The sequence below is a fragment of the Leuconostoc fallax genome (assembly GCF_004354645.1).
Taxonomy (GTDB): Bacteria; Bacillota; Bacilli; order Lactobacillales; family Lactobacillaceae; genus Leuconostoc_B; species Leuconostoc_B fallax.
In genome coordinates this window covers 173,015-288,357 of the sequence record NZ_PUFI01000005.1, presented here as the reverse complement: position 1 = coordinate 288,357, position 115,343 = coordinate 173,015, and the positions used below count along the sequence as shown (strand labels likewise).

The 115,343-nt window shown below is 37.9% G+C and carries 110 protein-coding genes, 2 tRNA genes and 1 other annotated feature (2 of these 113 running past the window's edge); of the genes, 22 read left to right on the top strand and 90 right to left on the bottom strand.

Translation table 11 applies throughout. From position 1 onward, the window contains the following. The 29 genes from pstA to C5L23_RS01840 form a co-directional block, all read right to left on the bottom strand. On the bottom strand, positions 1 to 474 hold the 5' portion of the coding sequence (pstA, locus tag C5L23_RS01980) for a phosphate ABC transporter permease PstA (protein ID WP_133264207.1). 414 nt of this gene lie to the left of the window's left edge; 474 of the gene's 888 nt are visible here — the first part of the coding sequence; it begins with the start codon at positions 472 to 474; the stop codon falls past the left edge of the window. Further along, positions 474 to 1,397 carry a phosphate ABC transporter permease subunit PstC gene (gene pstC / locus C5L23_RS01975; RefSeq protein WP_010008739.1) on the bottom strand — a complete coding sequence of 308 codons (924 nt, stop codon included), beginning with the start codon at positions 1,395 to 1,397 and terminating at the stop codon, positions 474 to 476. The genes pstA and pstC overlap by 1 nt, the downstream gene beginning before the upstream one ends. Before the next feature lie 32 nt (positions 1,398 to 1,429). Continuing rightward, the gene (locus C5L23_RS01970; protein ID WP_133264225.1) at positions 1,430 to 2,311 is read right to left on the bottom strand and encodes a phosphate ABC transporter substrate-binding protein PstS family protein; all 882 of its coding nucleotides are present in this window, start codon (positions 2,309 to 2,311) and stop codon (positions 1,430 to 1,432) included. 91 nt (positions 2,312 to 2,402) lie between these two features. After that, positions 2,403 to 3,761 (bottom strand): sensor histidine kinase, encoded by a 1,359-nt coding sequence (locus C5L23_RS01965; protein ID WP_133264206.1) that lies wholly within the window; start codon positions 3,759 to 3,761, stop codon positions 2,403 to 2,405. Between the two features lie 85 nt (positions 3,762 to 3,846). After that, positions 3,847 to 4,749, bottom strand: coding sequence for a phosphate ABC transporter substrate-binding protein (locus tag C5L23_RS01960; protein WP_133264205.1), 903 nt, complete (start codon positions 4,747 to 4,749; stop codon positions 3,847 to 3,849). 164 nt (positions 4,750 to 4,913) lie between these two features. Continuing rightward, a complete protein-coding gene (locus C5L23_RS01955) occupies positions 4,914 to 5,612 on the bottom strand; it encodes a response regulator transcription factor (RefSeq protein WP_010008745.1) in 699 nt (232 codons plus the stop codon). Between the two features lie 93 nt (positions 5,613 to 5,705). After that, positions 5,706 to 6,842 (bottom strand): recombinase RecA, encoded by a 1,137-nt coding sequence (gene recA / locus C5L23_RS01950; RefSeq protein ID WP_133264204.1) that lies wholly within the window; start codon positions 6,840 to 6,842, stop codon positions 5,706 to 5,708. Positions 6,843 to 6,968: 126 nt separating this feature from the next. Next, positions 6,969 to 7,550 (bottom strand): CDP-diacylglycerol--glycerol-3-phosphate 3-phosphatidyltransferase, encoded by a 582-nt coding sequence (gene pgsA / locus C5L23_RS01945; protein ID WP_010008749.1) that lies wholly within the window; start codon positions 7,548 to 7,550, stop codon positions 6,969 to 6,971. Positions 7,551 to 7,563: 13 nt separating this feature from the next. Further along, a complete protein-coding gene (locus C5L23_RS01940; protein WP_010008751.1) occupies positions 7,564 to 8,454 on the bottom strand; it encodes a RodZ domain-containing protein in 891 nt (296 codons plus the stop codon). A 21-nt stretch (positions 8,455 to 8,475) separates the two neighbouring features. Then, positions 8,476 to 9,750 carry an EF-P 5-aminopentanol modification-associated protein YfmH gene (gene yfmH / locus C5L23_RS01935; protein ID WP_133264203.1) on the bottom strand — a complete coding sequence of 425 codons (1,275 nt, stop codon included), beginning with the start codon at positions 9,748 to 9,750 and terminating at the stop codon, positions 8,476 to 8,478. Between the two features lies 1 nt (position 9,751). Continuing rightward, on the bottom strand, positions 9,752 to 11,014 hold the full coding sequence (gene yfmF, locus C5L23_RS01930; protein ID WP_133264202.1) for an EF-P 5-aminopentanol modification-associated protein YfmF: 1,263 nt from the start codon (positions 11,012 to 11,014) through the stop codon (positions 9,752 to 9,754). Continuing rightward, the gene (gene cls, locus C5L23_RS01925) at positions 11,011 to 12,465 is read right to left on the bottom strand and encodes a cardiolipin synthase (RefSeq protein ID WP_133264201.1); all 1,455 of its coding nucleotides are present in this window, start codon (positions 12,463 to 12,465) and stop codon (positions 11,011 to 11,013) included. The genes yfmF and cls overlap by 4 nt, the downstream gene beginning before the upstream one ends. A gap of 364 nt (positions 12,466 to 12,829) precedes the next feature. Next, the gene (locus C5L23_RS01920) at positions 12,830 to 13,681 is read right to left on the bottom strand and encodes an amino acid ABC transporter substrate-binding protein (RefSeq protein WP_133264200.1); all 852 of its coding nucleotides are present in this window, start codon (positions 13,679 to 13,681) and stop codon (positions 12,830 to 12,832) included. Between the two features lie 17 nt (positions 13,682 to 13,698). Further along, positions 13,699 to 14,337 (bottom strand): amino acid ABC transporter ATP-binding protein, encoded by a 639-nt coding sequence (locus C5L23_RS01915; RefSeq protein WP_133264199.1) that lies wholly within the window; start codon positions 14,335 to 14,337, stop codon positions 13,699 to 13,701. 6 nt (positions 14,338 to 14,343) lie between these two features. Next, positions 14,344 to 14,985, bottom strand: a complete 642-nt coding sequence (locus tag C5L23_RS01910; RefSeq protein ID WP_010008755.1) for an amino acid ABC transporter permease — start codon at positions 14,983 to 14,985, stop codon at positions 14,344 to 14,346. Positions 14,986 to 15,159: 174 nt separating this feature from the next. Next, positions 15,160 to 15,385, bottom strand: a binding site (T-box leader). Positions 15,386 to 15,425: 40 nt separating this feature from the next. Beyond that, entirely contained in the window at positions 15,426 to 15,953 is a 528-nt protein-coding gene (gene mreD / locus C5L23_RS01905; RefSeq protein ID WP_010008756.1) for a rod shape-determining protein MreD, read from the bottom strand. Further along, entirely contained in the window at positions 15,953 to 16,810 is an 858-nt protein-coding gene (gene mreC / locus C5L23_RS01900) for a rod shape-determining protein MreC (protein WP_029508738.1), read from the bottom strand. The genes mreD and mreC overlap by 1 nt, the downstream gene beginning before the upstream one ends. Positions 16,811 to 16,894: 84 nt before the next feature. Continuing rightward, positions 16,895 to 17,902: a rod shape-determining protein gene (locus C5L23_RS01895; RefSeq protein WP_010008759.1), complete on the bottom strand. Its 1,008-nt coding sequence runs from the start codon at positions 17,900 to 17,902 to the stop codon at positions 16,895 to 16,897. A gap of 76 nt (positions 17,903 to 17,978) precedes the next feature. After that, complete coding sequence (locus C5L23_RS01890; RefSeq protein WP_010008761.1) at positions 17,979 to 18,635, bottom strand: JAB domain-containing protein; 657 nt, start codon at positions 18,633 to 18,635, stop codon at positions 17,979 to 17,981. A 60-nt stretch (positions 18,636 to 18,695) separates the two neighbouring features. Continuing rightward, entirely contained in the window at positions 18,696 to 19,907 is a 1,212-nt protein-coding gene (locus tag C5L23_RS01885) for a bifunctional folylpolyglutamate synthase/dihydrofolate synthase (protein WP_010008763.1), read from the bottom strand. A gap of 65 nt (positions 19,908 to 19,972) precedes the next feature. Then, complete coding sequence (gene cshA / locus C5L23_RS01880; protein ID WP_010008764.1) at positions 19,973 to 21,628, bottom strand: degradosome RNA helicase CshA; 1,656 nt, start codon at positions 21,626 to 21,628, stop codon at positions 19,973 to 19,975. A 22-nt stretch (positions 21,629 to 21,650) separates the two neighbouring features. After that, positions 21,651 to 22,838 carry a serine hydrolase domain-containing protein gene (locus C5L23_RS01875; protein WP_133264198.1) on the bottom strand — a complete coding sequence of 396 codons (1,188 nt, stop codon included), beginning with the start codon at positions 22,836 to 22,838 and terminating at the stop codon, positions 21,651 to 21,653. 30 nt (positions 22,839 to 22,868) lie between these two features. Further along, positions 22,869 to 24,224, bottom strand: coding sequence for a UDP-N-acetylmuramoyl-tripeptide--D-alanyl-D-alanine ligase (locus C5L23_RS01870; RefSeq protein ID WP_010008766.1), 1,356 nt, complete (start codon positions 24,222 to 24,224; stop codon positions 22,869 to 22,871). A 29-nt stretch (positions 24,225 to 24,253) separates the two neighbouring features. Beyond that, positions 24,254 to 25,636, bottom strand: a complete 1,383-nt coding sequence (gene rlmD, locus C5L23_RS01865) for a 23S rRNA (uracil(1939)-C(5))-methyltransferase RlmD (RefSeq protein WP_010008769.1) — start codon at positions 25,634 to 25,636, stop codon at positions 24,254 to 24,256. A gap of 71 nt (positions 25,637 to 25,707) precedes the next feature. After that, the gene (locus tag C5L23_RS01860) at positions 25,708 to 25,956 is read right to left on the bottom strand and encodes a type B 50S ribosomal protein L31 (protein ID WP_010008772.1); all 249 of its coding nucleotides are present in this window, start codon (positions 25,954 to 25,956) and stop codon (positions 25,708 to 25,710) included. A gap of 92 nt (positions 25,957 to 26,048) precedes the next feature. Continuing rightward, on the bottom strand, positions 26,049 to 27,335 hold the full coding sequence (locus C5L23_RS01855; protein ID WP_010008773.1) for a UDP-N-acetylglucosamine 1-carboxyvinyltransferase: 1,287 nt from the start codon (positions 27,333 to 27,335) through the stop codon (positions 26,049 to 26,051). Positions 27,336 to 27,430: 95 nt separating this feature from the next. Further along, the gene (locus C5L23_RS01850) at positions 27,431 to 29,044 is read right to left on the bottom strand and encodes a CTP synthase (protein ID WP_010008774.1); all 1,614 of its coding nucleotides are present in this window, start codon (positions 29,042 to 29,044) and stop codon (positions 27,431 to 27,433) included. 230 nt (positions 29,045 to 29,274) lie between these two features. Then, complete coding sequence (gene rpoE, locus C5L23_RS01845) at positions 29,275 to 29,844, bottom strand: DNA-directed RNA polymerase subunit delta (protein WP_010008777.1); 570 nt, start codon at positions 29,842 to 29,844, stop codon at positions 29,275 to 29,277. A gap of 43 nt (positions 29,845 to 29,887) precedes the next feature. Further along, on the bottom strand, positions 29,888 to 30,322 hold the full coding sequence (locus tag C5L23_RS01840; RefSeq protein ID WP_010008778.1) for a YwiB family protein: 435 nt from the start codon (positions 30,320 to 30,322) through the stop codon (positions 29,888 to 29,890). 108 nt (positions 30,323 to 30,430) lie between these two features. Between C5L23_RS01840 and C5L23_RS01835 the strand changes: the two genes are divergently transcribed. Continuing rightward, on the top strand, positions 30,431 to 31,792 hold the full coding sequence (locus C5L23_RS01835; protein WP_010008779.1) for an HD domain-containing protein: 1,362 nt from the start codon (positions 30,431 to 30,433) through the stop codon (positions 31,790 to 31,792). A gap of 53 nt (positions 31,793 to 31,845) precedes the next feature. Here C5L23_RS01835 and yajC read toward each other — a convergent pair whose 3' ends face one another. The 12 genes from yajC to C5L23_RS01775 form a co-directional block, all read right to left on the bottom strand. After that, positions 31,846 to 32,205 (bottom strand): preprotein translocase subunit YajC, encoded by a 360-nt coding sequence (yajC, locus tag C5L23_RS01830; protein WP_010008781.1) that lies wholly within the window; start codon positions 32,203 to 32,205, stop codon positions 31,846 to 31,848. 47 nt (positions 32,206 to 32,252) lie between these two features. Then, positions 32,253 to 33,470, bottom strand: a complete 1,218-nt coding sequence (tgt, locus tag C5L23_RS01825; protein ID WP_010008783.1) for a tRNA guanosine(34) transglycosylase Tgt — start codon at positions 33,468 to 33,470, stop codon at positions 32,253 to 32,255. A gap of 68 nt (positions 33,471 to 33,538) precedes the next feature. After that, positions 33,539 to 34,054 carry a hypothetical protein gene (locus tag C5L23_RS01820; RefSeq protein ID WP_010008785.1) on the bottom strand — a complete coding sequence of 172 codons (516 nt, stop codon included), beginning with the start codon at positions 34,052 to 34,054 and terminating at the stop codon, positions 33,539 to 33,541. Beyond that, a complete protein-coding gene (locus C5L23_RS01815; protein WP_010008786.1) occupies positions 34,051 to 34,350 on the bottom strand; it encodes a hypothetical protein in 300 nt (99 codons plus the stop codon). The genes C5L23_RS01820 and C5L23_RS01815 overlap by 4 nt, the downstream gene beginning before the upstream one ends. A 5-nt stretch (positions 34,351 to 34,355) precedes the next feature. Next, on the bottom strand, positions 34,356 to 35,531 hold the full coding sequence (locus tag C5L23_RS01810; RefSeq protein WP_133264197.1) for a vWA domain-containing protein: 1,176 nt from the start codon (positions 35,529 to 35,531) through the stop codon (positions 34,356 to 34,358). Next, positions 35,528 to 36,679: an ATP-binding protein gene (locus tag C5L23_RS01805; RefSeq protein WP_010008787.1), complete on the bottom strand. Its 1,152-nt coding sequence runs from the start codon at positions 36,677 to 36,679 to the stop codon at positions 35,528 to 35,530. Before C5L23_RS01805 ends, C5L23_RS01810 begins: the two co-directional genes overlap by 4 nt. 90 nt (positions 36,680 to 36,769) lie before the next feature. Next, positions 36,770 to 37,399, bottom strand: coding sequence for a uracil phosphoribosyltransferase (gene upp, locus C5L23_RS01800; RefSeq protein WP_010008789.1), 630 nt, complete (start codon positions 37,397 to 37,399; stop codon positions 36,770 to 36,772). Between the two features lie 83 nt (positions 37,400 to 37,482). Continuing rightward, a complete protein-coding gene (locus tag C5L23_RS01795) occupies positions 37,483 to 38,496 on the bottom strand; it encodes an L-threonylcarbamoyladenylate synthase (RefSeq protein WP_010008792.1) in 1,014 nt (337 codons plus the stop codon). Beyond that, complete coding sequence (gene prmC / locus C5L23_RS01790) at positions 38,493 to 39,371, bottom strand: peptide chain release factor N(5)-glutamine methyltransferase (protein ID WP_010008793.1); 879 nt, start codon at positions 39,369 to 39,371, stop codon at positions 38,493 to 38,495. Before prmC ends, C5L23_RS01795 begins: the two co-directional genes overlap by 4 nt. Before the next feature lie 34 nt (positions 39,372 to 39,405). After that, positions 39,406 to 40,485, bottom strand: a complete 1,080-nt coding sequence (prfA, locus tag C5L23_RS01785) for a peptide chain release factor 1 (protein ID WP_010008794.1) — start codon at positions 40,483 to 40,485, stop codon at positions 39,406 to 39,408. Positions 40,486 to 40,487: 2 nt separating this feature from the next. Beyond that, positions 40,488 to 41,093, bottom strand: coding sequence for a thymidine kinase (locus C5L23_RS01780; RefSeq protein WP_010008795.1), 606 nt, complete (start codon positions 41,091 to 41,093; stop codon positions 40,488 to 40,490). A 39-nt stretch (positions 41,094 to 41,132) separates the two neighbouring features. Beyond that, positions 41,133 to 42,227 carry a VanZ family protein gene (locus C5L23_RS01775; RefSeq protein WP_010008796.1) on the bottom strand — a complete coding sequence of 365 codons (1,095 nt, stop codon included), beginning with the start codon at positions 42,225 to 42,227 and terminating at the stop codon, positions 41,133 to 41,135. Between the two features lie 116 nt (positions 42,228 to 42,343). Between C5L23_RS01775 and C5L23_RS01770 the strand changes: the two genes are divergently transcribed. Both C5L23_RS01770 and C5L23_RS01765 read left to right on the top strand, forming a co-directional pair. Beyond that, positions 42,344 to 43,699 carry a Mur ligase family protein gene (locus C5L23_RS01770; protein WP_010008801.1) on the top strand — a complete coding sequence of 452 codons (1,356 nt, stop codon included), beginning with the start codon at positions 42,344 to 42,346 and terminating at the stop codon, positions 43,697 to 43,699. Next, complete coding sequence (locus C5L23_RS01765) at positions 43,699 to 44,430, top strand: type 1 glutamine amidotransferase (protein WP_010008804.1); 732 nt, start codon at positions 43,699 to 43,701, stop codon at positions 44,428 to 44,430. The genes C5L23_RS01770 and C5L23_RS01765 overlap by 1 nt, the downstream gene beginning before the upstream one ends. Before the next feature lie 52 nt (positions 44,431 to 44,482). Here the strand turns inward: C5L23_RS01765 and C5L23_RS01760 are convergent, their stop codons facing one another. The 7 genes from C5L23_RS01760 to C5L23_RS01730 form a co-directional block, all read right to left on the bottom strand. Further along, a complete protein-coding gene (locus C5L23_RS01760; RefSeq protein WP_010008805.1) occupies positions 44,483 to 45,322 on the bottom strand; it encodes a YitT family protein in 840 nt (279 codons plus the stop codon). A 15-nt stretch (positions 45,323 to 45,337) separates the two neighbouring features. Then, positions 45,338 to 45,688: a DUF956 family protein gene (locus C5L23_RS01755; RefSeq protein ID WP_010008806.1), complete on the bottom strand. Its 351-nt coding sequence runs from the start codon at positions 45,686 to 45,688 to the stop codon at positions 45,338 to 45,340. A gap of 138 nt (positions 45,689 to 45,826) precedes the next feature. Then, positions 45,827 to 46,666, bottom strand: coding sequence for a PTS system mannose/fructose/sorbose family transporter subunit IID (locus C5L23_RS01750; RefSeq protein ID WP_010008808.1), 840 nt, complete (start codon positions 46,664 to 46,666; stop codon positions 45,827 to 45,829). A gap of 11 nt (positions 46,667 to 46,677) precedes the next feature. After that, entirely contained in the window at positions 46,678 to 47,487 is an 810-nt protein-coding gene (locus C5L23_RS01745; RefSeq protein WP_010008809.1) for a PTS mannose/fructose/sorbose transporter subunit IIC, read from the bottom strand. Between the two features lie 50 nt (positions 47,488 to 47,537). Next, on the bottom strand, positions 47,538 to 48,524 hold the full coding sequence (locus C5L23_RS01740) for a mannose/fructose/sorbose PTS transporter subunit IIB (RefSeq protein WP_010008811.1): 987 nt from the start codon (positions 48,522 to 48,524) through the stop codon (positions 47,538 to 47,540). Positions 48,525 to 48,731: 207 nt separating this feature from the next. Next, positions 48,732 to 50,342 (bottom strand): PTS mannose transporter subunit IID, encoded by a 1,611-nt coding sequence (gene manZ / locus C5L23_RS08645; RefSeq protein ID WP_010008813.1) that lies wholly within the window; start codon positions 50,340 to 50,342, stop codon positions 48,732 to 48,734. A 122-nt stretch (positions 50,343 to 50,464) separates the two neighbouring features. Continuing rightward, complete coding sequence (locus tag C5L23_RS01730) at positions 50,465 to 51,454, bottom strand: type I phosphomannose isomerase catalytic subunit (RefSeq protein WP_133264196.1); 990 nt, start codon at positions 51,452 to 51,454, stop codon at positions 50,465 to 50,467. Between the two features lie 111 nt (positions 51,455 to 51,565). On the opposite strand from C5L23_RS01730, the gene C5L23_RS01725 reads away from it, so the two are divergent. Then, positions 51,566 to 52,051 (top strand): FUSC family protein, encoded by a 486-nt coding sequence (locus tag C5L23_RS01725; protein ID WP_010008815.1) that lies wholly within the window; start codon positions 51,566 to 51,568, stop codon positions 52,049 to 52,051. A gap of 6 nt (positions 52,052 to 52,057) precedes the next feature. Here C5L23_RS01725 and C5L23_RS01720 read toward each other — a convergent pair whose 3' ends face one another. From C5L23_RS01720 to gnd, 6 genes are all read right to left on the bottom strand, one after another. Continuing rightward, entirely contained in the window at positions 52,058 to 52,882 is an 825-nt protein-coding gene (locus tag C5L23_RS01720; protein WP_010008816.1) for a Cof-type HAD-IIB family hydrolase, read from the bottom strand. Positions 52,883 to 52,913: 31 nt separating this feature from the next. Further along, on the bottom strand, positions 52,914 to 53,321 hold the full coding sequence (locus C5L23_RS01715; protein WP_010008817.1) for a GtrA family protein: 408 nt from the start codon (positions 53,319 to 53,321) through the stop codon (positions 52,914 to 52,916). 57 nt (positions 53,322 to 53,378) lie between these two features. Continuing rightward, entirely contained in the window at positions 53,379 to 53,540 is a 162-nt protein-coding gene (locus C5L23_RS08490) for a hypothetical protein (protein WP_170168003.1), read from the bottom strand. 348 nt (positions 53,541 to 53,888) lie between these two features. Then, positions 53,889 to 55,271, bottom strand: a complete 1,383-nt coding sequence (locus tag C5L23_RS01710) for a gluconate:H+ symporter (RefSeq protein WP_010008819.1) — start codon at positions 55,269 to 55,271, stop codon at positions 53,889 to 53,891. A 52-nt stretch (positions 55,272 to 55,323) separates the two neighbouring features. Next, positions 55,324 to 56,862, bottom strand: a complete 1,539-nt coding sequence (gene gntK, locus C5L23_RS01705) for a gluconokinase (RefSeq protein WP_010008821.1) — start codon at positions 56,860 to 56,862, stop codon at positions 55,324 to 55,326. Between the two features lie 172 nt (positions 56,863 to 57,034). Next, complete coding sequence (gene gnd, locus C5L23_RS01700; protein WP_010008822.1) at positions 57,035 to 57,943, bottom strand: phosphogluconate dehydrogenase (NAD(+)-dependent, decarboxylating); 909 nt, start codon at positions 57,941 to 57,943, stop codon at positions 57,035 to 57,037. A gap of 151 nt (positions 57,944 to 58,094) precedes the next feature. Here gnd and C5L23_RS01695 point away from each other — a divergent pair, with 151 nt between their 5' ends. Further along, positions 58,095 to 58,946 carry a MurR/RpiR family transcriptional regulator gene (locus tag C5L23_RS01695; protein WP_010008823.1) on the top strand — a complete coding sequence of 284 codons (852 nt, stop codon included), beginning with the start codon at positions 58,095 to 58,097 and terminating at the stop codon, positions 58,944 to 58,946. A 29-nt stretch (positions 58,947 to 58,975) separates the two neighbouring features. Here the strand turns inward: C5L23_RS01695 and C5L23_RS01690 are convergent, their stop codons facing one another. The 4 genes from C5L23_RS01690 to C5L23_RS01675 are packed head-to-tail and all read right to left on the bottom strand — an operon-like array spanning position 58,976 to position 61,879. Then, on the bottom strand, positions 58,976 to 59,569 hold the full coding sequence (locus C5L23_RS01690; RefSeq protein WP_010008824.1) for a DUF1054 family protein: 594 nt from the start codon (positions 59,567 to 59,569) through the stop codon (positions 58,976 to 58,978). Then, entirely contained in the window at positions 59,562 to 60,413 is an 852-nt protein-coding gene (locus C5L23_RS01685; protein WP_010008825.1) for a YihY/virulence factor BrkB family protein, read from the bottom strand. The genes C5L23_RS01690 and C5L23_RS01685 overlap by 8 nt, the downstream gene beginning before the upstream one ends. Before the next feature lie 54 nt (positions 60,414 to 60,467). Next, entirely contained in the window at positions 60,468 to 61,172 is a 705-nt protein-coding gene (locus C5L23_RS01680; protein ID WP_133264224.1) for a VIT1/CCC1 transporter family protein, read from the bottom strand. A gap of 29 nt (positions 61,173 to 61,201) precedes the next feature. Further along, positions 61,202 to 61,879 (bottom strand): VIT1/CCC1 transporter family protein, encoded by a 678-nt coding sequence (locus tag C5L23_RS01675; RefSeq protein ID WP_010008827.1) that lies wholly within the window; start codon positions 61,877 to 61,879, stop codon positions 61,202 to 61,204. A gap of 161 nt (positions 61,880 to 62,040) precedes the next feature. On the opposite strand from C5L23_RS01675, the gene C5L23_RS01670 reads away from it, so the two are divergent. After that, positions 62,041 to 62,457: a Fur family transcriptional regulator gene (locus tag C5L23_RS01670; RefSeq protein WP_010008828.1), complete on the top strand. Its 417-nt coding sequence runs from the start codon at positions 62,041 to 62,043 to the stop codon at positions 62,455 to 62,457. Positions 62,458 to 62,545: 88 nt separating this feature from the next. Here C5L23_RS01670 and C5L23_RS01665 read toward each other — a convergent pair whose 3' ends face one another. The 3 genes from C5L23_RS01665 to helD form a co-directional block, all read right to left on the bottom strand. Continuing rightward, positions 62,546 to 62,749 (bottom strand): cold-shock protein, encoded by a 204-nt coding sequence (locus C5L23_RS01665; protein WP_010008829.1) that lies wholly within the window; start codon positions 62,747 to 62,749, stop codon positions 62,546 to 62,548. Between the two features lie 178 nt (positions 62,750 to 62,927). Beyond that, a complete protein-coding gene (locus tag C5L23_RS01660; protein WP_133264195.1) occupies positions 62,928 to 63,623 on the bottom strand; it encodes a type I pantothenate kinase in 696 nt (231 codons plus the stop codon). 4 nt (positions 63,624 to 63,627) lie between these two features. Beyond that, entirely contained in the window at positions 63,628 to 66,000 is a 2,373-nt protein-coding gene (gene helD, locus C5L23_RS01655; protein WP_010008832.1) for an RNA polymerase recycling motor HelD, read from the bottom strand. Positions 66,001 to 66,150: 150 nt separating this feature from the next. Here helD and C5L23_RS01650 point away from each other — a divergent pair, with 150 nt between their 5' ends. Together C5L23_RS01650 and hflX are read left to right on the top strand one after the other, a co-directional pair. Further along, on the top strand, positions 66,151 to 66,819 hold the full coding sequence (locus C5L23_RS01650; RefSeq protein WP_133264194.1) for a histidine phosphatase family protein: 669 nt from the start codon (positions 66,151 to 66,153) through the stop codon (positions 66,817 to 66,819). Positions 66,820 to 66,948: 129 nt separating this feature from the next. Next, positions 66,949 to 68,229, top strand: a complete 1,281-nt coding sequence (hflX, locus tag C5L23_RS01645; RefSeq protein ID WP_133264193.1) for a GTPase HflX — start codon at positions 66,949 to 66,951, stop codon at positions 68,227 to 68,229. Between the two features lie 65 nt (positions 68,230 to 68,294). On the opposite strand, the gene C5L23_RS01640 is transcribed toward hflX, so the two are convergent. The 3 genes from C5L23_RS01640 to ezrA all read right to left on the bottom strand — a co-directional run bounded on the left by C5L23_RS01640 (position 68,295) and on the right by ezrA (position 70,285). Continuing rightward, a tRNA-Gln gene (locus tag C5L23_RS01640) sits at positions 68,295 to 68,366 on the bottom strand. 27 nt (positions 68,367 to 68,393) lie between these two features. Continuing rightward, positions 68,394 to 68,476 (bottom strand) — tRNA-Tyr (locus tag C5L23_RS01635). Between the two features lie 96 nt (positions 68,477 to 68,572). Next, the gene (gene ezrA / locus C5L23_RS01630; protein WP_010008836.1) at positions 68,573 to 70,285 is read right to left on the bottom strand and encodes a septation ring formation regulator EzrA; all 1,713 of its coding nucleotides are present in this window, start codon (positions 70,283 to 70,285) and stop codon (positions 68,573 to 68,575) included. 299 nt (positions 70,286 to 70,584) lie between these two features. Between ezrA and rpsD the strand changes: the two genes are divergently transcribed. The 4 genes from rpsD (at position 70,585) to C5L23_RS01610 (ending at position 73,752) form a co-directional block, all read left to right on the top strand. Then, positions 70,585 to 71,196, top strand: a complete 612-nt coding sequence (rpsD, locus tag C5L23_RS01625; protein WP_010008837.1) for a 30S ribosomal protein S4 — start codon at positions 70,585 to 70,587, stop codon at positions 71,194 to 71,196. Between the two features lie 87 nt (positions 71,197 to 71,283). Continuing rightward, complete coding sequence (locus C5L23_RS01620) at positions 71,284 to 71,658, top strand: YueI family protein (protein ID WP_010008838.1); 375 nt, start codon at positions 71,284 to 71,286, stop codon at positions 71,656 to 71,658. A gap of 1 nt (position 71,659) precedes the next feature. Then, positions 71,660 to 72,946 carry a replication-associated recombination protein A gene (locus tag C5L23_RS01615; protein ID WP_010008839.1) on the top strand — a complete coding sequence of 429 codons (1,287 nt, stop codon included), beginning with the start codon at positions 71,660 to 71,662 and terminating at the stop codon, positions 72,944 to 72,946. Between the two features lie 359 nt (positions 72,947 to 73,305). Further along, the gene (locus C5L23_RS01610; RefSeq protein ID WP_010008841.1) at positions 73,306 to 73,752 is read left to right on the top strand and encodes a universal stress protein; all 447 of its coding nucleotides are present in this window, start codon (positions 73,306 to 73,308) and stop codon (positions 73,750 to 73,752) included. Positions 73,753 to 73,808: 56 nt separating this feature from the next. Here the strand turns inward: C5L23_RS01610 and C5L23_RS01605 are convergent, their stop codons facing one another. The 7 genes from C5L23_RS01605 to C5L23_RS01575 form a co-directional block, all read right to left on the bottom strand. Beyond that, a complete protein-coding gene (locus tag C5L23_RS01605; protein WP_010008842.1) occupies positions 73,809 to 74,942 on the bottom strand; it encodes a D-alanine--D-alanine ligase family protein in 1,134 nt (377 codons plus the stop codon). Positions 74,943 to 74,978: 36 nt separating this feature from the next. Next, positions 74,979 to 75,983, bottom strand: a complete 1,005-nt coding sequence (locus C5L23_RS01600; RefSeq protein ID WP_010008843.1) for a DUF2785 domain-containing protein — start codon at positions 75,981 to 75,983, stop codon at positions 74,979 to 74,981. Continuing rightward, positions 75,983 to 77,200 (bottom strand): FtsW/RodA/SpoVE family cell cycle protein, encoded by a 1,218-nt coding sequence (locus tag C5L23_RS01595; RefSeq protein WP_133264192.1) that lies wholly within the window; start codon positions 77,198 to 77,200, stop codon positions 75,983 to 75,985. Before C5L23_RS01595 ends, C5L23_RS01600 begins: the two co-directional genes overlap by 1 nt. 71 nt (positions 77,201 to 77,271) lie before the next feature. Then, positions 77,272 to 77,481 carry a DUF2969 family protein gene (locus C5L23_RS01590; protein WP_133264191.1) on the bottom strand — a complete coding sequence of 70 codons (210 nt, stop codon included), beginning with the start codon at positions 77,479 to 77,481 and terminating at the stop codon, positions 77,272 to 77,274. Between the two features lies 1 nt (position 77,482). Continuing rightward, a complete protein-coding gene (mreB, locus tag C5L23_RS01585; protein WP_010008847.1) occupies positions 77,483 to 78,475 on the bottom strand; it encodes a rod shape-determining protein in 993 nt (330 codons plus the stop codon). A gap of 112 nt (positions 78,476 to 78,587) precedes the next feature. Continuing rightward, a complete protein-coding gene (locus C5L23_RS01580; protein WP_010008848.1) occupies positions 78,588 to 78,809 on the bottom strand; it encodes a DUF1146 family protein in 222 nt (73 codons plus the stop codon). Between the two features lie 27 nt (positions 78,810 to 78,836). Further along, a complete protein-coding gene (locus C5L23_RS01575) occupies positions 78,837 to 79,619 on the bottom strand; it encodes a PaaX family transcriptional regulator C-terminal domain-containing protein (RefSeq protein ID WP_010008849.1) in 783 nt (260 codons plus the stop codon). A gap of 86 nt (positions 79,620 to 79,705) precedes the next feature. Here C5L23_RS01575 and C5L23_RS01570 point away from each other — a divergent pair, with 86 nt between their 5' ends. After that, complete coding sequence (locus C5L23_RS01570) at positions 79,706 to 80,668, top strand: DMT family transporter (RefSeq protein ID WP_010008850.1); 963 nt, start codon at positions 79,706 to 79,708, stop codon at positions 80,666 to 80,668. Positions 80,669 to 80,725: 57 nt separating this feature from the next. Here C5L23_RS01570 and nrdG read toward each other — a convergent pair whose 3' ends face one another. Next, positions 80,726 to 81,343 (bottom strand): anaerobic ribonucleoside-triphosphate reductase activating protein, encoded by a 618-nt coding sequence (nrdG, locus tag C5L23_RS01565; protein WP_010008851.1) that lies wholly within the window; start codon positions 81,341 to 81,343, stop codon positions 80,726 to 80,728. Positions 81,344 to 81,351: 8 nt separating this feature from the next. Next, on the bottom strand, positions 81,352 to 83,562 hold the full coding sequence (nrdD, locus tag C5L23_RS01560; RefSeq protein WP_240034417.1) for an anaerobic ribonucleoside-triphosphate reductase: 2,211 nt from the start codon (positions 83,560 to 83,562) through the stop codon (positions 81,352 to 81,354). A gap of 270 nt (positions 83,563 to 83,832) precedes the next feature. Between nrdD and C5L23_RS01555 the strand changes: the two genes are divergently transcribed. Next, on the top strand, positions 83,833 to 84,267 hold the full coding sequence (locus tag C5L23_RS01555; protein ID WP_010008853.1) for a flavodoxin domain-containing protein: 435 nt from the start codon (positions 83,833 to 83,835) through the stop codon (positions 84,265 to 84,267). A gap of 33 nt (positions 84,268 to 84,300) precedes the next feature. Here C5L23_RS01555 and rpoC read toward each other — a convergent pair whose 3' ends face one another. From rpoC to C5L23_RS01535, 4 genes are all read right to left on the bottom strand, one after another. Continuing rightward, positions 84,301 to 87,963 carry a DNA-directed RNA polymerase subunit beta' gene (rpoC, locus tag C5L23_RS01550; RefSeq protein ID WP_010008856.1) on the bottom strand — a complete coding sequence of 1,221 codons (3,663 nt, stop codon included), beginning with the start codon at positions 87,961 to 87,963 and terminating at the stop codon, positions 84,301 to 84,303. Between the two features lie 24 nt (positions 87,964 to 87,987). Next, positions 87,988 to 91,596, bottom strand: a complete 3,609-nt coding sequence (gene rpoB, locus C5L23_RS01545; protein WP_010008858.1) for a DNA-directed RNA polymerase subunit beta — start codon at positions 91,594 to 91,596, stop codon at positions 87,988 to 87,990. 235 nt (positions 91,597 to 91,831) lie between these two features. Beyond that, positions 91,832 to 92,419, bottom strand: a complete 588-nt coding sequence (locus C5L23_RS01540) for a TetR/AcrR family transcriptional regulator (protein ID WP_133264190.1) — start codon at positions 92,417 to 92,419, stop codon at positions 91,832 to 91,834. Positions 92,420 to 92,461: 42 nt separating this feature from the next. Beyond that, positions 92,462 to 94,648, bottom strand: a complete 2,187-nt coding sequence (locus C5L23_RS01535) for an LTA synthase family protein (RefSeq protein ID WP_193617322.1) — start codon at positions 94,646 to 94,648, stop codon at positions 92,462 to 92,464. A 58-nt stretch (positions 94,649 to 94,706) separates the two neighbouring features. Here C5L23_RS01535 and C5L23_RS01530 point away from each other — a divergent pair, with 58 nt between their 5' ends. Beyond that, positions 94,707 to 95,147 (top strand): GNAT family N-acetyltransferase, encoded by a 441-nt coding sequence (locus C5L23_RS01530; protein ID WP_010007186.1) that lies wholly within the window; start codon positions 94,707 to 94,709, stop codon positions 95,145 to 95,147. Between the two features lie 39 nt (positions 95,148 to 95,186). On the opposite strand, the gene C5L23_RS01525 is transcribed toward C5L23_RS01530, so the two are convergent. After that, positions 95,187 to 95,981, bottom strand: a complete 795-nt coding sequence (locus C5L23_RS01525; protein ID WP_133264189.1) for a DUF6681 family protein — start codon at positions 95,979 to 95,981, stop codon at positions 95,187 to 95,189. Next, positions 95,981 to 96,460 carry a hypothetical protein gene (locus C5L23_RS01520; RefSeq protein WP_010007188.1) on the bottom strand — a complete coding sequence of 160 codons (480 nt, stop codon included), beginning with the start codon at positions 96,458 to 96,460 and terminating at the stop codon, positions 95,981 to 95,983. The genes C5L23_RS01525 and C5L23_RS01520 overlap by 1 nt, the downstream gene beginning before the upstream one ends. A gap of 282 nt (positions 96,461 to 96,742) precedes the next feature. Between C5L23_RS01520 and C5L23_RS01515 the strand changes: the two genes are divergently transcribed. Then, entirely contained in the window at positions 96,743 to 97,519 is a 777-nt protein-coding gene (locus tag C5L23_RS01515; protein ID WP_010007189.1) for a TIGR01457 family HAD-type hydrolase, read from the top strand. A gap of 16 nt (positions 97,520 to 97,535) precedes the next feature. Here C5L23_RS01515 and C5L23_RS01510 read toward each other — a convergent pair whose 3' ends face one another. Beyond that, positions 97,536 to 98,156: a GntR family transcriptional regulator gene (locus C5L23_RS01510; protein WP_133264188.1), complete on the bottom strand. Its 621-nt coding sequence runs from the start codon at positions 98,154 to 98,156 to the stop codon at positions 97,536 to 97,538. A 136-nt stretch (positions 98,157 to 98,292) separates the two neighbouring features. Here C5L23_RS01510 and C5L23_RS01505 point away from each other — a divergent pair, with 136 nt between their 5' ends. Both C5L23_RS01505 and C5L23_RS01500 read left to right on the top strand, forming a co-directional pair. Further along, positions 98,293 to 99,492 carry a quaternary amine ABC transporter ATP-binding protein gene (locus C5L23_RS01505; RefSeq protein ID WP_010007191.1) on the top strand — a complete coding sequence of 400 codons (1,200 nt, stop codon included), beginning with the start codon at positions 98,293 to 98,295 and terminating at the stop codon, positions 99,490 to 99,492. Then, the gene (locus tag C5L23_RS01500; protein WP_010007192.1) at positions 99,485 to 101,194 is read left to right on the top strand and encodes an ABC transporter permease/substrate binding protein; all 1,710 of its coding nucleotides are present in this window, start codon (positions 99,485 to 99,487) and stop codon (positions 101,192 to 101,194) included. The genes C5L23_RS01505 and C5L23_RS01500 overlap by 8 nt, the downstream gene beginning before the upstream one ends. A 63-nt stretch (positions 101,195 to 101,257) precedes the next feature. Here the strand turns inward: C5L23_RS01500 and C5L23_RS01495 are convergent, their stop codons facing one another. The 6 genes from C5L23_RS01495 to C5L23_RS01470 all read right to left on the bottom strand — a co-directional run bounded on the left by C5L23_RS01495 (position 101,258) and on the right by C5L23_RS01470 (position 108,282). Beyond that, positions 101,258 to 102,439: an MFS transporter gene (locus C5L23_RS01495; protein ID WP_010007193.1), complete on the bottom strand. Its 1,182-nt coding sequence runs from the start codon at positions 102,437 to 102,439 to the stop codon at positions 101,258 to 101,260. Between the two features lie 393 nt (positions 102,440 to 102,832). Beyond that, positions 102,833 to 104,050, bottom strand: a complete 1,218-nt coding sequence (locus C5L23_RS01490) for a DUF2075 domain-containing protein (RefSeq protein ID WP_010007194.1) — start codon at positions 104,048 to 104,050, stop codon at positions 102,833 to 102,835. An 83-nt stretch (positions 104,051 to 104,133) separates the two neighbouring features. Beyond that, complete coding sequence (locus C5L23_RS01485; RefSeq protein ID WP_010007196.1) at positions 104,134 to 105,480, bottom strand: DEAD/DEAH box helicase; 1,347 nt, start codon at positions 105,478 to 105,480, stop codon at positions 104,134 to 104,136. A 37-nt stretch (positions 105,481 to 105,517) separates the two neighbouring features. After that, complete coding sequence (locus C5L23_RS01480; RefSeq protein WP_133264187.1) at positions 105,518 to 106,471, bottom strand: DHH family phosphoesterase; 954 nt, start codon at positions 106,469 to 106,471, stop codon at positions 105,518 to 105,520. A gap of 44 nt (positions 106,472 to 106,515) precedes the next feature. Further along, on the bottom strand, positions 106,516 to 107,601 hold the full coding sequence (dinB, locus tag C5L23_RS01475) for a DNA polymerase IV (protein ID WP_010007199.1): 1,086 nt from the start codon (positions 107,599 to 107,601) through the stop codon (positions 106,516 to 106,518). Positions 107,602 to 107,628: 27 nt separating this feature from the next. Beyond that, the gene (locus C5L23_RS01470) at positions 107,629 to 108,282 is read right to left on the bottom strand and encodes a hypothetical protein (RefSeq protein ID WP_133264186.1); all 654 of its coding nucleotides are present in this window, start codon (positions 108,280 to 108,282) and stop codon (positions 107,629 to 107,631) included. Positions 108,283 to 108,450: 168 nt separating this feature from the next. Between C5L23_RS01470 and C5L23_RS01465 the strand changes: the two genes are divergently transcribed. From C5L23_RS01465 to C5L23_RS01455, 3 genes are read left to right on the top strand one after another with little or no spacing between them, the layout of a single operon-like run. Beyond that, positions 108,451 to 109,278: a sulfite exporter TauE/SafE family protein gene (locus C5L23_RS01465; protein WP_050792570.1), complete on the top strand. Its 828-nt coding sequence runs from the start codon at positions 108,451 to 108,453 to the stop codon at positions 109,276 to 109,278. 8 nt (positions 109,279 to 109,286) lie between these two features. Then, complete coding sequence (locus C5L23_RS01460) at positions 109,287 to 109,643, top strand: DUF1634 domain-containing protein (RefSeq protein ID WP_010007204.1); 357 nt, start codon at positions 109,287 to 109,289, stop codon at positions 109,641 to 109,643. An 18-nt stretch (positions 109,644 to 109,661) separates the two neighbouring features. Further along, the gene (locus tag C5L23_RS01455) at positions 109,662 to 110,873 is read left to right on the top strand and encodes an LCP family protein (RefSeq protein ID WP_133264185.1); all 1,212 of its coding nucleotides are present in this window, start codon (positions 109,662 to 109,664) and stop codon (positions 110,871 to 110,873) included. Positions 110,874 to 110,923: 50 nt separating this feature from the next. On the opposite strand, the gene nrdF is transcribed toward C5L23_RS01455, so the two are convergent. From nrdF to nrdH, 4 genes are all read right to left on the bottom strand, one after another. Continuing rightward, entirely contained in the window at positions 110,924 to 111,904 is a 981-nt protein-coding gene (gene nrdF / locus C5L23_RS01450; RefSeq protein WP_010007208.1) for a class 1b ribonucleoside-diphosphate reductase subunit beta, read from the bottom strand. 2 nt (positions 111,905 to 111,906) lie between these two features. After that, positions 111,907 to 112,347 (bottom strand): class Ib ribonucleoside-diphosphate reductase assembly flavoprotein NrdI, encoded by a 441-nt coding sequence (locus C5L23_RS01445; RefSeq protein WP_010007210.1) that lies wholly within the window; start codon positions 112,345 to 112,347, stop codon positions 111,907 to 111,909. A 67-nt stretch (positions 112,348 to 112,414) separates the two neighbouring features. Continuing rightward, entirely contained in the window at positions 112,415 to 114,583 is a 2,169-nt protein-coding gene (nrdE, locus tag C5L23_RS01440) for a class 1b ribonucleoside-diphosphate reductase subunit alpha (RefSeq protein WP_133264184.1), read from the bottom strand. A 45-nt stretch (positions 114,584 to 114,628) separates the two neighbouring features. Then, positions 114,629 to 114,859, bottom strand: coding sequence for a glutaredoxin-like protein NrdH (gene nrdH, locus C5L23_RS01435; RefSeq protein WP_010007211.1), 231 nt, complete (start codon positions 114,857 to 114,859; stop codon positions 114,629 to 114,631). A gap of 477 nt (positions 114,860 to 115,336) precedes the next feature. Between nrdH and C5L23_RS01430 the strand changes: the two genes are divergently transcribed. Next, positions 115,337 to 115,343: the 5' end (the start) of a hemolysin family protein gene (locus tag C5L23_RS01430; RefSeq protein ID WP_010007212.1), read on the top strand. The gene runs 1,343 nt beyond the window's last position; 7 of the gene's 1,350 nt are visible here — the first part of the coding sequence; its start codon is at positions 115,337 to 115,339; its stop codon lies off the right edge, out of view.

Here is a 115,343-nt window from a genome sequence, read left to right as displayed (position 1 = left end):
TTGCGCTAAACTCGTTTCAATTGAACGTGTTAGCAGTGGTAAGTTAAACAATGTTAATGCGATTGCTCCTGACAAAATTGAAAAGCCAAATTTAAATTTAACAACCAATAGCAAGAAACCAAACAAGCCAACAACGACTGAAGGTAATGAACTCAAAATTTCAATTGCTGTACGCACAATACTTGTAAAAATATTCTTTTTAGCATATTCGTTTAAATAGACCGCAGCGCCCAGCGCAATCGGAAAACTGATTAACATAGCCAGAATCAATAGATAAAACGAATTAAATAATTGAATACCAATACCGCCTCCAGCCTCAAATGCCCGTGCTGGAGAAGTTAAAAAGTGTAAAGACATGTGTGGCACACCACGTACTAATATGAAGGCCAACATAGATACTAATATTAAGACCACGATAGCAGAAATCGCATAAATAACTGCTGTCGCAATTTTATCAACTGTTTTTGCGTTCATTACTTCATCTCTCCCTTACGCCCAATTGCACGAACAATTAAATTAAAGACCAAAGACATAATCAAAAGAATTAAGGCCAATGTCCACAAAACATCATTCTGCAATGATCCCATAACGGTATTACCAATTCCCATCGTTAACACAGAAGTTAATGTTGAGCTCGCTGATATTAAGTTATGTGGCATCAATGCAGCATTTCCAATGACCATCTGAACAGCCAAAGCTTCACCGAAAGCACGTGCCATACCGAAAACGATGGCTGTTAAAATACCTGGTGTTGCTGCTCTTAAGATCACTTTGTAAATCATTTGCCAACGTGTAGCACCAATCGCTAAGGCACTTTCACGATAATGTCCTGGCACAGATTTCAACGTGTCAACAGTCATTGAAGTAATCGTTGGTAGAATCATGACAAATAGCACAATTGTTCCAGCTAGAATACCAAATCCAGATCCGCCAAAAATATGTCGAATCACCGGCACGACAATTGTCAAACCAATGAACCCATAAACAACTGACGGAATACCAACCAACAACTCAATAACAGGTTGCATAATTTTGGCACCACGTTTTTTAGCAATTTCTGTCATAAACAAAGCAGTACCAATGGCAAACGGTGTCGCCAATAGCGCTGATAGAAATGTGACTAAGAACGATCCCAAAATCATGGGTAGGGCACCAATATATGGATGATCTGTCTTAGGATTTGTAACTGACGGATTCCAAGTTGTACCAAATAAGAAATCCTTTACACTAATACCATCATGAAAGAAGGTCGCCAAACCACGGCTCGTTACAAAGACAAATATCGACAACACAATAAGCACAATCAGTACCAGCGCCGATAAGCTAATGCCTTTCCCCATCAAATCACGATTTGTCGATTTAGAACGTTTAACAAGCTTTTCTTGAATACTATCCATTTTCTACTTCCCTATGCATATTTCTGCCAAAATTATTTGTTCGTTATTTTTCCATCAACATCACGGTGAATTTGCATATCATGAATTGAAATATAACCTAATTTCTTAACGAGCGTATTTTGAACATGACTAGATGACAGATAATCTAAAAATTTTTGCGTTTTGCTATTTGGCTTACCTTTGGTATAAACATGTTCATAAGACCAAATTGGATATTGACCCGTCATCACATTTTTATCGGTAGGTGCCACTTGATTAAATTTGGGTGCAACAACACTATCGTCAACGTAACCAAATGCAACATATGAGATGGCTCCTGGTGTTGTTGAAACAATTGATCTAACCATGCCAGATGAGTCTTGTTCTTGCGCTTCACGACTCTTAGCACCGTCCAATCCCCATTTTTCAAAAGTTGCTCGTGTACCCGAACCAGCTGCACGATTAATTAATACAATATCTAAATTATTACCACCAACTTGAGACCAATTCGTTATTTTTCCTGTGAAAATGTCACTCAGCTGAGCTGTTGTTAAATTGGTAACACCGTTCTTACGATTCAAAATAGGTGTAATACCCACAACGGCAACCTGATGGTCAACTAATTTATTGGCATCAATGCCTTCTTTTTCTTCTGCAAAGACATCTGAATTACCTAAATCAACTGCACCTTGTGCCACTTGTGACAGACCAGTTCCAGTTCCACCACCTTGTACATTAATAAAGACACCCATATTTTGCTTAGCATATTCTTCACCAGCTGCTTCAACTAATGGCTGTAATGCCGTAGAACCAACTGCTGTAATGGATGTGCCAACATTTTCTTTTTTTCTTGTTACATAGGCAGTACTCAGTAATCCGCCAAAAATAACGATTAGGATTATTGCCACAATCCCACTTTTATGTGCTTTAAGCATCATTGCCTCCCAAGTTTTACTACTACATTAAATATTATCTACAATGCATGTAAAAACTTCATACTGCTTTTGTAAAGATTGTGTAAAGAGATTATTTATTTGGAAAAATTACAGTAAACGTTGTCCCAACACCAACTTGAGAATTGAGTTTAATATTACCTTGATGTTTAGCTAATAGTTCATTAACAATAGCTAATCCCAATCCTGTTCCATCGGCAATTGTTTTTTGTCGTGATTCATCCCCGCGATAGAAGCGTTCAAACACACGTGCTTGCTGATTCGTTGGTATGCCTATACCAGTATCACGCACTGAAAATGACCAATGATCTGCAGTCTTTTGTGCTGATAAACGCACCTGCCCATTTTCTCGGTTATACTTTACGGCATTAGCCAAAAGATTTTTCACAATAATCGTCAAATCATTTTTAAATGTAACCACTTCAAAATTATCCGGAATGTCATTCACCAACTTTATATCGTTCTTAATAACGAGATGCTGAATACTTTGCCACTGTTCTTGAACTAGCATATAAAGGTTGATACGTTCCTCGGTATTACGATCAGGTTCATGCTTGATTTTAGATAAGGATAAGACATCATTCACTAATAACGTTAGTTTCTTTGTTTCATCACTAATAATCTGCAAAAATTGTTCACGAATAGATTGGTCTTCCCCTGCTGATCCTTGTAGCGTTTCAGCAAAGCCGGTGATGGCCGTTAGCGGTGTTTTGAACTCGTGAGAAGCATTAGCTAAGAAGTCGGCTTGCATGCGTTCAACTTTTAATACAGTCGTTAAATCATACAGAATCACCATAACTTCCGTATGTTCATCATCGGTTTGGAAAAAGGTTGTTGCTTCATATTGTTTATTTTCCCCATCAATTGCCAAATTTAAAATGGTTCGTTGCCCATTTTTTTGATTAAAAGTTTGGCTAATCAACTCCGACAAAGTAAATTGTTGAATTAATAAATGCTCTGCCACTGGTAATATAGGCGTTGTCATATGCAACATTCGGGATGCTGTTTCATTAAAAACATTAATTTCATGATGATGATTAACATTAATCACACCAACTGGTAGACTCGCTAACAATGTCTGGTAATTCAAAATTTGGCGTCGATTATGATGCTGCTGTTGACGAACATAACTTTGCAGATCATTAAACTGCCGTATCAAATCCCAATTATCAGAGTCGGCAGAAACCAATACACTGCGTGGCAGATCACCATCAATAACAGATTGCATACGTTGCTGCATAACAACTAAATCTTGGCGATCTCGACGCTGCCAAAACCAAACTAATCCCCATGTTGTACTTGATAATATTATAGAAATAATAACAATTTGTAGCGTTCGACTTAATTGATTAGCGATGAAAATTGCTGCTACAACAAGTATCGCAACATTCAAAACAACCAGTATTAAAAATTTTGATATATTTTTTTGCATATATCACTCCCAATTTAACATATTGCCTTAACTGTAGCATGCGCAAAAAAAAACAACAAGCACATGACTTGTTGTAATATGTGATTTACTTTTCAGTAACTTTACCATCGGCATCACGTTGTACCTTCATGTTTGTTAAGCCAATATAACCCAGCTTAGGCACAATATTCTTTTGCACATCTTTGGTTAAGAAATAATCCAAGTAACTCTTTGTGGCACCCGTAGGCTTACCCTTGGTATACATGTGTTCATAGGCCCAGATTTTCCAATCATTATTCTCAACATTTTCAGATGTCGGCTTAACATCATCAATCGATAATGATTTGATACCATTACTATTTAAATAGGCAAAAGCTAAATAAGAAATAGAACCAGGTGTGGCTTTAACAATCTTTTGAACCGTTCCGTTAGAATCTTGTTCTGTCGCTTGAACTGCATTTTGACCATCAAGGACGTTCTTTTCAAAGACTGCCCGTGTACCAGAACCAGTTGCACGGTTAATGACGACAATTTTTTCATCATCACCACCGACTTCTTTCCAGTTTGTAATTTTACCTGTAAAGATATTTTTTAATTGTTCCTTCGTTAGGTTTTTAACACTAACATCTTTGTTAACCACAGGTGCAATACCAACGACTGCAACTTGATGATCAACTAGTTTGCTAGCATCAACTCCCTCTTTTTCTTCTGCGAAGACGTCTGAGTTACCAATTTGAACTGATCCATCGGAAACTTGACTAAGACCAGCACCTGAACCGCCACCTTGTACGGTAATATTGGCTTCTGGATTTTTCTCCTCAAATGAAGTACCAACTTGTTCCGCCAAAGGCTGAAGAGCAGTAGACCCCACTGCTAAAACTTTACCGCTTACTTTACTACTCGTTGCTGATGACTGATGACTGGAACCCTTATCAGCATTGGCATACAATGCAAATCCTGCACCAATAACGACTAAGCCACCGACAACTGCTGGAATTAATTTATTCATCTCGACATCTCCATTGTCCTTAATTTATCAGTAAGTAAGCAACCCTTTGTAGTAGTTAGGCTTGGGAAAACCTTTGTTGCTTACAAACTATATATTAAATGGATAATGTCAATATTTGCTACGTAAAAAGATAAATACTTTGTCTAATTAATGTAAAGCTGTCTTTACAATGCATCGGACATCGTATATCCGAATCCGCGCACTGTTTTTAAAATTGTTGGGTGCTTTGGATCTTTTTCGATCTTTTCACGAAGATTACTGATATGCATGTCTACCATGCGACTTTGACCCGTAAAGTCATATCCCCAGACACTAGTCAATATGGTTTCACGATCAATCACTCTACCAATTCTTTTGGCAAAATACAGCAAAAGTTCATACTCTCTTGGTGTTAATATAACGGTCTGACCATCTTTTTTCACAACTTTACGCGCATCGTCAATAACTAAATCTTGAATGGTTAAATAACCAACTTGATCGTTTCTGTTAGTACTCTGCTCGTGGTAACGACGTAGTACGGCTTTTAGACGTGCTATGACCTCTCGCGGGCTAAACGGCTTAGTAATATAATCATCAGCACCAATTTCTAAACCAAAGATACGATCAAATTCATCTCCTTTGGCGGTAACCAGTATTACGGGAATCCTAATACTATTTTCGCGCATTTGTCTCAATACTGACATACCATCCACTTCAGGTAACATTAAATCCAGAAGTACGGCATCGTACTGTTCCTGCTCAACGAGCTGTAACGCAGTCGCCCCATCCGCAGCAATCGTAACGTGATAACCATTTTGCTCTAAATTGAACTGTAGCAATGTCGTAATTGCTTGTTCATCATCAACCACCAAAATTCTTGACATTTTTGTCTCCATATCAAAATCAGTAAAATAGTAAAGTTTGATTACACTTTTGAATTATAACAAAAAAAGACACAAAGTGTCTTTTAAAATCATTTATATAATAGGTTCATCAGTTAATGCATCGTTATCTGTATTTAAGTCTAACGTATCATCTGTAGATGTATCTTTATCATCCGATGGTACATCCATACTGTCAGATGATTGATCAATACCGTATGCTTCACGTACTCTAGCATAAATTTCTTTACGCATTTGTTCGTGTCCTTCTGAATCCAAAAATTCTTTAACTTTTTCGCGTCCCTGTCCAATACGTTCACCTTCGTAAGCGTACCAAGCGCCAGATTTATCTACGATATCTTTCTCTACAGCCAAATCAATTAATTCACCTGTCTGAGAAATGCCTTTTCCATACATAATATCAACTTCGGCAACTCTAAATGGTGGCGCTACCTTATTCTTAACAACCTTAACTTTAGTCAAGTTACCCGTTACTTCACTACCATCTTTGATCTGCGTTGAACGTCGTACTTCCAAACGAACAGTTGAATAGAACTTCAATGCACGTCCTCCAGGTGTTGTTTCTGGATTACCAAACATGACACCTACTTTTTCACGTATCTGGTTGATGAAAATCGCAATTGTTCCTGTACGATTAAGCGTTCCCGCTAATTTACGTAAAGCTTGACTCATCAATCGCGCTTGCAAACCAACATGGGCATCTCCCATTTCCCCTTCAATTTCAGCTCGTGGTACCAATGCAGCAACTGAATCAACAACAATCATATCTACAGCCCCAGATTGTACTAATGCATCGGCAATCTCTAAGCCTTGCTCTCCAGTATCTGGTTGAGATAATAGTAATTCTTTTGAATCAACCCCTAATGCTTCAGCATACTTCACATCTAATGCATTTTCAGCATCAATATACGCTGCTGTACCACCTTGCTTTTGTACTTCGGCAACCGCATGTAAAGCAATTGTTGTTTTACCTGATGATTCAGGACCGTATACTTCAATGATACGACCTTTTGGATATCCACCAACGCCTAATGCAATATCTAGCTTAACCGACCCTGAGGGGATTGTTTCAACTCTTGTTAGGTTATTATCACCTAACTTCATAATAGAACCCTTACCAAAATTCTTTTCTATTTTCTTTAGGGCTTCTTGTAATGCGGCTTCACGACCATCATTTTTATCTTTAGTTTTCACCGTTTTTTTGGTTACCATACAACCCACTCCTTTAATGTCTACTCAACTAGTCTACATGTTTATCAAGACAAAATCAAGCATTTTACGAACAAACGTTCGTCGACTCATGTCTATATTATTATACGAAAAAAGCGCTTATCGCGCTCATAGTCCATCAGCAAAAACATTACGATTTTGCCAAAAATAATCAATACCTGAATAAATAGTAAAAATAACTGCAATCCATAAGAGAATTTCTCCAATTGGAAAGTTGACAACTGAAAGTGGCCAATTATGCATATACAAAAAGAAAATCGCAAACATTTGTGAGAATGTCTTAATTTTACCTGGCATCTGAGCTGCTAACACTTTTCCGTTATTTTCAACAATAAGTGTACGTAAACCAGTAACCGCTAACTCTCTAATAACAATAACAACAGTCATCCACGTCGGTACAATACCGAAACTTGTTAAGAAAATCAAAGCTGTAATGACTAATAATTTGTCCGCTAATGGGTCCGCAAACTTTCCAAAATTCGTAACCAAATGTTGTCGTCTTGCAATTTGCCCATCCAAGAAATCAGTCAAAGAAGCGACTGCAAAAATAATAGCAGCCCACAGCCAGTTGGTTGGGACAGACGCACCCAACCAATGAAGTGTCGTCCACTCATAAGGCAAAGACAGTACTAAAATAAAGACTGGAATTAAAATCATTCTGAATATTGTTAATTTATTGGGTAAATTCATTCTTTTACAACCTTTAGTCCTTTAGATTAAATAATACATTCCAAAATATTGTCGTATTCCCCGAAATGGTCACAGATTTACCATCAACCGTTAATTTTGCATTTGCAACATTAGTGAACTGTACATTAAATGCCTTGGCACTACTTGGAATGGTTACTGTTTGTTCTTCGCCTGCAGTCAACGTCTGGTCAAGTAAGATTGTGCTATCATCTGTATTCACCTTAACTGCTGTTGCGCCGTTTTGGCCGACAATTTTAACACGATGCGTCTTATCTGCACCATTCTTAATACTATACGTCGTTGTTTGTAAAGCAGTATTAATTTGTGGTTTGCTTAAGCGAAGTTTAGATTGTGATTTTGATGTATTAGTACTACTCTGTTGCTTTTTGCTTGATGACGATGTAGTAGATGATTTTTTATCGACAGACGATGTTGTGACAGATACCTGATTATTATCTAAATTATCTGTCGTTCCACTCATATGTGTTGTCATAAACCAAATGACACCCAACGCAATCAACACCAAAATTATCCATAATATTTTGGCGATATGATGAGAAATTAAACTACCAACCGCCGAACTATTATGTTGATTTCGAGCACGCACAATATCATCCTTGTCACGATGCGCACGACTCAATGAACTCGTACGTGATATTGAAGCTGGCGCTTGATCACCCAATAATTCTTCGGGATGAATATCAACAGCAAGTGCATACTGTCTAATAAAAGCACGCACATAAAAATCACCAGGGAGCCTACTGAAATTGTCATTTTCAATCGCTTCCAAATAACGCAATTGAATTTTAGTCATTTTCTGAACATCGTCTAGTGTTAAGTTTTTTGATTGGCGCGCAGCCTTTAGCTGTTCACCAATATGTTTACTATTTAGTGATTCGCTCATATTCGTCCTATCATATCTATACTACTGCTGTTGTAGTATAAACCGTTGTAAATGTACTGTGCGGTACAATATCTCCGCACCTGTCAAAATATCTTCAAATGTTAAGTTTTGTATTAACATCACTTGATCAAATAAATTAATGCCAAATAAAACATCATCTCCACGTAATGCAATGCTTTCTAGCGAATTGAGTCTTTGTATACCCTCTCCTAATGTCGCGCGTCGTATTTGTTCAAAAGATTCGCGACTTTCTAGTAGCACTTCTTGATATTGATCAAGACGCTTTTGAATTGCCTCTGTTAACGCTACAATTTCAGTTGTTTCAGCTATAATACTAACAAACTGATATTCACGTATCAAGTCATAAGACACACTAAATTCAGTATCAATAATACCTTGACTATATAATGACTGGTACCAATCGGTCTGTTCACCAAATAGCATATCATTAACAATGTCAGCGACCTCAGACATTTTAGCGCCTGCCTTACCTTTAAGGATATCATGTTGTATGCGCAGACCAAAAGCAACTTTTGGCCGTACTACAGAAAATGATGCTGTCATGTTTTGTTCTCGAGGAGCATTAATCTCATTTGTTATTTTTTTAACATCTACTGATTCAATGACTTTTTGTGCTTGATTCTGATGAATTAATGCTAAAATTTCATCTGGATCAAAGCGCCCAACAATTTGTAAATGTAATTGAGATGGTTGATAAAAAGCACGATGAATTTGATATAGGAGTTCCGGTGTAATTAATGCAATAGATGCTTGCGTTCCAGCTATATCTGTCGCCAATGCCGTATCAGGATACATTAGGTTCAATAAACCCATGTAAACTTTCCAATTTGGATCATCAGCATACATTTGAATTTCTTGCCCTATAATCCCTTGTTCTTTAGCCACTGTTTGTTGTGTAAAATAAGGTGCCTGAACAAAATCTAGTAAGTATGACAACGCTGATGAAAAATTTTGAGACGTGGAGAATAAATAACTCGTTTGGTATGCATTCGTAAAAGCATTCGCATCTGCACCTAAAGCGCCAAATCCAGCAAAAGCATCGCCATCTTCTTTTTCAAACAATTTATGTTCTAAAAAATGTGCTGTCCCGGGCGGAATAATGATAGGTTCTTCATTATTAATTTGAAAAGCCATGTCTAATGCACCATACTCTGTTGTGATAACTGCAAAAGTTTTATGATAATTATTTTTTGGTACTAATGAAACACGTAAACCATTAGGTAATACATCTTCAATAACGTTTTCTTTTAATTGTGTATATTTTTTTGTTTTCATATTATCCCTCAGGTAAAAGTACAAATCGGTTTTGTAGTATTACTTCTTGTGATAATTGCTGGACCATTTGCGGTGTTACATTTTGCACATAATTAATCCATTGCTCGGCTGTTGTTTGTCGCCCTGTTAATAAGCGCGCAAAGTTCTTTTCAAGTTGATGAGCTGGTGAATCTTGCTGACTCAAGTAATCATTAATTGTACTTGCTTTAATTGCCTCTAGGACATCCAGATCGATGTTGCCGGCTTGTATATCTTGTAATTGTTGTTGAATCATCTCATCAGCACTTTGAACTTGTGCTTTATCTACACCAGCTAATACCGTCAAATAGCCAGTATCTTGTTGCCAGCTTGAAAAGATACTATAAGCTAATGACTGCTGTTCACGGACATTAGTAAAGAGTTTTGAAAGCGGTGATCCACCAAATAACGCATTTAAAATCAAAGCTGTAAATCGACGACTATCATTAGCTGGAATATTCAAATGATAGGCCAAGGTTAAAATAGATTGATTAATATCTGATTGTCCTTCTGACTTAGATATAACGGATTCTCTCAAATGTGGTTGATAAAATGGTTTAACAACTTTTGGTTTTCGAGAAACTAGCGGCCACTGACTCACTAATTCCAAAATATGCGATGCTTGAATATCTCCTAGCACAATAATACTTATTGTATCGGTCATCACCATTTTATGCCATGCTTCATATAATGAAGCAGCCGTAACTTGCGATACATCTGTCGCTCGCCCTAAGCTAGACAGCGTCATTTCTTCTTCAGCAAAAGTAATTTCTTTAAGTTGAGACATCGCATAACGCCGCTTATCATCACGAAGACTGGCCAATTCATTGCATAGACTTTGTTGTTCTTTAGCAAATATCTGTTGATCAAACTGGTTTTCACTTACTTTAGGGGAAAATATCATCTCTCCTAAGAAGTCAAATGCTGAAGCTAATAATTGTGTTTGTTCGCCGATATAGCTCGGTGCGGGTAATTGTAAGTCAAAACGCACATGATGCGTCTGACCAAACCGCATAACATCTGTTTGATACCGCGCCCCATACAAATCAATTAATTTTTGTGCAACATCTTGTTGGTTTGGATAAGCTTTCGCACTTGCTGATTGTACATAAGATAATAATGCACGTTCACTAATATTTTGTGTCGCGAGTTGTGCTGTAAAATCTACTGATATGTTTAAAGTTTTAAATTGTGTGGTGGGTATCACAACTAAGTTAACACCATCGGATAATTGTATTTTTTTCATAGAATTGGGGAGAATAACCTACTAAATTTTTGTTTGAATTTCATCCAAATTGACTGTTGATCAAAGTAATCTTGCGTCAATTGTAAGGACTGTGCGACATCTTCATTAAACTGTAATTCCAATTGGGTTGCTAGTTGACGATCATAGATAAATGCATTAGCTTCAAAGTTCAGTGAGAACGACCGAATATCCATATTAGCTGAACCGACGGTTGCTACCTCATTATCAATGATGACAACCTTACTATGCAAAAAGCCACCTTCATATTGGTATACTTCTGCGCCCCAATTAATCAATTCTTTAGCATAGTATTGGGTAGCACGATAAACAAAAGGATGATCTGGTTTGTTTGGAATCATTAATCTAACTTTAACACCTGACATTAAAGCAATTTCTAAAGTCTCTAATATTGGCGAATCAGGTATAAAGTACGGTGTTTGGATAATAATTTCTTGCTTAGCAGAAGCAAACATTCGCATGAAACCTTGCTTAATTTGATTCACTTGACTGTCTGGTCCACTGGTAACAATTTGTACCATTGATTTACCTGGTAATTCGATATTTTCAGGAAAATATTGCGCAGTATCAATTAATAGTTCATTAGCTTCTGCTGTTGCATTCCAATCCATTAAAAATCGGCTCTGCATCGACAACACAGCATCCCCATCCATTCTCAAATGCGTATCGCGCCAGTTACCAAATTTAGTGAATTCGCCAAGATACTGATCGCCAACATTGAAACCACCAATATAACCGATTTTGCCATCAATAATCGCAATTTTACGATGAATTCTAAAATTAAATCTTAGTGCTAATAATTGAAAACGACGCATCAAAAAAGGGATAGCAATTCCCCCTGCGCGACGTAACGGGCGATATAATCTGTCGTGCCGGCCATGAGAACCAAACTGATCATAAATAATACGAACTTCGACACCTTCGCGTGCTTTTTGTGTTAATAACTGAATTAACTTTTGACCAATATTATCATCAAAAATTGTGAAATATTCCAAATGAATATGGTGTTTGGCTTTTTGGATATCTGCTAAAAGCGCGTCAAATTTTTCTTGACCTGTTTGAAAAATTTGAATGTCATTGCCTCGCGTTAGCATAGCATTATTAGTTTTTAAAAAGAGATTAACTAATTCAGTAGCCGTAATTGGAATAGGCAATAACTTCTCTGCTTTTAACAAAACACGACGTTGATTATTGGCAATTTGTTCCAGTCCACGCTGTTCTTGCGTTCTTAATCGAAAAATTTTTTTGTTCGATATTCGACTACCCGCAAAGTAAAAAATAACAAATCCTAGTACTGGCAACAGTAACAAGACTAATAACCAAGCCCAAATTGTTGCAATATCTCTTTTCTCACTAAAAACAGTTAAAATTGCACCAATAACGTTAATTAATAAAATGCCGACAATAATTATAATAACGGTTTCTGCTAGCATTTTGTTAAACTCCTATCTGGTGATTTACTGTTATACAATAATACCAGTCTACCAGTTTTTAGCATGGAATACAGCAAAAAAAAATGCATTAATATGGGAAATACATCCTATTATTTAAATAGCTTACGCGATTTATTTTGCATAGCATCAAGTGGGTCATTTAGCCCCATGGATAGCATTTAAAGTTTAGATAAGCATGCGCATATCATATTATCCTCATCGCTTATTTAACTATCGTATCTGCTCATAATTTTTGGGTCAATCATTTATTTTCGAACTTTCAAAATCATATGATGACAAATAAAAATAACCTTAGAAAGCTTATCATTCAACTTTCCAAGATTATTTTAACGCACCAACATGCTTACTGTGCTTTACCAAACCATTTTTTCTCTAACTGTGCCATACGGCCATCTTTTTTAAATGCAGCTAGTTGTTCATTAACCTTCTGACGTAATTGCTTATCTGACTTACGGAAACCAACACCGTTTTTATCGACAGGGAAGCCACCGGTTGTAATTGTATAATTATCTGGATTAGATTGGTGTGCGACATAATATCGTGCGTAAACTTCATCAATCAGCAAACCATCAATACGTCCCGCATTCAAGTCATTAAATGCTTTGTCAAAAGTATCATATCCGACAGCCTTTTGATTTTTAATATAATCTCTTAAAACCTTAGGTTGTGCATTGAGTACTTCATCACCACTCGAAGCAGTTTGGTTACCCAAAACCTTATCTTTCATATCAGAAAAACTATTGATATTGTTTTTCTTCAAAGTAACAAGGAGCTGGGTATTATTGTAGTAAGGATTTGAAAAGGCAACCTTCTTTTTTCTTGCATCAGTGATAGTATAACCATTCCAAATGGCATCAATGTTACCGTTATTTAATTCAGTTTCTTTCATTGACCAATCAATTTGCTGCCACTTAACCTTAACACCTAATTCCTTAAAGACTGCATTCGCTAAATCAACATCAAAGCCAACTAACTTACCTTTATTATTTCTAAAGCCCATAGGTACAAATGTATCATCTAAACCAATAGTGATTTGCTTGTCTGATTTAATTCGGTTCCAACTATCACTTTGCTTTTGAGATTCTGTTGTTGTACTTTTATTATCTGATTTTGTAAAACTGTAAACACCAAAAGCAATCAATATAATAACGATTAAACCAATAATACTGTTAACCAATGTTTTTTTATTTTTCATTATCTCTTCTCCCTAGATTAACGCTCAACTTCTGTCGCAAAATCAAAGACACGGTCCGAAATCATTTTGGCAAAAGGCTCATCGTGTGTAATCACCAATTGCGTCACATTCTTCTTTTTGAGATCTTTAATGATCTCAGCAACTTGATAGGTCGATTGCTCATCCAAACCACTTGTTGGTTCATCATAAGCTAATATTTGAGGTTGCATGGCTAATGCACGTGCGATTGCAACACGTTGCTTTTGCCCACCTGATAATTGATACGGAAATAATTTTTCCTTATCTGACAATCCTAAAGAATGTAGCAATTCTCTAGCTAATTTTTTGGCTTGATCTTTCGCCATTTTCTGTACAGTGATTGGTGCTAACATCACATTATCCAATACTGTGTAGTTTGGAAAAAGGTTGAAATCTTGGAAGATCAAACCAATGTCAGCAGTATTTCGTTCCTCGCTAACACTCACTGCTTTGTTGTCCAAAAACATTTCACCAGCATTGGCTGTCTCTAGGCCAGCTACAATTTTGAGAAGCGTTGTTTTACCAATACCTGATGGCCCAACAATACTCAATACTTCACCATCAGGAACTGTTAAATTCAAATTCTTGAAAATCATATTTGTGTCATATTGTTTCGTTAAATTTTTCAGTTCTAACATTTCTTCTTACCTCCAAATGTTTAAACGCTTTTCACTATTGCGCAAAACCAAAGTCACAATCGCTGTCATTAACAAGTAAAGCAAACCAACAAGTAAATACGGAACCAATGTCACGTCACGGCTGGCAGCAATATTTCCTGCACGCAGGATATCTCCCAAACCAATAACATAAACTAATGAAGTGTCTTTAACTAAGTTAATCACTTCATTTCCAACAGATGGTACGACAATTTTGATGACTTGTGGCAAAATGATTTTGAAGAATGTTTGAATTTTATTAAATCCTAATACCTTAGCAGCATCATATTGGCCCTTGGGTACTGACTGAAGACCCCCACGGAATATTTCAGCCAAATATGCTGCGTAGTTAATGATAAAAGCGATAACGGCCGCTTCGAATCTCGGAAAAGAAATACCCATCATACCTAAACCATAATAGATGAAGATAAGTTGTAGTAATAATGGCGTACCACGCATAATCCAAATATAACCATTTAACAGCCATCGAATTGTAAAAAATTCTGAACGCAAACCCAATGAAACGAGAATGCCTAAAGGAATTGACCCAATTAAAGTGACAAAGAAAACACCCAGGGTTGATTGTAAGCCATTTAACAGACTTGGTAATATTTCTAAAAGATAGGCCATAATAATATACTCCATTTCAATCTAATTGTATTAAAAAATCCTCTTACAGTTTAAAAAACCATAAGAGGACGCCGTTGCGTGTTCCCACCCCAATTTATACTTCACTCACATAAAGTATCTCATACAGTCTCATGTTATTATGAAACAAAAAACGCCATCCTGATGCGTTAACATCAAGAGGGCGTTCGAACGCGGTTCCACCTCTTTAAGCAACACCATATCACTATGATGAACTCAATAAGTCTAAGACTGTGTGCTATAACGGGCACCAGCCGATGTAATCTACTTCATTCAATCACACACTCACAGATGTGGTTCGTTCTTATCTAGTACTTATTTTCACCAATCATAAGCTCTCTAATAACAAGATAAGAATTACTCTTCTGTTCAACGATTTTTAATATACTCTTATTCTACTAAAATTTTATAACTTGTCAACATTAATTTAAAACTTGGAAAAAAGACCATGTCGGATAATAGAAAATTGCGCCTATAAAAACATTCAATATAACGGTTGGCACAAGCTGATAAATTAAGAAATTAAGCAATGAAATATTAGCAATACCAATAATAAAGCCTGCAAAATAGGTGATGATTAAATAAACAACGATACCGATTAACAATAGTAATAGACCCGCTATAATTCTCTCATCTAACCAATAGTGTAACTGTTTCATTATTAACGTACCCAATAGAAACGCAATAATATATGTCCCAAAGATACCGGTATAATAAGCATCAAACATCACACCAATCAATAATACATACCACCAAAATGGGATGTCTTGATAAACTTTAAATTGAATACCAAAAAATAACCAAACAAATGTTAGCATTGGTAAAATATGGAATGGGAAGTGCGTAAAATAACCACCTAGGGCAGACATTAGCGTACCATCTAGGAAGAATAAAATTAACAGGATAACCGGATAAACAAATTTCAAACGTGTAAATTGCCAGAACGCCATTAATTGTCCCCCATTTTGGATACTGCAACCATAACCGTTGTAATATTACCCAAATCTGCAGCTGGTTCAATATAAATTTTCTTAGTTAAACCATAATCATCTTTAGCAACACTGGCAACTTTTCCAACAAATAAGCCACTCGGAATCACACCACCTAAACCAGATGTTTGGATGAGATCACCCTTTTTTATTTTATTATCGGAGGTAACTTGGCCCATAATTAATTGATTCTTTTCACGATTAAAGCTTGTTACGATACCATTAACATCGCCATCATCACCTTTAACCGTGATAGCAAACCGGTTCGCTGAATCGCTTGTATCAGAAATCAATGCGACTTTTGCATTAGTTGTGTTGACTTCACTAATACGACCAATAATACCAGATCCTGCTAAAACAGGCATTCCTTTCTTAAGACCAGAATTAGTACCTTTATCAATGACTAACTGCGATTGCCATGTTGTTGGTGAGCGACTAATAGTTACCGCTGACACTGTTTGATAATCAGTTAAAGTTGCTTTTAACTTTAATTGTTGCTTTAATGATTTATTTTCTTCTTCAACAGTTTGTAGTCTCACCTTATCTTGAGCAAACTGATCCACTTCCGATTTTAGTTTTTTATTTTCTTCAAATGTTGATAATAAATTACCAATACTATTAGCTGATCTGCCAATCGCATTTGTGGGTGCAGCTAATATACGACTTGCTCCACCGGCCAAATCATTGCTAAACCTCTGTAGAAAAGGTGGCGTATTAGTTCGTTTTGCAAACCAATTAGATCCTGTTATCAAACCTACAACCACAAGAAATACAACCATGGCTACAACTACACTGCGTGATGAGAATATTCGCCGCATTATTTGCCCCTTTATCTAAAATAATTCATTCCCTATAAAAATAAAAGCGTAGCGCAAGCGCCACGCTAGTGAAAATACAAAATATTAATTCTGACGCATGACGTCAATAGACTTTAAAGCTTCACCGGTACCAATTGCTACTGCATCTAAAGGTTCATTGGCGATTAAGACAGCAACTTTGGTTGCCTCTTGTATCACACGATCCAAATCTCTTAACAATGCACCACCACCAGTTAAGACCATACCATGATCAATAACATCGGCAGCTAGCTCTGGTTGTGTTGCTTCCAACGTCTCTCGGATAGCTGCCACAATTTCTTGTACTGGCTCTTGAATGGCCACTGCAACATCTTCAGCTGTAACGTCAATTGTTTTGGGTAAACCAGTTAGTAAATCACGGCCACGAACAGATGCACTAGATAATGTTCTTGCCATTTCCAATGAAGCTGCTCCAATTTCTATTTTTAACCGTTCAGCCGTTGGTTCCCCGATGGTAACATTATATTTATTGCGTACAAAGTTAGCAATTGCTTCATCTAACTTATCACCAGCAATACGAATTGATCGACTGGATACAATACCGCCTAATGAAATAGTCGCAACATCCGTTGTACCACCACCCATGTCTACTACCATTGATCCAGTAGGATCCATCACGGGTAGTCCTGCACCAACAGCAGCAGCAAAAGGCTCTTCAATAACATAAGCATCACGTGCACCAGCAACACGCGCAGCATCAATAACGGCACGACGTTCAACTGCCGTAACACCGGATGGTACGCCAACCGTAACATACGGTTTACCAATACGACCACCCAATGCTTTTTGTAAATAATAACGAATCATTGCGACCGTTGTATCATAATCCGCAATGACACCATCTCGCATAGGTCGAATTGCCGCAATACTAGCAGGTGTCCGTCCAAGCATCTCTTTGGCCTCTGTTCCAACCGCAACGACCTCATTAGTCTGTGTGTTACGTGCTACAACAGAAGGTTCACGTAGTACGATCCCACGACCTTCAATATATACATATGTATTTGCTGTTCCTAAGTCGATACCAACGTTTCGTTGTCCAAATGAAAATGCCACGATATTTGCCCTCTTTTGTCCTTAACTTATAGTATTGTAGCATATTTTAGTACATCATTTGTACATTTTTACACGATTAATGTGTGGGTATGACATCCGCAATTTTAAGCTGTTGATTCTCAGACATACTCCAGTAACCATCACAACTCACAATAAAAGAATCAAACATATGTATATCCATTTGCTGACCCAACGTCACTAACTTTTGACTAAATTGAATGTCAGCCTTGGAAGGTTTTAGATTCCCACTGGGATGATTATGAACAATCATAAAGCCATAAGCATTTGTCCGTAGTAATCTTTGAAATATTTCACGTGGCGAGGCCTGAACGTGAGTCAATGTACCGACAAATACAACTTCCCAATTAATAATATTTAATTGGGCATCCAATGCTGCGAGACATAATTGTTCTTGTTTCAGATTACCAAGCTGTTGCTGACAGAATTCGCCCATTTCTACTGAATGTCGCGCATTCAGTAACTTTGGCCGAGATGCTTTGGCTACACACTTACCAATTTCAATGCCGACTAATAACGCGCGATTATAATTGGGATAATGTGAAATAAAATCTTGAATATCATCATAACTCATATCTTTTAAATCACAGGGACTCGGAAAATAATGCTTAAATTGATTAAGCGCAGTTGTTGTGTCAGGATGACGCAATAAATTATAAAAATTTTCAATCTGTTGAAGTATTGTTTCTGATTGTACAGTCGATTCACTTATCATTATTCACCTCTAAGCTATGATACGAGAGATATGAATAAACTCATGATGAATATGTTGTTATCATTTTAATGATTTTCGAACTTCACTAACAAAATACAAAGACCCAGTTAAAGCAACTACCTCATCATGACCGACGTGTTGATAGGCTGTTTGCCAACTATCAAAAAATATAAGGCGCTTATTTTGCTGATGTTGAACTAATGTTTCTTGAATATCTAAACCATGCCGCCCATTAGGCCCTACAAAAGGTACTAATATCAACCTAAAATTAGTATGGCTTAAAATATTCGTAAATGTATCAGCTACATTTTTATCAGCCAGACTACCAATAATTAATGTTATTTTTTGATTTGGAAATTGATATCTGAGCGATAATACAAGTTGCTCGATTCCTTGAGCGTTATGTGCCCCATCCAATATTGTTATTGGTGCCTGCTTTACGATTTCATATCGTGCTGGAATCGTTACCATATCCAACCCACGTCTAATTATCGCATCATCAATTGTTGCATCATATGCACGGACAGCAGCAACTGCAGTTGCTGTGTTCATATGCTGAAATTCTCCGGGTAAAGTTGCATCAAATTCATTTATTTTACCAGAAATAGGTGGCTGATCGGAAACTTCAGAGATGACTTGTTGTGCTGCTTCTGGTAGTTTTCCAATAACAACCCGCATACCATTATGAATAATACCAGCCTTTTGCTGCGCAATCTTGGGAATTGTATCACCCAACATTTTCATATGGTCAAAACCAATACTCGTGATTACTGCCACTTTAGCTTGTGATAAAACATTAGTTGAATCGTACTTACCACCAATACCAACTTCAACGACAAGCGCATCCAATGATTGTCGAGAAAAATAAGTTAGAGCAATTACGGTTAAGACTTCAAATTCCACCGAAATATCCGGATACAGTTTTTCATCTACTTGTTTTAAAACATTGGCAACATCCTCTGTGACTTGTCTCAAATCTTCTGGCTCAATAAATTGATTATTAATTTGAATGCGTTCTCTAAAATCAATAATGAACGGCGATACGAATAACCCAACTCGTTTATTTTGTGCGGCTAAAATATAACTACACATTGTAGATACAGAACCTTTACCATTCGTTCCTGCAACATGAATAGCTGGTGGTAACTTTTCATTAGGATTTCCTAAGGCCTTTAACAAAGTATACATTCGCTCTAGTGAAACTTTATGTCCAGTATTCGGACGACTATGTATAAATGAAATCGCATCATCAACTGTTTTAAAGTGAACCATGATTTTACTCCTAAAATAAAAACCATCCATTAATTGGATGGTTAAATTCATTATACAGTAAGTGCTTAGTCTTTATCACGAATTGTAAATTCACGATTCGCTGAGCGACCTTGACGAGATGCTGAACGACCATCACGACGACGGTAGTCACCAAAACGACGATCACCATTATTGCTACTACCACGACGATCGCGGTCACGATCACCACCATCACGACGACGATCACGATCGCCACCATTACTACGGCGGTCACGATCGCCACCATTACTACGGCGGTCACGATCGCCACCATTACTACGGCGGTCACGACCACCACCATTACGTGATGAATTGCGACGATTACCACCGCCACGGCCATCACGTTGGCGACTATTGCCACCACGGCCATTGCCACGACGACGTGGTAATGGGCGTTCGCGTGTAATTTCAACAGGTGTATTTTGCTTTTCCAAATCCGCAACACTTGAAAGCAATGCTGCTGCTAATTGCTCTGCTGAATACTTTTCAGTCAGTGCATTCACTTGGTCTTGAATTTCTGATACATCAGTTGATTGAATTAACTTAGCTACTTCTCCAGCCGCATTGTTAATTTTACCTACTCGAGCTTGTTGCAATGTCGCAGGCTCTAACGGTGTCATGCGCTTTTTAGTCAAATTTTCAACGGCACGCAAGTAATCCATTTCATTTGGTGCTACAAATGTAACAGACACACCTTCGGCCCCCGCACGACCAGTACGGCCAATACGGTGAACATAACTTTCAGGATCTTGTGGAATATCAAAGTTATAAACATGAGAGACATCTTTCACGTCTAATCCACGTGCTGCAACGTCAGTAGCAACCAAAATATTAATTTCATGTGACTTGAATTGTGCCAAGACACGTGAACGCATTTGTTGTGTCAAATCTCCATGCAAACCTGCTGCATGATAACCACGCGCTTCTAGTCCACGCGCTAATTCTTCAACACGACGCTTTGTACGACCAAACACAATGGCCAACTTGGGTGCTTGAACATCGAAGATACGTGTCATTGTATCAAACTTTTCATTCTCTCGTACACGTACGAAATATTGATCAACCAAATCTGTTGTTAATTCTTTCGCTTCAATTTGGATATGCTCAGGATTCGTCATGAACTTAACACCAATGAGCTTGATTGCAGGCGGCATAGTTGCAGAGAATAGCAATGTTTGACGTGTTGCGGGTGTCTTTTCGATAATTGCTTCAATATCATCCAAGAATCCCATGTTTAACATTTCATCAGCTTCATCCAAAACTAAAGTGTTAACGTGATCTAATTTAACTGTTTTACGATTAGTATGGTCAAGCAAACGGCCTGGTGTTCCAACTAAAATTTGTGGATGTGACTTCAAATTTTGAATTTGACGGCGAATATCAGCACCACCAAAGACAACTTGAACATCCACATGCTTATCACGGCCTAACTTTTTCAATTCATCAGCTGTTTGAATGGCTAATTCACGAGTAGGTGAAACAATTAACGCTTGAATATTTTTATTATTCAAATCAATATGTTCCAAAATAGGCAAACCAAACGCCGCTGTCTTACCCGTTCCTGTTTGAGCCTGTCCGATAACATCTTTACCAACCAATGTTAATGGAATTGTCTTTTCTTGAATAGGCGTTGCTTCAACATAGCCATGTTCAGCGATTGATTGTAGTAATTCTTGAGATAGACCTAATTCGTTAAATTTCAAAATTTTCTCCTCTGACCCTATTCTACTTAGTCGGAATAGCTGTCATTTCTGTAAATAATCGTTTTGCAAGTGGTTGCCATGTATTTTTTTTATAATTCTGGTTACTTAATAAAATAACGGCGTCCTTGCTGTTCTTTGACAATACCACACACGGTTCATATCCCCTAATAATACCGTGTGCACTATAGTAGTCGCCATTGTTATATAACCCCGCCGCATACTTTTCATTTGGCAAAGGTGTTAACATTTCTTGGCAAAACATTGGTTTTAACAACTTACAATTTAATAACAAATCATAATAATGATAGAGCATACCAGTTGTTGTAGCATAATTACCAGTACCTGTTTCATGAGAATAAGCAACTGGATTATCTTTCACTAACTGATAATTTTGACGATAAGAATACGTCCTGTTTTTATCAATTATAAAATGCTGATAATCTGTTAAACCAATAACACCCTGCTGCGATAAATCATCAATGGATAATTGATAACTTTCACGTGTTACATGACGCAAGATTCCTGTGAGAATCTTATAGTCAATCATACGATATGCCCACGGTCCGCTATCAGGTACCTGATGAATAACAGCCGTTGCAATCACTTGCTGAACATCACGTTCATCTAACGTCATCCCCTTCAATGTACCGGAGTCCTTCAGGCCACTGGTCATTGTCAATAAATTCTTAATAGTAATACTGTTAGCATTAGGAATTTTAGGATAAAATTTGCTGACTGGTGTATCTAAACTCAGTTTGCCCTTTTCAATTTGTTGCATGATCATCAAAGCAGTTAAGCTTTTTTGTAGCGAAGCAAATTGAAACAAAGATATCGCATTGTTTAATCGTTTCGTTTTCGCATCAGCATAGCCATAGCCCTTTTGTAAAATAATACGATGATTATGAACGACAAGTGCGGTACCAATATATTGATGTTGCTGTAATTGTTGATCGAAATGGCGTGCTAAATCATCTGTAGGTGCTACATCTTGTTGCAGTGATTTTATCTGACGCGCTGAAACCGGTTGTTTGGGTTGTTTTGTAACTTGCTGTACTTTAACCTTAGTTTTGCGATGTGGTGATTGCACAACATCACTACTATAAATATAAATGCCACCCGCTGTTAGTACGATCAGAGCAATGATTATTCCTATAATACTTGCTAATCGTAATCGGCGCTTTGGCTTTTGCCGAAATTGCCTACGTTTCACGACATACCCCTTTAGTCATAAAAACTTCAATTACTTCATTAACTCGTCTACAACCCTCTCTAGATGTATCCCATGACTTGCCTTTAATAGCATGACATCACCTTGTTGGCCGAGCTTATTTAAATCAGAAACTAAATCGTCTAACTGGTCTTTTGCATATTGGTGCAATTGCGTTTGATCAAAATGCTTTTGCAAAATAGGATAAAGATGTTTTCTCATCAATTCTCCTACTAGATAAACGCCGTCAATATGAGACTCTTGCACTGACTCTGCTAAACCAGCATGCATTATACCAGCTTGTTGACCAAGTTCCAACATATCTCCCAATACAACATAACGTTTGCCTTGTACTTCTCGGCTAACTAATGTTGCCAAGACGGCTTTCACAGCCGTGGGATTTGAATTATAAACATCACTAATTATTGTCACACCGTGAGTTGTGTGTAAAATTTCAGTTCTATTCTTGGTTAGATCAAAATCTAATAGTGCTTTTTGGGCGTTTTTTAAATCAATATGTAATAAGTTACCCGCTGTAATCGCTGCGAGCGCATTCATAATATTATACCGACCCAACATAGGAATTGCAAATTTTTGCTGATTAATATTAAATTGAGATTGATTATTTTCAACACTAATGTCTGTGGCGTTAACATCCGCATCGATTGTGCCAAATGTTTTGACATGCTGTTCAATATGAGATATTTCTTGTGTCAACAAGGGCTCATCATTTGGAATAATTAGTGTTCCTTCAGCTTTTAACCCATTAATAATTTCTAATTTTGCCTTTGCAATATTGCGACGTGTCTTGAAAAACTCGATATGCGCTTCGCCAATCATCGTAATAATCGCAATATCTGGTTCTACTAAATGTGATAAGACAGTTAATTGTCCTGGACGATCCATTCCTAGTTCAACAATTAGCACTTCCGTAGATTCTGGCATCGACAACAACGTCATTGGTACACCAATTTCATTATTATAATTTTCAGGTGTCTTGAATGTACGATACTGTTGATTAGCAATTTCAGCTGCCATATCTTTCGTTGTTGTTTTACCATTGGAACCAGTAATCGCAACGACCTTTGGATTAACTTGATGACGATACCACTGGCCTAATTTTTGCATGGCAACGAGCGTATCATCAACAATTACAGCAGGCCAGTCCTCTTTTAATTGATGCTGGCTATCAACTAATACTGCATGAGCACCATTAGCTAACGCATTCTCAATATAATCATGCCCATCATTTTCAGCTACTAAAGCAATAAATAGTTGTCCCTCTTTGACATGTCGTGAGTCAAAAGCAACACCGCTAATAGCCACACTATCTTTTCCTTGAAATGGTGCATTCAAAACTTCAGCTAATTTTTCTAACGTAATATTCATCATTTGTCCTTTAGACTACTATCTTTTTATCATGATTCATGATGGCGTGTAAAAACAACAATCGTTTCAATATGTGATGTTTGTGGAAACTGATCAACTGTTTGCACGTCTCCTTCAATATGATAACCCTTAGTCAATATTTCTGCAGTATCGCGAACTAGGGTAACTGGATTACAGCTAATATAGACAAAGCGTTTTGGTGCCATATCAGCTACTGAATCAATTAAGGATTTTGTTAAACCTCTTCGTGGCGGATCAACAAAAATAACATCTGGCTTTATACCCTGCTCTTGCCATAGTGCCATTTGTTCTGGCGCATCATTTAACAAAAAAGTAGCATTATCAATATGATTCGTATCCACATTTAATTGTGCATCAGCTACCGCACCAGCAACTACTTCTACACCTAGCACTTGTTTAACCTTATTGGCAACACTAATACCAATTGTGCCAATACCAGAATACGCATCAATGACAATATCAGTTGGCTTTAATTGTGCTTTTTGTGCTGCCAAAGTGTAAAGCTTTTCTGTCATGATGGGGTTAACTTGATAGAAAGAATTGGGACCAATAATAAAATCTAATCCTAGTAACGTATCATGAATAGCTGCTTCACCCCATAACGTACGATTATGCGGGCTTAATAAAACATAATCTTTTTTAGGACTATAATTAAAGATCAAACTTTTCAATTCAGGTAATTGCTCTTGTAAATCACGAATGATTTGTTGTTCATGTACTAATTCAGCCTGGTTAGATACCAAGACAACCATCAACTCATGACTATAATAACCACGGCGCACCATAATATAGCGAATAGCACCCTCTTGAGTGTCTGGATCAAAAGCACTAATTTGATAATTCTCTAATACATTCCGAACAATAACAATGGCTTCATCAATTTTTCGATCATTCACAAAATAATCAGTCATTGGTACTAGCTCATGCGTTCCTCTTTTGAAAAAACCAGTTTGCAACTGTTGATTTTGCCATTTTGTTGGCACAATTGTTTTATTTCGATAATAACTTGGTTGTGCCATGCCAACGGTTTCAGCCACATTAACGTTGATATTAGCTTTTTCAAATAACGTCTGCACTTTTTGTCTTTTCCACTCAAGCTGTGCTGTGTAAGAAAAATTAACAAGTGGTGCGGTTCCAGCGTCAATAAGATACTGGCGCTGCGCATCAATACGTTGACTAGATATTTTTACTCTTTCGATAATTCGGCCGTATCCTGATAATTTATCTACCTGAATGACCTCTGCCAGTACGCGCTCACCTGGAATCGCATCTGCTAAATAAAGTGGATAAGTCGGTGTAATTTGAGCAATTCCCATACCACCAATAGTGGTATCTACAATATCAACTTCTAGTGTCTGATGTAATTTTACTGGAACAATTGTTTTTGCCATGTACATTCCTTTAAAGATTTAATTCATGTTAACAAAAAAAGCGTCCACTCGCGTGAACGCTTTCACAACAATTAGTTGTTCTTCAAACCATACTTCTTGTTGAACTTGTCGACCGCACCATCTGCTTGAGTAAACTTTTGCTTACCTGTGTAGAATGGATGTGAATCTGACGTGATATCCATACGAATCATTGGGTATTCTTTACCTTCAAATTCTGTTGTTTCGTTTGATGTCAATGTTGAACCTGATAAGAACTTCTTACCAGTAGTTGAATCAACGAATACGACTGCTTGATATTCTGGATGAATTCCTGCTTGCATTGTTCATTTCTCCTTAGCGCCCTGCATTTTCAGTAATGACAGAGTCAGTTATTAACTAGATTATTTTAACATACCATAAAATAGTAATCAAGTTATGGCATGAGGTTAATTAAATCAATACCTTCAATTGATACTTCAGCACCCAAATCTGTTAACTTTTCAGCAATACGGTCATATCCACGTAAGATATGATCAGCATCATGAATCGTTGTTGTGCCCTTTGCCATTAGTGCTGCAATAATCAGCGCTGCACCGGCGCGAATCTCTGCTGCTTGTACGTCGGTTCCAATCAATCGTTTTGATTGGTTCACGATAATTTCACCGGCAACAGCTGAATCAATATCTCCACCCATACGTCGTAGTTCTGGAATATGACGGACACGTTTAGGATAAATAGTATCCGTAATGGTACTTTCACCTTCAGCTAACATCAATAAAGGGGTGATGGGCTGTTGCAAATCTGTTGCAAATCCAGGGAACGGTAAGGTTTTAATATGTGCTGGATGAAGGTTATCAGACTTATAAACATAAACCTGATCTTCATCGATTTCTATATTAACGCCAATTTCTATTAATTTTGATATATATGATTCCAGATGTTCTGGGATAACATTTTTAATTAAAACCCCATCCCCCATCGCAGCGGCCATACTCATGTATGTCCCAGCTTCGATACGGTCTGGAATAATTGTATGCGTATTACGCGCTTTTAGATGTGGTACACCAGCGATACGGATGACATCAGTACCTGCACCACGAACGTTTGCACCCATATTGTTTAGGAAGGTTGCAATATCAATAATTTCAGGTTCACGTGCTGCGTTTTCAATAATCGTCTGCCCCTTGGCCCGCACAGCCGCCAAGATAATATTAATTGTAGCACCAACAGAAACTGTATCTAAGAAAATTCTAGCACCCACTAGTCCATTCTCAGTAGCATCGATGTGAATAATATCATTATTTTCAGAAACTTTAGCACCTAAGGCTTTAAAGCCTTTGATATGTTGGTCAATTGGTCGACGCCCAAGGTTATCCCCACCAGGAAAAGTGACAGTTGCCCGTCCAAACTTTCCTAATAATGCACCCATGAAATAGTACGATGCCCGAAGTGACTTAATTGCACCACTTGGCAATTCACTTTCGCGAATATTAGTGGGATCAATTTCTAATTCACCATTATTAAAATCAGATGTAACGTTCATTGCTGATAAAATTAATTGCAAATTTTTAACATCTAAAATTTGTGGTACTGTATCAAATTTTACTGGTGTATCTGCCAAAATAGCTGCAGGTATAAGTGCAACTGTAGAGTTTTTTGCACCACCAATGGTGACTTCCCCACGTAAGCGTTTACCACCGTGGATAATTATTTTTGCCATAAAACTTTCCTATATTCTTGTAGTCCGCGTTCTATTATACATACTTTAATAAAGAGACTCAAACGATAACAATGAAAGTTTGCCCCTAACGTGCGTTACTTGGCTTTAATTGAAGCCTGTATAAAGTCATGATATAGCCCTTCAGGACGATTAGGACGACTTAAGAATTCAGGATGATATTGTGCTGCAACGAAGAAATCATTTTTTGGATATTCAATCACTTCCATCAAACGATCATCTGGAGATGTAGCAGAAAATACCATGCCTGCTTTCTCAAACTCTTCACGATATTGTGTATTAAATTCATAACGATGACGATGACGCTGTTGGATGATGTCTTGATCACCGTATGCATGTGCTGTAACTGTTCCTGGTAACAACTGTGCAGGATAAAGGCCTAATCTCAAAGTACCACCAAGGTTTTCGACACCTTCTTGATCCTTCATCAAATCAATAATTGGCGCAGAAGTGTCAGCGTTTAATTCTGTTGAATTAGCATCTTGATAACCTAATACATCACGTGCAAATTCTACAGAAGCTAACTGCATACCTAAGCAAACACCCAAGAATGGGACATTATTTTCACGTGCATAACGTATAGCTTGGATTTTACCTTCTGTACCACGTGGTCCAAATCCGCCAGGCACAATGATACCATTAGCATCATGTAGCAATTCAGCAACATTATCTTGGTTAACACTTTCAGCGTTAATATGATTAATATTAACTTCTGTACTTTGTGAATAACCTGCGTGCTTTAATGCCTCATTCACTGAAATGTAGGCATCAGGCAGATCGGTATACTTTCCAACCAATGTGATATCTACTGTGCTCTTAGGTGACTTGATATTGTCAACCATTGCAGCCCAGTCAGTCATATCAGCTTCTGGTGCATCAATATTAAGCTTTTCTAATACCACATCATCCATATCTTGTGCTTGTAAGTTCAGTGGAATTTCATAAAGCGTGTCGACATCCAAACTCTCCACAATGGCGTCATTTGGCACATCAGTGAACGTCGCAAGCTTATTTTTCAAGCCCTCATCAAGTGGCTTTTCTGTTCGTAACACCAACATATCTGGCTGTATACCCAATGAACGTAATTGTGCAACAGAATGTTGTGTTGGCTTCGTCTTAGCTTCACCTGCCGCCTTTAAGTAAACAATTAAGCTGGTATGAATATAGAAAACATTTTCCGAACCTAAGTCTGTTTTCATTTGGCGAAGTGCTTCTACGAATGGTAGACTCTCAATATCACCAACAGTACCACCAACTTCTACGATAACCACATCAGCATCTGTTGATTCAGCTGCTTGACGCATTTTTTCTTTAATGGCATCTGTTACATGTGGTATCACTTGAACAGTACCACCATTATAATCACCACGGCGTTCTTTTGCTAGGACTTCAGAATAAACTCTACCTGTCGTCACGTTTGAATACATATTGGTATTAATATCTATAAAACGTTCATAGTGACCCATATCTAAATCTGTTTCTAAGCCATCACCGGTAACAAATGTTTCACCGTGCTGGTAAGGACTCATTGTCCCTGGATCAATGTTAATATAGGGGTCTAATTTTTGAATGGCCAATTTCAAGCCACGGTTTTTTAATAGTCTGCCGAGCGAAGCAGCGACTATTCCTTTACCCAAAGATGAAACAACGCCACCTGTCACAAATATATACTTAACTTGCTTGTTTGCCATAAACTAAAAGCGCTAAATTAATCATTTGTATGACTTTAACAACAAATACAAACGATTAATGAGAAACGCTATTCCTCCTTTGATAGTCGATACGCGGGAACATGGTGTTACAACTACAAAAGCTCCCAAGTCTAGCTTGGGAGCTTTTCAATGTTTCCCATTAAATGGGAGCCCTATTATACTATACGTACTAAATGATAGCCTGTCAAGTACTTAAGCAGAAGAAAAACTTATTTCTCTTCATCTCCATCGCCTAAGTCATCTAAATCATCTGTTCCAGCCAATTCATTTAAATTGTCATCGATTGATTCGGCATTATCATCAGAATCAATTTCTGTCTCTTCGTCATCACTCGCATCATGTGTATCAGTATGCTCGTCTTCTGAAGTTTCGCCAAAATCATCATCTTCTGGATCATCATCGTTATAATCAATAACATCATCGTCACTCGCGCTGTCTGCAAAGACATTGACCTTTTTGGCTGTCTTTTTACGCTTAGGTAATTCAACTTCGTCATCAATTTCATGAATTGATTCGTCAATAGCATCCACAGGATACCATGCACGTAATGCCCACTCGTTATTACCTAACGAAATAAATGAGCCATCAGTATTAAGTTCTGTATAAAATTGTGATAAACGTGATTTGAATGATTCTGAATCAACATCTAAAAACTCTTGTATCTCTTGAGCCAAGGCAGAAAACTGCATTGGTTCTCTATGCTCACTAAGAATTGCGACCGCAATCTCAACTAATGAAAGTTCTTCTTTTGGGTGATTTCCAAATTGTGTGAGTGACATTTTGCACGTCCTTTCGCGTTTCTAACTCATCAAGTATATCCAATCAAGCATTGAATTGCAACCTTATCTCATATTGCCCGATTAATTGTTCATTTGCCGTTAAAATATAATCAATTGCTGTTTCACCACGTAAATTAGCAGTATCTAGTGCTGTTGCTAGTAATGTTGTTCTTGTTGCCATCGTCATGCGACCAGATGGTGTTTCATAAGATGCTGGTACTTCTTTACTATCCACAAAAGTCATGACTGTCTTCACATCGCCTGAGCGCATTAGACGAATACTGCCATTAGGATCAAATTTGAAGGTAACGTGCACTTGGGGTTGATCTGGTAATGTCTCTGTATAACGAATATAAACCGCTTCATTTTTGACAATTAGTTGCCCAAGCGTATCAAAAGAAAATTCTTCAACTTCATTATCTAGACAAACTTTCGTTGTTAGGTGAACATTGATTTGTTCAAAATCATTATTTGCCATCTTTTCTGCCTCAATATTACAATCTAACTTTCAATTATACTATAATATATAATAAATATTAGTTCATTTGAGAAACTCTTAATTTTTATCATGACAAAAGGAGCCATTATGCCTCAAGAAAAATTGGCACGCGAAAAGGTTTTACGTGATCCAATCCATAATTTTATTCACGTTCAAGACCAGGTCATCCTTGATTTGATCAATACGACTGAATTTCAGCGATTACGTCGTATCAAACAATTGGGTATCACCAGTGCCGTATTTCATGGTGCTGAACATTCACGATTCGAACACTCGGTTGGTGCTTATGAACTGGCACGCAGAATCACTGACTATTTTGAAAAATATTACCCATCAAAGACAGCAAATGATGGTCTTTGGGATACCAGCCAACGCTTAGTCACATTGGTTGCAGCTTTACTACATGATGTTGGTCACGGTGCTTTTTCACATACATTTGAACATCTTTTTCAAACAAATCACGAATGGTATACACAAGAAATAATTACCGGTGATACTGAAATTCATACAATTTTAGCGCAAGTCTCTCCTGATTTTCCTAACAAAGTCGCCAGTGTCATTGCCAAAACTTATACTAATCCACAAGTGATACAACTCATTTCTAGTCAATTAGACGTCGATCGTATGGATTATCTCTTGCGCGATGCTTATTTCACGGGTACAAAGTATGGCGAATTCGACATTGATCGTATATTGCGTACGATGCGCCCAGTAAAAAACGGTATCGCCTTTGATATCGGTGGTATGCACGCAGTTGAAGATTATGTTGTTAGTCGTTATCAAATGTATTTGCAAGTTTACTTCCACCCTGTTTCTCGTGGTATGGAAGTATTGCTTGAACATTTACTTCATCGCGCACGAGAATTATACAAACAAGCGCAAAAAAATGATATTGAAGATCAACAGTTCATTGGTCCACTTTTAAAGCCACTGTTTGATGAAAAACTAACATTATCTGATTACCTTAATTTAGACGATAATGTCTTTATGACTTATATTCTGATTTGGCGACACCATCCTGATCCCATTTTGTCAGATTTATGTTGCCGATTTCTTGATCGGAAGCCCTTAAAATCGGTCATTATGGATAATGAAACCATCCCCGTGCGTGAAAAGTTAACAAAATTAGTCGAGAAAGCTGGTTATAATCCAATTTATTACACAGCGCAAAACGACGCCTATGATCTACCTTACGATGACTATAATCCGACCTCAGCTAAACCAAGAACACAGATTGACTTTCTGTTAGCTGACGGTTCCCATCAGGAGCTGTCTCAACTATCAACTTTAGTTGCAGCAATCAAAGGTAAGGCTTCTATTGATCAACGTTTCTTTTTTCCAAAAGATATGTTAAAAGAAAATGGCAATGATTTATTTTCAGAAACGGCCGAGCATTTTCGTAGCTTTATTCATAACAATGCCCTAAAAGATCCAAATACTAGTGTATAAAAAGAAAAAGATAGTAAGTAACCGATGGGGTCGCTTGCTATCTTTTTTGTTCATTACTTATCTTGATCTTTTTGATCATCAGATGTAATTTTAGTATCTGTTGGCTTTAAATCTTCAACTGACGTTTTAGTTTCTTGATTGTCTGTTGTTGTTGCTGCAGCCGGCTTAATAGTACGAATAGCTGATAACTCAAATGTTAAAATGACACCTTCAGCATCTAAATCAACAGTTTTTGCTTCTCTATTTACATTATCAACAACTGCATGCAAGCCACCAATTGTGACAACTTCAGCACCCTTGGCTAAAGAATTTTGCATTGTTTGCTGTTGATTCTTCATCTTCTTTTGTTGACGTGACATAAACCAAAGCATCGCCACCACAATAATTAGAGGCAATATTAAATTATAATTCATCTGAAATTCCTACTTTCTGTACTCCAAAATATTATATCAAATTTTCATTAGAATAATCTAGCGTTTGGTTTATTATACCCATACTCTTCCATAACAGTCTCTCTAAATTCTAATAATTCGTCTCTTTCAATTGCTGTTCGCATATCTTCCATAAATTGCAGTAAGAAACGTAAATTATGCTGAGAAGCCAACTGCGCCCCCAACATTTCATTCGCATTGAATAAATGATGTAAATAAGAGCGTGTCAATGTTTTGAATGGATTATACCCTGGTACGTCAAACTGTGCCATATTACCAAACTGCTCTTGACGAATCGGATTAGGTGAATAATAACTCAAATCTGGATCTAACGGTGTGAAATCATTCTTATATTTGGCATTTTTAATGACAACACGTCCAAAACGTGTCATCAAAGTTCCTTTACGTGCAATTCTCGTAGGTAGCACACAGTCAAACATATCCACACCACGCATAACACTATCAATCAGTGAATCAGGTGCTGCTACGCCCATTAAATAACGTGGTTTTTCCTCAGGCAAAAGTGGCATTGTAAAGTCCAATACACGATTCATTTCTTTTTTGGACTCACCAACAGATAAGCCACCGACCGCATAACCTGGTAAATCCATGCTAACCAAATCATTAGCTGATTCAGTACGTAACGCTTTAAAGCCAGCACCTTGAACAATACCGAATAACGCTTGACTGTCAGGATTCTTGTGTGCTTTTTGGGCACGTTCTGCCCATCTTACTGAACGTTGCATTGACTCTTTAATATAATCATAGGTTTCAAAATATGGAATTGCTTCATCCAATTGCATCATAATATCGGAACCAAGGTTATTTTGAATACGCATGGCAACTTCAGGAGACAAGAACATTTTATCCCCGTTCACGTGGTTTTGGAATGTAACCCCTTCTTCTTTTAGCTTACGTGCATCCGAAAGCGAGAAGACTTGAAAGCCACCGGAATCAGTTAAAATGGCTTGATCCCATCCCATATATTTGTGTAATCCACCTGCCTGCGCAATTAACTCGTCTCCTGGGCGAACCCACAGATGATACGTATTACTTAATATAAACTGTGCACCGATTTCTTTGAGTTCTCGTGCACTAACACCCTTAACAGCGCCTTGTGTACCAACAGGCATAAACATAGGTGTTTCAAAGGTACCATGCGGTGTATGAATACGTCCGCGACGTGCACCAGTATGTTTCTCTGTATGTAAATGTTCATACCATACAGCACTTTTTTGATTTGTCATGCTAAATTCCTCCGCTTTTGCGTCAAATACTAGTTTATCAGTTTTTTGACCACAAAAAAAGCGGGAAATTATCCCCACCACTCTTTGTCAGTATCTCTCATTTTATGCGTCAGACTGATTTGATCAATATTTTCAACATTATGATAAGTGGTTGAAAATGGTTGTCGCATCCAATCATGTAATTGTTGGTAATTTTGACTATCAATAAATAAGGCCAAATCATCAGCATCGTCCCAAAATGTCCATAACATGTACTCGCTCTTACCATCATTTTGTTGAGCTAGTACACCATTTAATGCCATTTTTTCAAGTAAGTTATTGATATGCTCATCATCATTACCAATCGACTTAAATGACACTTGATGAACTAATTTCCCTTTAGGTTCTCCCATTACAAACAAACTATTAAACGTCAAGGGTCGGTTAAAACGTTCAACTAATTCGGGTTGATCAAAAATCAATACATTTAATCCAGCTAATTGTGATAGCTTACCTAATAACAATAATTGATTTGGTGCTTGTTTTTTATATTTTAATAATGTTGCAACATCTTGTTCTGGCGCTAATACTAAGTTGATTTTCATAAGAAAGGCTCCTTTAATTGTTTTATCACATCATGAGATAAATGACTTCCAAACTTTTGAATAAAGGCCTGGGTATCCGAAAAAGTATCGAATCGATAGATGACTTGACGCACAGCATCGGCATGGACTAATCGTTTAGCAAAGTTAATATCCATCATTTGAATGCGACTTGATTCAAACGGTTCTTGAAAATCTAACGATGCCCATGTTCCTTTTAACAAAGATTCTGCACGTTGGTAACGTCGATCACGTCGAATCATACTTCGTAAATCTTCTGGGTTTAAATTGTCTACCATCCACACTATGCTCCATTATATTCGTCCATCGTCAAGGTTATGATATGTCCGACAGGATCTACTAAACTCAGATGAGCACCAGTTGGCATAATCCAGTAAACCTGTTTAAACTTTGTGTTCACTGTCGCTTTCTCCCCTTCACCGTCCGTCAAAATGACCACTAATGTCTGAGACGGTTTATATCTGCGTTCGGACAATAAGTTAAAGATACTCTGAAAAGTTGTACCGCCACCAGCATGACGCTGCCAATCGTGAATATGATGAATAGGATGCACTTGGGTATCAAACATAAAATAATCAATATTAGTATCAAATTGTTGGGCAATCTGTTGTATTTGTGATAAAAAGACACCCGCTAACTGATCGGATATCGAAGCTGAATTATCAATAAACACCACTATTTTAGCTGATTGAGCACTCACCTGTCCTGGTAAATCCATACGATAAGGTTGTCGCCGATTAAACCGTGTCCATGATTCCCGTTTGCGATGTGGTATTTGTGACAGCTTAGCTTTCAAAATAGCCTGCCAATGACGCTTGCGTGTTTGTACCTTTTCAATTTGTCTCACAATTTCACTATCAATATTGCCTCGACCGCTCTGTGGTGTATCCTCAACAGCTTGGCGTACTACTTCATTCAAAGCAGTCGTTGCTTCGGCAATATGACCAGTCGCGCTCTGCCAACTATCATGATTATCATTTTGATCACCATCAGGCAAGGCATCTTGATTCGTTAAAGCCGCTAGCCACTCAATATATTGCGCCGAATCTTGGTGCGCTGCTAATAGCTTACCCGTTAAATTAAAAATAGTTTGTAACGTCACCGCACCTGGCAGTATGCCCATATCCTTTGGCAAATACTGATTAACAGCCAAATCTGTGCCTAATTTGACTAGTTTTTTTGCTGTACGTTGCTGATAGCGTATTGGATGTTGCCAGATAACGTGCAACGCTACATGTGCTAAAAGTAAGGCTATTTCATCATCTTTTGGTAAGCGTTCCTCTAATAATTGTGCATTAAACGTCAAATACCATTGGTGTTTTTGCCATAATAGACCAACTGGCTGCTTTAAGGTTGAATCAGCACGCCGATTCAAGTTCATTACAATGTTACCGTAAAGTGGTGCAGTATCTAGTAGAATTTTAACGCCATTAACGAGCCTTTGGTTATCTGTTTTCATCTTGTCGCGACGTCCATAATTTGTTGATACAATACGTTGGCATAATGACCATCACTAGCAAAAAGTTGATCCAATACGGGTGAATCAGTCAGTTGCTTAACTAATGCATATTGACTATCTGGTGACATAAGTTGTAGCAGTCGACTTAATCGCGCCGCATTATTTTCAATAGTCAGTTGCCCCGTCAATAAAACGGATTTCATTACTGTTAATTTCTGTAACTCATCCATATTCTTAAATTTCTCATCAATCACATGCGGTACTTTAGGTCCATAGGGCTTAGATTCAAAAATATCTTGTGCTGTCAATGTTGGTAGTTGCTGTACGATAAATTGCACAAACTGGCGCGCAACATTAGCACCTAAGTCTCCTGAAAAAATATCAAACATCAATACATCAGCTTGTTCTTTTGGTAGCTGTACAAGTTCATATAAATTATCTGACACGCGGTGCCAAGCACGCGGCGTTGGATTTAGATCCTCATGTCGCGTTGTCGGATATAATAATTCCGCATACTGCGTAATAAACTTTTGAACAAGGGGATGAATATTTGCTCGAGGCGCTCCGCTACTCGCCCAAGACAACCAGTCACTCACAGATACCGCCATTACTAAGCGCGTCGTACGATCTTTAATTGCTGCATCACCACGCTCAACAGCATAATCCGTTGTTTCAAAACCAGCCATATCGTCATCAGGATTTTCTGCTAGTACAATATGCACTTGTCGTGGTAGTACAATATCGTGAATTCGGCGTTGTAAAACTAAATTCATCAGTTCACTTTGCACAGCTTGTGAACCACGATTGAATTCATCCAAAAACCATATAATTGGTTGATCAGGTTGTTGTTCTGCTGCTTGAATAATTTGAATTAATGTATGCGTGTAGCCAAATTGAACATCTGCTAATCGACCATAATTTTTGGTGTCTAAAAAGGAAGTTTCTGTTAATGGTGGAACAGGAATTGCAAGATCACCCTTTTCAGACAGCGATACTACTGTCGTCATCAACTTCGCTTTCATTTTTTCAGCAACAGCGGTGACTAAAGCACTCTTCCCAATACCCGCTTCTCCAACGATGCTGGGCACATTTCCACCCTTCAAAACAAGGGGAACGGCAACTAATAATTGTTGAAATGATAAAGCCACTTTGTTACCTCTCTAACTAATTTCTATTTTACTCTTTAACAAAAAAAGTGCCACGTTTTAAACGTAACACTCATACCATTCTATAATAAATCACATCGTACCAAACAAACGGTCACCGGCATCGCCTAATCCTGGAACAATATAGCCATGTTCGTTGAGGCCTTCATCCAAAGAACCTGTATAAATATCAACATCAGGATGTGCATCTTGCACCGCATGTACACCTTCTGGTGCCGAAACTAATGTAATCAACTTAATGTGCTTTGCACCACGTTTCTTCAACGCGCTAATTGCATCTTTAGCAGAACCACCTGTTGCCAACATTGGATCAACTAGCAAAACATCACGTTGCCCAATATCTTCAGGTAATTTAATAAAATATTCAACGGGTTCAAGTGTATCCTCATCGCGATACATGCCAATATGACCAATCTTAGCAGCAGGTATTAATTGTACAATGCCATCAACCATACCCAACCCTGCGCGTAAAATTGGTACAACTGCCAATTTTTTACCCGCTAGTTGCTTTTTCATCGTTTTTGAAACTGGTGTTTCCACTTCAACATCTTCTAGTTGCAAATCACGACTTGCTTCGTAAGTCATTAACATTGCAATTTCATCAACTAAAGCTCGAAAATCCTTAGTGCCAACATTCTTATTGCGAATCATCGTTAATTTATGTTGGATTAATGGATGATCCATTTCAACAAATTTACCCATTACATGTTCCTCTGTCTTCTTTATCTTTATCTATTGTATCAAAAAAAATAGACGAACACTCAATTCATACACAATAAGCAATATTAAATACTAAACTCTTGATTACCCGCTGCTTTAGCTAGACGGTTATTATAAGCTTTTCCTAATCCTACTGGTATCATCTTTTGGACGTATATTGTGCCAACCTTTGGTTGATCATCATAAAAACGTAAACCAGAGAATAACTGTTCTGTAGCACTCTCTAAGGAATCACCCAATGACCATGCCTGTTGTGATTTTATAGCCATTGCTTGCAAAATACGATCCTGCGCCATAACCACATCATTATCTTGTAATTTTTGTGCCAAATCAACAGCATCCAGCTCATCAAACATCACAACATGTTTATCTGGTGCATAGTGTCGATATTTCATACCCGGCGCTTTGGGTGTAACATCACTTGCAACTGATTCTGTTGTGGTCGCATCATGAACTGGTTGTGCTAACACAGCCACTAATTGTTCTTGTGTAATTGCACCAGGTCGCAAAATAGTTGGTACGTTTCCTGAGACATCAATAACTGTTGATTCAACGCCAACTGTCGTAGGCCCATCATCAACAATAGCTGCAATTTTACCTGCCATATCGTGCCAAACATGCTGTGCTGTGGTGGGTGAAGGCTTTCCAGATGTATTTGCACTAGGCCCTACTATTGGTGCTTTGGCTGCCCGAATCACTGCCCGTGCAACTTCATTATCTGGTAATCTAAAGGCAACAGTATTCAACCCTCCCGTGACTGTCATACTAAAAGCTTGCGCACGCATTGGTAAAATAATCGTCAATGATCCTGGCCAAAAAGCTGCCATTAATTTTTGAGACATATCATTCTCTACAGCAAATTGCTGAACCATCGCTTTGTCTGCTACGGTAACAATTAATGGGTTGTCCGAAGGCCGTCCCTTAGCAGTAAAAACTTTTCTAACCGCTACTTCATCTGTCGCAACAGCTCCTAAACCGTAAACCGTCTCTGTTGGAAACGCGACAACTTCTCCTTGCGACAACAATTTTCCTGCAAATAAAATATCTTGTTCACTTGTTCCTAAACGCTGTGTGTTCATTTTTTTACTCGAATCATCCGATCTAATTTTGATAAATCTTGTTTTAAATCTATCTGTGCCTGTGGTATATAAGCTCTCAAAAGGTCTTTCACGGCTTGACCTTGTTTATAACCAATTTCAAAATAAGCTATACCGTCATCTTTTAGATAGTTATTCAGCTGTTGTGCAATATTTTCGTATATTGCCAAACCTTGATGTGCTGCATACAAAGCAATATCTGGTTCAAAATCAATAACACTCTGATCCATTTCGTTTTGATCTTGTGGATCTATATAAGGCGGATTACTTAATATCACATCAAATTTCATAGCTGGTATTTGCGCAAAAACATCACTCTCAGTAAAAGATATACGATCACGTATCTTAAATTTTTTAGCATTATGCTGCGCAACGGTTAACGCATCTGTTGAAATATCGGCCGCCATCCCCTGAACACGTTGATCTTCCAACAAAATCGTTTCAACAATGGCACCACTACCTGTCCCAATGTCCAAAATTTTGATTTCTTTTTGAGAATTAGCTTTTAAATCCTGTAGTACCCAATCAACCAATAATTCGGTTTCCGGTCTGGGAATGAGCACCCGCTCATCTACTAAAAATTCACGGCCATAAAATGGCGCAGTGCCTAAAACATATTGAACGGGTCGACCTGTTATTAATTCACTAATCCATCTTGCCCAAGATTCAACCAAAAATTCAGGCATCTGACGTGTCATATTAGCATGCAAAGTCCCATAATTCATATCTAAAGCACCAGTTAATAAGAAATCAACATTTTCTTGGGCAATTTCAGTAGACATGGTATTTTGATTCACTAATTCTTGTATCGCCCATTTACGTGCTTCTAAAATCGAAATTTTAATTGGTTTTTCCATTATACCCTCATCGTTATTATCCGCTAATATACGATTAGTGTTGGTTCAAATCAGCCAACTTAGCGGTTTGATCAGCAATAATTAGGGCATCGATAATATCTTCTAATTCACCATTCATCACGCGATCCAACTTATTCAGTGTTAAGCCAATCCGATGATCAGTAACACGATTTTGTGGGAAATTATAGGTACGAATACGTTCCGATCGATCACCAGTACCAACGGCTGTTTTACGCTTTTGTGCATATTCTGCCTCATTTTGTTGCGCAAAATAATCATACACACGCGCGTTTAAAATTTTCCATGCTTTCGCACGGTTCTGCTGCTGTGATCGTTCATCCTGCATGGCAACAGTAATCCCTGTTGGTTCATGTGTCAAACGAATGGCTGAGCTTGTTTTGTTAACGTGCTGACCACCCGCACCGCTTGAACGGTAGACATCTTCACGGACGTCTTTTGGATCAATTAAATCAGTGGCATCAACGTCCTCAAATTCAGGCATTACCCCAACAGTTGCCGTACTTGTATGAACGCGTCCCTGTGTTTCCGTTACTGGTACGCGTTGCACACGATGCGCACCACTCTCAAATTTCAATTTAGAGTATACATTGTTACCAGTAATCATTACCACAACTTCTTTGTAGCCACCAACTTCGGTAGCAGACTCATCAATTAAGTTAATATGCCAGTTTTGCTTTTCAGCGTATTTACGATACATGTCTAATAAGTCAGCAGCAAATAAAGAAGATTCATCACCACCGGCAGCACCACGAATTTCCATAATAATATTCTTATCATCATTAGGATCTTGAGGTAACATGAGAACCTTGAGTTGCTCTTCAAGACTAGCCTTTTGTGGCTTAAGTGTCTTGAGATCGTCTCGTGCTAATTCAGCCATATCTGTGTCATCTAATAGATCTTCAGCATCTTGTATATCCTGCAAAACACTTTGGTATTGTTTAAAAACGGTGACCGTTTCTCGAATACTACCTTCTTCTTTAGACAATGCCATATATCTTTTGGAATCAGACATTACTTCCGGATCAGCTAATAGTTCATTCAATTCATCATGCCGATCAACAACTGTCTGTAATTGCTCAAAAATTTTGTCCATAATTATTTTCCTTCTTTTGGGAATAAATCTGATATTTTAGCCATATCTGGATGATACCAATGGTGCCGACAAGTTGGTATATAAGCTTCGTCACCACCAATAAAAACTTGTTGCCCTTCTCTTTGCGGTTCTCCATCCACAATACGTAACTGCGTAATCGCCTTTTTCCCACAAAATGCACAAATGGTTTTCATTTCTTCTAATTTATCAGCCATTTCAATAAGACGCTTTGAGCCAGGAAACAACTGATTAAAAGCATCTTGTTTCAAGCCAAATGCCATGGCTGGTATATGTAATTCATCAACAACTTGTGCCAATTGATCGACCTGCTCTGGAAACAAAAATTGCGCCTCATCAATTAAAACAGCTGCCAAGTTAGTCTGATGATGCTTCACAATATCAAATAAATTATCAGCTTTTTGTATCGCTACTGCTGGACGTTCTAACCCTATTCGGCTAGATACTATTCCTGTCCCTGATCTTGTATCAGCCGCTGGTGTCATTAATAAAATATTCTTACCTTGTGATTCATAATTATGCGCTACTTTTAAAATTTCAATGGATTTCCCCGAATTCATTGCACCATACTCAAAAAATAATTGTGCCATGCTACCTCCCAAATATTTCAACCTTATATTAATGAAGCATTAGTGCTTTACACTTAATATCACACCACTCAATCTTTCATACCAAGTACGATGCGTTTTTGTAATCGTTAATAGCCAATCACTGCCAAAGAAAATAACTGGCACTAATATAATAAAGCCGGTGATAAAATGCAAACCCTTATCTGATGCTTGTAAATCTAAAAGCAAAGTCAACCAATTCAGAACAATTGGGATCAGAATAAAGGCGCCAATACTGCTTAAGTTACGTACGAGTATCTCCCATAACGTTATACTTGAACCGTCTAAACTATCATAACAAATCTTAAGAACACGCATACCAATAGTTTGTTTATATTGGCTAATCTCGGGAACGAAAACAAAGACAATGAGAATACTAGCAATCCCCGTTATCCATAACGGTATACGCAATACATCAACAAATATCAAAAGACCAATAATAACCAAACTCCAGTCGATCAATAAAGCAAGTAGTCGTCTAAATAGACCAACAGAGTCCGTATTCACATCCCCTTGCAATAATTCAACTTCCAAATTTGGTAACAGCCGACGAGAATATGGCACCATTTGATCGCCAATCATTGCGCCTAAAACATTAAGCATAACATCATCAACATCACACACACGGTAAGGATATGGGTAAACACCATAGATACCAGTAAATTGCGTGATTTCAAAAAATAACGATAGCACTAATGCGGCATAAATAGTTGCTCTAAAGCTTTTTTGAAAGTAATAACGAATATAAAAGCCAAGCGGAATAAAAACTAAAATATTAGCTAAGATATCCACAAATACCGTGCTGGTAAAACCGCTTGAGAATCGGCCAGGTGCAATAATATTTTCACTCAAAAAATTAAAAGGAATTAAATTCACCATATTAACTTTTTGCGTTTTCAGTGCCAATACCTCGCTCAAGGATGGCAACGGCAAAATAGTAATCAAGAACGCCACGATAAGATAAAAAACAAAACTACTGACCATTACCAATCTGACGAACGACACCGCACCATAGCGTCGGTATTGGATAACTAAAACAGGTATAAATAATAATATTAAACTAATAGGTAAAATTTGCCATATGCTCTGCGTTGGGAATATGAGTTTTTCTAGCATGAGTGCTGATATCTATCCTTTAAATTAACTGTATTAAGTTACACAATCTATAGTATAGCAAATAATGCGAAATACCTCATTTTATGGTATGATATTGCCCAGAAAGTAGGAATATTATGGGATTTAAAACAACCGTTGCAAAACTAACAGCCAAATCATCATATTGGTTATTACATGATATTTTAAAGCGTGGTGGTACAAGTTTACCAGGTAAATTAGCTGTTAAAATTGATCCAACTATTTTAAAACATATTCAACAAGATTTTGATTTAATCGTTGTCACAGGTACCAATGGTAAAACCTTAACAACTGCTTTAATTACACGTGTTTTAAGAGCAGGTGACTATGATGTGATTACGAACCCTTCTGGATCTAATATGATTCAAGGGATTACGGGTACACTTGTCACGAGTAAATTCAAAAAGAATAATGGCAAACGACCAATCGCAGTTTTAGAAGTAGATGAAGCCAACGTTGCTTTAGTAGCGTCAGCCATTCAACCAAAGATGTTTGTGCTAACGAACATCTTTCGCGATCAATTAGATCGTTATGGCGAAATATATACAACATATGACAAAATTGTCAGCGGCATTAAGTATGCGCCAGATGCCAAAGTACTAGCCAATGGGGATTCCCCCATTTTTACACGTGGCGATTTCAAGAATCCAAGAATCTATTTTGGTTTCGATCATATTCAACCACAAGACTATCAAAGCTTAACTGCACCTAATAACACAGATGGTATTTTATCACCAACTGATAATTCGGTTTTGAACTACGATTTCATTACCTATGCTAATTTGGGTAAATATCGGAGTCATACTGATCATTTTGCACGACCAAAACTACAATATGCTGTTACCAGTGTGGATAAGCTAACCCCTAAGTATTCAGAATTCACAATTGACGACACATCATTACGCATTGAAATCGGTGGCCTTTATAATATTTATAATGCGTTAAGTGCCTTTGCGGTAGGCAGAGAATTTAATATTGCACCAGAACAGATTAAATCCGCATTTGAAAGTAACGCACAGATTTTTGGCCGCCAAGAAGCCATCAATGTCGATGGTAAAGATGTCACCATTGTTCTCATTAAGAATCCAGTCGGTACGAATACTGTCATTGATATGATGCTAACAGAGCCTGAACCTTTCTCATTAATGACATTATTAAATGCCAATTACGCTGACGGTATTGATACGAGCTGGATTTGGGATGCTGAGTTTGAAAAGCTCCACACCACAAAAATTACAGCTGTAGCTACTGGTGGCGAGCGCTACAAAGATATTCAAGTACGATTAAAGATGGCCGGTTTTAAAGATCAAGCAGTTTATCAAGATTTGAATCAAATCGTTACTGCAATTCAAAAAATGCCGACGAAAAAAGTATATATCGCCGCAACGTACACGGCCATGTTGCAGTTACGCCAACAATTAAGCGCCGCTGGCTACATCAAAGGAGGTTTCTAATGCCCCAATATACATTAAATATCGCCCATCTATACGGTGATTTGATGAATACCTATGGTGACTACGGTAATATTATTGCCTTGCGCTATTACGCTGAACAAATTGATGTGACCGTCAAAACAACTGTCATTTCCTTAGATAATACTTTTAAAAGCGCTGATTTTGATTTTGTGCTGTTTGGTGGTGGTCAAGATTATGAACAAACGATTGTTGCAAAAGATTTAAAATCAAAAGCTGCTGAATTACAGCATTATATTGAAAATGATGGTACCTTACTCGCAATTTGTGGTGGCTTTCAATTACTCGGTAGTCATATGATTATGGCCGATGGACAGCGTGTTGATGGCATTGGCGCGCTTGACCTATATACAATTAATATGCACGATAGTCAGGTTAAAGTAGCCAAAGATGCGCGCTTAACTGGCAATATTGTGATTAAAAATAATCAAACTGGCGAAGTCTATCATGGCTTTGAAAATCATCAAGGTCGTACGTTTATCGGTGATCAAGAATTGGCATTAGGTACTGTTATTTCTGGTAATGGTAATAATGGTATGGACAATCATGAAGGCATTATCCACCGCAATGTTTTTGGTTCTTATTTCCATGGTCCTATATTGACGCGTAACGGTAACTTGGCAAAACGTATTCTCGCAACCTCATTATCTCAAAAATACCCTGATATTAATTGGGAAGATAATCTTAAACAATTACCAACAGAATCCTTTTAAATGTCATAAAAAAGCACGTACTGAGTCGATAACTCAGTACGTGCTTTTTTCATTAAATAAAGGTACCACCATGGGCTTCCGTAATATTGTAAACAATCGTAAACGCTTGCTTATCTAACATATGTATTGCGCGTAAAACATGGTTATAATCTTGATTATCCACAACAACCATCAGCATTTCACGGTTATCACCTGTATAACCACCCTTAACATCCATAATCGTAAAGCCCTTATCGTTCACTGATAAATAATCTTTAATTTTCGTAATACTACCATTACTCGTAATGTAAATCATTTTTCGCCGGTCTAAGCCTGTTTCAATATAGTTCATAACGATAGACGAAATGACAATAGAAAATACAGCAAGAGCAAAGCCTTCAAAACCGCTTGTCAATAAATTACCTAAAGACACAAAAGCATCGATAATTAACAGTGAGATGGCAGGTGAAATACGAAAATACTTCTTTAGAATCATAGGTGGTACAGCTGTACCACCACTGGAAGCTTCGATACGGTACAGTAATGCAACGCCAACAGCAAAAATACTTCCCCCAATTAATACAGCCAACATATTATTGGCCGTTAATTCAAAACTAGGTGTTATTTTTAACAGCACTGGCAGAAGTAAACTACCAAAAGCAATTCTAGCGGTTGTCGCTTTATTTAGAAACACAGCAGCTAAGATTATCATACTAATATTAATAATCAACACCACAAGTGCACGATCTAAACCTAATAGTTCATTCGCTAAAATTGCAATCCCAGTGGACCCGCCTGCAGCAATTTGTGCTGGTGCGTAGAAAAAATTAATACTCACCGCCACAAGTTCAAGCGCAATTATAATGATGGCAAATCGGATAAAAATATTATCAGTTAGTTGTCTTTTTGTCATCGTTCCCCCTTTAAATTAGCGCTCAAGTATACCTTTTCTTAATCGCAATTGGTCTTTCTTTAAATGTCCTGCTAATGCCATTAATGCCTTTTTGGTTTTATTGGTAATGAATTCAAATGATTGGCCTTCTGTTGTATAAACAATAAAGCCGCGATACCAAAAATTAAACGCACGTTCTACTGTAATATATTTCACATTTCGCCACGGAATTTGAATATAACCTTTACCCAATGAGGGTCGGTAGTCCAGACCACTATTACCAATTTCTAATTTTCCTTGGCGAATGTTGATTGGTGATAATACCGCATTAGCATTAATGACAATATCAGCAGTTGAATTTAAAGGTCCTGCATTTTTTTCACTCATTGTATTAAACTCCCATTATAAAAGGCTTTATATTAATCATACCAGACTATTTCAGATCACAAAGCTTTATTCTGTAAAAAACGTCACATATAAAAGAAGGAGACAATTTGTCTCCTTCTTTTAAAAACTTATATTGCATTACTTACCCATAACACCGATAGCATTGAGTACAATACCCAAAACGAAGTACATTAAGATAATAACCAATGCATTGACCTTCTTTCTCAACAACCAAATCGTTAAGAAAGTTAATGCAAGTGGTGCAATACCAGGCAACAATTGTTGGTTCAAAATGTTATCTAATGTTGTTACCTTGGTTGTACCATCTGTCATCTTAACTTTTGAGACAACTAACGGGAACTTCATTGTCGTCCAACGTGGTACCAAGACACCCATGATGAACATACCAAGGATTGATGCGCCCAATGTAATTTTTTGTAGCGCACCGCCAGCTAAGTTCTTTGTGATACTTGTTCCTTGCTGATACCCCATCTTTTGTGTATACCATAGGAAAGCCATACGTAAGGCGTTCCAAAGTACGAAGAAGACGATTGGTCCGGCAATACTTCGTGACATTGCAAGAGAAGCAGCAAACGCACCAATCACTGGTCGTGCAGTTCCCCAGAAGATAGGGTCACCAACACCAGCCAAAGGTCCCATCATTCCAATTTTTACACCTTGCAATGTTGCATCATCAATTTCTGCACCATTCGCACGTTGTTCTTCCATCGCAATTTCAACACCTAACACTGGTGCTGCAACATAGGGATGTGTGTTAAAGAACTCTAAGTGTCGCTTTAACGCTGCCGATCGTTCTGCTTTGTCATCGCCATACAAACGCTTAATTGCTGGGATCATTGCATAAGCCCAACCAACGTTTTGCATACGCTCATAGTTCCAAGATGCTTGTAAGAATGTTAAACGCCAAAATGATGAGCGGAGATCCCCATTTGTAATTTTCTTTTCTACATTAGCCATAACTTTTCTCCTTAGTAATCATTCAATATTGCATCAAGCTGGTCTCCACTATGGCTACCACCACCATTCGAGCCACCACCACTATGCCCATTAAACTGAGGAGATAATTGTAGGTAAACTAATGCTAAGACAAGCCCAATAATACCCATTGCAATTAAGTTCAAACTCGTAACGGCTGATAATGCAAATCCTAAGAAGAAGAATGGCCAAAGTTCAGCTGATGCCATCATGTTAATAACCATTGCATAACCAACAACCACGATGAATCCACCAGCTACGGCTAAGCCATCTGTTAACCAATCTGGAATGGCATTCAAAGCACCCTGAACCGCTGTGGCTGGTACGGCTAAGATAAGACCTGCTGGAATAGCAATACGCAAACCTTGCAAAATCAATCCAACCCACTGTACTAACTCAACACCCCGAATACTACCTTCTTCGGCTTCACGGTCGGCAATATGTGCCAAACCAACAGTCAATGTTCGTACGATAGTTGTCAAAACCAAACCGGCAACAGCCAATGGAATGGCCATTGCAATACCGGTTGAAATAGATGTTTGTGCCGGTCCAGCAACCAAGATTGCAGAAGCCACTGAAGCTAACGCAGCATCAGGTGCCACTGCAGCACCAATATTCATCCAACCCAAAGCGATCAATTGTAGTTGCCCACCTAAGACAACACCTTCCATCAAATGACCGGTAGCAGCGCCAATTAATGTGGCAGCAACTAGTGGTTGGTGAAATTGGAACTGATCCAAAATACCTTCCATACCTGCTAAGAATGCCACAATCAATACTAATATAACTGATATTATTGACATGTTTTTATATCCTTTACTCTAAATTTATCAAAATGTTTCAAATGACCAGATCATGACTTGGTCTTATCTTTTAGCAACTTCCAGATATCTTGTTCACCATCTGCTGGGACTTTCTGTACATAGAATGAAACGCCTTGATCGCGTAACTTTTTCAATGTGTCGATATCGTTATCATCAACAGAAACGGCATTGGTAATCATACGCTTACCTTCTGAATGCGCCATTGATCCGATGTTAACTTTTGGAATTTCAGCACCTTGACTGACGACCTTTTCCAAATCTTGAGGGTTTTCAAACAATAACATCACTTTTTGACCACTGAATCGTGCATCATCCCAAACTTCCATATACTTAGCTAACGGAATGACATTCACTTTAACGCCGACCGGTGCCGCTTGTGTAATCAAAGTTTTACGTAATTCATCACGGGCAACGCCATCAGATACGACGATAATCCGATTTGGATTTGCATACTTTGTCCAGGCTGTCGCAACTTGACCATGCAATAATCGTGTATCAATACGTGCTAACTTGATGTTCATTGTTGCATGCCCTGTATGCTCTGCTTCTGAAGCAACAACCACTTCCGGCTGGTCTGTATCATCCTCAGTTGCTGTATCTGTCGCTGCATCAGCTGCCTTTGCTTCTGGTATCGACTTCACACCGTCACGCGCAACAGGTACCAAATACGCTGCTAATTCTGCAGCAGTGTTCATACCTAAGCGTCCACCATATGCTTCAATAAGCATTGGTAGATTGAGTCCTGACAAGATCGCCGTTTTCTCAGGATTCTTCTGTTGAATCAAACTTGCGCGATTAAATGGTGAGCCACCCCATAAATCAACCAAGAATAATACATCGTCATCATTATCAAATTTAGCGAGTGCTTCTTGATAATGCTTATCTAAATCATCAGGCCCCTCGTTAGGCAAAAATGTGACAACTTCAACATTCTCTTGCTCTCCGAAAATCATCGTGCCCGACATCAAAATGCCTTTAGCAAAATCACCATGGCTAGCGATAATTAAATTAACCATAAGATAATTCCTTCCTTCTTACCATTAAGGTATCCCTCAACTATTTAGCAAATAACTACTATCAGAACAAGTGTCGTAACATAACTCTGATATTTAGCTTTTCCCTAATTCAAAGTATACCCTTTTTCTTTTTCTAAGTAAACGCTTACAAGTTCTTTCAATAAGAAAGTGTAATGTTTACATTACACTTCCAAAGCATTATTTATTTTAGGCTTGTAGTCCCAAAATGCCGAGCATCCGACCAATAATACCAATGACGAATAATCCAAAGATAATTGCCAAAGGATTCACACGACGCTTCAATAGCCACAAAACACCCATAGTTAGTAACAAAGCTGCCAAACCAGAAAGTAATTGACCGTTAACAATCTGATCCAAAGTTGTTGTCACTGTTTTACCAGTATCTGGGTTCTTAACTCGTGAAACAACGAGTGGGAAATAAATCGTTGTCCATCGTGGGACTAACACACCCATGATAAACATTCCTAGAACCGATGCACCTAGCGTCACATCTTGCATGATACCACCAGCTAGGTTTTGCGTAATATTCTTACCCTGTTGATAACCAATTTGTTCACCATACCAAAGGACAAGTAAACGCATCACGTTCCAAACCACGAAGAACATTATTGGACCAATCCAAGAGCCGTTTGCGGCAAATGATGCAGCTAAGGCGCCTAGTATAGGTCGTAATGTTCCCCAGAACACAGGATCTCCAACGCCGGCTAAAGGTCCTAACATACCAACTTTCACACCACTAATGGCCGCGTTATCAACTTCGGCACCATTAGCACGTTCTTCTTCAAGTGCCATTGTGACACCAACAATTGGTGCTGCCATATATGGATGTGTATTGAAGAATTCCAAATGACGTTGCATTGCTGCAGCTTGTTCAACCTTATCGTCTGGATACAAACGTCGAATAGCTGGAATCATAATATATCCAAAACCAATGTTTTGCATACGTTCGTAGTTGAACGATGCAAGTAAGAATCCTAATCGATAGAAAATCGACCGCTGATCTTTTTTAGTTAAACGTTTCCAAGACGAGGTATCGAAAGTCGACTGTTGTGTTGTCACATCAACCGTCTTTTTACCACGTAAGCGAATGTAAATCAATGCTAATGATACACCGATGATACCCATTGCAATCAAATTCAATTCGGTCACAGCTGCTAAGACAAATCCTAAGAAGAAGAATGGCCATAATGAATCTGCCGCCATCATGTTAATGACCATGGCATATCCGACAACAACCACGAAACCACCAGCAATTTGTAATCCTTCTGTGATAACTGTTGGGATAGCATTCAAACCAGCCACAACTGCTGATGACGGAATGGATAAGATTAACATCGCTGGAATTGCAACACGTAATCCTTGTAGCAGTAACGCACCAAAATGAAGATACTCAATCGTCCTAAATTTAGCTTTTCGAGCCGCTTCATCAGCCAAATGCGCAATCACAACTGTTGCTGTACGAACAAAGATGGTTAATACTTGACCAGCTACGGCTAGTGGAATCGCTAAGGCAATACCTTCTCGAACACTAACGCCAGCAGGCCCAGTAACCAAAATTGCACTCACAATAGCAGCTAATGCCGCATCGGGTGCCATTGCTGCACCGATGTTCATCCAACCCATTGTGATCATTTGCAAAGACCCACCTAGCATAATCCCTTCAATTGGCCGGCCCATTGCAACACCTATTAGTGTAGACGCTACTAACGGCTGATGGAATTGCCACGCGTCTAAGACGCTACCCATCCCCGCTAGAAGCGCTACAACAAATACCAAAATTATCGATATGATTGTCATACTCTAATCCTCTACCTAACTCTAGGCTCCTAATATTTACTGTTTTTATTGTAACCCCTTTCTATATTAATGTAAACGGTTTCAAAGACTTTTTTGAAACTATTTTATATTTATCAATTATCTTAATTTTTTAAGAACGCCAGATCATTATTACGATAAATTTTTGGTGTTACAAAACTCTTAATCAATGTCATATCACCATCTACAACATAACTGTTAACATCCTTAGCCAAAATAAAGCTCATACCCTTTTGCAAATCATAATGTTCATGACCAATAGTGAGTGTACCCTTTCCTGAAATAACTGTAAATAATTCATAGTTATGATGTTGATTAAGAACTGTACGCCCTCTAACTGACAACTTATCAATTGAGAAATACGGTGCCATGAGTAAGCGTGTAATAATTGTGTTATCTTGCATCATGATTCTTTGCCCTAAAATAGGATCGATATGTGGTGCTTTGGTTACCGATAACGCCTCGTCTACTTGTAATGCTCTTAGTTGATGCGTCGTTGGATCAACGCGATCAAAATCATAGAAACGGTAGGTTGTATCTGAACTTTGCTGAATTTCCATTGCCACAATACCTGCACCTAAGGCATGAAAGGTTCCCGATGGGACGTAAAAGAAGTCACCAGTTTTAACAGGAATTGTCCGCAAGATATTAGCCCAATCTTTATCGTTCACTGCTTGACGTAATGCTGTTTTGTTTTTAGCACGATGACCATAATAAAGTTTTGCACCAGGCTCGGCAGATAAAATATACCAACTTTCCGTTTTGCCAAAGTTCTCGCCCACTTTTCTGGCTTGATCGTCATTTGGATGAACTTGAATGGACAAATTCTTTTGCGCATCTAAAATTTTCACCAATAGCGGAAATGCTTCATTTTCACCGTGACCACCAAATAGTTCAGGATGCTGCTGCCAAACCTCTGCTAAAGGCATGCCCGATAATTTACCATTCATAACATGACTATCACCATTCTGGTGTGCAGCAACCACCCAAGCTTCACCAACATGATCACTTTCTAAGTTAAACCCATAATCAGCAAGGTTTTGGCCACCCCACATTTTCTGATGTAGCTCACTTTTCAAAAACAAAATCGTCATGACTTCCTCCTTTTGATACCGCTTTCACAGAACATGATAACACATTTATTCGAATATTTATGCTAATATATAGGCTAATACTTCAGCACCAATATAAGACTGGAGAACATTATGAAAATAGGAAATTTTAGATTAGGTTTAAGAACACTAAAAACAGCATTTGCTGTAATGATCATCATCGTGACATTTTATTTTTTCAATCGGCCACCATTCATCGCTGCGCTAGCTGCCGTTTTCGCATTGCGTGAAACTTGGGAAACCACTTTGAGTTTCGGTAAGGTTAGATTGATTTCAAACGCTGTTGGTGGTGCTCTGGCACTACTTTATTTTTTAATTCATCAAGCTGCTAATAATGCTCCCTGGGTTTCAATGGTCTTACTACCACTGCTTGTCATCGTTGAGATTGTTTTATTAGATGGTTTCAATTACAACACGGGTGTTATTGGTGGCTTGGCTGCACTACTTATGATTTCACTGACAATTTCAGCTGATGAAACGATTTTTTATGTTTTTGAAAGAATTATGGATACTTTCATTGGCGTTGCCGTAGCTATTTTAATCAATCGATTTGGATCACCCGAAAAAGAAAACGACTGAAATATTTCAGCCGTTTTTTTCTAACCAATCTTCAATTGTATTCATGACACCATCAGCACGATTATCTGCCAACGCCTTTTTATTAATACTTTGTAACATAAACGGCGATGCATTCGGCATAACATAAGCATTGGTATACTTTTGTAACATTTCTAAATCATTACCATTGTCACCAAATACCATGACTTCATCATCTAAGACATCATAGTAGTCTTGTAGCACTTGAATTCCAGTGGCTTTATCAACGCCATGACCCAAAATATCAACTGAACCAAAACCAGATCCAGTAGCATGCAATTCATTACCAAACACTTCTCTGAGCTTAGCAACATGATGTTGTACTTCATCAGTTGGCCAAACAAAAGTCACCTCTAGTATTTTTTCATCCACAGCCAATAATTTTTCAACCTGTTTAACATTCGGATAAAACAATTTAACTTGTGCTGCGACTTCTGGTGTCGCGTGATTGGAAATGTAAGTCGTTTCCTCACCGGTCATGATAATTAAATTTTCAGCTGATTCCGGATTCTTAGCATTCCAATCAATGACTTTACCCAATTCATCAGGTGTTAAATGCACCGAATACAACTTCTGATCAAACGTTGATACCACAGCGCCATTTGAGGCGACATAATCAATCTGATGGCCTTCATCCAAAACCGGCTGAAATAATTCTTGCAAATTCCTGATTTGTCGACCAGAAGCTGCCACGAATTTAATTTGACGATTGTTTAATTCTACTAATAATTTTGCAAAGCGTTCAACATTATACATGTTATCCTTTCGCAAAAAAGTACCGTCCATATCGGACGCAATTAATTTAATACCCATTTTGATACCTTTCCGTTATTGAAACATTATTTTATGAACGTTTCTTAAAAACGTAGAGTTTACCTAACACAAAATTGGAAATTACAACAAAAACGTTTTGAATTAAATTCCAGGTGTTAGCTTCTTGGTGTAGTAAACGTACACCAAATGCCAATATAGCAAATCCTAATATTCCGGTTAGTACACGGGCAAGATAAAATTGCCAGACTTCATATGCCAACCCCTTAAAGCCATGCACTTGAGAACCAAAAACCCATACGCGGTTTGTTAAGTAGGCAAACAAAACGCTCCAAAACCAAGCCATGATATAAGCAAATTGATAAGTGCTATGCCACACTGTAAACAAAAGATAAAATACAACCATATTGACTAACGTTGTTAGCCCACCAAATATGAGATACAAAATTAGCGCACGATAACGCACCAATAACATTTTCATTTTATTTGTCCACCTTATTAGGATAATAACTTTATCATTATATCAAAAATAATACAATCATTCTAAGGTATCCTCATCTTTATGCGTCACCTTTTGTTGATCTTGTTGAGATAATTTCGCGATGTGTTGTCGATACCACCGCATCAAGAACCACATACCAACATTAGAAATAATCATTGCTATAACAATCCATAAAAAAAATAAAGTCCATTTATCCATAATTTCCACCTATTATTAAACCATAACATAAAAAAATCCCTCTGACCGGAGAGGGCAATGGTCAGAGGGTTTTGATGAATAATCATCAAGTATCAATCAGTTAATTGGGGGATCTGATTGAAAACATTACTGGGGGGAGTAATGAAACTCAAATGTTAATTGAGTATGTTTTAATAATACACCAATTTATCACTTGATATGTAACAAAACACATTCTATTTCATTACACAATCATTACACATCATTCTGATAATACTGATTACATCAACCGTGTAAGCGCTTAATGGATAGCATCAATATTGTGAAAAAAATAACTAAAACATTGGTTTCTCGTAACGAAATTTTAATCTAGATAAATATTGTTGCTAATATTAGAATCACAATTAAACCGGTTACAGAAATAATCGTCTCTAAGACTGTCCAAATTTGGAATGTTTGCTTAACCGTCAAATCGAAGAATTCTTTAAAGATCCAAAAACCAGCATCGTTAACATGTGAAGCAATTAATGAACCAGCACCAATAGCCAAGGCAACGAATACCGGCAATAATGTATTACCAGGCTGGGTTGCTAGAATACCTGTTACAATACCTGCAGCTGTCATACCTGCAACTGTTGCAGAACTAACAGATACACGCAAAATGGCAGCAACAGCCCAAGCAAATAAGATAACGGATATAGCGTTCATCGAACCACTAGCGCTAAAGATATGCGCTACTTTATCAGACAGACCAGAAGTGACTAATACACCACGTAGTGCGCCACCTCCACCAACAATTAACAAAATACCTGCAACTGCATTAATTGCCTCGTTAAGTGACTTACCGACTTCTGTCATTGACTTTGATTGCCAAACACCCATCGAGAAGATGGCAAAGATTAAGGCAACAGTCATCGCGACTGCAGGATTAGCAGCAAATTCGACAATTTCATCAATCAAAGTTGGATTTTTAGGTGTTACCCCACCTGTATAAATCAACTTATACACTGTGGCAATAATCATAAATACTAATGGGAAAACTGAAGTCAAAACTGACAAACCAAAGCTAGGTGTTGCCTTTAAATCATATTCTTTAATCTCACCAACGGCACGAATTTCCGTTTTGAATTGGAAAGCACCTGGTGCATATTTTTGTGCTAATTTAGTAAATGCCGGCCCAGCAACAACAGCTGTAATAACCGAAACCAACAAACCGAAGATAAGCATCATACCAATGTTAGCGCCTAATGCTGAGGCAACAGCTGTTGGTGCAGGTTGTGGTGGCAAGAAACCTTGTGCTGAACTCAATGCCGCCGTCATAGAAATACCTAAGTAAAGTAGTGGTACTTTGGCTTCAATCGCAACCGCAAAGACGATTGGAATCAATAGCACCATACCAACACCGAAAATCATTGAAATTCCGATGATAAATGAGGCAATTAGAACGGCCCATTGCAACTTTTTTAGACCAAACCAATCAATCAGTGTCTTGGCAATTCTATATGATCCACCGGCATCTGCAACCAAGCGACCAATCATACCACCAAAGATAAAGATAACTGAGTTAGGTCCTAGGATGTTACCAACACCCTCACTACCAAGAACGGCATCAGGAATATCCATCGGTGACATTCCTAGCAAAAGCGCTAAGATAAACGCTGTGACAATCAGCGATACGAACGTATTCAGTTTTAACTTAACAATTAACAATAGTAATATCAAAATAGAAATTACTAACATTAAGAATTCCATTTATTTCATTAGACCTACAGTATCTGCAGATCTTCTCCTTTATTTATATACACTAGTTACTATGCTTACGCTGATAATTGGCAATGTTTTCATATTCTGATTGTAGCTGACGGCTTAAACGAATAAAAATTGGGGCCAATTCACGATAGGCTTCAAAATTTTCAGGATCTGGTTGATAAGTATTACTTTTACCAATAAAGTTAGAAATTTCATACAAATCATCAATCTTACCAAGTGCTTTTTGTGCCACAATAACAGCTGCTAATGCACCTGACTCAAAAGCTTCAGGCACTGTAACTGGCTGTTCAAAGATATCAGCAAACATTTGGCGCCACAATGGCGAACGAGCAAAACCACCCGTTGCCTGAATAGATTTAAGACCACCAACCACTTCTTCAAGTGCTAACGATACCATGTAAACGTTAAAGGTAATTCCTTCTAATACCGCGCGTAACATATGGGCACGCGTATGTTGATGATTTAATCCAAAGAATGAACCACGGGCATTCGCATCCCAAATTGGTGCACGTTCGCCACCTAAGTAAGGATGGAAAATCAACCCATTTGAACCAGCTGGCACTTCTGAGGCAATCTTAGTTAGTAGATCGTAAGAATCAATCCCTAATAAGGCTGCTGTAGACTTTTCAGCATCAAACATATTATCTCTAGCCCACCTAAAGACATCGCCACCGTTGTTAACTGGGCCACCGACAACCCAATGATCCTTATCTAATGCGTAAGTAAACGTTCTTCCCTTTGGATCGATAACAGGTTCATCCGCAACGACACGAATAGCCCCTGACGTTCCAATGGTAATGGCAGCTACACCGGGTTTCACTGCGTCGACACCCAGGTTAGATAATGGACCATCACCAGCACCATAAACGAATGGTGTATCATCTGGTATACCAATCACCTTCGCATACTCAGTGCGCAATTTTGTTTCATATTCATAAGTTTCAACTGGTTGCGGTAACTGTTCCTTGGTAATACCAGTAACGGCTAAGGCTTGTTCATCCCAGTTAAGGTTAAAAATATTGAATAATCCTGTTCCTGAAGCGATAGAAATATCCATCTTATTTGCACCAAACAAACGATGGAAAATGTATTCTTTAATGCCTAAATAATGCGCAGTCTGATTAAATATTTCTGGCTTTTCAGCTTTCAACCAAAGCAACTTCGACAAAGGTGCCATTGGGTGTATTGGTGTTCCTGTCTTTTGATAAATCTCATGACCAACACCACTTGCTTTCAATTCTTCAGTATATTTAACAGCACGTGTATCTGCCCAAGTGATGACACGTGTTAGGGGTTGCCAATTTTTGTCAAAAGCAATTAATGAATGCATTGCTGAACTAAAAGATACGGCAGCAACACGATCTTCATCATTCAATTTAGCAGTCCGTACAACCTCACTTAGAGCATCAATTAGTGCAGTAAAAATTTCATCTAAATCTTCCTCTGCCATATCGGGTAAATCGCGATAAAGTGAATACCCTTTATTTGCACTCGCAACGACTTGATTTTGGTCATCGAACATTACAGCTTTTGTTGAAGTAGTGCCAAGATCAACACCAATCATGTATTCCATAAATTATCCTTTCAAAATGTACAACGTTAAATAATTTCAACTCAATAAGAAAAGCCCCCTAAACAGGGAGCTTACTCAAAATGATTTAACTAGACTTCGATATTTGACAGCAACCTTGCTACATAGAATATACCACATAACAGATTAGTCCTCACATCTAAACCTCGAGTGTTTATTTAGCTGTATCCATTGCGTGACCACCGAAGCCATTGCGCAATGCTGAAACGACCTTACCAGTGAATGTATCATCTTGCAATGAACGGTAACGCATCATCAATGACAATGCAATAACTGGTGCTGGAACTTCCAAATCAAGAGATTCTTCAATTGTCCACTTACCTTCACCTGATGAATGCATACGACCAGCGACAGCATCCAACTTAGGATCCTTAGCAAACTGTTCTTCAGCCAATTCCATCAACCATGAACGAACAACTGAACCGTGGTTCCATAGCTTAGCAACAGCTTCGTAATCGTAGTCGTATTGTGAAGCTTCAAGAACTTCAAATCCTTCGGCGATAGCTTGCATCATACCATATTCGATACCATTGTGGACCATCTTCAAGTAATGACCTGATCCCAACTTACCTGTGTACAAGTAACCATCTTCCAAAGCGATTGACTTGAACAAAGGTTCGATAACCTTCCATGATTCAGCATCATCTCCACCAATCATGAAGTTTCCACCGTTACGTGCACCAGACATACCACCTGAAGTACCAGCATCAAAGAACTTAATGCCTGCAGCAGTAGTACGCTTGTTTTGTTCCAAATTATCTTTGTAGTTTGAATTTCCACCATCGATGATGATGTCATTCTTGTCCATCTTTTCAATCAATGTATCGATTGTTGAGTTAGTTGGTACACCAGCTGGTACCATTACCCATACAACCTTTGGTGAAGGCAATTGTGACAACATGTCATCAATGTCAGATGCAGTTGAAACCTTATCTGAGTAGTCTGCTGCTTCTTTAACAAAGTCAGCATTCAAATCAAATGCTACAACTTCGTGATCATTGTCAACAGCATTCTTAACTAAGTTCAAGCCCATCTTACCAAGGCCAATCATCGCAAACTTCATGTTTACATACCTCTTTATTTTTTTGTACAAGACCATTGTATGAAAAAAATTTACAATATGCAAGCCATTTATTGAAAATTTTTTTCTTATCTTGTATAGTAAAGTACGTTGTTACCCTTTAATAAAATTTATATGAAATCAGTATTAGAATATGCCAAAAAATATCGTTACAAAATTACGTGCTCAAAAAAAGCAATATAATCCAACTGAACAAAAATTAATCCAATATATCATTGATGATCCACAGCGCGCTAAAGAAGCGACCATTAGAGAGATGGCACTTGGCAGTGGCATTAGCACGGCCAGTATTTCGCGTTTTGTTAAGAAAATCGGCTTTGAATCTTTCCGTGAATTTTCATTAGCTTTAGCTAGTTCAAGCGTTCGAAATATAACCAATGACTTTTTTGGTGAAATTAGTGACGATGATAATACAATTGCCATTGCACATAAAGTTTTTCATGGCGCTACAAACGCTCTGGCAACAACAGAAGCAAATTTAGATGGTCAAAAATTAGATCATGCAACACAAGCCCTTATCAACTCTAATCGTGTCGGTTTCTTCGGAATTGGTGGTTCCTCTATTTTAGCTTTTAACGCCTATCACAAATTTTTACGCACACCACTTAATGTTTTTGCCCATCCAGATTATGATATTCAACTCATGGAAGCTGTCCGTATGAAAAAAGGTGATGTTGGTGTTGTTATTTCTCATTCTGGTCGTAATAAAGACACCTTACTCATCGCCCAAAAATTAAAAGAAAATGGTGTCCTCATGATTGCTATTACAGCCTTTGAGGATGCGCCATTAGCAAAAATCGCCGACATTAATTTCTTATCTTTAGCAGAAGAGGTTAACTTTCGTAGTGAATCCATGAGTTCCTTAATCGCTCAAGTTACTATTATCGACACCCTTTTCACATTAGTTGGTTCTAAACTTGCTAACCAAACACAAGATGTTGTAGATACACTCCGCGACGCGATTGAAGAAACACGTGAAAAATAAAAAGGTACGTCATTCTTTGACGTACCTTTTTATTTTAATTGTTGATAAAGTGGTAACAAGTGCTCCAAAACTTTTAATAAATAATCATCCAGAGCTGATGTCCCAAAACGTGTGTCATCTCGTGAAATTGTAACACCAATTAGTACTTCACTATGTTTGATGTTCGCAAAGCGATCAACAACAGCATTATAATTTGTTAATGGTTGTGTCGCATTGACCATGTGATCAGGACTCAATACAAAATATTCTGGTAATTTTAAAACATCATCCGTGATTTTTCTCAGTTTTGGTACAATATCGTCTAATGCTTTTGGCTTCATATTTTCTTCAACAGCCAAAAACAAGTAGAGATTATCTTCCCAAAGGCCAAGTTCAAAATGCGGCATCATTTTATAGCCACGCTTATTCGGTGCAAAAGCGACCCATGTATTATCGGGCGCATTTGTCACGCGACGTAAATGTTTGGCCACATGCGCATACCACACTTGACCATCTTGTGCCAAAACGGGTAACGCTTTCGTCGCAAATGTATCAAATTTTGGATCAATAATATCGCGTATTTTTGTCATGCGCCCCGCCAAGGTCGTATCCTTAAAAATATCAAAATCAGTGACTTCAAACATCCTTTTCCCTCCAGTGGAATTCTGATAACCAGTGAATAATAACATATCCAGCAACTAAAATACTGGCAATTAAATTCAACCAAATGAGAACAACAATGATTGAACTAATCGACTGGTAAAAGTCGTAGCGTCCTAAGGCGAATTTTGCATAAAAAGTAAACCCCTTATTGAGCAGTGTCAATAAGCCAACCTCTATAAAACTACCAACAAGAACATAACGCAACTTTGTCCGAGCTTCTTTAGTTGGTAACAGAAAATTAAGAAGTACCAACATCAGCCATGAACCTAATGATACAATCCATTGAGATTGTGCCAAGATAGTATCAGCAAATGACCACGCCGGAAAATTTTGTAGTACAACAACTGACACATTGCCAACAATCAGGAAAACACCAAATAATAAAATAATAACGAGTAACCAAATAAAAGAAAATGCTCGTGTTAATAAACTACTAATCTTTTCTTCGACACCGGCAATCGCATTGAATGCTTTTCTAAAGATCGCAATCACTCTTGAAATGGACCAAATCGCCAATATAATGGTAATTGAAAACAAAGAGACACTACGATTATTTAAAATCGAAGTCAAAATAGGTAAAAGGATTTTACTAATATTAGGTGGCAAAATATTTCTCAAATTATCAATCAAGACAGTATTATCGATATTTGTAAAAGACAACATCATAGCAACACCAATTAAAATTGGGAAAGCAGTCAGCAATACATAATAGGCAAACGTCGGCCCAACATAACTAATTTGTGAGCGTTGCCAATATACTTTTAATTGATCAAATTTATATCGCTCATTCGCACGATACCAAAATTGTAATATCTTTTTTAACATGCTTTTATTATGCCCAATTCATGGCTAAAAGTGTAGCAAAATGACCTTAAATTGTTAAAAAAAGAGCCCCACGCCATAGTGAATGGCAATCGTTAACATGCCAATTGCCACATTACGAACAACAGCCTTACCGACCAAGCCATCTGAAAGTTTTGCACTCAAAAATCCGGTCAAAGCAACCGCAACTGCTGTTGCCGCAATAGTAGCTAAAAACTGATACTTAACCGGTGCCAACATCAAAGCTAACAGAGGAAATGCGCCGCCTAAAGCAGCACTGAATAATGAAGCCCACGCAGCATCCCAAGGATTCACGTAATGACCTAAAGTAATATCGTATTTAATACTTAACACGGTTGCTAAGGGCTTATCATGCAATAATTCATCCGCAATATGACTTGCCGTTGTTTTTGAAACACCACGTTCCATATAGAAATTCGTCACCACTTGATGTTGTGCTGGAAAATCTGTCTTCAACAAGGCCTCTTCAGCCTTTACCACAACCTTCTCACTATCGGTTTGTGAACTAACAGAAGCATATTCCCCAGACGCCATTGATAATGCGCAGCCTAATAAATCAGCTAAACCGGCAATAAAAATTGCAAACTGATTCGTCGTTGCGCCAGCAACTGAAAATAGTACACCAACAACTGTTAGTATGCCATCGTTAGATCCTAAAACACCGGCACGGATGGCATTCAAACGCTCATCCATTGTCTTTTCGGTTTTCTTAAAGGTACTCTTGATACCCGCTTTTAACATTTCCATCATTTATATTCCTCTTATATGTTTTAACGGAACAATGTACCAATGGCATAAGTAACGGCCATTGTAAATATACCAGCAATAACATTTCTAAATGCAGCATGCTTAGCATTTGCACCATTCAATTTAGCAGCACTATATCCCGTAATGGTTAATGCAATAATCACCGCAATAAAAGTACCAATTTCGCGAAGGTTCTGTGGTAAAAACGCCATAGCCACCATTGGTAAGATCGAACCTAGGGGGAAGCTTACCATTGAAGCAACTGCTGCACTAATTGGATTTAACTCTTGATTAAGTGTAAAACCATGACGTTCACGTACAGTGGTCAATAAGGCATCCTTCGCCATCATTTCTTGGGTTGCCTGTTGGGCTAATTCCGGAGAAATACCGCTCGCTGCATATTTATTTTTAACAAATTCAAATTCAGCATCATAATCTTGCTTTAAGGCTTTTTCCTGTTCATGACGTACTTTTTCTTGTGCATCATGCTGAGAACTAACAGAGACGTACTCCCCCATCGCCATTGAAATCGTTCCCGCTAACATACCAGCCATACCGGCCAACATAATTGTATAAGTATGAGATGTTGCCCCAGCAACACCTAAAACAATACCTGATACAGATAAAATACCATCGTTAGCCCCCATTACCCCTGCACGAATAATATTATTTCTCTGCATTAAACTTTGTTTATCGCTCATTTGCTCTCTCCAATTTAGAATTGTTCCAAATACAGTTATATCAAAAATGCCGTTCCATATCAAGTAGTTTGGAACATTTCTAAATAAATGCTATACTAAACATATATAAGTTAACTTCTCAAATCGTTTTAAGCCTTTGATAAGCAACGGAGTAATCATTAATGACAGAACAAAATTTACGGGGAATTTTAGCAGAACATGGCTTAAAAGCAACAAGCCAGCGTTTAAAAATTTTAGACTATCTTGCAACAAATCATACACATCCGACTGCTGAGATGATTCATAAAGATTTACCAATGATTAGCTTGGCAACTGTGTATAATACTTTAGAACATCTTGTAAAATCTGGATTAGTTATTACCATTGATCAATTAGATGATGGCAAGCATCATTATGATTATTATGGTGAACCGCATTATCACATAATTAATCCCGAAACGAATGAAATTATTGACGCTAATAATTTTGATATGCGGCCACTTTTCGAAGCAGCCCGTGAGATTACTGGTTGGAATATTTCTGGTTATCATATTGAAGTGTATGGTCATCCCCAAGACAATAAAAAAGATGAGGCATAAGCCTCATCTTTTTTATTTGTTCATTTTAGACAAAATAAAAAGCACTCAACTGAATGAGTGCTTTTATTCATTAATGGAAGCCTAAAGCTTAGCCCTTAACGATGTTTGTAGCTTGCAAGCCACGGTCTGAGCTTTCAACTTCGAAAGAAACGCTTTGACCTTCTTCAAGAGTCTTGAAACCGTCACCTTGGATTGCTGAGAAGTGTGCGAATACATCTTCACCGTTTTCGCGTGTGATGAATCCGTAACCCTTTTCGCCGTTAAACCACTTTACTGTACCTTGTTCTGACATGACTAATTCTCCTTTGGTGTGCTCACCAATGTTATTTTATTTGTAATTAAATTAATTGGTAAATCGAGCGCGTTCAAAGAAAAACGAATCAAAAATATCAAAAACTTATATTACGGTTACTAGTGTACCATACCTGTTGATATAAGCAAGTTAAAAGTACAAAAATTCTTTCTAAATATCAATCATCATACTCAATATGCTGAATATGATGTTGCGCATCAATTTTAATAATCACATTTGCTTTTGCTTTTGTTGGCGCGATATATTGTTGCAAATTTTTTAAATTTGTTCTGCGCCATACAGACATAATATGTTCTTGCCTTTGAGAAAGTGGCATTTGTGTATAAGGATAATACCAACTTTTGGCATCAAAGCGTGCTTTGTCCATAACGGCTAGCGTACGATTCAGATACCACGACTCGATGTCAGCAAGTTTAGCATCGACATAAATTGCTAAGTCTAATATGTGATCAGGTAATTGTAAAGCCGTTACACCTTCAATAATTAAAATATCTGGTTTTTGAATTACCTTTTGAACATCTGGTCGAATATCTGCTAATTCATGAGAGTAATCTGGAATAGTGACTTGTGGCGCATCATCACGAAAATCTTGAATCATCTGTGCTAATTTATTCAAATGATAAGTCTTGGGGAATCCTTTTTCATCAAATAATTGATGTTGCTTTAATTCTAAATTAGTCAATAAAAAATCATCCGTACTGACCACTTCCACATCAAAATGGCGTTCTTGTAAACTCTCTGATAATCGAGCAGATAATGTACTTTTCCCTACCGCAACAGATCCTGTTAAGCCAATTACAAAAAAATCTGTTGTCCGCGTTTCAATATAATCTAACAGTTTTTGCCAGTACATGACGTTATCCTCTATATAGGGTGTTTGGTATTGCACTGATTAATGGTGACAGTGTGCCAGAAGCTAAAATGGTCAAACGATGCATAGCACGACTGGCTACCGTGTATAGCAATTGGCGTTCACTATCGTGACCATACTGCGAACGGTTAGCTTCCCAGATAACAACCGCATCGAATTCTAATCCCTTGGCAAGATAAGAAGGTACAATAATCGTACCCTCGGCTAATCGTTGATTTTCAGATTGAATCAAAGTCACTGGTACTTCTGCGTCCTTTAAGGCAGCATAGAGTGCCTTTGCATCAGCTAACGTTTTGGTGATAATTGCTGTAGTGTCCTGCTGTTCATCGTTCTCACGTAATTGCTCTTGTAATTTGACTAACATTTCTGCTTCAGATGTCAAAACGTGAACACTTGGCAATTCACCTTCTCGGTTAAACGCATCAATTTGTTTACCATCAACTAAAATTGCCTTGGTAAAATCAGTAATCTGCTGCGTTGAACGATACGTTTGTGTCAGTTGCACCATCTCAACTTTTTCTGAATCAAAAAGATTTGCGAAATTATTTTGTAGATTCTTAGCATTATCCTTAGTAAAAATCGCCTGATTCAAATCACCAAGTACCGTGAACTTAGCCTTTGGAAAGCTGAACTTTAGAAAAGCTAATTGAAGCGGCGTATAGTCTTGAATTTCGTCAATAAATAAGAAACGAATATCTCTTTCGCCATGCTTACCCGTCAAGAGATCATATAGATACAGATAAAGCGTTGTATCGGCTAACGAAATCTTCCTTTGCTTCAAGTCTTTTGTCACTACTGCCACATGTTCATGCCACTGCTCTTTTGTTAAATCAAATTCTGATAAGTCTAAATATTCGGGTAACTGTTGCAAAAAGTCAATGAATTGCGCATTAATGTTCAAAAAAGCGCTACGTCTAATTTGACGCACGAGTGGTCGTAATGCTCGCACAACAATTTGCTTTGCCAAAAAGCGACGTTCCGCTTTTTCACTAGTAAACTCACGTTCCTTGGCATTAGGCCCTAATTGCGCACGACGTGTATTAGCCGCAGCATCCTCTCCTTCATCATCACCAAGTCGCACCTGTCCTGTTCCAACTAATTCATCGTATTCTTGTTTACTCAAGTTTTCGATAGCTAAGTCAACCCAGTCTTTTTTCATTTCACTACTAATACGTCCAGTTAATTGACGCATTAAATGATCACGTGTTGCTTCTAATCGCGGACCAAGCCCATAATTTTCATTGTATTGATAATAAGTATCGGCAATTTGTTGCTTACTAATGACAACATCCCCTTGGAATACTAAATTACGGAATTTTGTATCTTTATGAATCAAATGTTGACTATATTTCAACAATGCTTGATGCATCAGCAAACTACCCTTTAATGCTGTAAACTGTTGATAAGTTTGATTATTATCTTTTTCAAAACGTTCTTGTAGAGTTTCAACAGTGATCTTAGGCAAACGGCGTGACGTGTATTGATAAAATGTCATCTGTACCATATTTTGTTCGCCCAATTCTGGCAAGACTTGATCAATGTAATCATTAAAGAGCTGGTTGGGACTAAATAAAACAACTTGTCCGCTCGTTAGCTTGCCCCGATACCGATAAAGTAGATACGCTACGCGTTGTAGCACAGCCGCTGTTTTACCTGAACCAGCAGCCCCTTGAACAAATAATAAATCAGATTTCGTATTACGAATAATCTTATTTTGTTCTTTTTGGATAGTTGTGACAATTGATTTCATTTTAGTCGATGATTCGCCACTTAAGGCGTTCATCAGCATAGCATCACCGATGGCTTCTTCCGTATCAAAAAGCGTCACAATGACACCATCTTCAATTTGGAATTGTCTTTTTAGCGTTACATTTGCTTCTTGTGTGCCATCAGGCGTTAAATATTCAACAGCGCCGATACCACCATCGTAGTAAATTGATGCCACCGGTGCCCGCCAATCATACACATAAAAATGATCATGACCATCGCTAAAAGAGCCTAAGCCAATGTAGATTGTTTCAGGTTCACCGCTATCACTGGCTTTTTCACTAAAATCAATTCGTGCAAAATATGGTTTTTCTAGTTGTTTATCTAATGTCACCAGCCTTCTTTGTGCCAGTGTTTTAGAATTTTCTCGTTCAGATAGCATTTGCTGTTGCTGACGAATGGACATCGCTGTCTCAACAATACCTGAGTAAGTTTCAGTTTTTAGCCGAACATCTCCCCAGCTTTTAGCAACTTCATCAATATTTTGATTCGTTCGTTTAATCTCATTAATTGTTTCATCTTTGGCTTTTTGCATTGCAGCCAAAGTGGCATTCAAGTAACGTGTCTCTTCTTGTTTCACTGTCTTATCCAAGTTCATATCTCCTGGGTGCTTCATCTTCTATATAATACGCAACTTATATGCTTAAATTATGATGTATTAATTATACGCATATTAATAAAGACTTGCAAAAGATTAATTGTTATCTGATAAAATAGAATTAATATATCAAGGAGAGTTCTCATGTCAAATATCAATATTTATATGGTCCGTCACGGTGAAACTTATTTTAATTTCTTGCACCGCTTTCAAGGTTGGTCAGATGCCCCGCTAACAAAAAAAGGTATTGGCCATGGCTTAAATGCAGGTGAACGATTGGCAAATGTCCATTTCGATGCTGCCTACTCATCTGACTTGACACGGGCTATCCATACTGCACAATATGTCTTATCTAACAATCAAAGCGATTCACCGCTGACACCGAGCTTACTGCCCGATTTCCGTGAGCAATTCTTTGGCTCATTTGAAGGTGTGATTACAACATCAGTCATGCAAAATCTAGGCGCTATTAAGCATGAAGATTTTGCCAATTTTTCTGAACTGGTCACACAATACGGTATGCCTGATGCCATGAACACTGTTAAAGCAGCCGATCCTTTCAATTTTGCAGAGGATAATACTGAATTTTGGCAACGTATTGATCATGGTTTTGATACTTTACGTCAGCAGCACCAAGCTGGTCAAAACATTTTGTTAGTTTCTCATGGTACGGCTATTCGCGCCATTACTGAAAAATATACACAAAATAATTATGCACAGGAAAGTGTTAAAAATGGTGCTGTGACACGTTTAACTCTGTCACCAAATCAAGTGGATGTCGTTAGCTACAACGATGATCAAACGATATTCTAAAAGTTACAATATGTGAACTGTCGTCACGATAACTGAAGGCAAATTTTATGATAAATAAATGTCTGCAAGATTGGATGACGTCTTTTAAACGATTTTTCTCCAACCTTGCATCATTGATTGGAGTTTTTTATGGAAAATAAACGTCGTCGCGTTTTTTTGGTTGGCCTAGCTAATCAAAAAGATAATATTGAATATGAATTAGAGGAACTGGCTAACCTAGCCGAAGCCAATCATTTAGAACCGGTTGAATCCTTCACACAAATGTTAGAGCGTCCTAACCCAGCAACTTATTTTGGTAAAGGTAAAGTTGCCGAACTGGCTGATCATGCCAAAACTTATGATGTTGACATGATTATTGCTAATGACGAGTTAACACCTTCTCAAATTCGCAATCTTGAACAAGAAACTGGTACAACAGTTGTCGACCGGACGGGCTTAATTTTAGATATTTTTGCGCAACGTGCTCAAACTAAAAATGCAAAGTTACAAGTTCAACTTGCCCGTCTACAATATCAGCTACCACGTCTAAGAACCAGTATGTCCATTACCTTAGATCAACAAACAGGTGCTGGTGGCGGTGGCTTCACCTCGCGTGGTGCTGGGGAAACCAAACTTGAGCAATCTAGAAGACGTATCACCAAGCAGATGGTTCATATTCGTCAAGAATTAGCTGATATCGAAAAAAGTGAAGGTACGCGTTCCGCACAACGTCAACATAATCAGTTGCCCAATGTTGCGCTGGTTGGTTATACAAACGCCGGAAAATCTACCATTATGAACCAACTACTGCACCGTTTTGGTGTTGGTGCAACATCAGGTACGACAAAACAAGTTTTTGAAAAAGATATGTTGTTTGCCACGCTAAATACAACAGTACGGCAATTGACATTACCAGATAAACATCAATTCTTACTCAGTGATACTGTCGGGTTCGTTTCTAAGTTACCGCATAATTTGATTGAAGCCTTTAAATCAACATTATCTGAAGCGGCAAACGCAGACTTATTACTCAACATTGTTGATATTTCTGATGAAAATTATCAGGACATGATTCACACGACACAAGAAACGTTAGCGCAAATTGGTGTTTCTGGGCGACCAATGATTACTGTTTTCAACAAAGCTGATAAAGCGGGCCTACCTTTTCCAGAAATAACTGGGGATAACACGATTACAATCTCTGCTTTAGACACAACATCGCAAGATGTATTAATTGATCTTATTAAAAAGCATATCTTCAAAAATGATGTTGTTGTTAAATTGCATATTCCTTTTACCCAAGGCAATATCCAAGCAAAATTAGCAGCCAATCATACCTTTATTAGTGAAAACTTTGATGAATCAGGTACGATTATAGAAGTGACTTTATCTCCAGACGAAGCTCATTTGTATGCGCCATTTATTATTTAAGTAACCTATATTATTAAAAAACTGAAACAATAAAAAAGCACACCACAATGTGGTGTGCTCTTTTATTGCCCCTGCTGGATTCGAACCAGCGCATAGCGGTACCAAAAACCACTGCCTTACCACTTGGCCAAGGGGCAATAATGATATTTTACAATATCATTATATGGGAGCGGTAGGATTCGAACCTACGAACCCGAAGGAACGGATTTACAGTCCGTCGCGTTTAGCCAGACTTCGCTACACTCCCATGTCGTCTCAAACAACTCTTATACTATACCAAATTATAGCGTTTAAGACAACAGTTTTTATATTTTTTATAAAAAAAAGGCCCTAAGGCCTCTGTTTAACTGCTTGCTTTTTTACGCTTCATGTATGCATCAATAATTTTTTCATAAACGCCTGGTTCAACACTATTCAATGCATCACCTAAAATATCCATAGCTTTTTGATAATTATAGTCTCGTTCATAAAACATTCTTGCTTGCTCACTAGCTGCTGCCACCCGCTCGCTTTGTGTCCGATAACGATTGGCATATTGTAACAGTTGTTCAGACAAACTTGCTTGATCTACCAAGGTATCTGTTTTTTCTTTAAGTGTATCAATATCTGATGACACAATATTTAATTGGCGTTGTACGTCATCCATATCAATTAAGTTTGCGCCTAACGCTTTAGCTAACCGCTCTAATTCGTTGCTAACAGCAAAGAAATATTCTAAATAAGGGGCTGGTAATCCGGGTAAATTCAGGCGTTCAACACGATGCTTAATTTCCTCAATATCTTGCTGATAATTACCACCAAATTGACTAGCTGAACGACGTGCTTTTTCTAAACCACTAATCTTATCCCAAATGTCACGTTGTTGCTTCTCAATTTCTTCAAATTGTTCTAAAATATTTTCCTGCTGCGCTCTAACTTCACTGTAGGATATTTCTTTTTCTTCTAACAAATCATCCGTATGATTGACTTGATTTTCTAACTCGTTAATCTTTTCTAGGAAAGTACGACGCATCTCAAATTCTTTATGATTGAATTGGAAGACTTGCCCCAAAACATCTAATTGGGTGCTTAATACCTTGTTTTGCTCACGCAAGCGTAAAAGATAAGAAGATAATTTATCAGCATTCACCAAAACCTGACGATGTGCCGCAATTTCATTATCCATAACGTCATAAAGCGCTTCAATACGTCGCTCAATATAGCCGTTTTGTTCACTAACTTCTTTTAACTTCAAATCAGCCAACAATGATAATACTTGTTGACGTTGCGCATCAATAGCACCAAGTTCTGCATCAACACTATCATTTGGGAACACATAACCCTGCTCTAATAGTTCAGCATGTCCACGAGAAAGCTCATTCAATTGATCAACATATTTTACATTAAGCTTATCAAACAGTGTTGGTGTATCACGCATCATTTTTTCCATCTGCGTTGTTTCCATGCCAAGCTGTTCGTAAATATCACTCGCAGCAGCATGATCACCATCATCTGTTAAACGTGTAAATTCATCATAATCTTTTTCTAGTTGATCTAGGAATTTATTTAATGCTGGATTAGCTGGTCCAAACTTAAAGTTTTCTGCTAATAATCTTTTCCGTAAGTCATCATACTTCTTCTTTAAATCATTCACTGCCTCACGATGCGCTTCATCGAGACGCTTCAATTCATTAAGACCCGCACGCACTTCTTTAATAGAAGCTTCTGTATCAGTAACCATTGTTTGCAAGCGCGCTAATTCTTGACGTGTCTTCAAAAAATTGATACCACGTGTTTCAAATAAAACTAAATTGGCCTGCTGGTCAATTTTCAAAAACTTATTATTCTGCACGTCATTATATTGATTTTCTAATGATTGATACTGCTTTAAAGATTCACCAGTTAGTGAGAGCTTTCTGCCCGCCATTAACTCGTCTCGAACTTTTAAAGATTTGAGTTGTTCTTTTTTCTCTTTTAATTCATTAACCTTTTGCACCGTAACGCGTTGCAAAACAAATATCGTAATGTATGCAATCGCTACAATTGCGAGAACAATGAATAGTATTACAAGTTCCATAAGTTTAATTTCCGACCTTTTAAGTATTCACTAATTATTTTAACACGCCAACGGTAGCATTCATTTAATATTTACTAAACTTAAAGCGCTTAGTCTTTTCTTAATAACTTGCCAATCATTTATAAGTTTGATATGATTAATAAGTTGTTATTGAGTAGCAGTAAATAAAGAAGCGCGTCAACAACGCTCCAACTCGTTAGTAAGGCCAAGCTACAGGTTCTGAGAAACGTCAAGTTTAGCGTTGCACGCATCTGGTATTTACCCTTCAAAACGACAAAAATATTTTGGAGGACATATATATGTCACGTTATACAGGTCCAAAGTGGCGCCTTTCTCGTCGCTTAGGTGTTTCATTGTCTGGTACTGGTAAAGAATTATCACGTCGTGCTTACGCACCTGGTGATCACGGTGCCGGCCGTCGTTCAAAGCTTTCTGAATATGGTGTTCAATTACGTGAAAAGCAAAAGTTGCGTTTCACTTATGGTTTGACAGAACGTCAATTCCACGCCTTGTTTAACAAAGCTGGTAGTATCCGTAAGGGTACTCACGGTACTAACTTCATGATCTTGTTGGAACAACGTTTGGATTCATTAGTTTTCCGTTTAGGTTTTGCAACTTCACGCGCACAAGCACGTCAGTTGGTTAACCACGGTCACATTCTAGTTGATGGCAAGCGCGTTGATATTCCTTCATATCATGTTGTTCCTGGTCAAGAGATTTCAGTTCGTGATAAGTCAAAGAACATTGTACCTATCCAATCTGCAATCGAAGCTGTTGTATCACGTCCACAATTCGTATCATTTGATGCCGATAAGTTGACTGGTTCATTAGTTCGTTTGCCAGAACGTGAAGAATTAGATGCTGACATTAACGAAGCATTGATTGTTGAATACTACAACCGTTTGGGTTAATTCTTCATTAATCAAAAACTCGCCTTGTGCGAGTTTTTTTATATACTGCGGTATAATAGATTAAACTTATTTTTTATAGGAGTAGTTATGGACATTAATGATCGCCTACAACAATCCCAGAAAACCACTGGTACACCTAAACTTAATCCCGATGAACAGAATCGATACTTAGGAACATTTAGAGAGCGAGTGCTCATTGCAATAAAAGCCTCTCAAATTGCTGATACACATGTCCAAAATGAATTCTTAAATTATCTCAAGAATCATAGTGATGGCAAAGTTTTGATTAATCAAAACTTAGCACAGAGCTCTTTTACAACATTTGTTAAGCAAGCCACCGCCACCCATCATCCTTTTACATTATTATCAGATCATCCTACTGCAACGCAACATGATGATGCCATTGCTGTTCTATTGGCATCAGATCATGCTGTTAATATTGATAATATCTACATTTCATAATATGACACAAGAGCCTTTAGCATATCGTATGCGTCCCAAAAAAATTGAACATATCGTCGGTCAGCAACATTTGGTTGGCAAAAATAAAATTATTTGGCGCATGGTGCAAGCACATCGTCTAAGTTCAATGATTTTATATGGTCCACCAGGTACAGGTAAAACAAGTATTGCTAGTGCCATCGCAGGTTCTTCCAAATATGCTTTTCGCGTTTTAAATGCAGCTACAGATAGTAAAAAAGACCTACAAATTGTTGCTGAAGAAGCCAAAATGTCTGGGTCTGTTGTTTTATTGTTAGATGAAATTCATCGTCTTGATAAAACGAAACAAGATTTTTTACTGCCTCATTTGGAATCTGGCAATATTATTCTAATCGGTGCAACCACAGAAAATCCCTATATCAATGTCACACCTGCTATCCGTTCACGAACACAAATATTTCAAGTTTATCCTTTAACGGAAAATGATATACACCAGGCTATTCAACGTACATTAAATGATAAAGAAAATGGTTTAGGTAACTATGCTGTAACAATTGATGATCAAGCAATGAAGCAATTAACCCAAGCCACCAACGGTGACCTTCGTAGTGCATTAAATGCGCTTGAATTAGCGGTGCTGTCAACATCTCCTGAAAATGATGATACGATTCACCTCACTTTATCTGCTATCGAAGAAGTCACGCAAAGAAAAGCTTTGAGTGCCGATAAAGATGGCGATGCGCATTACGATGTTATTAGTGCCCTACAAAAATCTATTCGTGGCTCAGATGTTGATGCCGCTTTACATTATGCCGCTAGGATAATTGAAAGTGGTGATTTGAATATTTTAATACGCCGTTTAGCAGTCATTGCTTACGAAGATATTGGATTAGCCAATCCCTCTGCTGCTCAGCATACAATTTCAGCTATTCAAGCAGCACAAATGTTAGGTCTCCCTGAAGCTCGGATTCCAATTGCAAATGCTATTGTTGAATTATCTTTGTCGCCAAAATCAAACTCAGCTTATTTAGCCATTAATCAAGCACTAGAAGATGTCCAAAAGGGAAAAGCAACCCATGTCCCTGTCCATCTTAAGGATAGTCATTACAAAGGCGCAGTAGCTCTCAATCATGGTGTTGATTATAAATATCCACATGATTATGAGAATGATTGGGTTGCACAACAGTACTTACCTGATGAAATACGCTCTCAAACTTATTTTCAGCCAAAAGGTAATTCAAAAATTGAATTACAGCTCAAAGAAATTAATGAAAATCTAAAAAAGCGTCAACAAAATGAACTATCTTAATTTTATGAATGTCAAGACTACTTTTTCCATGTATTCCACGATATAATATAAGTGAATTCCTCAGGTATACGATTCACTTCACCATCAGTTTTTTCCTTACAACCTTTTAATTGGAAGAGGACACCTAATCCGAAAATATGCCCTATCATTTGGTCATTTGACGATTCTGCTGGAATCTTCCACCTCGACAATTTCGAGGAAAATCTGCGAAGTGTTTAACGGTACCAATTGAGTGTTCCGAGTTTATCTCGTAGCCCACATCATCTGATGTGGGTTTTTATATATATTTTGCAAAAAACTATTATTTTCTTCATGAAAGCGCTATACTTAAGGTACAGAAAGAAACGGAGGATGTTATCATGCCAACGAATTATCACAAGATTTTAGTACCAATGGATGGCTCAAAGGAATCTGAAGCTGCCCTCGCACGTGCTATCGAACTAACTAAGGATGCTGGTCCCGCAGGTGATTTATCAATCTTAAATGTTATTGATACTCGTGCATTCCAGAACGTTGCTAGTTTTGACGATACAATGGTTGAAGCCGTTTCAGACGAAACACGCAAGAGCCTTGAAGGTTATAAGAAGCAAGCACAAGATGCTGGTGTTGCTAATGTAAACTTCATGATTGAATATGGTTCCCCTAAAACTTTGATTGGTAAAGAAGTGCCAAATGAGCTACAAGCAGATCTTATTGTTATTGGTGCTACTGGATTAAACGCTGTTGAACGACTTGTTATTGGATCAGTTACTGAATATGTTACACGTACTTCAAAGATTGATGTCTTGGTTGTTCGTGCACATTAATCTCACTCTAAGTCATAAAAAAAGACGATCATGATGATCGTCTTTTTTGTTTGCTTTTACGCATTAAATTTACCAATCTTCTCTTCACCTAAGGCGACGAAAGCATAGCTTAATTGCGCATTTCGTTCAAACTCAGCAAATCCTAATTGAATTAATTCATCTACAAGTTGAGCATTATCCATGTTGGTATCATCCCATAATCTTGGGAACAAAGACATATTCGTAAATCCTGGTAGTGTATTGGGTTCACCAAGATACGGTATACCATTCTCATCAAGCAAGAAATCCATACGTGCTTCACCACGTAAATCTAAGACCTGATAAGCTTTCAAGGCCATATCTTTTACTTCTTGCGTCACTTCGGGCGTTAGTTTGGCTGGAATTTCAAATAAGACAGATGAGTTATCGACAAACTTATTGCTGTAATCATACCAAGCATCCCCGTCCCCTTGGTTTGGTACGGTATGCGCACCAATCACTGAGACAATAGGCTTTTCATTACCTATCACGCCAACTTCAAGTTCACGAGGTCCCTTCACTGCTTCTTCAATCAAGACTTTATAATCATATTGGAAAGAATCTTGTAATGCTCTTTGATATTCTAGCTCATTTGTAACACGAGAAATACCAACTGATGATCCCTGATTAGCTGCCTTAACAAAAACAATATCGCCTAGTTGTGTTTTAACATCTGACCAACGCCAATTATCAACACTTTCTGGACTCACAACAATATATTTCGTATTGCGAATACCATTGACTGTTAACAACTCTTTTGTTAATACTTTATCAAAACTAACAGCATGCCCTCTTAGTGGTGCACCAACAAATGGCTTATTTAACAATCTAAATAGTCCCTGTAATGTCCCATCTTCACCTAAATTACCGTGTACAACTGGGAAGAAAATATCAAACTGTCCAGCTTGACTAATGGCTTTAATTCTAGCTAGCGGATCTTTTTCATCAACTTTAGCCATAAATTCATCTACAACCATTTGCTCATCTTCACCCTCAAAAATACGGCGTGAAGCATCTGGATCTAAGAAATAGCCATTTTGCGCAATGCTAAACAAAGTGACATCATATTTACCAGTTGCCATAATGGCATTATAAATATTCTCTGCCGAACGCTTCGACACATCGTGCTCTGATGAATTACCACCAAATACTAAAGCAACATGTTTTTTCATAGTATTTCTCCATTCTTAACTCATTACAGCTGATTGTTACACCAAAAAATCACGCGAACTTAGGACATAATCCCAAATTTTTTGTGGTACATTGTCTTCACCATACAACACTATGCTATCAAAAAAACGTGCTCGATTATAGATTGTATGCCACATTTTTTCTTCACGTGGTGGTTGCAATGATACCAAATCTCTTCGCCAAAATTTCAGATTCAGTAAAATATACTCGGCATACACATCACTCTGATTAGCCAATCGCATCGCAACGTCAATGATTCGTTGCGTTTCACCCATAACTAACGGCTCCATTAATGCCCGATAACCTGTTAATAATGTTGCCAACAGAAATAACTTATCTGCTCTGACTAATTCAGGCATGGCAGAGAGCTCAGTAATTATACTGCTCATGTGATTAAAAGCATGCGCCCAGCCGTTGTCTTTGATAAAACCACGGCCATCACGTTCCAATATAGCATATAGCGCAACTTGATCAACCACCATATCAAGCTGTTCTATCGTCAAGAATTTTTGCTTTGTCCAGTGATAATGTAATAACAAAGATAATACTAAAATACTAAACGATCGGCGATAAACAGCATCATTGTGTGGTTCAAAAATATGTGCAAATAATTGATGATCAGATATTAGAAATTCTGCCATCCAGCTAAGTTGACGTTGCGTCAGCCACTCTCCTTGAATTGCATTACTCAAAAATGTGAATGCCCCATCATCTCGATAACGTGGTGATTGATGCGCTAGCTGTTGTAAAACTAACAATAAATTTTCATCACTAATTTCAGAATCAACATATTCAGCATGGGTTTCTTTTTCTAAAGCATGCCAGTATTTCTGATATTCTTGCATGAATTTTTCAGCTTCTGTACTCAGTGGTGGCGTATCAACAACTGAAGCTTGCTGAACATATGGCATATTTTCAGCCAAAGCAAGCAATTGACTACCAAGAGACTGATACAATTGCCCGTTTTTCACTTTTTGTCGTAAGTGACTTAAATTCGTTCTTCCCTGTTCAAATGATAACATTAGATTGAAAATCCTGTCGATTCAGTAAATGCAGACGATTGTTTTTGATAACCAATAGACAATATTAGACCTGTACCAATAAGATTTCCCAACAGTGAAGACCCTCCTTGAGAAATGAAGGGTAGCGGAATACCTGTCAGTGGCAAAAGGCCAATACTCATACCAATATTTTCAAAGACATGAAACAAAACCATCATAACAACACCTGTTGCAATATATGCATAAAAGGCAGTCTGGGCCTTAAATGTGTCCTGAATCATCATGACAATAAAGGCAAAATAAAGCACAATTAAAAATGTACCGCCAATAAATCCAAAACTCTCACCAATGACAGAAAAAATCATGTCCGATTCACGAACTGGTACATAAACTTTGAGATTTCCCCAACCATTACCAAAAATCTGTCCGGAACCAATAGCTTTTAAACTTTGGTAAGTCTGATAACCAGTGTTCGATGTATCTTGGGCAGGATGCAACCAAGAATCCACACGCGCAAATTGATAAGCCTGGAATCCAAATTTAGACAAAACAGTACGTCCCAAGGTGGACGTTACCAATGCTAAAGCTGTGATACCAAACGTTGTAGCAATTGCGATAACAGGTGCTAAAATACGCCAAGTAACACCAGAAACAAGTGCTACCCCACCAAATATTGCCGCAAATACCAATAACGTGCCTAAATCATTTTGTAAAGCAATTAACACAGCAATTGGTGCGAAACAAAGCGCCATCTTACCTAACAAGAGCCAATCAGAATGGGTTTCATGCACTGGTTTCTCGCGATTGTGCTCAACAACAACCCGACTCAACATTAAAATAAATGCCGGCTTAACCACTTCAGATGGCTGAAATGATAGTGGTCCGAAGACAAACCAAGATTTGGCCCCTGTAGATGCCGCCATTGATCGATTATAAAAAATGAGCACTGCAACTAACAAGAAGAGACCAACACCGTACGCAATGGGCGCTAAACGCCATAGTTGCGTGGCATCAAACCGTACCAAGAATACAATCAACACAGCCCCAATAATCCAAAATACACCTTGAATAGCTACTGGCCTGAGTGCGCTGGCTAGTGTTGCGCCATGCATATGCATGGCTGCCTGAAATAACGAACTAAGACCAATCATCATAAATAGCAATAGTGCTAAAATAATGCCCCAATCCAAATCATTTTCAGTTACTTTTTTATTTTTCTGATTAGAAAACTGTTGCATGCTACACCCTCGTTATGCATAAAGCGATTGTTCATCACAATCGCTCACTGGAAACTTTTGATATACCAATATTAAGCGTACAAATTATAGCTTGCTAAAATTTCCTGCAACGCTTGATCTTGGCTTTTAGCCTGATTAATGACGGTTTGCTTACCAAAGACACCGTTAAATCCACGGGCAGACTTTTCAATATAGCCAATCATTTCGCCATCAACCAAAACCTGTAACTGTTGATCTTGCTCTACTAGGTCCACGCTGAAATTTTGATTTTTTTTACGCATTTTATAATCCTCGACGACGTGTTTTCATATGTTCTAACAAAGCGCCAGCACCCTTAGCAACATTATCTAACGGTGAATCTGAAACGACAACTGGTACCTCTAATGCATCGGACAATAACTGATCCATTCCATGCAATAAGGCACCACCGCCGGTCAACATAATACCACGGTCAATGATATCTGCAGCCAATTCTGGCGGTAATTTAGATAACACAGAATGCGCTGCACGGACAATCTGTTGTAAGGTATCATGTAATGCTTCTTCAACTTCATTAGAATTAATCGTAATGGTTTTTGGCATACCTTCAAAATTATCACGACCACGGACTTCCATGGTAAGTGGTTCATCAACAGGTAAAGCGGAGCCAATTTGAATCTTAATTGTTTCTGCTGTACGTTCACCAACAATCAAGTTATGTCGACGCTTTAAATAACCGACAATATCAAAGTTCATTTTATCTCCAGCGACACGTATTGACTCTGAAACAACAATATCGCCTAATGACAACACTGCAATATCCGAAGTACCACCACCCATATCAATAACCATAGATCCAATTGGCTTAAAGATATCCAGTCCGGCACCTACTGCCGCAACCTTAGGCTCATATTCTAGGTAAACTTTGGCACCACCAGCTTTTTCTGCTGCTTGTATAATCGCTTTACGTTCAATTTCAGTAATATTTGTTGGCGCACAAATCATAATATTAGGCTTTGACATAAAACCCTTAACATTTAATTTGTCCACAAAGTAAGTTAGCATTGCTTCTGTAACATCGAAATCTGAGATTACACCATCTTTCAATGGTCGAACAGCACGAATATTACCTGGCGTACGACCAACCATACGGTAAGCTTCTGAACCAACTGATAAAACACGGTCTGTTTTATCATCTACTGCAACAACAGAAGGTTCATTTAAAACAATCCCTTTACCTTCAACATAAATTAAGACGTTGGCAGTTCCTAAATCTATGCCGATATCTTTTGCCATGATAGTTTCCTCTTTTAACATTTATACTTAATTATCGTGTGGCAAAAAATGCCATAACCTATTTGATTATATCATATTTTGTTCATTTTCTTAGGGGTAATCTTGGCTAGCTTTATCGTAATAATACGTCAGGAACACTGGTAATCCAATTGAACATTGTTAAGAAAAAGCTTGCTAAAAGATAGCCCATTATAACGGCTAAAATAACCTTTAAGACAGCCGCCTGAAACGGTGTAAACGGCATTATTTTCTCAAAATTAATAGGCCGAATAGTCCAAAAAGAAAAGTAAATAAAAATAATATTAAGACTAATGCCCAAAATGGGTTGCATCATAAGTATATCTCCTTTAAAGCATCATTATTATGAAAACATAGGTACTACTAGCCTAGCATACTCTGATTGCTTGGGATATAATGTCGCAATTTCATTATATGTTTGAATTAACAAGTCCATTGTCTGCCGGCCAATCCAATGATCAGGTAATAAACTAATTGGTAACATAGGATCTCGTAAAAATGTGTCATTAATATGCATGCCGATATCTAAATAAACATTGAGTAATGCTAATTCTTGTTGGGGTAGATTTTGACGCTGATGACGAATCCAATCAAGTTCCGTTTCGTAAAAAGCAACGATATCTTTTAAACGCCAAACATCATAAGCTTCAGATTTGGATAACGTTGCGTTAAGTAACGATGTTCGAATAATTTTCACTCGATCTTGCACTTGATTTTCAATCGCTAATTGTTGGACTACCTCTTGATACGGCCACGGTGAAATCAAAACAGAAGATGTATAGGCACCAAAACCATAATCCAGTAAGCTATTTTTAAACATCTGTTTTGAGCGTCGCATTGTTTCAGGAATGCGCAGTAAGACAATTGTCCACTCATCAGTAAATACTTGATTATAGTTAGCATATTTATGATTAATATCAGATAACCAACGCTTCCCAGCTGGTGCCAATCGATACCATCCGCGTTTGGTACTGGTAATTTGTTTAGCTTGTTTTAACTTGGACAAATTATTTCTAATGGTCATTTCATTGTAATCACGCTGAGTATAGATATCCACTAAAGTCTTCGCTTCAACTTCTTCTCCAACATCAATGAGGTGTAGTATTTGCTTTTCAATGGATTGCATTTGACAAACCCCTTTTATAAATTATAATTATATCAGTTAGTTTTTTATAAAAAAATATTATATCATAAATATGGAAAGCGCTCATTATGAAAAAAACCTATCTCTATGTCATCATTTCAACATTTTTATTTAGCTCAATGGAAATTTCTTTAAAAATGGCCGGTGGTTCATTTAGTGGTATTCAGCTTAATTTTCTACGCTTTTTAGTAGGCGGTATAGCACTGCTCCCCTTTGCGCTTCATGCACTTAGCCGTGAGCATCAACGCATTCATTTGAAAGATATGGGTTTATTTGCATTCACCGGTCTCATTGCTGTAGTCGTCAGCATGTCCTTCTATCAAGTTGCCGTTGAAGTGGACAAAGCCTCAACTGTTGCGGTTGTTTTTAGTGCCAATCCTATTTTTGCACTTATCTTTTCATATCTTATTCTAAAAGAAACGTTGAGCCGATCAAATTTAATTGCGGTCATTGTATCAATTGTCGGTTTGCTAATTATTGTAAATCCAACACACTTAACAGATCCTTTGGGGCTTAGTTTATCGATTATAGCAGCATTGACATTTGGTTTATATTCTATTATTTCACGTTGGGGTTCTATGCGTCATCATTTCAATGGTCTGACCATGACAAGCTTTACATTCATATTTGGTGCGATTGAACTAGCCATCTTAATGGGTATCTCTCATATCCAATCAATTGCAACTGGTCTCTTACAAAATCCAAAACTCAGTGAATTCGCAAATATTCCTTATTTTTCAGGTATTACCTCAAGCAATGCTTTCTTACTATTATATATTTGCCTTGGTGTAACTGCTGGTGGATTTGGCTTTTATTTCTTAGCTATGGAAACATCTAATGTTTCCACAGCTTCGTTGGTATTCTTTATCAAACCCGCTCTTGCACCTATCTTAGCTCTGCTTATTCTACATGAAAAAATTACATTATCCACCTGGTTAGGTATTATTGTGATTGTGATTGGTTCAATGATTATGTTCATTGGTGACCGTTTTGCCAATCAAGATAATCCTATGCCACATGCACATCATTAAACATTTTCTACAATAAAAAACTTGCTGGTGTCGTTGACGACCCAGCAAGTTTTTTATTTAGCGTACTAATTTATCCCAAATCACAACCTCACCTTGAGCTAATGATTTTTGAACATCAATAATGCGTTGATTCGAACTACCGCGGAATTGTAAAGTAAGATCTTTTTTGGCTAATAGGAAACGACCATCAACTAAAATATCAATCTTCGATAATAACGCTTTCTTATCATCCGACTCAACTTGTAATTCATCCCAAGTATATCCCGTCCAAGACCAAATATCCTTATCGTGACCAAATTCGCGATGAATACGATCAACTAGCGCGATACAAACATTCGTATTGAGAAAAGGTTCGCCACCAAGCAACGTCAAGCCCTGAACATAACTTTGACTTAAATCTTGAATAATTTGATCTTCTAGTTCCTGTGTATAAGGTTGTCCATAATGGAAGTTTTGCGCAACCTTGTTATAACAACCTGGACAGCTAAATTTACAGCCACTCACATAGAGGCTACAACGTACGCCTTCTCCATCGACAAAATTAAACGGCTTATAACTTGCCACATAATCCATACTCAAGTCTTCTGCTAGCCATTCTTGTGGTTTAGGATTCTTAGGCTGTCGTACTCTTTTAGGTCGCTGACGCGGTGTGGCAGTCTCGATTTCTTCTGACATATTGTCTCCTAACCTTGGCGTGCTGCACTTGTGGCATCATTTCCTAAACTCATATGCTTAACACGTGTGACAATTTCCTTATGCCGACCATGAATCATTGGGCGTTTCTGTGGATTGCCTAGATAGCCACATGTTCGCTTCACAACATCACAAGTTTCAGGATTTGTGTTACCACAATCTGGACATTTAAAGCCACGTTCCGTAGGCATAAATTCACCCTTAAAACCACATTCGAAGCACTGATCAATTGGTGTATTTGTACCAAGATAACCAATTTTATCATAAGCATAATCCCAAACAGCTTCCAATGCTTTTGGATTCTGTTTCAAATTTGGATACTCACAATAATGAATAAAGCCACCGGAACAATACTTAGGGTAATCTTTTTCAAAGTCTAATTTTTCAAAAGGTGTCACTGGCTTGCGAATATCATAATGGAAACTATTTGTATAATAATCTTTATCTGTAATATTGGGTACTAATCCAAATTTCTCAGCATCTAAACGGCAGAAAGTATCTGTCAAACTTTCACTTGGTGTACCATAAACGCTGAAATGATAACCATACTCATTACCCCAGTCGTTACAGTGTTCCCAAAGATTTTTCACGATATTAACAGTAAATGCTTTGGCTTCTGCATTGTGTTCCCAATCGGGGCCATAGAAAGCAGCACCAACCTCATATAATCCAATATATCCTAAGGAAACTGTTGCTCGCTTATTTTTGAACAACTCATCAACACTCTGATCTTTTTCCAATCGTTTTCCAAAGGCACCAAACTGATACAAAATAGGTGCATTCTCAGGCGTCGCATCTTTAACACGATTAACCTTAAAGACCAATGCTTCTCGGCATATATCTAGTCTTTCTTCTAGAATTTTCCAGAATTTTTCCGTATCACCATTGGCTTCCAAAGCGATTCTTGGCAAATTAACCGTGACAACGCCAAGGTTCATCCGTCCTGCATTCACTTCTTTACCATTTTCATCATGCCAACCCTGTAAGAATGAACGACATCCCATTGGTGCTTTAAAACTACCTGTTAATTCAACAATTTTGTCATACATTAAGATATCAGGATACATACGTTTAGTTGCACAATCAACAGCTAATGATTTGATATCATAATTAGGTTCTCCTGGCGCGAAGTTTAACCCCTTTTTAATTGTAAAGACTAATTTAGGGAAGATTGCTGTACGCTTTTCTTTTCCCAAACCTTCTATTCGAATTTGTAAAATAGCTTTCTGTATCTCACGTTCAATCCAGCTCGTTCCTAAACCAAATCCAACAGTAGTAAAAGGCGTTTGTCCTTGTGATGAGTATAATGTGTTAATTTCATACTCCAACGCTTGCATGGCATCATAGATGTCTTTTTTTGTTTGTTGCTTGGCATAATCAATTTGTTGTTCAGCATCACTAATCCATTGCTTAGACTCGGTAAGATGCTTTTGATAATTTTTTTCTGCAAAAGGCGCCAACACTTCGTCAGTACGATCTGAAGAACAGCCGCCATACTGACTTGATGTTACGTTTGAAATAATTTGAACCATCTGAGCAGTTGCCGTTTGAATTGATTTTGGTGTTTCTACTTCAGCATTACCGATTGTAAAACCATTCGTTAGCATTTCCTTAAAATCAATTAAACAGCAATTTGTCATTGGACTATAAGGTTGATAATCTAAATCATGCCAGTGAATCTCACCCTTCATATCAGCGTTAGCCACCTTGGGTGGTAACATTTTCAACCCAATAGCTCTAGCAACCGCTCCAGCTGTTAAATCTCGTTGTGTATTGAAAATATGACTATCCTTATTGGCATTCTCATTCACAACTGCACTGTCTTTATTAATCAGGCGTTGAACTCTAACATTAACATCGGTTGCTTGACTCCGTTCAAAATCACGGCGCGCACGATAGTTAATATATTCCTCGGCTAAATCAAAAAAGTGATGTGCCAGCAATGATTGTTCAACAATGTTTTGAATTTCATAAATTTTAACATCGTCTGTAAACCGCTTTTTAACTTCTTCTACAACATCAAGCATGACATCTTCAAGTGCTGCTTCGTCGCTTGCGTTGCCCTCCCCCTGAATCTTTTGATTCGCCTTATTTAAAGCAACCAATATTTTATGATAGTCAAATGTGACACGCCGACCATCCCGCTTAACCACTGCTACATTGATTGGATCTGCAATAACTTTTACCCCGATTTCAGACACTAATACTACCCCTTTTCATTTATGTTATTGATGACATATATCATATCAATCAAACTACGGTTATTATAACGCCTATTTTTTTTCTATCCTCAAATATAAAGGTTCTGGTCTTTTTGTTAATTTTTTTGTTAAATAATTAACTTGAAAATGATACATTACAACAGTTAAAAATGTGCTAAAATATTTAACACATTTTCCATGATTATTTGAATTGAGTATTGTATGATAGAATTTGTAAAATAAATAAGCTCATGATTAAGGATATAAACTATGAATGCTATTGTTGTTTATGCAACGATTACTGGTAATAATGAAGCTGTTGCAGATATTATTATTGACCAATTAAAATCACATGATGTTATGGTTACTAAATCAGAAATATCTCAAACTGAAGTTGAAGATTTACAAAATCAAGATATTGCGGTTGTCGTACCGTACACTTATGATAATGGCTCATTACCTGATGAAGGATTAGATTTCTACGATGATTTAGAATTTATTGATTTATCAGGAACAAAGTATGGCGTTGCTGGTTCAGGTGATTTGTTCTATGAAGATGATTATTGTGTTGCTGTAGATAAATTTGATACAGCATTGTCCAATGCGAAAGCAAACAAGGCTGCACAAAATGTTAAAATTAATCTCATCCCTGATAAAACGGATGAGGCACAACTCAAAAAATTTGTTAACGATTTATTAGCATAATAAAAAAGCCACTACTTAACGTAGCGGCTTTTTTTAATGCTTGTCATTAAATGTTCGTGCAACTTCATCTAATGTTTGAATATTTTCTTCAACTTCGTTGTCGTCACTCTCAATAGTGTCGCCAACAACCTTTGTTTTTATCTTACGATATTCAGCCATACCAGTACCAGCTGGAATAATCTTACCGATAATAACGTTTTCCTTCAAACCAACCAACGGATCATTCTTACCGCGAATAGCAGCATCAGTCAAGACACGTGTTGTTTCTTGGAATGATGCAGCTGACAAGAATGAATTGGTTTCAAGCGCAGCCTTAGTGATACCTAACAAAACTGGACGAGCTGTAGCAGGCACCTTGCCAGCAAACAATGCAGGTTCATTAGCGCGCTTAAAGTCTGCAATATCCATCAATGTACCAGGAAGCAAAGGTGTTTCCCCAGGATCCATAACGCGTACTTTACGCATCATCTGACGAATCATGACTTCAATATGTTTATCTGACACTTCGATACCCTGCAAACGATAAACCTTTTGGATTTCAGTCAACATGTAGCTCTCAGTTGTCAATGTATCAGTAACAGCTAACAATTCCTTAGGATCGATAGGTCCTTCATTAAGTGTTTGACCACGTTGAATTTCATCACCTTCTCCAACACGCATACGTGCAGAAAGTGGCAATGTATAAGAACGTGTATCTGTTTCACCTTCAACTGTTACGATCTTTGTGCGTTCAGCTGGATTCTCTTCGATAGAAGCAATGATTCCAGTAACTTCAGAAATTTCAGCACGTCCCTTAGGAATACGTGCTTCAACAATTTCCTGCACACGTGGCAAACCTTGCGTAATATCGTTTCCACCAGCAACACCACCCGTGTGGAAGTTACGCATTGTCAACTGCGTACCAGGTTCACCAATTGATTGGGCAGCAACTGTACCAACTGCTTCACCAACTTCAACATCTTCTCCAGTCGCCAAATTACGACCATAATCCAAGACTGAAACACCGTGTTCTGTTGTTGATGTAAAGACGGAACGAATCGTTACCTTATCAATACCAGCAGCAATAATCTTCTTGGCGATATCTTCACTAATCATTTCATTCTTTGAAATAATCTTTTCACCAGTTTCAGGATCAAATACCGACTTCATTGCATAACGACCCAAAATACGATCATATAACGGTTCAACAACAGAGTTGCCATCCATGATTGCTGAAACTTCTAGTCCACGATCAGTATCATTATCGTACTCACGCACAATAACATCTTGCGCAACATCGACCAAACGACGTGTCAAGTAACCAGAGTTGGCTGTCTTCAAAGCCGTATCTGACATTCCCTTACGGGCACCGTGGGTAGAAATAAACATTTCCATCACAGTCAAGCCGTCACGGAAGTTAGCAGTAACTGGCAATTCAATAATTTTACCACCAGGTCCAGCCATCAAACCACGCATACCGGCTAACTGAACGAAGTTAGAAATGTTACCACGCGCACCTGAATCCTGCATCATATAGATTGGATTAGTCACATCGAAGGATTCAATCAAACGATCTTGAATAATATCCTTGGCCTTGGTCCAAATTTCTGTCACACGTTGATAACGTTCAGAATCTGTAATCAAACCACGACGGAACTGCTTTGTTACTGTCGCAACTTGCTTATGGGCATCTTCCAAAATTGCTGGCTTATCTTTTAATTCAATAACATCTGTCATGGCAACCGTCAATCCAGATTGTGTTGATTTATCATAACCCAAGTCCTTCATGCGATCCAAAAGTAATGATGTTTCTGTTACTTTATAACGCTTATAAACTTCGGCAATAATATCAGATAAGAATCCCTTCTTAAAGGGACGTACAATTTCTTCATGTGCCAAATGATCATGAATATCTTCACCAAAGTTAATAAAGAATTCATCACTGATACCCTTAAAGTTATCTTCAGATGGTTCATTAATATAAGGGAAGTCTACTGGCAAAATTTCGTTAAACAACAATTTACCAACAGATGTAATCATAATCTTCTGGCGTTGTTCATCAGTAAATGGTTTTTCGTCAGGGAATGTCGATGTTTGAATTCCAATACGTGTATGATAATGCACAATCTTATTTTCATAAGCAATGCGTGCTTCTGCAACACTACTGAAAATCATACCTTCACCTTCACGACCAGCTTCTTCAGTCGTTAGGTAATAGTTACCAATCACCATATCCTGTGATGGCGCAACAATTGGCTTTCCATCCTTAGGTGCCAAAATGTGCCCAGCGGCAAGCATTAACAAACGTGCTTCTGCTTGTGCTTCATCAGAAAGTGGTACGTGAATGGCCATCTGATCGCCATCAAAATCAGCGTTATAAGCTTCAGTTACCAAAGGATGCAAACGCATTGCCTTACCTGAAACCAACACTGGCTCAAAAGCCTGAATTCCCAAACGATGTAGCGTAGGTGCTCGGTTCAAAAGAACTGGATGTTCTTTAATGACATCTTCCAAAACATCCATAACATCATTATCTTGACGATCAATCTTACGCTTAGCTGATTTAACATTACCGGCCAAGTTACGCTTTGTTAATTCGCGCATAATGAATGGTCGGAAAAGTTCTAATGCCATTGGGCGTGGTAGGCCCATTTGGTTCATCTTTAAGAATGGTCCAACATCAATAACTGAACGACCAGAATAATCAACACGCTTACCCAACAGGTTTTGACGGAAACGGCCTTGCTTACCCTTCAGCATATGTGAAAGTGACTTTAATGGTCGATTTCCAGGACCAGCAACAGGGCGTCCACGACGACCGTTGTCGATTAATGCATCGACAGCTTCCTGTAACATACGCTTTTCGTTTTGAACGATAATACCAGGTGCATTCAAATCTAACAAACGCTTCAGACGATTGTTACGGTTAATTACACGACGGTATAAATCATTCAAATCAGATGTAGCGAAGCGACCACCTTCTAATTGAACCATCGGACGCAAGTCAGGTGGGATAACTGGTACAACATCCATAACCATCCACTGTGGTTTATTTTCAGATGTTAAGAATGCTTCAACAATATCCAAACGACGTACAGCACGTACTCGTTTTTGTCCTGTGGCTTCTTGCAATTCGTGCTTCAAATTATCCGCTTCAGACTGTAAATCAACATCAGCTAACAAAGCTTTAATTGCTTCAGCACCCATGCCCGCTACGAAATCAGCACCGTATTGTACCTTTAATTGACGGTATTCGCGCTCAGTTAATAGTTGCTTCTTTTCAACTGGTGCATCTCCTGGCTCAATAACAACATATGAGGCAAAGTAAATAATTTCTTCCAATGAACGTGGGCTCATATCAAGCACTAGTCCCATACGTGAAGGAATTCCCTTGAAATACCAAATATGTGTAACTGGGGCAGCCAATTCGATGTGGGCCATACGCTCACGGCGTACCTTTGATGATGTAACTTCTACACCACAGCGGTCACAAACGATACCTTTGTAACGAATTCGCTTATATTTTCCACAAGCACATTCATAATCTTTTGTAGGTCCAAAAATACGCTCATCGAACAAACCATCTTTTTCAGGCTTAAGTGTTCGATAATTAATCGTTTCTGGCTTCTTTACTTCACCATAAGACCATGAACGGATCTTATCAGGAGAAGCCAAACCGATTTGCATACTTTCGAACTTATTAACATCGATAGCCATCTATTTGCTGTTACCTTTCTTCACTTATTCTGTTTCAGTAGTGTCTTCGTCAGACTCTACTTTGGCAAACGCAACTTTAACTTCGTCATCTTCTTGATTCAAAAGATCTGGATGTGTACGTGCTAACTTTTCCAAAGCATCAACTGGCAAAATTGAATCATCTTCATCCATTTGACGTAATTCAACTTCATCACCGGCAACATCTAGAACACGCATATCCAAACCAAGTGCTTGTAATTCTTTCACAAGAACACGGAATGATTCAGGAACACCAGGTCGAGGAATTGAATCACCCTTAACGATTGATTCATAGACCTTAACACGACCAGCAACATCATCAGACTTATAAGTCAAAATTTCTTGCAATGTGTAGGCAGCACCATAAGCTTCCAGCGCCCAAACTTCCATTTCACCAAAACGCTGTCCACCGAACTGTGCTTTACCACCTAATGGCTGTTGCGTAACAAGTGAGTAAGGACCGATTGAACGTGCATGAATCTTATCATCAACCATGTGGGCCAACTTCATATAGTGCATAACACCGACAGCAACTCGCTTGTCAAAGGCATCACCGCTACGGCCATCATAGACAACAGATTTACCATCAACTGGTAGTCCTGCTTCACGCAAAGCATCTTCAATTTCATCATCTGTTGCACCATCAAAGACTGGTGAAGCAACATGGATACCCAAATTACGTGCAGCAAATCCCAAATGTAATTCTAAGACCTGCCCAATGTTCATACGTGATGGCACACCCATGGGACTCAACAAGATATCAATTGGTGTTCCATCAGGCATATACGGCATATCTTCTTCAGGTACAACAACTGAAACTGTACCCTTGTTACCGTGACGTCCAGCCATCTTATCACCAACTTGGATCTTACGTTTCTGGGCGATATAAACACGAACCATCATGTTAACACCAGGTGCTAATTCATCACCGTTTTCAGGCGTATAAATACGAACGTTTTGGACAACACCACCACCACCGTGTGGGACACGTAATGAAGTATCACGTACTTCACGTGCCTTTTCACCGAAGATTGCATGCAAAAGACGCTCTTCAGCAGAAAGTTCTGTAACACCCTTAGGTGTTACTTTACCAACCAAAATGTCGCCATCATGGACTTCGGCACCAATGCGGATAATACCATTCTCGTCTAAGTCACGCAGTTGTTCCTCACCAGTGTTAGGAATTTCACGTGTCATTTCTTCAGGGCCAAGTTTTGTATCACGCGCCTCTGAATCATATTCTTCAATATGAATTGATGTATAAACGTCTTCACGAACTAAGCGTTCATTCAAAACAATGGCATCTTCGAAGTTATAACCTTGCCAAGTCATAAAGGCAATCAATGGGTTTTGTCCCAGAGCAAGTTCGCCTAATTCCATTGATGGGCCATCAGCAATAACTTGATCATCATCAATGTGTTCACCAACTTTAACAATTGGCTTTTGGTTATAGTTTTTACCACCGTTAGAACGGCGGAACTTCATTAATTCATACGTATCAAGTTGGCCATCTTCACGACGAATACGGATTTGACGACCATCAACATATTCCACTTCACCGGCGGCACGGGAAATCAAAGCAACACCAGCATCGTGAGCTGCCTTATATTCAATACCTGTTCCCACTAATGGTGAATGTGGGTCTAACAACGGCACAGCCTGTCGTTGCATGTTGGCACCCATCAAGGCACGGTTAGAATCATCGTTTTCCAAGAACGGAATCGCAGCAGTTCCAACAGAAACAACCTGTTTAGGACTCACGTCCATGTAGTCAATTTTATCAACGGGTGTTTCGATGTTTTCTTCACCGAAACGTGCCATAACTGTATCGTTAACAAAACTACCATCATCGTTCAAAGGTGAGTTAGCTTGCGCCACGATAAAGTTATCTTCCTCATCAGCTGTCAAATAATCAATTTTGTCGGTAACATTATGGGTTGTCCAATCAACACGACGGTAAGGTGTCTCAACAAAGCCATACTTATTAATACGTGCATAAGTGGCCAACGAGTTAATCAACCCGATGTTAGGACCTTCTGGCGTTTCAATTGGATCGATACGACCGTAATGCGTATAGTGCACATCTCGCACTTCAACACCAGCACGATCACGTGTCAAACCACCAGGTCCCAATGCAGACAAACGACGCTTATGGTTCAATTCACCCAATGGGTTAGTTTGATCCATGAACTGTGATAGCTGTGATGAACCAAAGAATTCCTTAACTGCAGCCACAACTGGACGAATGTTAATCAATTGTTGTGGTGTTACAGTATTAGCATCTTGGATTGACATACGTTCACGCACAACACGTTCCATACGTGTCAAACCAATACGGAATTGGTTTTGTAGTAATTCGCCGACTGAACGAATACGACGGTTTCCAAGGTGGTCAATATCATCAACTGAACCGATGCCTTCTTGCAAGTTCAAGAAATAATTCATACCTGCTAATATATCTGCAGGACGCACTGTACGGTTAGCTGCTTCAATATGACCATTGCCGATTAACACTAGTGCTTTTTCTGGATCTTCAGGTGATTCAATCTTAATTTTTTGTAGGATAACTGGTTCTTGCAAAACAGCATCCCCTGATGGTGTATATGTTGTCGTCTTGAAATCTTCACGTTCAAGGAATGGTGCTAATTCAGACATGACTGTCTTGTCTACAACAGTTCCCTTTTCAGCAATAATCTCGCCTGAATCAGGGTCAGCCAATGTTTCGGCTAATGTCTGTCCAAGCAAGCGTGTCTTGAGCGACAACTTCTTATTAATCTTATAACGTCCCACATTGGCCAAGTCATAACGACGTGGATCAAAGAAACGCGCAACAAGTAACGCACGTGAAGAATCTGCTGTTTTAGGTTCTCCCGGACGTAGACGCTCGTAAATGTCCTTCAATGACTCTTCAACACGTGAATCCGACATATCTTTGTGAACGTCTTTTTCCAGAGTCATGTTCAAAGCATCATATTGGTCAGAGAAAATTTCTAAAATGTCTGAATCAGAACCAAATCCTAATGCACGAACAAGCTCCGTCATCAAGAGTTTACGTGTACGATCGATACGAACGTTGGCAATACCTTTAGCATCCGTTTCGTATTCTAACCAAGCGCCACGGTTAGGAATCACTGTGGTACCAAAATGAGGACGACCATTCTTGTCAGTTTCTTGATTGTAATAAATACCAGGTGAACGTACCAATTGAGAAACGATAACACGTTCCGCACCATTGATAATGAATGTTCCTTGGTCTGTCATCAATGGGAACTCACCAAAGAACACATCTTGACTCTTGATTTCACCAGTTTCGTGGTTAGTCAAACGTAATGTCACATGTAGTGGTGCTGAGTAGTTCGCATCATGCTCACGCGCTTCTTCAATTGTATACTTTGGTTCCATCAATTTATAATCGACATATTCCAAAGACAAAGTACCTTGGAAATCATCAATTGGCATGATATCGCCAAACATTTCTTTAATACCTTCATCAAGGAACCACTTATAAGATGCCGTTTGAATTTCAATCAAATTCGGCACATCTAAGACTTCTTTAATTCGAGCATATGAACGACGCGTACGGTGCTTACCATACTTTACTAAATGTCCTGCCACATTTATCACCTCGTTTGTTTTTCACTGCGTTCTGTACATTACAATTTGATTACAAAATCAAAAATACCCCTTAAAAAGATAAGGTATAGGCACAAAAAAAGCAATCGTCGCTGTTTCCGCAGACAACGTTTGCCTCAACTATGATGAAATTCATGGACAATAGATCATGATTTTCGTATTTATTCGCAGTATTACTATGTTATAGTATACGCTATTTTGTAAAAAAATCAAGGACCTACTGGACAACACCATGTAAGATTAAATCAACTAATTCTTGCACTCTTGTTTGAATATCTTGCTGTGCATTTAAAGCATGAAAATCACCAAATATCGGTGCCAAGCTTGTGATATAGAAAGAACTCGCCATCTTAGGATCCACATGCTCACGCAAATGAACAGCCGGTTGAGCAAAGAAACGCGCAATGGGTCCGACATAATCCCGGCCGAATATTCGACCAAGACTCTGCTGACCAGAAGATGACAACGCCCCAAAGCTACCATGAATTAATGTAAACACATCACGTGGATGCTGCGTCCGAATAACAAGTGTCATCGCAACAAGTTGATCGATGGGCTCATTATATTGTCGTTTTAAAATATTCTCTAATTCTGTACGAATAGATTGCCCCACTTGTTGCATGACTTCAACAAATAATACTTCTTTATCATGGAAATGATGATATAGCGCTGGTTGCGTCATCCCTAACGCACGCGCTATTTCCCGAGTTGTTGTTTGTTCATACCCATTTTTCAAAAATAAAGTTGTTGCCGCGTCCAAAATATGTGTCTTTGAATCACTCGCTACATGTAGCGTATCAGACATGTTCAACCTCCGATATATTTTTTACTTTAATCTATCTTAGTGTTACTCTGCACTCCAATCATCAGGGTTTCGTGGTTTAATTCTTGTTGTGTCGCCCTCTTCATCTTCTGCCTCAGGTGCATCTGTGACGTACTGGGACAGTGTTGAGCGATTACCATTCTTAGAAAAAACACTCGTCGACTTGCTTCCTAATGATTTATTAATTCGATTCAAACGATTCAAAGTTGTTTGCTGAGCGTAATCATACTTATCGCTTTGAACGGCTTTAAAGCCCTCTGGTGTATAAAAGCGTAATAAGTTTTTCTGGTTTAAATTATCAGAAATTGCTAATTTTTGATTCACTTGTTTTTGTAATTTAGCAACGCGCTTTGCCGTCTTTTCGTCAGATCCATCAACAACCTGACCAGTCTTAGTATTCCATATTTTACCGGAAATAACAGCTAAATCTGGTGTAATAAAATCTTTATTTCGAAAAGCTACAAGTTGTTGATGCTGATCACTTAGCAGATCTTGCCCTAATTGCATGTAACGCTGTGTACTAATACCCAATAAATGTTCAACAGTAGGCGCAACATCTATCTCCCCGCCATAGGTATGGTTGACATGTCCGCCCTTATAGTTGGGAATATGAACAATGAAGGGTACGCGTTGTAAGTTAGTATTGTCAAGATCCGTCCATTCATTTGAATTTTTACCTAAGACACCTGCAAGGTACTTATTATCTGTATTAGAGATACCATAATGATCCCCGTACATAACCACCATCGAATTCTTATACAATCCCGATTTCTTCAAATACGTAAAGAATTCTTTTAATGATTGATCCAAATAATGATTCGTTAAGAAATAATTATCAACTAACTTAGATCCAGAGTTCGTTGTTTGAAAATTAGGGTCGCGATCAATCTTATCTAAATTATACGGCGTATGGTTGGTAACCGTTAAGAACTTTGCATAAAACGGTTGTTGCAACTTCTCAAGATAGGGTACAGAATCGTTAAACAACAATTTATCCTTAAGTCCCCAGCCAGTTGCTTTAACACCACTAATGTCAAAGTAAGAACTGTCAATAAAGTTCTGGTACCCCATGCGTTTGTAAACAACATTTCGCTGATAAAAAGTACCGTTATTACCATGGAAAACTGCGCTTGAATACCCAGACCGCTGATTTAAAATTGCGGGCATCGCTTGAAATGTCTGATTTTCACCAATTTTTGAAAACAACGAGCCTTGTGGTAAACCAAATGTTGACGTTTCTAACATGTTTTCAGCATCAGAAGTTTTCCCCTGTCCAACTTGATGGAAAAAGTTATCAAAACTAATCGTCCCCTGTTCGTTAACTAAACTATTTAAAAACGGTGTGATTTGTTGACCATTAATTTTTTTACCAATGACAAACTGTTGAAAACTCTCCAAATGTATCACAATCACATTTTTATTCTTAGCAATCCCATAATACTTAGCATTAGCATCCGCATGATGTTCTTTTACATATTCTTTAACCGATTGAAGCTCCTCGGGTGTAGCGCTTTTACGAATCTGGTTCGTTTTGTAGGTGTTAATCCCATCATAAATGGTAAATGGTCCAATTCCCAAATACTTCACCATATATTCTCGATCAAATTGGCGGGTCAATAATTGTGGTCGATCTATATCTGCCAAAAGAAGATTCACAGCACAAATGAATAATCCTAAACTCGTCATTGCTAGTGGGACCAGTTTGGGTACATGCTTATCCGAGAAACGAATTTTACGTATGACAAACAATACCAAAATAATGATGATATCTAACCAAAATAAAATATCATGGACCCCAAGAGCAATCGAACCAGCGACTTTTGAACCTTGATTGACTGCACTATACCCCAAAATAGTATTGACAGACATGAAGTCCGAAAATTCACGAAAATAAACGACATTCAAGTAAAGTAACATCGTTAAAATTAAATCGATAAGAATTAATGCGCCATAATATAGCACTTTTGGGCGAATAAATAGTGCCAAACTAAATATTAAAACCGTAAAGCCAATCGGATTGGCTAACATCAAGAATACTTGTAATGGATCTTGAACATGCAACCATTCAAAATCAGCACCGTACGCCAAAATTGTTTTCATGGTAAACAAAATAATCAACCACCAAAAAAAACCAATTCGTGTATTGAGCTGTTTTTGCCAATTACTTGGTGCTAATGTTGTCGTCCAAAAATTTTGCAAAATTTTTTTCATAATCTTTATTATACCAATATCATTCAAAATAATAATAAAACTTTGTTAAAATATAGACATGACAATTAAAATTAAACATGCCTATGGATTAGGTGAAATTCAACAAGATGCCCGTATGATTCGCCAAGCAGTCTTTGTTGAGGAACAAGGCTTTAGTGCACAAGATGAATACGACCATTTAGATAGTACTACAATTCACATCGTTGCCTATACGAATACCCAAGCCGTCGCTACTGCACGTCTACATGAAGAACAATTAGGTACATGGCATATCCAACGTGTTGCAACACTAGCTAGCATGCGTCATCAAGGTATCGGTCGCTTACTCTTTGATGAAATCGAAGCATTAGCGCCACAGTTTAACATTCATACATTAACTTTAGGTGCGCAGCTTCAGGCGCGTCATTTCTATGAGCAACTTGGCTTCAACAGTCATGGTGATATATTTTTAGATGCCAATGTACCACATATCGAAATGATTAAGCTCTTAAACAGATAAAAATACGCTGCCGTAGCAACGTATTTTTATTTTAAGCAACTATCCTTTTTTGTCATCATATGCAATTTCAACATGTAATCGATATGGCAACGTCACGGTCTGGAGCTCTCGTCGACCATTAACATGACTTGGACCGCCTAAAATGAGGACCGTAGCTGCAGCTAAATTATACTGAGCGGCTACAGTTTCAACATCCGTCAAACCAATTTTACGGACATAACCAACTGGCATTGCACGTAATTGATTGACCCCAGCCATTATAACGGTATCACTTGCTATCTTTTCAATAGTAAAATAAGGTACTAATGTTCCGGGATAATTGGCACTAATAGCACCTTCTTGCGCAATAATTGCACGTTGTGCCGTTTCATCAAGTTCACCAAAATCTTGATGCAATACACCACTCTCCTGTAAGGATTGGGCTAACATATCAATATTTCTTTGATGAATATCATTTATCTCTACCGATGCTTCCATCACATGATCGCGCTGATATAAGCCATGAATCGGCATAATAACTGCTCGCTTTTTTTCTACTTTTTCTTCGTGTGGTCCACCAAGCAGTTTTTCCACATGCGGTGAAATATCCCACTTTGTTCGCTTATTCGTAAAGTAATATAAAATATTTAATATTACAAAATATAATAAACCAATAAATAAGCCAAGTAGCAACGTTCCACGTAACCAACGCCCATTATCGTAAAATCGCCAAGCAAGATAAAGTAAATACCATATACCACCTGCACCAACGATTGTATAAATACGCCCTCGCGTTTTACTAGCAGTTGTGAAATATCCCAAATAATGATTAACTAAGTCTAAAATTGTTAGCATTACTGGTCTCCTTGAGCATTAGCAGCATTTTGATTGTTGTTAACTGTAGAACTCGATTGCACTGAACTTGAAGATTGAACACTAGAACTTTGCGTATCACTTGCTGAACGATTTTGAACAGAACTACTATCCGCGGCCGATTGTTCACTATTAGCTGATGAGGATTGCGTCGAGTTGCTAGCTGATGATGTGCTGTCGGAAGTAGCACTACTTTGCGAAGAAGACTTGTCTTGTGATGCATCACTTTCACTACTTGACGTCTCATCATCATCGGTTGAACTGCTACTTTTTGAATTATCAGATTGTGATTCACCTGATGATAATGTACTGCTACTTCTTTGAACCGTTGTCTGCGATTGGACAGTACCACCCTCAGACGTGCCAGTTGCCACGTTAACTGCTAAATTGGCAGCACTAATTGCGACAACTAATGACACAATAGCTGATGGTGTTAAAAATGGGGGTGTTCGATAAGCCATATTCGTTTCCTTATAAATTACTTCTCAAAATTGCAATTTCTATTTTAGTGTAGTTACTATTATACGCATTTCTGGGTTAAACAGAGATAAAATACAAACGAAAACCCGCAAATAATTGCGGGCGGACCAGTTTATAAAATATTTTTGGGAGATTTTTATTTTTTGGGAGATTGAGATTGGAGAGAGAGAAGTCCGTTGATTCGTTTTTGTATCAACTTTTGTTGATGGTTATACTATAATAGGTGTAAATTAAACGAAAATAAAAAGGACGGTATCACTATCATGACAGCATATAAAACTTATTTAATTGATCTAGATGGGACGATTTATCACGGTCAGAAACGCTTACCCAGTGGTAAACGCTTTATTGAACGTTTAAAAGAATCCAATGCGCATTATTTATTTGTCACGAATAATTCAACTTTAACAACTGCTGATGTGGCTAAAAATCTCTCCGAAAATCATGATATTCCGACCACTGCAGACCAAGTTTATACGAGCGCTTTAGCCACTGCTGATTATCTTAAAAGTCATGCCGAGCCAAACCAAAAGCGCGTCTTTATGGTCGGTGAGGCAGGACTAGGTGAAGCACTGACAAGTAGAGGTTTTGAACTTGTCAATGACGAACAGGCTGATTTTGTTGTCGCTGGATTAGACCGCCAATTCACTTATGAAAAATTAACAACAGCTACTTTAGCCATTCAAAACGGTGCCCAATTTATTGCAACTAATCGCGATACGAATTTACCGAATGAACGTGGTATGTTGCCTGGTGCTGGTTCTTTGATCGCCGCCATTGAAACAGCTACTGCAACACACCCTGTTGTTATTGCTAAGCCAGAACTTCCCATCATGACTGGCGCATTGGCTCTTGCTAATGTCGCACCTAGTGAAGCACTTATGGTTGGTGATAACTACAACACAGATATTCTAGCTGGTATTAATGCACATATCGATACTTTATTAGTTTATTCAGGCGTATCAACGCCGGAAGAAATTGCAAAAGTTTCAACAAAGCCAACATATACTGTCACAACATTAGACGAGTGGAAAATTTGATTTTCCGCTTTTTATTTTACACATCATAAAAAAAGCCACGAACAGACTGTACACTCGTCTCAGAACCCACAAAATAAATAATATCGTGCAGTTCAATAACAGAATAAGGACCAGGTGAGATGACTAACTCACCTTCATGCATAATAGCAACCAAAGTGGCACCCGTCTTTTGCCAGAAATTCATATCCCCAATAGATTGTCCTAATTGAGGTGATACTTCCGACATTTCTAATTCATAAGGTGTCAACGGATTATGCCGTTGCATTTGTTCTGTTCTTTCCGTTAATTTAACGAGAATATTGGAAAGATGTGTTAATTCTTGTTTTTGGTTTTCAATACTTGTATGTACATCATCTTGTAATTGCTTCAAATCTGATGATTGCTGCATCTGGCTGATAAATGCTTTGGCTTTATCTCTTGATGTAATGGTTACACCACTACCCTGTTGTGTGCTAACAATACCCAAATCAGCAAGAATACTAATCGCTTTGCGCGCCGTTTCAGAAGACACACCATACGTCGTTGCTAATGTAGAGCGTGCATGTAATTTTGTACCAACGTCAATTTGACGATTGATAATTTGTTCAGCAATCAAATATGCAATTTGCCGATATCGTGGTTGTCTGATTTTTTTCATAATTAATTCATACCATATCTCTTGTCTATTTACAATCAATTCTATAAATTTGACACAAAGTGACAACTTGTGTAAAATTTTAAGTGGTCACTTTATCTTTTACAAAAAGGATAAAGTAGAGTAATTTGGAGGATGTATGCCTAAAGTAGAAATAAAACACTTAACAAAAATATTTGGCAAACGAATTAAACCCGCACTAGAACTTGTTAAACAACGCGTCTCTAAGAATGAAATCTTAGAACGTACCGGCAGTACCGTCGGTGTTTACGATATCAATATGTCTATTAACGAAGGTGAAATTTTCGTTATTATGGGATTATCCGGATCTGGAAAATCGACATTAATTCGGCTACTTAATCGACTAATTGAGCCTACCTCAGGTACCATGATGATTGATGGTTCTGACATCGCAAAGCTCAATAAGAAAGAAATGATTGAAGTTAGACGTAAAACAATGAGCATGGTGTTCCAAAATTTTGGACTATTTCCACATCGTACTATTTTAGAAAACACAGAATATGGTCTAGAAGTGCAAGGTGTTCCCGTTAAAGAACGTCGTGAACGTGCTGAAAAGGCCTTAGCTAACGCTAAACTATTGGACTTTAAAGACCAGTACCCTGACCAATTATCAGGTGGTATGCAACAACGTGTCGGCTTAGCAAGAGCTTTAACAAACGACCCCGAGATTTTATTAATGGATGAGGCTTTCTCTGCTTTGGATCCATTGGTGCGTCGTGAAATGCAAGATGAATTGCTTGATTTACAAGCCAGTGTTCAAAAAACGATTATCTTCATTAGTCATGATTTAAATGAAGCGCTTCGTATCGGTGATCGCATTGCCATCATGAAAGATGGTCAACTCATGCAAGTTGGTACTGGTGAAGAAATCTTGACACAACCAGCTAATGAATATGTCCGCTCTTTCGTTGAAGATGTTGATCGTTCTAAAGTGCTGACAGCTGAAAACATTATGATTCCAGCATTAACAGCAAATATAGAGGTCGATGGTCCTACTGTCGCCCTACGAAAAATGATGGCAGAAGAAGTTAGTGGGTTAGTTGCTGTTGATCGTCATCGTCATTTACATGGTTATTTATCTTCGGATAGCGCTATTGAAGCACGTCGCGAGAAGGTACCATTGAAGGATGTTTTGGATAAAATGCCGTCAGTGAGTCATGATACAGTTATCATGGACCTAATGCCTTTGATTTACGATTCTCCTACCCCATTAGCTGTTACTAAAAATGACAAATTAATTGGTGTTATTATTCGAGGCCGTGTGTTAGAAGCATTGGCAGATAGTACATCAGACGAGGAGGAGACGATCGATGTTTAATATTCCTAAAATACCATTGGGACCTTGGGTCAAAGACGGTGTTGATTGGTTAACAGATAATTTAAACGGTTTCTTTTCAGCTATTCAGCATGCTGGCCAAACGGTTATGGATGGCTTGACAACCGGTTTAACTGCAATACCAATACCAATCATGATTATTGGTATAACATTAATCGCTGTCCTTACTGCAAACAAGAAATTTGGCTTTCCTATCTTTGCTTTCTTTGGCTTAGTTCTAGTCGCTAACCAAGGTTTGTGGGAAGACCTAATGAACACGTTAACTTTAGTTGTTATGGCCAGTGTGATTTCACTGATTATCGGTGTACCACTAGGTATTTTAGCCGCTAAATCTGACCGTGCACGTGCCATTATTCAACCAATACTAGATTTCATGCAGACAATGCCTGGTTTCGTCTATTTGATACCAGCCGTTGCATTCTTCGGTATTGGCGTCGTACCAGGTGTTTTTGCCTCAATTATCTTCGCCCTACCGCCAATGGTACGCATGACTAATTTAGGTATTCGACAAGTACCAACTGATTTAGTCGAAGCCGCTGATTCATTTGGTAGCACACCGTGGCAAAAATTAATTAAATTAGAATTACCAACTGCTAAGAATACAATTCTTGCAGGTGCTAATCAAACTATTATGCTAGCGTTATCCATGGTTGTGACTGCCTCAATGATTGGTGCGCCTGGACTTGGTCGTGGTGTTTTGGCAGCTGTTCAGCATGCTGACGTTGGTTCAGGTTTCGTCAATGGTCTGGGCTTGGTTATTTTGGCCATTATTATTGACCGCTTCACTCAAAAACTCAGTAGCAATTCACGGCAACAGTCTGATAGCAGGTCACCGATCAAGAAATGGTTAGTTTTAGCTACGGCCATTGTCATGATCGGTAGTGGTGTTGTCAATCACTTAATGTCAAATCAAAGTACTGGTAAACAGGTTAACCTTGTTTATGTTGAATGGGATTCAGAAGTTGCTTCTAACAATGTCTTAGCAGAGGCAATGCGCCAGCATGGCTATAAAGTTAACATGACGCCGCTGGACAATGCTGTTGTATGGCAATCAGTCGCCAGTGGTCAAGCAGATGCTTCAATCTCTGCTTGGTTACCTAATACTCATAAAGCATTAGCCCAAAAATACAAAAATGATGTCACAAATCTTGGCCCTAACCTTAAGGGTGTTAAAACCGGCCTTGTCGTGCCTGACTATATGGACGTTAATTCAATCGCCGATTTATCTAATCAAGCTAACAAAACAATTACCGGTATTGAACCTGGTGCCGGTATTATGACATCTACAAATAAGGCTATGAAAGACTATAGTAATTTATCAGATTGGAAATTAACTTCTTCTTCTTCTGGTGCAATGGCTATTGCCTTAGAGCGTGCCTATAAGAATCATCAAGATATTGTCATTACTGGTTGGTCCCCACACTGGTTGTTTAGTAAATATAAGTTAAAGTACTTAGAAGATCCAAAACAATCAATGGGTAAAACTGAAAACATTGAAACAATCGTTCGTAAAGATCTTAAGCAAGATAAGCCGGACGTCTATAAGATTTTCAATAATTTCCATTGGACTTCTCAAGATATGCAATCTGTTATGTTAGATGTTCAAAACGGTAAGTCACCCGAACAAGCTGCTAAAAATTGGATAAGCCAACATAAATCCGAAGTTGATAGCTGGTTCAAATAATTAAATGATTGCAATAAAAAAACTACCTTAATCATTAAGGTAGTTTTTTATATGCTCATAATATTACATTACTTTTGTATCGACATATTTTGGTCGATAGAATAACGCATAAAGTATTGCACAGATAACTGGAATAATTGCGCAGACGATATATAGTTGACGGAAACCTAATATCGCATGTAAATCACCCAAAACGTAAGGACCAACCCCTAAGCCTAAATCTAGACCAATAAAGTATGTGGATAATGCAATACCAATACGGTGGCTTGCCACTAACTTCAAAACAATGGCCTGTCCATTAGACATAAATGTACCATAACCCAAACCAATAAATGCACCAGCCACTAACAACACTATACCATCAGTCGTAGCTGCCAAGACAAGTAATCCAAGTGCCAAGAAAATGTAACTTGGATACATGACATAATTTTCACCCTTTAAATCAAAGATTCTACCAGACATTGGTCGTGTTAATGTTACCACTAATGCGTACACAACGAAGAAGAATGAGCTGATGCTAACCAAATTGATTTCTTCGGCATATGAAGAAAGGAATGATAGCACGCTTGAGTAAGAAAGTCCCATTAAGAAACCGATTGCAGCAATAAACAATGCTTTTGATTCAACAAAACTACTAAAAGTCCACTTTTTCAAGCTTTCTTTGTGTTCATCTGTTAACTTGATATTAGTGATTTTGATACTAAATATAGCAATTGTAGATAACAGAATTAAAATTGATGAGAAAATAACAATAAAATCAAAGTTAGTTGTGCTTAACAAAATCAAACCAATGAACGGTCCAATTGCAGCAGCCAAACTTGTACTTAAGCCATAATAATTAATTCCCTCACCCTTTTTACGTTCGGGAATATAAGCTGTCACAATTGCATTTGCAGCAGTTGAAGTCATACCGTAAGCAAATCCGTTAAGTAATCTGATGAGATACATCACAGATATTGAAGGAATAAACAAGTACGCAATTGTCGTCACTAGATAGAAAATTGCACCTGCACGAACAACGAACTTCCGTCCCCATAACTCTAATTGTTTTCCCATAATGAGACGGGCTAACAGCGTACCAATAATATAAATACCAGAAGCAAATCCGGCTTCTGCAAATGATGCGTTTAACTGGTCATGTGCAATAACTGCTATGATAACCATCAATAAGTAATACACAAGGTAGACAATAAAGTTGATAATCGTAATGCTAATAAAGCCCTTATTAAATAATTTTTCTTCCATACTTCCAATCTCAATCCAATAATTATTTTTTACCGACACAATACACTAACTATAAAGCGTTAGGTCGGGCATAATTTATTGCATACGACTAAGTTATCGTGTCTTAACACAGTAACATCATTATCCATGACCACAATCATTCCTCAAGGTACTTTCTACAAATTTTCACTGAAACATTTTTATTTTTCAGTAAACACCTTTATAAAGATACCACTTTTTCACAAATAATAAAGTAAAAGTTACAATAAAAAAATAATTTTTTTATCATTTTTGTTATTTTTGTTGCAAGGAGACCACAACATGCATTAGAAATTTCCTATATGAAATAAGTTTCTGTTAGGCTTTTGCTTGTGAAATTATTTATCTATTCATTTGATACAGTTACAAATAACTTCATTGTTTTTTATCTTGTGCCAGTAATAAACGTTGCCTGAGTTTTTCATCAGCTGCTGTAATGTATAGCCCATATATACCACGTTTTAATAAAACATCGATAACATTGAACATCAGTCGTTGTTTAACCCACGCAATTTTTTCCGGATGCGTTAAATCGGGACGCTTTTTGTATATTTCAGTGTGCGTCACTTTATTTGGATTAACAATCATACAATCATGCTGTGCATCGTATTCAAAAGGTGGTCCGAGTATCACGCCAACGTAATTCAAGTCAAAACCTTGAACCGTATAAATGGAGCCCACTTCATGAATTGATGCGGGCCTTTGTGCCCATGGTGTTGGCTGAATATCATACTCATCCCAAGGTAAATCAAAGTCATCCATATACACATGGTGTTCATTTTGATTTTTGCGTACAAACCCTGTTGTCGCCACAATTCTGGATAAGCCCACTCGCTTATCACAATCTTGGATTTGCTGATACATATCTATCGCACGACGATAAATACGCAAGTCATAACGACCAGTTTCTGACGGTAATGGCAATATGTTACCGTCACTCAATGCATTTACCCAATTCATAACACTTGCCGGCGCCTGCATACGATATTGCATCGTCAAGTTAAAATATCGTGTGTGGTATGGTGCTAATATTTGATTTAAAAGGTGTTGATCCCAATACATCTTGGTCTGCATAACTTGCTTAAAATCAAAAACCACAATAACAACTTTAGCTAATTTTATAATTTCATCTAATTGATTCTGTTGTGTAAACTTAATATATGGTTCTGGTTTTGATAATAACAAATGGCCCTCATCAATCACAACAACATCATATTTTTGCCGTTGTTTATGTGCTTGGTTAATTAATGAGGTTGGCCGAACATAATCTTTTTTCCGTAATGCTGGCAATGTTGCTGCCAATTCTTGATAAACTTTTAGCAGTTCTGGATGATTAACTGTAAAAACATTATTGGTTCGAAAATACGGGCTCGTTGTATCTTGACGACCTTGTTGTATTTTTTGAAATAATTTAGTTAATATCACACTTTTTCCTGTACCTGCTTCACCTGATATAACACCTACCGCATGTGTTGATTGAGTGTCTTGTAAATGATGGTTGATAAACGTTTCAATTTGGTCTAATTGGGTACTTTGCTGATCAGTGAGTTGATCAACATTAAATTTTTTTAGCGTTAAATCTTTTCTTGTCATAATTCTTAGTATACCGCACATAAAAAAGCATAATTCAAAGGATACGTATCAACGTTTCAATTTAAATTATACTTTTAAATGACTTATTTATTTTTATTAGCTTTACGCGTTGCACGACGTTCTTCACGTTGGGCAATACGACGATCCATTTGGTTTTTGCGTTGAATGGCATTTTTGATACGACGCTTATAGCCTGGCTTAACATTTTTCTTTTTCTTTTTTACCATGCCAACCATTGTTGGGTCTAACTTTTTTGTTGTTGCAACACGTTGTGTTCGTGCCTTTCGGTCTTTGATGTCAACAATCTCATCCCCACGAATTTGCTTAGGCTTGAATTGAATACCCAAATTCTCCAGTTCCACAACTTCGTCTTCTTCATCAGGACCGTACAATGTAATAGCCAGTCCCGATAAATTATTACGACCTGTTCGACCAACACGATGTACAAAGAACTCTAGCTCGGAAGGAATGTCATCGTTAATCACATGAGAAACACCTTCAATATCAATGCCTCGTGCAGCTAAGTCCGTGGCCACAACGTATTGGAATTCCAAATTCTGTACTTGCTTCATAGTACGACGACGTTCACGTGGCGCAATGTCCCCATGAACTTCAGCAACCTTAAGCCCACGACCGCGTAGATTTCGGGTTAATGCCTTCGCGCGCTCTTTTGTATTTGTAAAAATCAAAGCCAAATAAGGATGTCCAATTGTTAATAACTTATAGATAATATCATCTTTATCCGCCGATTTTGTTGGAATCAACCAGTTATCAATAGTGTCGGCAATCACTGTATCCACAGGAATAGCTTCAAAGCGTGGATTATCCATATACTTCTTTAAAAATGGCTTGAGCTTTTCAGGCATAGTAGCACTAAATACTAATGTCTGTAAATCATCAGGCATGGCAGAAGCAATGGCATCAACCTCGTTAAGGAAGCCCATATCCAACGTCATATCTGCTTCATCCACAACCAATGTTCTAACATGATGTAACTTAAGCGCCTGCGAATCGACCAAATCTTTAATTCGTCCAGGCGTTCCAATAACGATTTGTGGTTGCTGATTACCTAATTGCTTAATCTGACGGGCCTTATCAGTACCGCCAACATAATCTGCAATACGTATATCTTCATCAAGTTGCTCTGCTAATGCTTTAGCAGCACGCGTAATTTGGTCAGCTAACTCTCTTGATGGTGTTGTGATAACTGCTTGTACTTCATTTGCATCAAACACGATACGATTAAAAATCGGAATTAAGAAAGTATGTGTTTTACCTGATCCAGTTTGAGATTGCCCGACAACATCACGCCCTTTTAATATATCCGGAATTAATTTTAACTGTACTGGTGTTGGTTGTGTAAAGCCAATTGCTGTCAAACCTGAAATGAGATCAGGTTTTAAATTAAATTGTCCAAATTGATTTGCCATAAATTTCCTCAGTCTATTGTGATTCTTATTATTTGATTCATGCCTTTAGTAATGCTGTTTCCACAGCTTGAATTAAACGTTCAATGTCTTCACGACTTTGTGCCCAAGCACCAGACGCCATTGGATGTCCACCGCCTTCAAAGCGATTTGCAATTTTATTAATGACAATTGAACGAGAGCGTAATCTTACGCGATAATTACCTTCATCTTGTTCTTCAAAAATTGCCCAAGCTTTAACTGTATCAATTTTTGAAGGTAAAGAAACAGCAAATGATGTGCCCGCTTCACCAAGATTAAATTGCTTAATGAGTTCACGTGTAAGAATCACATAAGCAAAACCTGAAGGCAAAATAGTAACATTTTGTAAAATATATCCTGATAATTTAGCCGCGTTTTCTGATATTGTTGTCATATTATAATGAATTTTGGCATAATCAAAATCATACTTAAACAATTCAGAAACAACTCTAAACGTCTCGGAATCATTACTATACATAAATCGGCCAGTATCACCAATAATACCAATATACAATAGTCGAGCTGCTTCTGCTGTCATAGTTAACTGAGGGCGAAGCGCTTCATAAAATTCATAAATCATAGTACTAGTCGCCGATTGACCTTCTTGGACCCATTGCCAATCACCAAAAGGATCATCATTTGGGTGATGATCAATTTTGATAACTGCTTGTCCTTCAGGCCAACGCTGGTCATCAACACGTGGCGCATTCGCCGTATCGGTTACAATAACTAACGCCTTATGATAGGCACCATTAGGCACAGCATCCATAAATGTCTCTGATTCGCTAATCCAAGACAACCCTGGCACGGCCTTACCCACAGCGTAAATCTTTTTTTCAGGAAAACTGGCTTGTAACAATGCCTTCAACCCCAATTGTGAACCAAAAGCATCTGGATCAGGGCGTTGATGGCGATGAATAATAATCGTATCGTAACGCTTAATTTGTTCTAAAATTTCTTCTTGAATGGTCATAAATTAACTTTCTACTTCAATATGGTTAGCTTCCATTATAGCATTTAAAATAAGCTAACTTCCTCAAATGTACTGGATCGTAAATTACTCATAGATATGCCTAATAAACGGATTGAAAATGGCATTGATAGGTTTTTATCGAAAATATTCAATGCCTCTCTGACTAATACTTGCTGATCTAATACCCAAGGCTCATGGTGCGTTAAAGATCGCGTTAATGTATTAAAGTCAGCATCACGAATCTTAATATTCAAGGTGCGACCAACAACCTTTTGCTGTCGTAAACTGATAATCATTTTATCTGCTAATTGACCAAAAGCGTTTTGTACTTGAGCCTCTGTATGTAAAAAACGGTCGAATGTTGTTTCTTTTCCTACAGATTGGCGCTGGCGCTGCCATTTCACCTCACTAAAATTCATACCACGTGCCTGTAAATATAGGTGTTCTCCAAATTTACCAAATTGTGCACGTAACATTTCTTGTGATAGTTGTCGTAGTTGACGACCATCATGAATGTCTAACTGGATTAATTTTTCCTTGGTTTTTTGACCGACACCGCGAAATTTATCAATGGGCAGTGCATCAATAAATTCTAACATATTGCTATGGTTAATAACGGTTACGCCATTTGGTTTATTATAGTTAGAACCCAATTTCGCAAGTAATTTATTATGCGACACACCAACTGAACTTGTCAGATGCGTGGTTTTCAGAATTTCATGCCTAATTTGAGCAGCAATTGTCGCGCCACTAGTCGCATAGTGACTGATATCCAAGTAAGCTTCATCAAAGGCAACTGGTTCCACTTTTGGTGTGAATTGGTAAAAAATATCATGAATCTGTTGAGATACCGCTTTATATTTAGTAAAATCTGCCGGCCAAAAAATAGCATCTGGCGCTAAACGTTTAGCCTCAGCTGCACTCATAGCAGAATGAACACCAAGACGGCGTGCTAAATAGTTAGCAGTTGCAACAACACCTCGTCCACCCGATTGTGCTGGATCTCGCGAAATAATTAGCGCTTTATGTCTCAATTGTGGATGATCGCGCATTTCAATTTGTGCATAGAAGGCATCTAGGTCAACATGCAATATTTTACGACGATCAACAGTCCGTAAGAAGTCTGCCATCATTACTCCTACTTACATAACAAAATATTATAAACGACCACCTAAGGAAAAAATAATTTGTCCTTTTTTGGCCAGTTTTAAATAAAGTTGTTGTGATAGTTGCCACCAAAAATAACCAAATAACATCGCCCCAATTAAAGTCGAAAGTGCAATTCCTCGTTGTAATTGTGCTAATAAAATACCAATCCAAATCAAGAACATCACACCCATCACAATGTATTGCGCTGATTGTGACCGCACCATTTTTGGAAAAATCAGTGTGAAAAACACACTAAATATTTCAAACCACCACGTCACCAACAGATTAGGTATCGTATCACCAATCTGTAACCCATTATCCCAATGGACATTAATGATAACAGTTAATAGCATGACAATTGGTAACAACAAACCTTGCATAAGCAAGAACCACATTGCCGCCACCTGAAAACGCACGAGATATAAAAAGCTTGCCACTAGTAACGTCATAATAATAGCAACTGGATAATGTGCTAATAAGCCACCTATGGTACTAAAAAGCATTAAAATCCGTGGTGTATACTCCTGTGTCACAACACTTGATAAATCATCAAGTAGCAACATCATATGGCTCCCGAGACGTACAATTAAAGCCAATACTAAGAAAAGGCCAAAAAAAATCGGGATCAATACTTTTCTGGTTCTATCTTTTGAAACTAACACAATAACGCTTCACCTCTTTAATAACCCAAAGACATTGTAATATTAATTTTTTTTAAATATAATTGCGTCTTTATAACCATAATTGTAGCATTATAAGCAGTAGTTCTTAACAAAAAAATATTGAAACAGTGGGTTTTAATCTTGGCTTTAATTATATCAATTATTCTAATGTTAGTTGTTGGCATTTTTTCAGGTATTTTAGGCGCCTTATTGGGCTTAGGTGGTGGCATCATTGTTACGCCCATTTTAGTCATTGGGTTTAATTTACCGATTCACTATGCGATTGGTGCAAGTATTATTGCTGTCATTGCCACTAGTTCTGGTGCTTCAATTGCTTATCTTAAAGACGATATGCTCAATTTGAGGATGGCTATGTTCTTGGAAATTTTCACAACGATTGGCGCATTAGCTGGCGCTCTACTTGCTATCTTTTTCAAAGCTATTTGGTTAAACTTCTTATTCGGTATCTTACTTGTGTACCAAGCCTATCGGATGTGGCGAAAATTACATAGTAAAAAAGTTGATGCACCTTCTACCAAAGAAGATCATTTTGCCCAGAAAATGCAACTTAATAGTTCTTATTTTGACAAGTCAACCCACCAACAGATTGACTATAAAGTTGAGAATGTTGCTGGTGGCGCATTAGCTATGATCTGGGCAGGTATTGCTTCTGGATTACTGGGTATCGGTAGCGGCATGTTCAAAGTTTTTGCAATGGATACCGTCATGAAAATGCCTCTAAAACCATCAAGTGCGACATCAAATCTAATGATGGGTGTTACCGCCGCGACAAGTGCTTTAGTCTACTTTTTTAATGGTACAATAAAAGCCAATATCGCTGTTCCCATTGCTTTAGGTATATTATTGGGTGCGACGATTGGGGCGCGTCTGATGCCACACATTCCTGCTAAAAGACTACGCCAACTCTTTATACCAGTTGTGGGTATTGCTGGTCTGCAACTCCTATTAAAAGCATTTAACATTACGTTATATTGAGGCTAATCATGGAAGAAAGAAAAGATTTAGAACGTGAAATCGGTATTATTTTACGTATTGGTGTGCTTTTATCAGTAATTGTTATGATACTTGGTTTTAGTCTTTATTTATTATCTGGCGCTCATACTGGTTTTAAATACAATACATGGCCCACTAATTTTGGTACAATAGTTCTTAGTTCCTTACGTCTAAAGCCAGGCGCTTTGATGATGCTTGGATTATTTTTATTAATTCTAACACCCATCTTACGTGTTATCGCGTCTATCATTTCATTTGCAAGAATTAAAGATTGGCAATATGTCATTATCACAAGTATTGTCTTATTTATTTTGATTATTGCTATAAGTATTGGCGCATTAATTTAGGAGAAAACATTAGCCCCCATGCGAAATCAAAAAAATAACCAAAGCCGCAGCGATCGTTACAAACCAAGAACCCACAAAATACGTAATATTTTCATTACTATTCTACTTGTCTTACTTATTGCAGGTAGTGCCTTGGGTTACCTTTTATATCGTAATGCCAAGTCAACGATAGACAATGTTTATAGTGGCACTGGATTAACAAAAAGTCGAAACGTATCCAAGGTAATCAAACAAGGAAAACCTTTTTCTGTTTTGCTTATGGGAACTGATACTGGTGCCTTAAATCGTAACTATAAAGGCCGTACCGACTCGATGATGGTGTTGATTGTTAACCCTAAGAAAGAAAAAACAACATTAATTTCTATTCCACGTGATGCAATGATTGCCATCGTGGGTTATGAAGATACTTTCCCGCAAAAGATGAACGCAGCATATGCTTATGGATCTGCTGCAACAGCTATCAAAACTGTGGAAGCTTACCTCAATATCCCAATTGACTTTTATGCCATGGCTAACATGGGTGGTTTGGAAAAAATGGTTGATCAAGTTGGTGGTGTTGAAATTAAATCACCACTTACCTTTACTTATACCCCAGATGAAGATGAAAGTCCCGCTACTTATAAATTCACCAAGGGCAGTGCATCATACGAATATGCTTCTGATGGTAAGCATTTTACTAAGCACACTGTAATGGATGGTAGTGCCGCGCTTGCCTTCTCTAGAATGCGTTACGATGATCCTGAAGGTGACTATGGCCGTCAGAAACGTCAAAGACTAGTCTTGCAAGCCCTAATGAAGAAGGCAGCTAATGTAACCAATCTGCTCAATGAAAAATTCATGAATTCCGTACAAAAGAATATTATGACTGATTTAACATTTGGTGATATGAGCAATATTGCAACTAAATATATCAAGGCTAAAAATAACGTTGTCACCGATCATTTGCAAGGTACCACTACGTCATATCCAGACGCAACTACTGGTGCATCAGTATCTTATGAAATTGTTTCAACGTCAGAAAAGCAACGGATCACCAATAAAGCACGTAAAGCACTTGGCCTTGAAGCCAAAACCACTGGTAGTATGTTTGGTGGCGAAGTGCCATCTACACTGGCTAGTATCGCTGAATCATTACAAGCTTCTAGTGATGGTACATCATCAAGTTCAAGTACTGATAGTAGTTCTAATACAACATTACCCGTTGATCCTAGTACCAGTCCTGCACAGTAGTCTTAAAATAAGCAAACTAAAAACGCCTTTCAAAGGCGTTTTTAATTTGCTTATTGTTTATCTAAACCAATATCATAATCATCATCTGCCATGGCTTCGACCTCACCAATCAAATAACCATTACCAACACCAGAGAAGAAATCATGGTTAGCAGTAGATGTTGAAATACCATTCATTACAACAGGATTCACATCTTCGGCACCATCTGGGAACATTGGCTCTTGACCCAAGTTCATGAGCGCTTTATTTGCGTTATAACGTAAGAATGTCATAACGGAGTCAGTCCAACCGATTTCGTCGTACAGTTCATGCGTAAACTTTTCTTCATTTTCGTATAATTCAAATAGTAAATCATACATCCAACTTTGCAATTCACTTTGTTCATCTTCTGATAACTGATTAAAGCCGATTTGGAATTTATAACCAATATACGTACCATGAACAGATTCATCACGAATAATCAATTTAATGATTTCAGCCACATTTAACATTTTATTATGACCAACAAAATAAAGTGGTGTATAGAAACCAGAATAGAATAAGAATGTCTCTAAGAACACTGATGCAACTTTCTTTTGTAAAGGTGTTCCATTATGGTAAATATCATTAATACGTTGCGCTTTGTACTGCAGATATTCATCATTATCAGCCCACTCAAAAACTGCTTCTATTTCAGCCTTATCATTCAAAGTTTCGAAAATAGAAGAATATGATTTGGCATGAACAGATTCCATAAACTGAATATTATTGAGTACTGCTTCTTCCTTTTGGTTAACGGCGTCTTTCTTTAATTCAGCCATACCATCTTGAGATTGCAGCGTATCTAATGTTGTTAAACCACCAAAAACTAGATTCAAAACTTTCTTTTCTTCAGCACTCGTATCACGCCAATTCCGTAAATCGTTTGAAATAGGGACACGTGTATCCAACCAGAACTGTTGTGTTAGCTTTTCCCAAGTAGCCTTATCTAGCTCGTCTTCAATGTTATTCCAATTAATTGCTACATACGAATTTTTTTGAATGTGTTCCATATTTATTCCTCAATTATCGTTTTTATTTTGTCATAAATACGCTGAGCATCAAACTTACTGCCACGTAGTTCATAACTCGCAATCATCGGTACCTGATACTTTTCAGCATATCGATTAGCTGTTAAGTTAAATTGTACATTAAAATTACGATTACCTGAACCAACAATGCCACGTAAATACTTTAAATTTTGAGAAAATTCAATATATTCACCTAAAGCATTCGTAAAAATTTCCTTCACTTCCGGACCCGTTCCTGTACCACCAGTTAAATAAGTTGGTACGAGTGCAATAAACGGAACTGTTTCTTGTTCAAATTCTGTTTCTTCACCAATTAATTTGGTATTGAGTTCATCACCATGGCTTTCTGCAACAGTGCGTAACTTCTCAACAAAGGACTTTGTATTGCCTTCCGTCGATGCATATAAAATGTTTATTTTTCCCAACGGTACTTCCCCCACTTACTTGTCTATTTATCAATTAATATTTGTCCAAGGCTCCCCCAAATATACATTAAATAGAGCAGCTCTCACATTCATTAACACCAGTCTCTTGATTATCATCGGTAAAAGTTCTCACGTAATACAAAGACTTAATGCCCTTGTTAAACGCATAATGACGTAGAATCGTCAAATCACGCGTTGTCATCTTAGGTGTCTTATCTTTCCACTCGTATAACTCTTGAGACAAGGTAGAACGCATAAATAATGTCAGAGCCATACCTTGATCAATATGTGCTTGAGCAGCAGCATAAACATCAATCACCTTACGCATGTCAGTATCATAAGCTGAGACGTAGTAAGGCATTGTTTCATTGCTCAAACCAGGCGCTGGATAATAAACTTTACCAATCATACCCTCTTGACGTTCTTCGATTTTGTTAACAATTGGCAATAAAGTGGCAGTTGTATCATTAACATAAGAAATTGAGCCTGTTGGTGCGATAGCATGACGGTAAGCATTATAAATACCATAAGTCATCACATCTTGTTTTAACTGTTCCCAATCAGCTTTCGTTGGTAAATGATGTTGTGCGAATGCGCGACGTACTTTATCTGTCTTAGGCATCCAATCCTGTGACAAGTATTGGTCAAAATACTGACCAGTTGCGTAATCGGACTTTTCAAACTCATAAAAATTTTCTTGGCGTTCTTTAGCAATTTTCATTGAAGATTGCAAAGAATAATAATTAAGCATCATAAAGAAAGTGGATGTAAAGTCTAATGACTCTTCATCACCATAGTACATTTTGTGTTGCGCGAAATAAGCAGCTAGTCCCATAGCCCCCAAGCCAATAGCGTGTTTTTCACGATTGCCTTCTAAGACTGAAGGTACAACATCCAAATTAGATGAATCAGACACAAAAGTTAGGGCTCTCACCATTGCATCTACTGACGTTGCAAAGTCGTCAGTTTGCATCATGTTCACAATATTAATTGAGCCTAAGTTACAACTAATATCTGATCCCATTTCTGTGTATTCCTGTTCATTATTAATAACAGATGGGCGTTGCACCTGCAAAATTTCAGAACAAAGATTTGATGAGATAATCTTACCAAAAATTGGATTAGCCCGGTTCGTTACATCCACATTAACAATATATGGATAACCAGATTCTTGTTGTAATTTAGAAATTTCTTCTTCTAACATACGCGCATCAACGCGATACTTTATGATTTTATCGTTTGCCACCATATTGTCATATTCAGCGGTGATGTCAACATAATTGAACGGTTGACCATACTCACGTTCAACATCAACCGGACTGAATAGATACATTTCCTTATTTTGCTTGGCTAAATCATAGAACTTATCTGGAATCGTCAAGCCAAGTGACAATGTCTTAACACGAATTTTTTCATCCGCATTTTCTTTTTTTGTTGACAAGAAACTCAAAACATCTGGATGGAAGATCGACAAATAAACAACACCCGCACCTTGACGTGCACCGACTTGAGAACTAAAAGTAAAAGTATCCTCTAACAACTTCATCACTGGTACAACACCACCAGCAGAGTTGGCAATCCCCATAACAGGTGCGCCCGCTTCACGTAAGTTCGACAAATTAATACCAACACCACCACCCATTTTAGATAGTTGCAAAGCAGAATTAATGGTACGGCCAATTGCATTCATGTCATCAGTCGCTTGTAAAATAAAGCAAGATACCAATTCTCCACGACGTGCACGACCTGCATTCAAAAATGATGGCGTTGCTGGTTGATAACGTTGATGAATCATTTCATCTGCTATGTGCAATGCTAACTGCTCATCACCATTCGCGTAATACAATGCATTGACCGCTACACGATCTTCGTAAGTCTCAACATAATAGTTGCCGTCATTTGTTTTTAATGCGTATTGATTATAAAACTTGAAAGCAGCCATAAATGACTTAAACTGAAAATGCTGTTCATTTAAGAATTTGTATAGTGAAACGATAAAATCAAAGTGATACTTTTCAACAAAGTCACGCTCCAAAAATTCATGATCAAATAACCAATCAAATCGTTCTCTTAGAGAATTAAATTGCAAGACGTTAGGCTTAACATTTTCTTCTAAAAATGCAGCTAACGCTTCTTGATCCTTTTCTAGTTGAATTTGATTGTCTTTTGGAATATTCACTTGATTATTTAAATCAAAATACGTTACTTGATCAATGTTTAAGTCTTTTAAGGGCATAAATTTATCCTTTGAATTTATTAATTATCTAATGATAATTGAAGATTAAGCTGTAATTTTAGCTAGCATGTCTGGGCGAAAACCAGTAAATGTTGTAACACCTTTAACTGCTACGACCGGTGTTTGACGATGGCCATTAGCCTTCAATTCATCAACGTATTGTACTTCTTCATCAATATTAATTTCTTTAAACGAAACGCCCTTTGATGACAAAAACTTCTTTGTCATTTTGCATTGAACGCAATTATATTTTGTATATACTGTGATATTTTCCATCATTATCCCCTTATTCGAAAATTATTTACTGCTTAATAGTTTATCCTGTTTTTCAGTAAAGACAAGGTCTATATCTGACTTCACAAACAAATGTTCGAACAAATAAAAGCATACAGGTTTATTTTCACAAACTCACAATAGTTAAAAAATCCGAATATTAAAATGTTGATATATCAACATTCTAAAGTATGAAATTTTATTTTCAAATCACTTAGTTTGTGAAATAATAACTATTTATTCATTATACCTATCAAAATAACTAAGTATCGCTATCTCGTTATGCTCACTAAATAACTATTATAAATACATCACCGTTTTAATATTCGATTTCAGCCTGATTTGTCATATATTAAAATTTAATCGTTCAGTTTATATTTATTTACAATTATATTAAATAAATAGTTAATCTCTGATGATTTTGGTATAATGGTATGCAGATTATCTTTTTGTAGATTTAAAGGAAATGAGGAAATTATTTTGGATT

Bases quoted from the DNA above. Each gene is read 5' to 3' on its own strand.
- pstC (WP_010008739.1), bottom strand. From the start codon at position 1,397: ATGGATAGTATTCAAGAAAAGCTTGTTAAACGTTCTAAATCGACAAAT.
- C5L23_RS01970 (WP_133264225.1), bottom strand. From the start codon at position 2,311: ATGCTTAAAGCACATAAAAGTGGGATTGTGGCAATAATCCTAATCGTT.
- C5L23_RS01965 (WP_133264206.1), bottom strand. From the start codon at position 3,761: ATGCAAAAAAATATATCAAAATTTTTAATACTGGTTGTTTTGAATGTT.
- C5L23_RS01960 (WP_133264205.1), bottom strand. From the start codon at position 4,749: ATGAATAAATTAATTCCAGCAGTTGTCGGTGGCTTAGTCGTTATTGGT.
- C5L23_RS01955 (WP_010008745.1), bottom strand. From the start codon at position 5,612: ATGTCAAGAATTTTGGTGGTTGATGATGAACAAGCAATTACGACATTG.
- recA (WP_133264204.1), bottom strand. From the start codon at position 6,842: ATGGTAACCAAAAAAACGGTGAAAACTAAAGATAAAAATGATGGTCGT.
- pgsA (WP_010008749.1), bottom strand. From the start codon at position 7,550: ATGAATTTACCCAATAAATTAACAATATTCAGAATGATTTTAATTCCA.
- C5L23_RS01940 (WP_010008751.1), bottom strand. From the start codon at position 8,454: ATGAGCGAATCACTAAATAGTAAACATATTGGTGAACAGCTAAAGGCT.
- yfmH (WP_133264203.1), bottom strand. From the start codon at position 9,750: ATGAAAACAAAAAAATATACACAATTAAAAGAAAACGTTATTGAAGAT.
- yfmF (WP_133264202.1), bottom strand. From the start codon at position 11,014: ATGAAAAAAATACAATTATCCGATGGTGTTAACTTAGTTGTGATACCC.
- cls (WP_133264201.1), bottom strand. From the start codon at position 12,465: ATGCTAGCAGAAACCGTTATTATAATTATTGTCGGCATTTTATTAATT.
- C5L23_RS01920 (WP_133264200.1), bottom strand. From the start codon at position 13,681: ATGAAAAATAAAAAAACATTGGTTAACAGTATTATTGGTTTAATCGTT.
- C5L23_RS01915 (WP_133264199.1), bottom strand. From the start codon at position 14,337: ATGTTAGAACTGAAAAATTTAACGAAACAATATGACACAAATATGATT.
- C5L23_RS01910 (WP_010008755.1), bottom strand. From the start codon at position 14,985: ATGGCCTATCTTTTAGAAATATTACCAAGTCTGTTAAATGGCTTACAA.
- mreD (WP_010008756.1), bottom strand. From the start codon at position 15,953: ATGGCGTTCTGGCAATTTACACGTTTGAAATTTGTTTATCCGGTTATC.
- mreC (WP_029508738.1), bottom strand. From the start codon at position 16,810: ATGCGGCGAATATTCTCATCACGCAGTGTAGTTGTAGCCATGGTTGTA.
- C5L23_RS01890 (WP_010008761.1), bottom strand. From the start codon at position 18,635: ATGATAAGTGAATCGACTGTACAATCAGAAACAATACTTCAACAGATT.
- C5L23_RS01885 (WP_010008763.1), bottom strand. From the start codon at position 19,907: ATGGTTCACTTTAAAACAGTTGATGATGCGATTTCATTTATACATAGT.
- C5L23_RS01870 (WP_010008766.1), bottom strand. From the start codon at position 24,224: ATGAATATTACGTTAGAAAAATTAGCTGAAGTTTTGAATGCACCATTT.
- rlmD (WP_010008769.1), bottom strand. From the start codon at position 25,636: ATGGCAAAAACAATTGTTCCAGTAAAATTACATCAGACACTAGAAGTT.
- C5L23_RS01860 (WP_010008772.1), bottom strand. From the start codon at position 25,956: ATGCAAGCAGGAATTCATCCAGAATATCAAGCAGTCGTATTCGTTGAT.
- C5L23_RS01855 (WP_010008773.1), bottom strand. From the start codon at position 27,335: ATGGCAAAAATAATTATCCACGGTGGTAAACGCTTACGTGGGGAAGTC.
- C5L23_RS01850 (WP_010008774.1), bottom strand. From the start codon at position 29,044: ATGGCAAACAAGCAAGTTAAGTATATATTTGTGACAGGTGGCGTTGTT.
- rpoE (WP_010008777.1), bottom strand. From the start codon at position 29,844: ATGTCACTCACACAATTTGGAAATCACCCAAAAGAAGAACTTTCATTA.
- C5L23_RS01840 (WP_010008778.1), bottom strand. From the start codon at position 30,322: ATGGCAAATAATGATTTTGAACAAATCAATGTTCACCTAACAACGAAA.
- C5L23_RS01835 (WP_010008779.1), top strand. From the start codon at position 30,431: ATGCCTCAAGAAAAATTGGCACGCGAAAAGGTTTTACGTGATCCAATC.
- yajC (WP_010008781.1), bottom strand. From the start codon at position 32,205: ATGAATTATAATTTAATATTGCCTCTAATTATTGTGGTGGCGATGCTT.
- tgt (WP_010008783.1), bottom strand. From the start codon at position 33,470: ATGACAAATCAAAAAAGTGCTGTATGGTATGAACATTTACATACAGAG.
- C5L23_RS01820 (WP_010008785.1), bottom strand. From the start codon at position 34,054: ATGAAAATCAACTTAGTATTAGCGCCAGAACAAGATGTTGCAACATTA.
- C5L23_RS01815 (WP_010008786.1), bottom strand. From the start codon at position 34,350: ATGGTAGACAATTTAAACCCAGAAGATTTACGAAGTATGATTCGACGT.
- C5L23_RS01810 (WP_133264197.1), bottom strand. From the start codon at position 35,531: ATGAAAACAGATAACCAAAGGCTCGTTAATGGCGTTAAAATTCTACTA.
- upp (WP_010008789.1), bottom strand. From the start codon at position 37,399: ATGGGTAAATTTGTTGAAATGGATCATCCATTAATCCAACATAAATTA.
- C5L23_RS01795 (WP_010008792.1), bottom strand. From the start codon at position 38,496: ATGAACACACAGCGTTTAGGAACAAGTGAACAAGATATTTTATTTGCA.
- prmC (WP_010008793.1), bottom strand. From the start codon at position 39,371: ATGGAAAAACCAATTAAAATTTCGATTTTAGAAGCACGTAAATGGGCG.
- prfA (WP_010008794.1), bottom strand. From the start codon at position 40,485: ATGGACAAAATTTTTGAGCAATTACAGACAGTTGTTGATCGGCATGAT.
- C5L23_RS01780 (WP_010008795.1), bottom strand. From the start codon at position 41,093: ATGGCACAATTATTTTTTGAGTATGGTGCAATGAATTCGGGGAAATCC.
- C5L23_RS01775 (WP_010008796.1), bottom strand. From the start codon at position 42,227: ATGCTAGAAAAACTCATATTCCCAACGCAGAGCATATGGCAAATTTTA.
- C5L23_RS01770 (WP_010008801.1), top strand. From the start codon at position 42,344: ATGGGATTTAAAACAACCGTTGCAAAACTAACAGCCAAATCATCATAT.
- C5L23_RS01765 (WP_010008804.1), top strand. From the start codon at position 43,699: ATGCCCCAATATACATTAAATATCGCCCATCTATACGGTGATTTGATG.
- C5L23_RS01760 (WP_010008805.1), bottom strand. From the start codon at position 45,322: ATGACAAAAAGACAACTAACTGATAATATTTTTATCCGATTTGCCATC.
- C5L23_RS01755 (WP_010008806.1), bottom strand. From the start codon at position 45,688: ATGAGTGAAAAAAATGCAGGACCTTTAAATTCAACTGCTGATATTGTC.
- C5L23_RS01750 (WP_010008808.1), bottom strand. From the start codon at position 46,666: ATGGCTAATGTAGAAAAGAAAATTACAAATGGGGATCTCCGCTCATCA.
- C5L23_RS01745 (WP_010008809.1), bottom strand. From the start codon at position 47,487: ATGTCAATAATATCAGTTATATTAGTATTGATTGTGGCATTCTTAGCA.
- C5L23_RS01740 (WP_010008811.1), bottom strand. From the start codon at position 48,524: ATGGTTAATTTAATTATCGCTAGCCATGGTGATTTTGCTAAAGGCATT.
- manZ (WP_010008813.1), bottom strand. From the start codon at position 50,342: ATGACAATCATATCGATAATTTTGGTATTTGTTGTAGCGCTTCTAGCG.
- C5L23_RS01730 (WP_133264196.1), bottom strand. From the start codon at position 51,454: ATGACGATTTTGTTTTTGAAAAGTGAGCTACATCAGAAAATGTGGGGT.
- C5L23_RS01725 (WP_010008815.1), top strand. From the start codon at position 51,566: ATGAAAATAGGAAATTTTAGATTAGGTTTAAGAACACTAAAAACAGCA.
- C5L23_RS01720 (WP_010008816.1), bottom strand. From the start codon at position 52,882: ATGGGTATTAAATTAATTGCGTCCGATATGGACGGTACTTTTTTGCGA.
- C5L23_RS01715 (WP_010008817.1), bottom strand. From the start codon at position 53,321: ATGAAAATGTTATTGGTGCGTTATCGTGCGCTAATTTTGTATCTCATA.
- C5L23_RS08490 (WP_170168003.1), bottom strand. From the start codon at position 53,540: ATGGATAAATGGACTTTATTTTTTTTATGGATTGTTATAGCAATGATT.
- C5L23_RS01710 (WP_010008819.1), bottom strand. From the start codon at position 55,271: ATGGAATTCTTAATGTTAGTAATTTCTATTTTGATATTACTATTGTTA.
- gntK (WP_010008821.1), bottom strand. From the start codon at position 56,862: ATGGAATACATGATTGGTGTTGATCTTGGCACTACTTCAACAAAAGCT.
- gnd (WP_010008822.1), bottom strand. From the start codon at position 57,943: ATGAAGTTTGCGATGATTGGCCTTGGTAAGATGGGCTTGAACTTAGTT.
- C5L23_RS01695 (WP_010008823.1), top strand. From the start codon at position 58,095: ATGCCAAAAAATATCGTTACAAAATTACGTGCTCAAAAAAAGCAATAT.
- C5L23_RS01690 (WP_010008824.1), bottom strand. From the start codon at position 59,569: ATGTTTGAAGTCACTGATTTTGATATTTTTAAGGATACGACCTTGGCG.
- C5L23_RS01685 (WP_010008825.1), bottom strand. From the start codon at position 60,413: ATGTTAAAAAAGATATTACAATTTTGGTATCGTGCGAATGAGCGATAT.
- C5L23_RS01680 (WP_133264224.1), bottom strand. From the start codon at position 61,172: ATGTTAAAAGCGGGTATCAAGAGTACCTTTAAGAAAACCGAAAAGACA.
- C5L23_RS01675 (WP_010008827.1), bottom strand. From the start codon at position 61,879: ATGAGCGATAAACAAAGTTTAATGCAGAGAAATAATATTATTCGTGCA.
- C5L23_RS01670 (WP_010008828.1), top strand. From the start codon at position 62,041: ATGACAGAACAAAATTTACGGGGAATTTTAGCAGAACATGGCTTAAAA.
- C5L23_RS01665 (WP_010008829.1), bottom strand. From the start codon at position 62,749: ATGTCAGAACAAGGTACAGTAAAGTGGTTTAACGGCGAAAAGGGTTAC.
- C5L23_RS01660 (WP_133264195.1), bottom strand. From the start codon at position 63,623: ATGTACTGGCAAAAACTGTTAGATTATATTGAAACGCGGACAACAGAT.
- C5L23_RS01650 (WP_133264194.1), top strand. From the start codon at position 66,151: ATGTCAAATATCAATATTTATATGGTCCGTCACGGTGAAACTTATTTT.
- hflX (WP_133264193.1), top strand. From the start codon at position 66,949: ATGGAAAATAAACGTCGTCGCGTTTTTTTGGTTGGCCTAGCTAATCAA.
- ezrA (WP_010008836.1), bottom strand. From the start codon at position 70,285: ATGGAACTTGTAATACTATTCATTGTTCTCGCAATTGTAGCGATTGCA.
- rpsD (WP_010008837.1), top strand. From the start codon at position 70,585: ATGTCACGTTATACAGGTCCAAAGTGGCGCCTTTCTCGTCGCTTAGGT.
- C5L23_RS01620 (WP_010008838.1), top strand. From the start codon at position 71,284: ATGGACATTAATGATCGCCTACAACAATCCCAGAAAACCACTGGTACA.
- C5L23_RS01615 (WP_010008839.1), top strand. From the start codon at position 71,660: ATGACACAAGAGCCTTTAGCATATCGTATGCGTCCCAAAAAAATTGAA.
- C5L23_RS01610 (WP_010008841.1), top strand. From the start codon at position 73,306: ATGCCAACGAATTATCACAAGATTTTAGTACCAATGGATGGCTCAAAG.
- C5L23_RS01605 (WP_010008842.1), bottom strand. From the start codon at position 74,942: ATGAAAAAACATGTTGCTTTAGTATTTGGTGGTAATTCATCAGAGCAC.
- C5L23_RS01600 (WP_010008843.1), bottom strand. From the start codon at position 75,983: ATGTTATCATTTGAACAGGGAAGAACGAATTTAAGTCACTTACGACAA.
- C5L23_RS01595 (WP_133264192.1), bottom strand. From the start codon at position 77,200: ATGCAACAGTTTTCTAATCAGAAAAATAAAAAAGTAACTGAAAATGAT.
- C5L23_RS01590 (WP_133264191.1), bottom strand. From the start codon at position 77,481: ATGCGTAAAAAAAATCAAAATTTCAGCGTGGACCTAGTAGAGCAAGAT.
- mreB (WP_010008847.1), bottom strand. From the start codon at position 78,475: ATGGCAAAAGATATCGGCATAGATTTAGGAACTGCCAACGTCTTAATT.
- C5L23_RS01580 (WP_010008848.1), bottom strand. From the start codon at position 78,809: ATGATGCAACCCATTTTGGGCATTAGTCTTAATATTATTTTTATTTAC.
- C5L23_RS01575 (WP_010008849.1), bottom strand. From the start codon at position 79,619: ATGCAATCCATTGAAAAGCAAATACTACACCTCATTGATGTTGGAGAA.
- C5L23_RS01570 (WP_010008850.1), top strand. From the start codon at position 79,706: ATGAAAAAAACCTATCTCTATGTCATCATTTCAACATTTTTATTTAGC.
- nrdG (WP_010008851.1), bottom strand. From the start codon at position 81,343: ATGTCAGAAGAAATCGAGACTGCCACACCGCGTCAGCGACCTAAAAGA.
- C5L23_RS01555 (WP_010008853.1), top strand. From the start codon at position 83,833: ATGAATGCTATTGTTGTTTATGCAACGATTACTGGTAATAATGAAGCT.
- rpoC (WP_010008856.1), bottom strand. From the start codon at position 87,963: ATGGCTATCGATGTTAATAAGTTCGAAAGTATGCAAATCGGTTTGGCT.
- C5L23_RS01540 (WP_133264190.1), bottom strand. From the start codon at position 92,419: ATGTCTGATACGCTACATGTAGCGAGTGATTCAAAGACACATATTTTG.
- C5L23_RS01535 (WP_193617322.1), bottom strand. From the start codon at position 94,648: ATGAAAAAAATTTTGCAAAATTTTTGGACGACAACATTAGCACCAAGT.
- C5L23_RS01530 (WP_010007186.1), top strand. From the start codon at position 94,707: ATGACAATTAAAATTAAACATGCCTATGGATTAGGTGAAATTCAACAA.
- C5L23_RS01525 (WP_133264189.1), bottom strand. From the start codon at position 95,981: ATGCTAACAATTTTAGACTTAGTTAATCATTATTTGGGATATTTCACA.
- C5L23_RS01520 (WP_010007188.1), bottom strand. From the start codon at position 96,460: ATGGCTTATCGAACACCCCCATTTTTAACACCATCAGCTATTGTGTCA.
- C5L23_RS01515 (WP_010007189.1), top strand. From the start codon at position 96,743: ATGACAGCATATAAAACTTATTTAATTGATCTAGATGGGACGATTTAT.
- C5L23_RS01510 (WP_133264188.1), bottom strand. From the start codon at position 98,156: ATGAAAAAAATCAGACAACCACGATATCGGCAAATTGCATATTTGATT.
- C5L23_RS01505 (WP_010007191.1), top strand. From the start codon at position 98,293: ATGCCTAAAGTAGAAATAAAACACTTAACAAAAATATTTGGCAAACGA.
- C5L23_RS01500 (WP_010007192.1), top strand. From the start codon at position 99,485: ATGTTTAATATTCCTAAAATACCATTGGGACCTTGGGTCAAAGACGGT.
- C5L23_RS01495 (WP_010007193.1), bottom strand. From the start codon at position 102,439: ATGGAAGAAAAATTATTTAATAAGGGCTTTATTAGCATTACGATTATC.
- C5L23_RS01490 (WP_010007194.1), bottom strand. From the start codon at position 104,050: ATGACAAGAAAAGATTTAACGCTAAAAAAATTTAATGTTGATCAACTC.
- C5L23_RS01485 (WP_010007196.1), bottom strand. From the start codon at position 105,480: ATGGCAAATCAATTTGGACAATTTAATTTAAAACCTGATCTCATTTCA.
- C5L23_RS01480 (WP_133264187.1), bottom strand. From the start codon at position 106,471: ATGACCATTCAAGAAGAAATTTTAGAACAAATTAAGCGTTACGATACG.
- dinB (WP_010007199.1), bottom strand. From the start codon at position 107,601: ATGGCAGACTTCTTACGGACTGTTGATCGTCGTAAAATATTGCATGTT.
- C5L23_RS01465 (WP_050792570.1), top strand. From the start codon at position 108,451: ATGTTAGTTGTTGGCATTTTTTCAGGTATTTTAGGCGCCTTATTGGGC.
- C5L23_RS01460 (WP_010007204.1), top strand. From the start codon at position 109,287: ATGGAAGAAAGAAAAGATTTAGAACGTGAAATCGGTATTATTTTACGT.
- C5L23_RS01455 (WP_133264185.1), top strand. From the start codon at position 109,662: ATGCGAAATCAAAAAAATAACCAAAGCCGCAGCGATCGTTACAAACCA.
- nrdF (WP_010007208.1), bottom strand. From the start codon at position 111,904: ATGGAACACATTCAAAAAAATTCGTATGTAGCAATTAATTGGAATAAC.
- nrdE (WP_133264184.1), bottom strand. From the start codon at position 114,583: ATGCCCTTAAAAGACTTAAACATTGATCAAGTAACGTATTTTGATTTA.
- nrdH (WP_010007211.1), bottom strand. From the start codon at position 114,859: ATGGAAAATATCACAGTATATACAAAATATAATTGCGTTCAATGCAAA.